Source organism: Amycolatopsis sp. WAC 01416 (genome assembly GCF_003947485.1).
Taxonomy (GTDB): Bacteria; Actinomycetota; Actinomycetes; order Mycobacteriales; family Pseudonocardiaceae; genus Amycolatopsis.
Genome location: NZ_QHHX01000001.1, coordinates 335,983 through 448,711 on the forward strand (window position 1 = coordinate 335,983; position 112,729 = coordinate 448,711).

Consider the following 112,729-nt stretch of genomic DNA (forward strand, 5'->3'; position numbering starts at 1 on the left):
CCACATCCAGGACCTCGACGAGGCGCGGAAAATCGTCCGCGCCTACGTCGACGCGCTGGCCCCAGGCTCGTTCGTCGCACTGCTGCACCAGCACAATCCCGCCGACGGCACCGAAGCCGCCGACATCGCGACGTCACTCGAAAAACGCTTCAACGGCACAGGGCTGGACACCCTGTACCGGACGCGCGAGGAGATCGAGTCGTTCTTCGAGGGAGTCGACCTCATGGAGCCCGGGCTGACGTACCCGCACCTGTGGTGGCCCGACGGCCCGCGCTTCACCCCGCCTTCGCCCGTGAATTTCACGTCGCTCGGCGGGGTGGCGCGTAAGCCTTAGCGGCGAAGCTGCTTCGGGGTGCCCTTGCCCTTGATGGCGCCGTACGCGGCCGTGCCGAGGAAGACCGCGCCGCCGATGATGGCGATCCAAAAGACGGCCTTCACGAGGAAACCGAGCACGGAACCGAGCACCATGAAGGCCACCCAAGCCAGAATCAGGCCGCCGACGATCTTCCAGAACATGGCATCCTCCGATTGCCTCACCGTGCCCGAGCAGGCCCGGTGAGTCCAGGTTGTCAGGCGGGAGTCGTGAGCGCCTTCTTTCCGGCTAACGTTCAGGGAGAACTCCGGGTTCCCCCTGAACTGTGAGCCAGTCGCCCAGCCTGCGGACGCCCTTGTCGATGTCCTCGCGCGAGCCCGCGAAGGAGAACCGGACGAACCGGCCACCGTCGCGCACGTCGAAGTCGATACCCGGGGCGATCGCGACACCGGTCTCGGCGAGGAGCCGCTGGCACCAACTAAGACTGTCGTTCGTGTACGCGGAGACGTCGGCGTAGGCGTAGAAGGCGCCTTCGGCCGGCGCGAGCCTGTCGATGCCGATGCCCTTGAGACCGCTGAAGAGCACGTCGCGGTTGGCCCGGTAACGCTCGACATGGCCATCGGCCTCCGCGTACCCCTCCGGAGTGAACGCGGCGATCGCGGCGTGCTGCGAGACCGCGGGCGGGCAGATGGTGAAGTTGCCGGTCAGGACGTCGATCGCGCGATGCAGCCGCTGGGGCGCGAGCATCCAGCCGAGCCGCCAGCCCGTCATGGCGAAATACTTCGAGAACGAACCCAGGACGAGCGCTTCGTCGCCGTACTGCCAGGCGCAATCGAGCCCGGCGCCGTAGGAGATCCCGTGGTAGATCTCGTCGCTGATCAACTGCACGCCGCGCGACGCGCACCAGCCGCTGATCGCGGCCAGTTCACCCGGCGGCAGGACGGTGCCGGTGGGGTTGCTCGGACTGGCCACGATCAGTCCCTTGATCGGCCCCAGTTCGTCGAGCAACGCGACGGTGGGCTGGAAGTTCGTCCCCGCCCCGGTGGCGAACTCGACCACCTCGCAACCGAGCACCTTCAGCAGGTTGCGGTAGGCCGGGTAGCCGGGGCGCGCCATCGCGACCCGGTCACCGGCCTCGAAGGCGCTGAGGAACGAGAGCAGGAAGCCGCCGGAGGAACCGGTCGTGATGATGACGTCCTGCGGGCTCACGTCGACCGGATACGTGCGGTTGTAGTGCGCCGCGACGGCCTCACGCAGTTCCGGGACGCCGAGTTGCTCGGTGTAGCCGAGGGTGTGGTCCTTCAGTGCCCGCTGCGCGGCCTCGAGCACGGGGCGCGGCGCGGGCGCGGACGGTTGCCCCGCGAGCAGCGGGACGAGGTCGCCGTGGCTGCGCTGCCGGGCCTGCGCTGCCGAAAGGACGTCCATGACGTGGAACGGCGGGACGTCGGAACGTGTTGCGGGACCAGGGAAAGACATGGGGGTGAGGCTAGCTCGTGGTCGGTACAGGTGGTCGTGAGTGGCGATTCGGGTTAGAACCCGAATCGCCACTCACGACCACCGCGACCACCGCGACCGCTAGTAGCCCTGGTAACCGCCGCCACCGGCCATGGACTTCAGCCCCGGGTGCCCCTCGAAGCCGCCGTACCGCGAGAACGTGTACCGGACGCCCGCGATGATGTTGTCCACCGGGTTGTAGATGTCGTCGTGCCCGGGAAGCTTGTGCGCGTTGAAGGTCGGGTCGATGCACTGCATCAAACCCTTCGACGGCGTGCCCTTCGCCGCGTTGGAGTCCCAGTCGTTGATGGCGTTGGGGTTACCGCCGGACTCCTTCTCGATGATCGTCCAGATCTTCTGGATGTCCGCCTCGGTCACGGGGATCCCGGCGGCCTGCAGGATCTTGATGGCCTCCTGGATCCACTGCTGGACGTTGCCCGGCGGCGTCGTCGACGGCGGACCGCCGCTGGGGCCGAGGCCGCCGCCCTCACCGCCGCCGCCTCCTCCGCCTCCACCGCCGCCACCGCCACCGCCGGTATGGAGACCGCCGGTGCGCTTGGGGACGCTGCCGTCCTTGCCGGGCATCGGGACCGTCGCGTAGCCACCGCCCTCGATGTCCTTCTTCATCAGCTGCTGCGACTTGCTGATCAACCCGTCCGCCTGAGTCAACAGCCCGGTGATGCTTTCGGCGGCCGAACTGGCGGTCTTCTGGTTGGCGGCATTCGCCGCGGTGATGATCTGTTCCGCGGTCGGATTCGGCGGCTGGATCTTTTTGTCCGGATCCGCCGCGTCGGCCGCTTGCTTACGAGCCGCCGCGACCTTCGGCGTCTCCGTGTCGATGCACGTCTGGATGGTCTTCTGCGCCGTCTTGGCGGCGTCGTCGATCTTGCCTTTGATGTCGCTCAGCTGGACTTGGAGTTCGCCGAGGTCCTTGCTGATCTCCTCCAGGTGCCCCTTGACCCGGTCGCCCGCGGAGGTGATCTGTTTGACGTAATCGAAGAAGGCGTCGGCGGCGGGACCTTTCCAGACACCGCCGTTCAACGCGTCGGTCGACGACTTCAGCGAGGCACTGTGGTCGCCTGCCTGCGACGCGGCGGCGTGGAACTGATCCGCGGCCTTCTGAATGGCTTCCGGCTTGATGCCCTCGACTTGTTTGGCCTTGTCCGTGACCTGTGACCAGTTCGGCGGGAAGTCAATATCGCCCACAACGCCCCCTAGAAATCAGGCCCGCCGGGGCCGGCTTTCGTGTGCTCACTGCTTGCCGTGCTCGTGCAGCTTCAGATTGTCCACGTGCACGGCTTCGGTCTCCTGGATCAAGCCGGCGGCCTTCCGCAGCACGAAGGCGGTGGCCTCCATCAGCTTTCCGGCGGAATCGAACTCGTTGTGCACGCCGTCCTTGAAGGAGCCCACGGCGCCGTGGACGTCACCCGAACCGCCCATCGCCCCGAACGGGCTTTCCTTTTCGTCGTCGACGCCGGTGACCTGCTTCTTGGACTTTTCGAACTCGTCCTTGAGCCTTTCCACCTGACCGGCGGCGATCCCCATCGACTCCGGGTCGTACACAGGCACGGTTCGTCATCCCCTTCACGGAAAACTCGTATCGCCTCCGATCAGACGCGCTGCCGATCAGGACGGTTCCCGCGCATACTTTAAGACCTCGGCAGTGGGCCGTGTGCGTATCCACGCCAACTTCCACCCCGCCGATTTCGACTTCGTGAACAGTCGAATCGGGCGAATCAGAAATCGGCGACTTCCCGGATCCGCGTCGCCAGCAGCTGGTTGTCCGCCGGGGTGATGGTCGCCCAATCCCGTCCGTCCCGGTTCCGCGCGACCTGGAACAGGTACCGTCCCGCGTCCGTGTCGTAGAAGGCGACCACACTTTCCGCGCGGCGGGGGCGGCCGTCGCGGCCCGCGCGTTCGACACCGAACTGGCCACGCGCCTCCTGGCCGAGCAGCATGCCCGCCACCTCTTGGGCCTGCCAAAGTGGCACGTCCAGGTCTTCCAGGGCGGTGACCATTGCTTTCGCGTCGCCGCGGGCGGCGGCGTCGGCATCGCGGAGGATGTCGTGCGGGATGCTGACCGACTGGCCGACGCCGGGACCGAGATCGCCCGCGACCGAGACGGCGGCCTCGGCGAGGGAGCTCTCCCTGGCGGGGATCAGCCACACCTGGCCGGAGTCGATCACGCCGAGCAACGCCTGGTTGCCGACGCTGACCGCCTGGCCCTTGATCTCGCGGTCGGTCCACACCCAGACGTCGATCGCGACCCTGGGGTGCGCGAACAGGTTCAGCATGTCGACCAGTTCGCCCGACGCCTGGTGTCCCCGCGCGAGCCCTCGCGCGCGCAGGGATTCCCAGGCCTCTTCGATCAGTGCCGCCCGCTCCGTGTGGGTCGTTCCGGGACTCGGCACGTCGAGTGCGACATGGCGGCGGGGCAGCCGTTCGGCTTCCCAGAGCATTTCGAACTCGAGTGCGGACAGCACCAGGCTGCCGTTGTCGTTCGGCACAGGTTCAGCGCGCTTCGGGGTTGCCGTGGTCACCGATCACGTCGGGCGACACCATGCGCTCGTCCGTGAACAGGTCCTTGTCGTCGACGCCGTAACGCCTGATGTGCTCCGCATCGTCTTCGACGTCCTGAGTGGCCGCACGCTCCATGAACTTCGACTCCGGCTTCGGCTGTTTCGCGCCGATCTTCTCCGAACGCTTCATGGCCTCTTCTTCGGGAAGCTCGCCGATCGGCAGCTGACGGGTCGGCTTCCCGCCGCCTTCCTGACGAGGACGGCGGTCGCGTTCCTTGTCACCGCTCAGTGCCCCACCCGCGACTCCGGCGCCGAGCGCGGCGGCGCCCGCACCGAGGTCGCCGGCCGCCGGGCCGGTGATCTTCGGGACGGCGGGGAAGCCGCGGCCGGATTCATTGCCGGGAGCCAACGGCGTCTGCGGTCCGGCGCCGACCGAACGGCCCTTGCCGAGCGCCTGGTCACCGCCGACGTTGCCGAAGACACCGGGGCCGGAACTGGAGCCGGGGCCCTTGCCGAGAGCGCTGTCGGCACCGGGCCCGGTGCCGAACGACTTGACGGCGGGCTGCGCCGACGTGGTGCTGTTCGGCGGCACGCTGCCGGTGGACGGGCCCGGCGGGACGCCCGGGGTGTTCGGCGCACCCGGCGGGATGAACGGCGGCGTGGCGGGCGAGCCGGTGACCGGGTACGACGGCCTGCCCTGTTCCGGCTGCGGGGCGGGCCGGTTCGGCGTCACCCAGCCACTGCCCGGTGCGGGTACCGGCCTCGAAGTGCCGGACGGCGTGGTCGGAGCCGCGGCCGCCGGAGCGGTGACACTGGAGTGGGGCGCCGACGCGCCGGTCTTGCGAGCCACACCGCCGCCCATCGCGACGCCGTAGGCCGGGGTCGGGGCGTCGTAGGACGGCGCCTTCGGATTGCTGACGGGCTGCACGACCGGCGGCACGTACTTCGACTCGACGGCGGCCGACGCGGGTCGCACACTGCCGTCCGGAGTGAGCTCGGTGGCCGTGCCCGCGAGGTCGAGCGCGCCGGAACCGCCGCCCACTCCGGCGGCGGTGGTGGTCTGGGACAGGTTCATCGCCTGCGGGTCGGCCAAGGTGTCGGTCGACAGCAGGTTCTCACCGCTCGTCTTGGCGTAGTCGTTCAACGCCTCCTGCGCCTGCGCCCGCGCGTTGTTCGCGGCGCCGACGCTCTTGGCGTGGTCGGTCTCGAACCCGATGAGGCTCAGCACGACGTCGCCGACGGTCAACCCGCCGGCGCCCTTCCGGACCACTTCCGGATCCGGGAGCTTGTGCAACGTCCGGTTGAAGGCCTCACCCTGGGCGAAGATCATCTCCGCGGAGTGCGAGACCTTCGAGTTCGCGTCCTGGGAAAAGCCCGCCTGCTCGGTGAACACCTGGCCGGCGGCGCCACCCGCCTCGCTCTGCCATTCCACGCCGAGCTTGCCCAGCTCGTCGCGCAGTGTCTTGTCGGTGTCGGCGAGCGCGCCCGCCACGGCCTTCAGCGCGTCGACGGCGATGCCGATGCTGCCGGTGCCGTCACCGCTGCGGAAGCGTTCGATCTCGGTCGCGATCCCGGTGTCGGTGTAGCCGTCGAACCGAAGATCGCGGAGCCTGCCCGCGAGGTCGGAAACGTTCACGCCGCCCTCCCTAGTTGCGTGCTTTCAAGGTCTGCAAAGCCGAATCGGCCGCCCGTGCGGACATTTCGCACAGCTGCGGCATGGTGAACCCACCGGCCGTGACGGCGACTGCCCGCACCGCCAGCGTCTGTCCTCGAGCGACACCGACGAGCGTTTCGCAGTCACCCGGCGTCCCGCCGTCACGGTGGTTCTTGATGGCGGGGAACCCGCCGACCGCCGTCGGTTCCGTGGTCATGCTGTTCTTGCGGCGCTTGCCGGTGAACCACTCTTCGACGTCCGCGGTGATCGTGCGGACGTAGTAGCTGTGGAAGGGCTGCGCGGCGTCCGCGTCGAGGACACAGGTCGGACCGTCGATCGGTTCCGCGGCCGCGCGCGGTTTGCTGTTGATCTTGAGCTGATCGAGCTGGGGATCGGTGAGCAGGGCACACGGATCGACGCCCTGCAGGCTCAACTCGGCGGGCCTGGCAGGCAGCGCGGACGCCTTGGCGCCCTGCGTGACCGAAGCCAGCGCGGGCTCGTCGGGAAACGCCTGGCCGCCCGTCCCCGTGGTGCATCCGGCCAGCGCGAGGGTGAGCACTCCGCCGGACACCAGCACACGGGGCCTACGCCCGGTGAACACCACGGTCCCCGAACGCGGCGGCCTTGTCCGCATCACTGGTCTTGTACTCCTTGGCAGCCGTGCGGAGCTGGTTGACCAGGCTCCGCAGACCGGCCACGTACGCCCGGACCTGCGCGGCGTACGACTGGTCGCCGTCGGCCACGAGTTCGTTCCAGACACCGGTCGCCTGCGTGCTCACGGTGTCGTTGGCCGGGGTGTCGATGCGCAGCTGGTCGAGCCGCGTCATGAGCTTGTCCTGCAACGCGTCGATCTGCTCTTCGACGATCTTCGCCACTTCGAGCAGCTTCGACGGGTCGACTCTGATGTCGGCCACCGACGGTGGCGTCGGGACCGCCGACGTGAGGTCCTGGACCTTGTCCGATACTGCCATTCCCCACCCCTTGGACACTGCGCACGGTGACCGTTCGTCCCGCCTGAGGCTACCAACGCGGATGTATCGGCTGCCTAAGCTTTGCGGGAAATACCGGGTTGGACGCACCCGGAACCGCGACGGTTCCGCCGGGAATTCACGAGACCGGGGTGGCGATCTCTCCCTTGGCCGCGAGCAGGGCGATGTCGGTGCGGTGATGCGAGCCGGCCAGGTGGACCTTCTCGACCGTCGCGTAGGCGTCCTTGCGGGCGGCCTTCAGGTTCTTGCCGGTGCCGACGACCGACAGCACACGGCCGCCGGAGGAGACCACGGCGCCGTCGTCGCGGCGCCGGGTGCCGGCGTGGAGCACGCCTTCGAGCTCACCACCGGTGATGACGTCGCCGGTCCTCGGCTTGCCGGGGTAACCGTCCGCGGCCAGCACGACGGTGACCGCCGCGCCCGAATCCCAGTCCAGCGGCGGCAGGTCGGCGAGCTTGCCGGTCGCCGTCGCGTGCAGGACCTTGCCGAGCGGGCTGCGCAGCAGCGCCAGGACGACCTGGGTCTCCGGGTCGCCGAACCGGCAGTTGAATTCGATGACCTGCGGGCCCTCGGAAGTCAGCGCGAGACCGGCGTAGAGCAGACCGGAGAAAGTGGCGCCGCGGTTGTCGAGCTCGTCGACCACGGGCTGGACGATCCGCTCGACGACGTCGTCGACCAGGTCCTTCGGCGCCCACGGCAACGGCGCGTACGCCCCCATACCGCCGGTGTTGGGACCCGCGTCGCCGTCGCCGACACGCTTGAAGTCCTGCGCGGGCAGCATCGGGACGACCGTGCGGCCGTCGACGAAGCAGAAGAGAGAGGCCTCCGGGCCGTCGAGGAAGGACTCGAGGAGCACGGGGTGTCCGCCGTCGAGCAGCATCAGGGCGTGCTTGCGCGCGACATCGACGTCCGTGGTGACCACGACGCCCTTGCCCGCGGCGAGGCCGTCGTCCTTGACCACCCAAGTGGGACCGAAACGGCCGAGCGCGGCGTCGAGGCGGGCCGGGTTGTCGACGACCTCACAGTGCGCCGTCGGCACCTTCGCGGCCGCCATGACGTCCTTCGCGAACGCCTTGGAGCCCTCGATCCTGGCCGCGGACGCGGACGGGCCGAAGCAGGCGATGCCCGCTTTCCGGACCGCGTCGGCGACACCCGCCACCAGCGGGACCTCGGGGCCGACCACCACCAGGTCCGCCTGCCATTGCTTGGCGAGGGCGGCGACCGATTCGGGATCGGCCGCGTCCACGCCGAGCTGCTCGGCCACCGAAGAGGTGCCGGCATTGCCCGGGGCACAAGCCAGCGCGGTGACGGAAGGGTCTTCCGCGACCGCGAGGACGAGTGCATGCTCACGGGCGCCGGACCCGATTACCAGTACGCGCACGACGCACAGGGTAACCGTGCCGGAGACGACCTGTTGGCGGAGCCACGTGAAACCCGCCCCGACCGGAGGCCCCGCCATCGTGGCGGCGGGGCACCATGACGTCTGACCTGCGAAAACACGAACCTGCCCCGGCGACGCGATCGCGGTCGCGGGTTCACCGATCGACACAGTCCGAACACGTCGCGTCCTCGAGCGGGTGGTTCCATCCGGCGTTCACCCGGCGGTCAGCGCTCCGCCGGTCCGTCTTCGCCGATCGGACGCCTCCTGCGTCAAGGGTTGCGCGGTACCCCGAGTTCAAGCGAAAGAGGTCAACCACCATGCGAAAGCGCCTGGGCGTGCTCGCCCTGTCCGGACTCGCCGTACTCAGCGTCACAGGGCTGGCAGGCGCCGCCGAGCCGAGCGCCCAAGATGTGTCGGCGCTGGCGAAGGGCCACGATGGGCCGGTGATCGTCGGACATCGCGGCGCCCCCGGCTACCGCCCGGAGCACACGCTCGCCTCGTATGAGCTCGCCTACCGCCAGGGCGTCGACTGGGTCGACGTCGACCTCGTGCCCACCAAGGACGGCCAGCTGGTCGCCCGGCACGAGAACGAGATCGGCGGGACCACCGATGTCGCGAAGCACCCCGAGTTCGCGAACCGGAAGACGACGAAGGTCATCGACGGCGCGTCGTTCACCGGCTGGTTCACCGAGGACTTCACCCTCGCCGAGCTGAAGACCCTGCGCGCCACCGAGCGGATCCCGCAGCTGCGGCCGAACAACAGGATCTACGACGGCCGCTACCAGATCGCCACCTACCAGGAGGTGCTCGACCTGACGCGCCGGCTGGGCCGCGAACTGCGCCGTGAGCTGGGGACGTACCCGGAGATCAAGCACTCGACGTACTTCTCGTCGATCAAGAACCCGACCGAGCCGAAGCTCGTCGAGCTGATCAAGCGCAACGGGCTCAACCACCCGAAGGCGCCGGTGATCATCCAGTCGTTCGAGGTGTCGAACCTGATCGCGCTTTCGCGTCAGGTGCGGGTGCCGCTGCTGCAGCTGACCTCCGCGACCGGCGCTCCGGCCGACTTCGTCGCGAAGGGCGACCCGCGGACGTACGCCGACCTCGTCACGCCTGCGGGCCTGAAGGAGATCTCGAAGTACGCGGACTACCTGGGCCCAGAGAAGGCGCAGGTCATCCCGGTGGTGAACGGCGCGCTGGGACAGCCGACCAAGCTGGTCGCCGACGCGCACCAGGCCGGGCTGAAGGTCGGGCCGTACACGTTCCGCAACGAGAACAACTTCCTCCCGCAGAACCTGCGCTCGTCGGCGAACCCCGCCGAGTACGGCAACGCGTTCGCCGAGCAGGAGGCGTTCCTCAAGGCGGGCGTCGACGGCTACTTCGCCGACCACCCGGACACGGCGCTGGAGGCTGTGAAGGCTTTCCGGGGGCGCTGAGTTCTCGGGGTCGTGAGTGGCGATTCGGGTTCTAACCCGCTTTACCGCTCACGAGGGCTTGACCGGCTCGGCACCAGTGACCTTGCCCTCCCGAGGTACGTGAAGGACCCCTTCCTTGCGCCTGGCGCAAGGAAGGGGTCCTTCATGTACTCGGCAAGGTGTGAAGGATGCCTTCACGCGCCACTGTTGTGACTGCTGGTGCCTGTGGGGCCAACGTGGTGATGCCCGAGTCCGTGAAGGACTCCTTGAGGGACCCAGAGTCCCTCAAGGAGTCCTTCACGGACCGGGCCTGGCACCAACCCACAGCCGGAACCACGTAGGCACCTAAGACACCCTTGGCTCTAACCCGAATCACCACTCACGACCAACCTGACCCGGGCTCTCTGCTCGCGTCACCGTCCTCGCCCTGCGGCGGCGAGTGCCATGAAAGGTCCTTTCCTTGCAAAATTTGCAAGGAAAGGACCTTTCATGGCGTCCGGAGGGGGTGCGGTCTTGACGGGACCTTGACATCCGCAGGTCGGCGGGCCTAATTTCGGCGGATCTCAATGGTCTGTCCGCATACCTTTTAAGTGGGTGCCCGATGGATGTCTCAGACAAGCAGGCCGAACCCGCCGACGAAGACAGTGCCCGGCTCCACCAGCTCGGCTACGCGCAGGAACTCCGGCGCACGATGTCGACCTTCTCGAACTTCGCTGTCTCCTTCACGATCATCTCGATCCTCTCCGGCTGCCTGACCCTCTACGGGTTCGGCATGAAGACCGGCGGGCCCGCCGCGATGATCTGGGGCTGGCCGCTGGTCGGCCTGTTCGTCATCCTCGTCGGACTGGGCATGGCGGAGGTCTGTTCCAGCTATCCGACCGCGGGCGGCCTCTACTACTGGGCCGCGAAGCTCGCGCCGAGCAACGGCGCGGCGTGGTCGTGGTTCACCGGCTGGTTCAACCTCATCGGGCAGATCGCCGTCACCGCCGGGATCGACTTCGGCGCCGCGCTGTTCCTCAACGCCTTCCTCGACCTGCAGTTCGGCTTCGCGGCGACGCCGGGCCACACGATCCTGCTGCTGGGGATCATCCTCGTGATCCACGGGCTGCTGAACACCTTCGGCGTCAAGATCGTGGCACTGCTGAACAGCATCAGCGTGTGGTGGCATCTGGTGGGCGTGCTGGTGATCGTCGGGGTGCTGATCGTCGTTCCCGAGAAGCACCAGGACGCGTCCTTCGTCTTCGGCGAGTTCGTGAACAAGACCGGCTGGGCTTCACCGGTTTACGTCTTCTTACTGGGGCTCCTCGTCGCGCAGTACACGTTGACCGGCTACGACGCCTCGGCACATATGACCGAGGAGACCAAGAACGCGGCGAAGGCCGGGCCGCGCGGCATCATCAACTCGATCCTCGTCTCACTGGTCGCCGGCTGGGTCCTGCTGATCGGCCTCACGTTCGCCATCCAGGACTACGACGGCGCCGTCGGCTCCGCGACCGGGGTGCCGCCCGCGCAGATCTTCATCGACGCGACCGGCGCGACGACCGGCAAGTTCCTCCTGCTGATCTGTATCGGCGCGCAGCTGTTCTGCGGGATGGCGTCGGTGACCGCGAACTCGCGGATGATCTACGCCTTCGCCCGTGACGGCGCGATCCCGGGTTCGAAGTTCTGGCACCGCATCAACAAGCGCACCCAGACACCGACCAACGCGGTGTGGCTGGCCGCGGGCGGCGCGTTCCTGCTCGCCCTGCCGTATCTGTGGAGCCAAACCGCCTACGCGGCGGTGACCTCGATCGCCGTCGTCGGCCTCTACGTGGCCTATGTGATCCCGGTGTTCCTGCGGGTGCGCAAGGGCGACGACTTCGAACCCGGACCGTGGAACCTCGGCCGTTGGGGCAAGCTCATCGGGACCATCGCGACCGTCTGGGTGTGCTTCATCTTCGTACTGTTCATGCTCCCGCAGGGATCACCGATCACCATCGACAGTTTCAACTACACGCCTATCGCCTTCCTCGTCGTACTCGGTGGTGCGGCGGTGTGGTGGTTCGTCTCGGCCCGCAAGTGGTTCACGGGCCCGAAGGTGCAGGGTTCCGAAGCGGAACTCGCCGCCGTGGAAAGGGAACTCAAGGAGCTGGGGTAGCGGCCTCCCGGGAGCGGCCGGCGCGGACTCCGGTCACCGCGGCCGCTCCCAACGCCCCCACTGCGGCGAAGGCGTAGAAACCCCACGGGTACGCGATTCCGGCGGTCAGCAGCGCGCCGCCGAGGATCGGGCCGCTGATCGCGCCGACGCGGCCGACGCCCGCCGCCCAGCCGATTCCGGTGGCGCGTTGCCAATCCGGGTACGTCTTGCCGATGTAGGCGTAGACGAGCACCTGCGCACTGAACACGAACCCGCCGGTGAGAAACACGGCCACGTACAAACCGACCGCGGGCAGCTTCACGCTCAGCAGGGCCAGGAACAGCGCCGCGCCGAGGAACCAGAAGATCACCGCCGGCCGCACGCCGACCTTGTCCGCCACCCGGCCCGCGACGAGCAGGCCGACGACGCCGCCCAGGTTCAGCGTGAGCAGCAGCCCGAGCGCCGCGCCCAGCGGATAGCCTGCCTGGCGCATGATCTCCGGCAGCCAGGTGTTGAGCCCGTAGACCAGCAGCAGTCCCATGAACGACGTCACCCAGAACGCGATGGTGGCGCGCAGGAGCCCGCCTCGGAACAACCCGCCGACAACTTGTGTCGCCGACTTCTCTTGCGTGTCCCGCACCCGCTCGAAGGATTCGGATTCGGGCAGGTACTTGATCATCAGCGGTACCAGCACGAGCGCCGGCAGCGCGCCCGCGACGAACATCGCACGCCAGCCGAGCGGCTGGATCAGCCAGATGCCGAGCAGGGCGGTGAGCACCGCGCCGACGTGATAGCCGGTCATCACCGTGGTGGTCGCGCTGCTGCCCTTCCCCTTGCGGGCGTACTCGGTGACCAGCGCGATCGCCGTCGGGAGACAACCGCCGAGACCGAGCCCGGCGAGGAAGCGGAACAGCCCGAAGAAGAACGCGGAAGGCGCGATCGCGCAAAGCGCGGTGCACACCGAGAAGGCGGTGACCGCGATGATCAGCGCCTTGCGGCGGCCGATGACGTCGGTGATCGTGCCGATCGCCATCGCGCCGATCATCATGCCGATCAGGCCGAACGTCGAGATCACCGACGCCGTGCCCGGCGTCAGCCCCCAGACGTGGTCACGGAGCAACGCGGGCAGCACCGTGCCCAGGACGACCAGGTCGAATCCGTCGAGCAGTACCGCCGTCCAGGCGAGTGGAACCACCCACGAACGGGCCGCGGCAGTGGGCATGGGGACCTCCAGCTGTGTTCGCAATGCGCACGAGTATGCACAATCCGAACGCTGTGAGCAAGGCCACGGGTACCCTGGATGTCAGGAAAGGGGCGTTCAGGACGAAAATGTCCTGAACGCCCCTTTCCTGACACGGGGTCAACGCTTGACGAGGTCTCCGAGGACGCTCCAGGTACGAAGCCGCTCTTCGCTGTTCCGGATGCCGCTCTGCGTCGCGACCACCTCGGTCGCCCCGGCGTCGAAGTACCGCCGGATCTCGGCCGCGACGGTCTCCTCGTCCCCGGCGATCACCAGCTCACCGGCGGAATCCACGCCCTGGGCGTCGAAGACCGCCCGGTAGGACGGGATGTCGCGGAAGAACGCGTACTGCCGGTCGACCTGGGCGCGGACGGCGTCGGGATCGTCGGTCACGACGACCGGGGCCATCGCGATGATCCGCGGCGCCGGACGGCCGGCGGCTGCCTTGGTGATCTCCGGGACGATGACCTCGGAAAGGGCTTTGGGCCCGGCGAGGAACGGGATCGTGCCGTCGGCGAGTTCGCCGGTGACGCGCAGCGCCTGCCGTCCCATCGCGGCGATGATCACCGGGATGTCCGAAGACCCGGCGACAGAAAGCGAAGCCGCGAAGCCCTTGGCGTGCGCCCGAACAGTCTCGCCTTGGAAGTCGACTTCGCCGCCGTCGAGTACCTGACGGAGGATCGTCAGGTACTCGCGAAGGTGCTTGATCGGCGACGGGTACTCGATGCCGTACGCCGGTTCGAGCCAGTTCTTCGCGCCGGTTCCGAGGCCGAGGACGAACCGGCCCCCGGTGGCGGCCTGCGCCGTCTGCGCGAGACCGGTGATCAGCAACGGATGTCGCGGGTAGATCGGGACGACGCCGGTCCCGACGGTGATTCCCGGGACCGCACGGCCGGCGAGGGCGGCGACGGTGATCGCGTCGTGCTCCATCTGCTGGGAGAACCAGACGGACGTCAGGCCCGCGTCGGCGGCCTGCCGGGTCTGCGTGACGAGTTCATCGACGATGTTGACGGCGTCCGCGGTGTCCCCGGACGGGAGTGCCACTCCGATGGTCATGTTCAACGCCAACCGCGCCGTCGAAAGGATATTTCGCCGTTCACCAGATGAGATCACGCGCGCGGCCGCGCGGGTTGCCGCACCCTGGGCGGCGTCCGACACCTCGATCCTGGAGAGACCCGATGTCGCTGACCGATGTCATCGAAGGAACCAAGACCGCCGTCGACGCCGACCCGCGCAACGCCGCCGTCTCGTTCAGCGTCGCCAACGCGCTGAACCCCGGAACCGCGACGCGGGTGGACGTGCGGGTGCGGGACCACTCGTTCGCCGTCGACGAACCCGCCGCGCTCGGCGGCACCGACACCGCGGCGAACCCGGTCGAATACGCGCTCGCCGCGCTGGGCTCGTGCCAGGTGATCACGTACCAGTTCTGGGCGGCGAAGCTCGGTGTGCCACTCGAAGGTGTGCAGGTGACCGTGGACGGTGACATCGACCTTCACGGATTCTTCGGGTTCTCGGAGACTCGCCCCGGCTTCGGCGATGTGCGGGTCTCGGTGGAGCTGAGCGGGCCCGCGGGGGCGGAGGTCTACGAGGACCTGAAGCGGCAGGTCGACGAGCACTGCCCGGTGCTGGACCTGTTCCGGAACCCGACGCCGGTGAAGACCTCGCTCGCCTGAGACGCCATGAAAGGCCCCTTCATTGCAAAATTTGCAATGAAGGGGCCTTTCATGGCGCGTGTAAGGGGGTCAGACGAACTCGTGACGCACGATCGTCTGCTCCCGGCCCGGTCCGACGCCGATCGCCGAGATCCGCGCGCCCGAGAGCTCTTCGAGCCGCTCGACGTAGGCGCGCGCATTCGCCGGCAGCTCTTCGAAGGTGCGGCAGCCCGAGATGTCCTCGAACCAGCCCGGCAGCTCTTCGTAGATCGGCAGCGCGTGGTGCACGTCGGTCTGCGTCATCGGCATGTCGTAGGTACGGAAGCCGTCGACCTCGTAGCCGACGCACACCGGCACCTTCTCCAGCCCGGACAGCACGTCCAGTTTGGTGAGGAAGTAGTCGGTGATGCCGTTGACCCGCACCGCGTAGCGCGCGATGACGGCGTCGAACCAGCCGGTGCGCCGCGAGCGGCCGGTGGTGACGCCGAACTCGCCGCCCTGTTTGCGCAGGTACTCGCCGGACTCGTCGTCCAGCTCGGTCGGGAACGGGCCGGAGCCGACGCGCGTGGTGTAGGCCTTGAGGATGCCCAGCACGGTGCCGATCTTGCCGGGGCCGATGCCCGAACCCGCGCTCGCGCCGCCGGAGGTCGGGTTCGACGACGTCACGAACGGGTACGTGCCGTGATCGACGTCGAGCAGGGTGCCCTGCGAGCCTTCGAGCAGCACGGTCTCGCCGCGTTCGAGGGCCTGGTTCAGCTGAAGGCGCGTGTCGGCGATGCGGTGCGCGAACTTCTCGCCCGCGGCCAGCACCTCGTCGGCGACCTGGTCGGCGTCGAGCGCCTTGCGGTTGTAGACCTTGACCAGCACCTGGTTCTTGAACTCCAGTGCCGACTCGACCTTCTGCCGGAAGATCTTCTCGTCGAGCAGGTCCTGCACGCGGACGCCGACGCGGGCGATCTTGTCCTGGTAGCAGGGGCCGATGCCGCGGCCGGTGGTGCCGATCTTGCGGCTGCCGAGGTAACGCTCGGTGACCTTATCGATCGCCACGTGGTACGGCATGATCAAGTGCGCGTCGGCGGAGATCAGCAGTTTGCTGGTGTCGACGTCGCGTTCCTCCAGCCCGGCGAGTTCGTCGAGCAGCACGCCCGGGTCGATGACGACGCCGTTGCCGATGACGTTGGTGACGCCCGGCGTGAGGATCCCGGACGGGATCAGGTGGAGGGCGAAGTTCTGCCCGTCGGGAAGGACTACGGTGTGGCCCGCGTTGTTACCGCCTTGGTAACGCACGATCCACTGGACGCGGTCGCCGAGCAGGTCGGTGGCCTTGCCCTTGCCCTCGTCCCCCCATTGGGCCCCGATCAGCACGATGGCCGGCATGTGACACTCCAGGTGTTCGGCGACTTGTGGTTTGGCGCTGGTAAATGCCGGTGCATGAGCGTAACGGAGGGCCTTCGGGTGCGCGGAATAGTGGTGGTCTGTCCCGAGGGCGAGCCCACACTCCCGGAGATCGACGACGTCGAAATGGTGCGCGTTCAGAGCCGCCCTGGCAAGGCGGATATCGACCCCTTGCTGGGGGAACACGATCACCTGGTGGTCGCGGGCACCGACGCGGACCTCGCGGCCGTCGCGCTGCGGCTGTTACGAAAAGAACAGCTCTCGGGCGTGTCGCTCGGATTTGTGCCGTCGTCGCCAGACTCCGACGTCGCCCGTATCTGGAGCCTGCCGACGCAGCCGCTGCGTGCCCTCTCGCTCGCCCTCCGTGGTGAGGTCGATCCGGTGCCGCTGATCCGCGACGACAACGGCGGGGTGCTGGTCGGGCGAGGGGTGCTCGGGATGATCCGCGGGGTGGCCTACTGCGACGAGCACACCGTCCTGCGCGGGCCCGCGCGCTCGATCGAGGTCGAGCCGGACGCGAGCGGGCCGGGGCTGATGGTCCGGGTGACCAAGGGGACGCTGTTCAAACGGCCTTCGACGCAGTACGCGCGGGCGTTCCAGCTCGGCTGCATTCCGACCCAGCCGAGCAGCGACGGCGTCGTCCATCCACGCGCGATGAGCCGCTGGACCTGGTATCGGCACACCGAGGACCTCCGGCTGGTCCGCGGCCTGGACTAGGCCGTGTCCGGTAAGTCATGTTCGCGGTCTTCGCGCCCAGGCGGTCCCTGACGGCACGGGCGGGCGCGGCCGAGTACGACCCGGTACGAGGCCGATCCGCCCGCACCGTCAGGAACCACCTGGATCACGAAGCCCATCGAACAGACTCACCGGACACGGCCTAGGCCGTTCGGCTCAGAACCATCAGCTGGACTTTCCGAAAATTTTTCGGCGGCGTACACCGGGTCCTACCTGCTCGTGACACCCTCCGTTCACGAATAGCCAGCAGAGTGTCATCCGATGGTGTTGCGTGGGTCATATCCGTCCCGCATGGTGACCAGGTCCCCAAACCTGACACGGAGGCGGCAATATGCCAACCGCGCTTGCTGTTCGTCGCTCCTTCACTGTTCTCGCCGTCTCGGCGATCGTCTCGGCAGGCGTCGTCGGCGTCGCCGAAGCGACGCCCCCGGGCATCCCCTCGGCCGACACCGCCAAGACCCAGCTCGCCGCGCTGACCGTCAAGCCGGACGGTTCGTCGACCGGGTACAGCCGCGACAAGTTCCCGCACTGGTCCGATCAGGGCAACAGCTGCAACACCCGTGAGGTCGTGCTGAAGCGGGACGGCACGAACGTCCAGCAGGACAGCAGCTGCGCCGCCGTCTCCGGCAGCTGGTTCAGCCCGTACGACGGCGCCACCTGGACCGCGGCGTCCGATGTGGACATCGACCACGTCGTGCCGCTGTCCGCCGCGTGGCGCACCGGGGCGTCGTCGTGGACCACCTCGCAGCGGCAGGCGTTCGCGAACGACCTCAGCGCGCCGCAGCTGATCGCCGTCACCGACAACGTCAACCAGGAGAAGGGCGACAAGTCGCCGGACGCCTGGAAGCCGCCGACCGTCGGCTACTGGTGCACCTACGCGAAGATGTGGACCACGGTGAAGTACAAGTACAAGCTCTCCATCAAGTCGGCGGAGAAGACCGCGCTGACGGACATGCTCAACCGCTGCTAGACCCCGTAAGTACATGAAGGCCCCCTTCCTTGCGCCTAGGTACATGAAGGGGGCCTTCACGTACTTTCAGTGCTGTCAAGCGGAAAGGTGGGACGTTTCGCGGGCTGGGAGCCGGACTCAGTATGTGGGCGGTCCTCAAGGTCGTGATTAGCGTGAATCGGGTAGGCGCAAGCAAAAGCGCCCCCCGTTCCCCGCTGGAGGCCACCCGGTGTCCCGTACCGCCGCCACTTCTTTACTCGCGCTCACCGCACTTTTCGTCACAGCCTGCTCTTCCGCGGGCGGTTCGACGGGTGCCGACGCCGGGCCGCCCAAACCCGGCGGCACGTTGCGCCTCGGGATCTCGTCGAGTCCGGACTGTGTCGATCCGCAGCAGGTCGGCACCAACGCTTCGCTCAACGTCGGCCGTCAGCTGGTCGATTCGCTGACCGACCAGGACCCGGCCACCGGTGAGATCAAGCCGTGGCTGGCCGAAAGGTGGGAGAGCAACGCGGATTCGACCGCGTTCACCTTCCACCTGCGCGACGGCGCGACCTTCTCCGACGGCAGCCCTGTCGACGCCGCCGCGGTCAAGACAAGCTTCGACGCGGTCAAGACACTCGGCCCGAAATCGCAGCTCGGCTCCGGCTATCTGGCCGTCTACAAGGGAACGACGGTAGTCGACCCGAAGACGGTCAAGATCGGGTTCTCCGTTCCCAGCGCCCAGTTCCTCCAGGCCAGCTCGACTATGTCGCTCGGCGTACTCGCGCCCGCCGCGTACCGGAAGACCGCCGATCAGCGCTGCCAGGGCGACGGACTGATCGGCTCGGGCCCGTTCGTCTTCGAAAGCCTCAAGCAGAACCAGGAAATCGTCCTGGCCAAACGCAAGGGCTACCACTGGGGTTCGTCGCTGTTCAAGCACCAGGGCGAGGCGTACCTCGACAAGATCGCCTACAAGATCGTGCCGGAACCCGGCGTGCGCACCGGAAGTCTCGCTTCCGCGCAGCTCGACGCCATCACCGACGTCCAGCCCGTCGACGAACCGCAGTTCACCGGCGACGGGTTCACCGAGCCCACCCGCCCGAATCCCGGTGTGGTGTTCAACCTGCACGCCAACGTCACGAAGGGCGTGCTCATCGACGAGAAGGTCCGCCAGGCGGTGGTCAAGGGCATCAACCGGCCCGAGGTCACGAACACCGTGCTGACACCGAACTACAAACCCGCCACCAGCATTCTCGGCTCGGCGACGCCGTTCTACACCGACCTGTCGTCGCTGCTCGCCTACGATCCCGCCGGGGCGACGTCGTTGCTGGAGAGCGCGGGCTGGCTGCCCGGCCCCGACGGGATCCGGACGAAGAACCGGCAGCGGCTGACCGCCAAGGTCGTCTTCTCCCTGGTGTTCAACCAGAACAAGAGCGTTCTCGAACTCGTCCAGCAGCAACTGCGGAAGATCGGCTTCGACCTTCAGATCGAGCAACGCACGACGGCCGAAAGCGTGCAGATCACGCAAAGCGGGAACTACGAGTACCTCTGGTACAACACCACCCGCGCGGATCCGGACATCCTGCGCAACCTGTTCTCCACCAAGGCGAACAACCGCAGCAAGCTGCCCGCGGAGAACCCGGTCGACGCGCCGCTCGACGCCCAGTCGTCCACTGTGGACCCCGCCAAGCGGAAGCCCGCGGCCGAGGCGGCCCAGCGTGCGATCATCGAGCGCGGCTACTCGGCTCCGGTGTTCGAGCTGACCCAGGTGCTGGCGCACGGGCCGAACGCGCACGGCGTCGGTTTCGAGGCGTCGTCCCGGTTGCAGCTGTTCGACGCCTGGGTGTCGGGCTCGTGAGGCGGTACCTGCTCCGGCGGATCCTGCAGGCGGTCTTCGTCCTGTGGGCCGCGTTCACCGTGTCGTTCGTGATCCTCTACCTCCTGCCGGGTGACGCGGTCAGCGCGAAGCTCGGCGGGGGCGAGGCCGGGCTTTCCGTGACACCGGAACAACTGGCCGCGGCGAAGACGGAGTACGGATTCGACGACCCGCTACCACTCCAGTACGGAAAACGACTGCTCGCCGCGCTGCAAGGCGACTTCGGCCGCTCGATCGCCACCGGGGACGACGCCACGAACATGGTCGTCTCCGCCCTGCCACCGACGCTCGCGGTGACCGGATTCGCGCTGGTGCTGGCGATCCTGTTCGGGGGCGGGATCGCGATCGCGGGCACCGTCACCCGGCATCGCCGGCTGGGCAACCTCCTGCTCGCGTTGCCACCGCTGGGGATCTCACTGCCGTCGTTCTGGGTCGGCTTGGTGCTCATCCAGTTCTTTTCCTTCCGGCTCAAGCTGCTACCCGCGCTGGGCTCGAACGGCTTCGAGTCGCTGATCCTGCCCGCGATCACCCTCGCCATCCCGACCGGCGCGATCATCGGGCAGGTGCTGGCGAAGAGCCTCCGCACGCAACTCGCCGAGCCCTACGCCGAGATCGCGCTGGCCAAAGGGGCGAGCCGGTCGAGAGTCCACTTCGGACATCTCCTGCGCAACGCGGCGGTGCCCACGCTGACCATCGCCGGAGTGGTCGCGGGCAACCTGATCGCGGGTTCGGTGATCACCGAGACAGTGTTCTCCCGTGACGGCCTCGGGCGCGTGACGTCGTCGGCGGTCACCGCGCAGGACATCCCGGTGGTGCAAGCGGTGATCGTGCTCGCCGCGCTGGTGTTCGTCGGCATCAACCTGCTCGTCGACCTCGTTTATCCGCTGCTGGACCCGCGGATCCGACACCGGGGGACGGCCGATGCCTGACGTTCTCGTGCACACCAGGCGACCGGGCCTGCTCCTCGCGATCGCCGTCCTGGCCTTCGCTCTGCTGGCGGCGCTCGTCCCGGGCCTCTTCACCGGGCAGGACCCGCTCGCCGGTGTCCCCGCCGAGAAGATGCAGGGCCCTTCGCTCGGCCACCTCTTCGGCACCGACGAAACCGGGCGGGACATCTTCGCGCGAGTGGTGCATGGCGCCGCGCTTTCGTTGCAGGCGACGGTGATCGCCGTCGTCGTCGCGCTCGTCGCCGGTTCCGCGCTCGGCCTGCTCGCCGGATTCCGGGGCGGCGCCCTCGATTCGGCGATCATGCGCTGCGTCGACGTCCTGCTGGCGATTCCCTCGATCCTGCTGTCGCTGGCGCTGGTCACGGCGCTCGGCTTCGGTACGACCAACGTCGCGATCGCCGTCGGTGTCGCGAATCTCGCGCAGTTCGCCCGGCTGATGCGCGCCGAAGTGCTGCGTGTCCGCAGTGGCGTGTTCGTCGAGGCCGCCCGCGCGGGAGGCGTCCGCTGGACCGGGGTGCTCGGACGGCATGTGCTGCCCAACGCGCTCGGCCCGGTGCTCGCGCTCGCGACGCTCACCTTCGGCACCGCCGTACTGGAGGTGTCCGCGCTGAGCTTCCTCGGCTACGGCGCCACCCCGCCGACCCCGGAATGGGGCTCGCTCGTGGCGGGCGGGCGCGGCTTCCTCGCCACCGCCTGGTGGATGACGACCTTCCCCGGACTCACCGTCGCGGCCGTGGTGCTGTCCGCGAACCGGCTGTCCCGAGCCATCGAAGGAGACGTGCGATGAGCGACCTGCTGACCATCCGCGACCTGGCGGTTTCCTACAAGTCCGTCCCCGCCGTGGATGGCGTCTCGCTATCTGTCCACAAGGGACAGATCGTCGCGGTGGTCGGCGAGTCCGGCTCCGGCAAGAGCACGACGGCGCACGCGGCCATCGGCCTGCTGCCGCGCGGCGGGCGGATCGAGCGCGGCGAGATCACCTTCGACGGCCGGGATCTCACGAAACTCTCCGACCGCGCTTGGCGTTCCGTGCGCGGCCGCGAGATCGCGCTGGTCCCCCAGGATCCGACGGTTTCGCTCAATCCCGTGCACCGGATCGGCGATCAGGTCGCGGAAGTGCTGCTGATCCACGGCCTTGCGGACAAACGAACCGCCGGCGCGGAGGCGGTGAAGCTACTGCGCAAGGCCGGGATCGCGGATCCGGAGGCGCGGGCGCGGCAGTATCCGCACGAGCTGTCCGGCGGGCTGCGCCAGCGTGCGCTGATCGCCGCCGCGCTGGCCGGACGGCCGAAACTCGTCATCGCCGACGAGCCGACCAGCGCGCTCGACGTCACCGTGCAGCGGCAGATCCTCGACCACCTCGAAGAACTCGCCTCCGAGGCGGGCACCGCCGTCCTGCTGATCACGCACGACCTCGGCGTCGCGTCCGATCGGGCGTCGCGGATCGTGGTGCTGTCCCAGGGGGCCGTGGTCGAGGAAGGAACGACCGGCGAGATCCTCGCCGCACCAACCCAGAAGTACACGCGGGATCTGCTCGCCGCCGCGCCGAGCCTGTCCGACACCCCGTCGCGCGAGCCGAAACCGCCGTCGTCCGACGTCCTGGTCTCGGTCCGCGGCCTCGGCAAGACCTTCGGGACCGTCCGCGCCGTGGACGGCGTTTCGTTCGACATCGCCCGTGGCCGGACGCTCGCGCTGGTCGGCGAGTCCGGTTCGGGCAAGTCGACCACCGCGCGGATGATCCTGCGGCTGGAGACGCCGACCGACGGCGTCGTCGAGTTCGACGGCGAGGACATCACGGCGCTGCGCGGCGAAGAACTGCGACGGCTGCGGCGCCGGTTCCAGCTGGTGTACCAGAACCCGTACGCGTCGCTGAACCCCAAGTTCAGCATCGAAGACGTCATCTCCGAGCCGCTGCGGGCGTTCGGTGTCGGCACGAAAGCGGAACGCCGGGCACGGGCGGCGGAACTCGTCGACCAGGTCGCGCTGCCGTCTTCGGTGCTGAAGCGCAAACCCGCCGAACTGTCCGGCGGGCAACGGCAACGGGCGGCCATCGCGCGGGCGCTCGCGCTGCGTCCCGAGCTGATCGTCGCGGACGAACCCGTCTCCGCGCTGGACGTCTCGGTGCAGGCGCAGATCCTGCGGCTGCTCGCCGGCCTTCAGGACGAACTCGGGCTGACGTATTTGTTCATCTCGCATGATCTCGCCGTGGTCCGGCAGATCGCGGACACCGTCGGCGTGCTCCGCGGCGGCGAACTCGTCGAACTCGGCCCCGCTCAGGACGTCCTCGAACGGCCGGGTGCGGACTACACCCGCGAGCTGCTCGCCGCCATTCCGGGCCGGAAACCGTTGGAGGCACGATGAAATTCGGGCTCTTCTCCCTCGTCGCGAATCATCCCGACCCGGCGACCGGCGAGACACCGACCCAGCACGAACGACTGCGCCGAGTCGTCGACGAAGCTGTCTTCGCCGAAGAACTAGGCTTCGACGCGTACGGCGTCGGCGAACGGCACGGCGAGCCGTTCCTCTCCTCGGCGCCGCCGGTGATCCTGGCCGCCGTGGCCGAACGCACCCGTCGCGTCCGGCTGCTGACCACCTTGACCGTGATCAGCGTGCTCGACCCGGTCCGCGTCGCCGAGGACTACGCGACGCTCGACCAGCTTTCCGGCGGCCGGCTGGACCTCATGATCGGGAAGGGCAACGATCCCCGGCACTTCCCGCTGTTCGGCCTCGAAGAGGAACGGCAATGGGAGTACCAGGCGGAGAAGTTCGCCCTGCTGCGCAGGCTGTTCCTGGAGGAAGGCGTGACTTGGGAGGGCGAATTCCGCGCGCCGCTGACCGCCGTTACGACGCAACCGCGGCCGTTCCACGCGCGGCCGCGGATCTGGCACGGGAGCGCGTCGAGCACCGAGTCGACCGAGCTGGCGGCGAAGTTCGGCGACCCGCTGTTCACCGCGAACGGCTTCCATCCCAAGAAGAAGTACGCGGACCTGATCGGCCACTACCGGCGGCGGTGGGCGGATCACGGCCACGATCCGGCGGACGCGCTCGTCGGTTCCGGCGCGGGCGGGCTGTACGTCGCGAAGACCTCGCAGGAGGCGCTGGACGGCTACCGGCCGCACTTCGAGGCGCTGATGAAGACACCCGCGTATCAGCACAACAAGTCGGAGTTCACCACGTTGGAGGACAAGATCGCCAACGGTTCCGCGCTGGTCGGAAGTCCGGAGCAGGTCATCGACAAGATCGGCGACTACCACGCTTCCTTCGGGCACGAGGTGCAGGCGGTCTCAGTGGACGGCCTGAAATCCGAGGAGGCACGGAAAGTCCTGGAGCTCTTCGCCTCCGACGTCATCCCGATCGTGCGGAAAGAGCTGCCCTCGCGGGTGTGGGAGGACGGTTTTGAGGGGTAAGTCGAAGGTGTCGGGTCTCGGGGATTCGGTCGCGGCCGTGAGGCGACTGTGTTGCGAAAGCCACTTTCGCAACCTCAGGCGTCGCGAAGGTGGCTTTCGCGACGCATCTCGACCACGGGTGTCAACGACGGTGCCGGTGTTGCGAAAGCCACTTTCGCAACGTTGAAGGTTGCGAAAGTGGCTTTCGCAACCTGCCACCATGCCCGCGCCTTCGGAGGCCGCCCGAGGGCCGGAGGAGGTCGCGGGTCTTGCGTGATCGAAGCCGGACTTCGCGTGATTGGAGGCGACACTCGCGTGATTGGAGGCGACACTCGCGTGATTGGAGGCGACACTCGCGTGACACGCCTCCGTCCCCATCATTCACGAGACGGCCAGCCGCAGGATCTCCCGCGCCACGATGTCGTTCTGCCGGAAGGGAATCGCGTTGGTCCGCGGCCGCGTGAACGCCCCGGCGGACCGCGCGGACGTATGCGGCCCGAGCGCGAACCGGCGCGGATGCGGGCAGCCCTCGCCGTCGAGCATCCGGCCGTCGGAGACGCGGGTGTGGATGCGGCCGGCGAGCAGCCGGTCGCCGGTGACCGGGTCGACCACGGCTTCCTCGCCGAGCGCGCCACTGTCGCGCAACTGTCGCAAAAGGACATCGGACGCCCGGGTGATGCTCGGCTCGGGCAACCGCGCCTCGACGAGTGTCCGCGCCTCGGTCTCGCCGGGGAAGCTCGCGCCGGTAGCGACGAACGACCGGCGTTCCTCGTCGGCCGAAATCCGCATTTCGGCGCCCAGGAAGGAGACGAGGCCAGCTTCCTGGAGTGCGAGCAGTTCTTCGAGGCGCCGCGGAGGCGGCCCGCTGGCGAAGTACGAGAAGAAACCGAGGAACCATCCGTCCAAATCGGACAGTTGCGAGGCCGCGTCGAGCCGCCCGGTCTGAATCAGCGCGGGAAGCTGGCCCATCACCGACAGCAGCGCCATGAACGCACCCAGATCCGCGCTGTACTCCGAGTCCGACCGGCGGCTCAGGTCCGCTTCGACGTACTCGCGCAGTTCCTTGCCGTACTCCTCGGCGGTGCCGAATTCGGCGCCCGCCATCGGCCGGTCGAGCCGGTCCAGGTCGAGCCGGTCGTCCTGCGCCGGGACCGCACGCGCCACCAGCGCGGCGAGTTCGTCCGGCGCCGCGTCCGCGAAAGCGTCGGCGAAGACGGCGAAGTCCATGCGCACCCGTTCGGGATGGGCGGTGAACAGTTCGCTGTAGTACGCCCAGGCGATCTCCTTCGAGATCAGCGGCCAGACGTCGTGGCGGAAGTCGATCCGGCCGGGTACGGCGCAAAGCCTTTCGATGGCGTAGGCGTCGAAGAACCTCGGCAGTCGCAACGGTTTCCCGCGCGGGCGGTAGCCGATTTTCGCGTGGTACGGCACTCCGCGACGCGAACCGATGTGCAGCACGGGCTCTGCGCCGCTGGGGTGGTACTTCAGCCCACCGCACGCCTGCTCCTCGAAACGGCCGCCGCGGCCCTCGGTCAGCAGCAGCATCAGATCCACGAACGCGAGGCCGAATCCGCGTACCAGCACGGTTTCCCCCGGTCCGATCGCCGAATAGCCGACGTCCGCGGTGTAGCCGGCCGGGTAGTACGCGAGGTCGTGGCGGGCGGCGAAGTCCGCGAGTGCGGTCTCGCGTTCGTCCGGTTCCGCGTCGAGATGCCCGACGGTGAACAGGACCGCGTCCACTTCGAGGGGTTCCGCGCGATCCTCCAGCCAGAGCGACTGCGGCTCGCCGTCTTCGAGCCGCACCGCGCGGGTCCGGTGCTCGACGACCTCGATCCCGCCCGGGAGTTCGGCCAGGACCTTGCGGTGGAACCAGGTGAGGTACGCGCTCTGCAACCGTCGCGTCGGGAAGTGATCGCTTTGCAGCGCCTCGAGTTCGGCGCGCAGGCTGTCGTCGACCTCAGCGTCGAGGGCGCCCGCCCGAACCAGCCGCGCCCACTCGATCAGCGAGGGCCCCGGCCGGATCGGGCCGTCGACCTTCACGGTGTCGTCGGTGAAGACCGTGACGTCCTCGGGCATGGAGTTCATCCGCAGCAGCGGCGACTGCTCGAACCGCCAGACCCGTCCCGCCCCGGCGGGGAAGGGGTCGATGAGATGCACCACCAGACGACGTCCTCCGAGCAGTTCGGCGGCGTTCGCGCCGAGCCGTTCGAGCACGCCCACTCCGCGCGGACCGGCACCGACCACCGCGAGCACGTAGGGACGCTCTGCGGTACTCACGAGGCCGAAGCTACGCCCGGATTCCGGGGCACGTTCGGCTTCTCAAAGAGCGGAACCGTCGCGCGGAGGGCCCGAAAGGGAAGACTGAGCCGTTCACTCCTCCGGACGCGGGCCGCTCAACCATTCGGCCCAGCGTTTCGGCTGCGCTCCGTGGCGATCGAACACCTGCCGCGCGGGCTCGTCCGGCCCGTCTCGACCACACGGGGATTCCGGCCCCTGACGAGGCGGCCACATCCGGATTTCACCGGCCGAAGGCACGAAAAGGGCGAAAGCCGCAGGTCTAGACCTCGGTACCGGCCATCGGGACATCTTCGCGAACGATCGCTCGTCCACGAAAAAGATCTCCAACTCCAGAAACCCGGCGAAAGAACCTAGCCAATCACCAACAGTCAGGAGACACTTACGTGAACGAATGACGCTTCGTGACGAGCTCGTGACCGCGTTACTCTCGGTCACGAGTTTGTCGCGTAATAAGGACCCTATTGGGGGCAACATGGCTTCGGCCGGACGGGTCACTTACCGAGAAGTGTTCGGGGTAGCCGAGTTCCGTTCGCTCTGGTTCGCCGAGCTGTTCTCGATCTTCGGCGATCAACTCGCCAGGGTCGCCCTCTCCGTCCTCGTCTTCACCGAAACCCGCTCCGCGACCCTGACCGGTCTCACCTACGCGCTGACGTACGCCCCTTCGCTGCTCGGCGGAATCTTCCTCACCGGGTTCGCGGACCGGTTCCCCCGGCGAACCGTGATGGTGGTCGTGGACCTGTTACGGGCGGCGCTGATCGCGCTGGTCGCGGTCCCGGTGCTGCCGTTCTGGGTCCTGTGCGTCCTCGTCGGCGCCGTCTCGCTGCTGAACCCGCCGTTCAAAGCGGCGCAGCTGGCCTTGCTGCCCCAGATCCTCGAAGGCGATCGCTTCGTCGTCGGCATGGCGATCCGCAGCATGACCGTCCAATCGGCACAGCTGGCCGGATTCGCGGGCGGCGGCCTTCTGCTGACCGCACTCGAACCCCACATCGCCCTCGCGCTGGACGCGGTCACCTTTTTGATCTCGGCGCTGTTCGTCCGGTTCGGGCTGAAGTCACGTCCGGCCGCGGCCACCGGCGAGAAGCGCAAGTCGTTCTTCGCGTCGATCGGCTCGGGCGGGAAGATCGTCTTCGCCAGCTCCGGGCTGCGCTCGCTGCTGTTGTTCACCTGGCTGATGGGCCTGCTGCCGGTGTACGAGGGCATCGCGGCGCCGTACGTCGCCTCGTCGGGCGGCGGCCCCGAGATCATCGGCCTGTTGCTGGCCGCCGATCCGATCGGCAGCGTGATCGGGGCGTTCATCTACTCGCGCTGGGTGCCGGCACACCTCCGGCCGAAGCTGATCGGGCCGCTTTCGGCGCTGACGGCGGTCCCGCTGCTGCTGTGCTTCCTGCAGCCGGGTCCGCTGTCGTCGATCGTGTTGTTCGTGTTCTGCGGCGCCTTCGGCACCGTGGCGCTGATGCAGGCGACCGCCTCACTGACACTGGCCGTGCCGGACGAGAGCCGGGCACAGGTCATGGGCCTCTCGAACACCGGCCTGACCACGACGATGGGCGTGAGTCCCCTGCTCGGCGGCATCCTGGCCGATCAGGTGGGCCCGCAGTCGACTGTCGGCGTCTTCGGGCTTGCGGGATTGATACTGACCGTCCCGCTGGCCCTGAGCTGGTGGCGGACCCTCAGCCGCGACCCCGAACGATGGCAGGAGAAAGACGCCGCACGCGCAGAACATTGAGGTGTTCCGCGCGCCGGCCCGATCGCGCGGACGTCTGGCGCGCGCCCCAGTTCACTGATCCCTACCGGCCATCGCTGGCACCTTTCCCTCGACCTCTCAGAGAAAAGTACACACCTAGGGAGCTTGTCGACAGCCCGCAAGTCGGTAGAAGCTGTCCGTAAGTAGGGGGTTTCGGAGAATGACGCAAGAGTCAGGGGGAAAGATGATCACATCGGAGGAACACGCTGGACATCGTTCGGCTCTCACGGTAGCGACGTGGGAGCTGTGGAAGAGGCCTCGACACTGGATCGCCTACACCGGGCTGTCCGTCGCGACGATGCTGGCACTGACGGGGGTCTTCGCCGCATCCATCGCCATCACGTCTTCGCAGGTCCTGCTGTGTTTCCTGCTCGCCGGACTCGCCATCGCGCACACCGAGGCGACCCGCCGGATCGAGCGGCAGCGACGCAGCATGAGCGTCACCCCGCACATCAACATGACCTCGGTCTGGGTGCTACCCGGTGCGATTCTGCTTCCGCCGCAGTTGACGGCGCTTCTCGTAACCGTCATCTATCTCCACCTCGGATACCGCAGTTGGGCGGGCCTCCGCACGGTCAACCCCCATCGAACTGTGGCGAACGCCACATCGATGACGCTGACCGCGTTCGCCGCCTGGGCGGCCGTACAGGTCGTCGGCGCCGACGCGGCGTCGGTGACGTCGATCTGTGCCGCGAGCCTCGCCTTCTTCCTGATGAACGCCGTCTTCACCGGTACCGGCCTGTACTTCGCGGCGCCTGACAAGGCGACGATCCAGGCGCTCCTCGGCTCTTGGGACGACAACATCCTCGAAGCCTCGACGGTCTGCATCGGCGCGCTGGTGCTCGCCGTCATGCCGCATCAGCCGGTGCTGGTGCTGCTCGTCTTCCTGCCGCTGTACCTGCTGCAGCGTTCGGTGCTGATCAAGCAGCTGGAAGAACTCGCCACCACCGATCAGAAGACCCAGCTGCTCAACGCCACGACCTGGCAGCAGGGCGCCATCCGCGAGGTCGCCCGCGCCGAACGCGAAAACGGCCAGTTCGGCACGCTGATGATCGACCTCGACCACTTCAAGAGCATCAACGACACCTACGGCCACCTGGCGGGCGACGACGTGCTCAAGGGGGTCGCGGCGCTGGTCAAGGCCGAAACGCGCACGCAGGACCTCGCCGGCCGCTTCGGCGGTGAGGAGTTCGTCGTGCTCCTGACATCGTCGTCGAAGCAGGAGTCCGTCGCGGTCGCCGAGCGGATCCGGCAGCGGATCAGCGAAATGGTCATCAAGACCCAGGACAACGAGGGCAATCCCGTGGTCATCGAGCAGCGGACGGCGTCGGTCGGCGTCGCGAACTTCCCGCTCGACGGCCGGACGATGGACGAGGTCATGGCCTCGGCCGACGCTTCCGTCTACGCGGCGAAACGCAACGGCCGGAACCGGGTCGTCTCCTCACCGGACCTGGCGGCGGTCGCCGAAGTGGCTGGAAAGTCTCTGGAGGCCGTCGCGGCCTAGCGCAACCGCTCCATCACGTCCGCGGCCGCGGTCCGAAGGCGGACCACGCCCCCGACGGTGAATTCGGTGAGCAGGTCGATGAGCGCGTCCGCGTCGGGCGGCTCACCGTCCCAGCTCGCCTGGACGAGTGCCTCGGTCATCGCGAAGAACAGCGTGACCAGGGCCTTGTCCGCGCGGCCGGAATCGACCCCGTGGCTGGCCCAGCGCTGCCTGCTCGCCTCGGTGTAGACCCGCGCGAGCCGCTCACGGAGCCGGGTGAGGGCGGGGTCGCCCATGCGCTCGGCCTCGCGCAGCACGGGGAACGCCTCGGGATTCGCCGCGACGAAGGCGAACATGTTGGCGTAGTTGCCGCGCGCCCAGGAGCGGAGCTCCGGCTGTGAGAGATCGATGGCCGGCGCGCCGATCGCCTCGAAGGCCCGCTCCTCGATATCCGCCACGACCTGGGAGAACAGTGTCGTGCGGTCGCCGAACTGCTCGTAGACGGCCTGCCGGGAAACGCCCGCGCGCCGGGCGATCTGCTCGATCGTCGCGGCCTGCGCGCCGTGCACCGCGAAGACCCCGGCAGCCGCACTCAGCACCCGTGCGCGTTGCTCGCCGAGCGGGAGTTTGCGGGGTCGCCCTCTCGGCGCCGGACTTGACATTGTGCGCCACCTCACTGACTCTCTTTTTCGACACGTCTGTCGAAAATGTTTGTGCTCAACGAGGAGCAAGCATGCGTCCAGGATCCCGGCGCGGTGTGTCCGCCGCCGTCTCAGCGGCCACCATCGCGGCCCTGCTGACCTTCGGGGCACAGCAGGCCAACGCCGCACCGTCCTTCTACGACCCCCCGTCGCCACTGCCCGCGGGTGCTCCCGGCGACATCATCCGGCACGAACCGGCCACCTTCTACGTCGATCCCGTGAAACTCATCAAGGCCGACGCCGATGTCCAGCGGATCATGTACCGCAGCACCGACACGCACGGCAAAGCCAACGCCGTGACCGGCACCGTCCTGACCCCGAAGAAGGCGTGGACCGGCGCGGGCGAGCGGCCGGTCATCGGCTACGCGGCCGGGACGCAGGGTGTCGGCGACCAGTGCGCGCCGTCGAAAGCCCTCGCCGCGGGCATGGAGTACGAAGGCCCCTTCATCGCCGGACTGCTGCTTCGTGGCTACGGCGTCGTCGTCACCGACTACGAAGGCCTCGGCACCCCCGGCGTCCACACGTACGTCAACCGTGCCGCCGAAGGCAACGCCGTCCTCGACTCGATCCGCGCGGCGCAGCGCCTGCCCGAAGCGAACCTGCCGGACAACGGCCCCGTCGCGACCGCGGGCTACTCGCAGGGCGGCGGCGCGTCGGCGTCGGCCGCCGAATTGCAGCCGTCGTACGCACCCGAACTCAAACTGAAGGGCTCGTACGCGGGCGCCGTCCCGGCCGACCTGGCCGAGGTCGGCGAGAACATCGACGGGCACTACGCCTTCGGATTCCTCGGATTCACGCTGGTCAGCATGGACGCGGCCTATCCGGAGCTGAACATCCCCGCCCTGCTGAACGCGAAGGGCGTCGAAGCGTTCGAGAAGGTCAAGCAGGAGTGCACCGCGGACGCGATCTTCGCGCACGCGTTCACGCAGTCGAAGGATCTGACCAAGGACGGCAGGCCACTGACCGCGTACCTCGGCGAAGAGCCGTTCAAGACGCGCGTCGGCGAACAGCTCATCGGGGCGCGGAAGCCGGGTGTGCCGACGCTGGTCGTCCACAGCGCTCTCGACGACATCGTCCCCTACGCGCAGGGGCGGACCATGGCGCGCTCGTGGTGTGCGAAGGGCGCGAAGGTGCAGTTCTCGACTTCGCTGGTTCCTACGCACGTCGGCGGAGCCATCAGGGCTTTCCCGGAGGCTTTCGCTTGGCTTGAGGGACGCTTCGCGGGGCTGCCTGCCGTGGGGAACTGCGGGCTGTTCTAGGGGTCACCAAGTGCTATGAAGGACGCTTTCATTGCAAATTTTGCAATGAAAGCGTCCTTCATAGCGCGCTACTTGAGGCCGGTGGCTTCCGCGGCGGCGGGGTCCGAGTCACCGAGGAACGTCCGGCACCGGTCGTACTCCTCGGTCTCGCCGATCTTGCCGGCGGCCTTGCCGAGGACGGCGAGGGAACGCAGGAAGCCCTGGTTCGGGCGGTGCGACCACGGCACCGGACCGTGTCCCTTCCAGCCGGCGCGGCGGAGCTGGTCGAGGCCGCGGTGGTAGCCGGTTCGGGCGTACGCGTACGCGGCGACGGTCTCGCCGGCTTCCAGGGCCCTCTCGGCGAGGGCGGCCCACGCTTCGCTGTAGTCGGGGTGCTCGGCGGCGACGGCGGTCGGGTCGGTCCCGGCGTCCAGCGCCGCCTGCGCGGCGGTGTGCTCGGGGAGATGCGTCGGCTGGGGGCCGAGGAGGTTCGTCATACGGGCCATTGTGCCGACCCCGTGCGACTAGAAGAACAGGCTCCCGAGAATGCCCCCACCGGCCAGCACCAGAGCGGCGACGAGGACCGCCGCGACGAGTCGTTTCGGCATCATGGCGGCACACCTTGCCCTGTTCCGCACGCCGACCGCAAATCCGCCACCCCTACGGGTGAACCCCGATTTTGGACCCCGAATGCCCGTCTCGTGACCTGGAGCAGGGAAGATATCCGCATGACAAAGGCGACAGAAGTGACCGGGGACCTTTCGCCGGGTGTCATCCCCCGCAGCCCCATCGCCAAGACGAGGCTGTTCTTCCAGCTCCACTGGCACCGCGGCGCACCGGGGCAGGCGACGCCGGACTGGGTGCTGAACTTCTGCTACTCGATGTGGCTGGCGGCGTTCGCCTTCAAGATGGTGGGCTCGTCGTGGGACATGTCGTGGCATTTCATGTGGTTGCGGGACGACCTCGCCCCGCCGCACCTGATCAACACCGTCGGCACGGTGATCATCATGGTGCTGGTGGCGATCCACAGCTACACCGGGATGGGCGCCGATCGGCGTTCGCTCCGGTTGATGCAGATCGGGCTCGTGGTCTTCCTCATCGCGGCGCCGCTGGACGTCATCAACCACCGCGTCAACGGTCTCGACCTGACCGCGTGGAGCCCGTCGCACATGATGCTCTACATCGGCACGGGCATCATGCAGGCCGGCGTGATCATGGGCTGGCTGAAGTACGCCAAGCCCGGCCGGACGCGCACCGGTGTCCTGATCGGACTGTGGGTCTTCTTCCTGGAGAACACGTTCTTCCCGAACGGCCAGCAGGAGTACGGCATCCTCGGCCTGCGCGCCTGGGAACGCGGCACTCCCGAGGCCGAGCCGGAACTGCTGAACTTCGCCGCCGGCCAGATCGGGCATCCGGTCGACCAGGTGGCCGTCGAGTACTTCACGATGCCGATCGACGACTGGGTGTACCCGCTCTGGGGTATCGGCGTGATGGCCCTGATCTTCGCACTGGCGCGGTACACGACCGGCTTCCGCTGGGCGGGGACGACCGTCGCCGCGGCGTACCTCGGCTACCGGCTGGTGATGTGGCCGCTGCTGCTCGGGATGGGCTTCCCGATCTCGACCGTGCCGTTCTACCTGCTGGCCGTCGGCCTCGCCGTCGACCTGGCGTTCCGCATCGGCCGCGGTCATCCGCTGCTGACGGCGGGCACCGGCGCGCTGCTGGCGACGGCGTTCGGCTACGGGATGCTGTGGGTGCAGTCGCAGTTCCGGCCGTGGATCCTCGGCGACGCGCATACGGAGTCGGCACCGCCGGTGGCCTACTGGACGGCCGTTGTCTGCCTGGCCGGGGTCGGTGCGCTGTGGGCCGCCGCCGGACCGGGGACGCGAGCGGTGAACTCGCTGCTGGAGAAGCGCCGGGAGAAGACGACGCTCCCTGCCGCCTGAGGCTCTGAGTGAGGGTTAACGCAAAGGTGCGGTCGTGGGCATGTCCTGAAGGTCCCCTTTGAGACGGTGAAGGTCTTCAAGGGGACCTTTGGGACACCGAACGAGCCGACCTTCCCGGCTTGAGGCTCGCGCAATGCGCAGCGAAGGGGGCCTTCACGTACTCAGGCGACAGGGCCGCACCGACATTTCACAGAGCCTTGGACCGACAGAACGCTGATCTTGGTCTCGCTGGGCACTACCGTCCGCCTGAGCCTCTGAGGGGACGAAGGGAGCTCTCCCCGCATGCCATGCGGGAAAAGCTCCCTTCGCCGCGTGAGATGCGGGGAAAGTCCCCTTCAGCCCATGCAGAAACAGGTCAGAGCTTCTTGCCGGCCGAACCCAGCGACTGAGCGGCCTCGACGATGCGCGCGGCCATACCGGCCTCGGCGGCCTTCAGGTAGCTACGCGGGTCGTAGACCTTCTTGTTGCCGACCTCGCCGTCGATCTTCAGGACGCCGTCGTAGTTCTTGAAGAAGTGCTCCGCGATGGGCCGGGTGAAGGCGTACTGCGTGTCGGTGTCGACGTTCATCTTCACGACGCCGTAGGACACCGCCTCGCGGATCTCCTCCGGCAGCGAGCCGGAACCGCCGTGGAAGACCAGCTCGAACGGCTTCGAACCGGCCGGGAGGCCGAGCTTCTTCGAGGCCGCCTCCTGGCCGCCCTTGAGCACGTCCGGGCGCAGCTTCACGTTGCCGGGCTTGTAGACGCCGTGCACGTTGCCGAAGGTCGCGGCCAGCAGGTAGCGGCCGTTCTCGCCGGAGCCGAGCGCGTCGATCGTCTTCAGGAAGTCGCCCTCGGCGGTGTACAGCTTCTCGTTGATCTCGGCTTCGACGCCGTCTTCCTCGCCGCCGACGACGCCGATCTCGACCTCGAGGATGATGTTCGCGGCCGCGGCCTTGGCGAGCAGTTCCTGCGCGATCTCGAGGTTCTCGTCGAGGTCGATCGCGGAGCCGTCCCACATGTGGCTCTGGAACAGCGGGTGCTGACCGTTCTTGACGCGCTCCGCCGAGATCTCGATCAGCGGGCGGACGAAGCCGTCGAGCTTGTCCTTCGGGCAGTGGTCGGTGTGCAGCGCGACGTTCACGTCGTACTTGGCGGCGACGACCTGGGCGAACTCGGCGAGCGCGACCGAACCGGTCACCATGTCCTTGACCTTCTGGCCGGACGCGAACTCCGCGCCGCCGGTGGAGAACTGGATGATCCCGTCGCTCTCCGCCTCGGCGAACCCGCGGATGGCGGCGTTCAGGGTCTCCGACGAGGTCACGTTGATGGCCGGGTAGGCGAATTCGTTCGCCTTCGCCCGGTCGAGCATCTCCGCGTAGACCTCGGGGGTGGCGATGGGCATCGTTTACTCCTCCTCGAAGCAGGCTGGTGCACCTCTCGGCCGCATCGTACGAGGTCGGCCGGGAGGTGCCTACAGCCGTCGCGTCAGAGGAGGACGCCGGCGAGCGCCCGGTAGACCGGCAGGGGGTCTTGGTTCAGTACCTGGATGTTGACGTGGTCCGCCCCGGCTTCGAGATGCGCGGTGACGCCGCGGGCGACCGTCTCGGCGTCGCCGTGGACGGCCAGCGCGTCGACCAGCTTGTCGCTGCCCTCGCCCGCCAGGTCCTCATCGGTGAAACCGAGTTTCCGCAGGGAGTTCGTGTAGTTGACGAGGCCGAGGTAGAACTTGACGGTGCCCCGCCCGATCTCGCGGGCCTTCGCCGGATCGGTCTCGAGGACGACCTTCTGCTCGGGTGCGAGCAGCGGTCCTTCGCCGAGGATCTCGCGCGCCTGGCGGGTGTGCTCGGGGGTCATCAGGTACGGGTGGGCTCCCGCTGTGCGGTCTCCTGCGAGTTTGATCACCTTCGGGCCGAGAGCGGCCAGCGCGAGGCCCTCGACGGGCACTCCGGCGGCGTCGAGCGCGTCGAGGTACTCGACCAGCGCGGCGTACGGCTTCTTGAACTCCGCGGTGTGCTCCCGGTGCCCCGCGCCGATACCGAGCAAGAACCGGTCCGGGTGCTTCGCGGCGACGCGCTTGTACGACTCGGCGACCGTGGCCGCGTCGTCCTTCCAGATGTTGACGATGCCGGTGGCCACCTTGATCGTCTCCGTCGCGTCGAGGATTTCCTCCGCCTTCGCGAGGTCGCCCGACGGCGAGCCGCCGAGCCAGATCGCGCCATAGCCGAGTTTCTCCAGCTCACGGGCCAGCGCCGGGGTGAAAACGGATTCGTGCTGCCAGATGCCGATCCGGCCGAGTTCGATTCCCATGTACCGGGCCAACGCCGCGGACGGCCGATGTCTTCCCTTAAGTTCGGGGTATGGCGAAACTCGGCAACACCGACCTCGACGTCCGGGGGATCAACCTGGGCGGGAACGTTTTCGGCTGGACCGCGGACCAGGAGCAGTCCTTCGCCGTCCTCGACGCCTACACGGCGGCGGGCGGCAACTTCATCGACACCGCCGACCTGTACTCCAAGGGTGGCTCCGAGACGATCATCGGCGACTGGCTGGCCCGCCGCGGCCGCCGTGACGACATCGTCATCGCGACCAAGACCGGCATGTGGGACGAGCGGAAGGGGCTGTCCGCGGCGAATATCGCGGCGGCCGCCGAAGACTCGCTGCGCCGGCTCCGTACCGACCACATCGACCTCTACTACGCGCACATCGACGATCCGGAGACCCCGATCGAGGAGACTTTGCGTGCCTTCGACGCGCTCGTGCGCGCGGGCAAGGTCCGCTACGTCGCGGCGTCGAACTACTCGGCCGAACGGCTGAGCGAGGCACTGTCCATTTCGGACCGTGAGGGGCTGGCGAAGTACGTCGCGCTGCAACCGCACTACAACCTCGTCGAGCGGGACTACGAGCTGGACCTGGCGCCGACGGTCGAACGCGAGAACCTGGCCGTCCTGCCGTATTTCTCGCTGGCCAAGGGTTTTCTCGCCGGGAAGTACCGGTCGAAGGACGATCTCGGCGACAGTCCGCGCGCTGCCCGCGCATCGTCCTATTTGGACGAACGTGGTGAGCGGGTGCTCTCGGCGCTCGACGAGATCGCGGCCGCCCGCGGCGTCTCGGTCGCGGCCGTCTCGCTCGCGTGGCTGTTCGCCCGGCCGACCGTCACCGCGCCCATCGCGAGCGCCCGCTCGATCGAGCAGCTGAACGACCTCCTGCCCGCGGCCGACCTGGACCTCACCCCTGCCGAAGTCGACGCCCTCACCACTGCGTCGCGCTGACAACCCCCGCAATTCGTCACCTACTTGCGCGCACCCCCTATCGCAAGCAGGTGACGAATTGCGTACTTACTTGTGGGTAGCTTACTCCGGGTAGGTTGAGGTACCGTCCGAAAGCCTTAGGGCTCGGACGAGGAGGCAACGTGGCCAAGAACAGCGTGAACGGCAAGGTCGTCCTGATCACCGGCGCCGCGAGGGGCATCGGCGCGGGACTCGCCGAACGCCTGGCCGCGCAGGGCGCGAAGGTCGCATTGGTCGGCATCGAAGCCAAGGAACAGCAGGCGGTCGCCGACAAGATCGGCCCGAGCGCGCACGCGTGGGAAGCCGACGTCACCAGCTGGGACGACCTCGAGCGGGCCACCGCCGGCGTCGTCGAGCACTTCGGCGGGATCGACATCGTCATCGCGAACGCCGGCATCGCGACCTCCGGTTTCGTCCGGTCGGTGGATCCGGCGGCCTTCGAGAAGGTCATCGAAGTCGACCTCCTCGGCGTCTGGCGCACCTTCCGCGTCACCCTTCCGCATGTCCTCGACCGCAAGGGCTACCTGCTCGCGATCTCCTCGCTGGCCGCGATCACCCACGCGCCCGGCATGGCCAACTACGCCGCCGCGAAGGCGGGCGTCGAGGCGTTCTGCAACAGCTTCCGCGCCGAAGTCGCCCACCTCGGCGTGAAGGTCGGCGTCGCGCACCCGACCTGGATCCGCACCGACCTCGTCGAGAGCGCCGACCAGCACCCCGTCTTCGGCAAGCTCCGCACCGGCATGCCCGGCCTGCTCGGCAAGACCTATCCGCTGTCCGTCGCGCTCGACCACCTCCAGGCCGGGGTCAACAAACGCGCCCGCACCGTGCACGTGCCGCGCTGGGTCGGCGGGCTCAAGCTGATCCGCGCGTTCCTGCCGCCGATCATCGAGATCGGCGCGAAGAGCCGGATCAAGAAGGCCGACGCCGCCGCACTCGTGGACATCGAGGAGCGCGGCGCGTACGAATCTTCAATAACCGGTCAGGCAGGCCGGGCCGCCACACGGAAGGGCTGACGTATGTCCCGTCGCGACCAGATCCGCATGACCCCCGACGAACTCACCGCGTTCTTCGACGAGCAGAAGGTCATCAACGTCGCGACGATCGGCCCGAACGGCCGCCCGCATCTGGCGCCGCTCTGGTACTACCCGCACGAGTCCGGCGTCGCGACCTGGACGTATGGCACCTCCCAGAAGGCGAAGAACCTGGAGCGCGACCCGCGCGCCACTGTGCTCATCGAGGACGGCGAAAGCTACGACAAGCTCCGCGGGATCTCCCTCGAAGCCGATGTCGAGGTCATCACCGATACGGCCGTGGTCACCCAGATGGGTATCAAGCTCATGCAGCGGTACGCGGGTGCGAAGCCGGGCGATCCCGTTCCGGACGAGCTCACGGGCTTCATCGGCAAGCAGGCCCCGAAGCGGATCGGGCTGATTTTCCGGCCGACGAAGATCGTGAGCTGGGATCACACGAAGCTCGGCGGCACATACTGACGGGTAGGTAGTACTAGCAAGTAACTGTTACTTGAGGTAACGTCATCTGGGCACGAACGCCTCGAAGTGGAGGATTGCCAGATGACCGAGCGATTCAAGGTCGTGATCGTGGGCACCGGTTTCTCCGGGCTCGGCCAGGCCATCCAGCTCGAAAAGGCCGGGATCTCCGACTACGTGATCCTGGAGAAGGCGGACGAAGTCGGCGGTACGTGGCGCGACAACTCGTACCCCGGCTGCGCCTGCGACGTGCAGTCCCACATGTACTCGTTCTCGTACGAGCAGAACCCGGACTGGTCGCGGTCGTTCTCGCCCGCCCCGGAGATCTTCCAGTACCTCAAGGACGTCACCGACAAGTACCGGCTGCGGCGCAAGATCCGGTTCGGCGTCGAGCTCACCGGCGCCACCTGGGACGACACCGCGCGCCGCTGGCACGTCCACACCAAATCCGGCGAGGACATCGAGGCTCAGTTCGTCGTCTCGGGCGTCGGCGGCCTGCACATCCCGCAGGTGCCCAAGCTGCCGGGGATCGAGAAGTTCAAGGGCCAGACCTGGCATTCCGCGCAGTGGAACCACGAATACGACCTGCGCGGCAAGAAGGTCGCCGTCGTCGGCACCGGTGCGAGCGCGATCCAGTTCGTCCCGAAGATCGCCCCCGAGGTCGACGAGCTGACGTTGTTCCAGCGCACGCCGCCGTGGATCATGCCGAAGCCCGACCACGCCATGCCCGGCTGGGCCAAGACCGCGTTCCGCCGCATCCCCGGCGTGCAACGGCTTTACCGCAACGCGCTCTACTGGTTCCTCGAAGTGCGTGCCGTCGGCTTCAACGGCCACCCCGCGATCATGAAGGCGGGCGAGGCGATCGCGAAGCGCCACATCGGCAAGGCCATCAAGGATCCGAAGCTGCGCAAGAAGGTCACCCCGGACTACACCATGGGCTGCAAGCGGGTGCTGATCTCCAACGACTACTACCCGGCGATCAATCGGTCCAATGTGGACGTCAACACCGAAGGCGTGCGCGAGGTCAAGGCGCACAGCGTCGTCGATGGCGACGGCGTCGAGCACGAGGTCGACGCGATCATCTACGGCACCGGCTTCAAGGTCACGGATGCCTTGGAATACCTGGACGTCACCGGGGTCGACGGCCGCGACCTCGCCAAGGAATGGGCCACCGAGGGGATGCACACGCACAAGGGCATCACCGTTTCCGGCTTCCCCAACCTGTTCTTCCTCCTCGGCCCGAACACCGCGCTGGGCCACAACTCCGTGGTCTTCATGATCGAGTCGCAGGCGCGGTACGTCGTCGACGCGATCGAACTCGCCGATTCGCGTGGTGCGGCCGCGCTCGACGTCCGCGCCGGCGTGCAGGAGAAGTTCCAGCGCGAGATCCAGGACAAACTCGTCAAGGGCGTGTGGACCCAGGGCGGCTGCAAGAGCTGGTATCTCGACGCGAAGGGCGTCAACCGGACGATCTGGCCCGGGTTCACCTGGCGCTACTGGCTCGAAACCCGCAAGGTCGACCCGAGCGACTACGAGCTCAGCGGGAGGTCGTCGTGACCGACCACGAACAGGTCGTCCTGCACGCGCGCGACGTCGAGTTCGACTGGGCGTCGCTGCCGATGCACTGGATCCCGGGCGAACCGCAGGCGACGCATACGATCAACGTGCTGCATCTGGCGCTGCCGGAGGGCGAGCGCTGGTTCGTCGAGGTGTTCAAGCAGGCCGTGCCGCTGATCCGCGACGAGCGGCTCAAGGAGGACGTCCTCGGCTTCATCGGCCAGGAGGCCATGCACGCCGAGGCGCACGACGGCGCCGCGGAACACCTCGAAGCGGCGGGCGTCCATGTGCGGCCGTACATCGCGCAGATGGAGTGGATGTTCCGCCGCCTGCTCGGCGATCGCGAGCTTTCCGCCAAGCGGCGGGAGGAATGGCTGATCGAGCGGCTCGCCATCATCGCCGCGATCGAGCACTACACCGCTTTCCTCGGCCAGTGGATCCTCGACGCCGAAGCGCTCGACAAGGCGGGCGCCGACCCGACGATGCTGGATCTCCTGCGCTGGCACGGTGCCGAAGAGGTCGAACACCGCTCTGTCGCCTTCGATCTGTTCATGCACCTCGACGGCCGCTACACCCGCCGCGTGCGCAGCATGCTCGTGGTGACGCCGGTGCTCGCGTGGGTCTTCTTGCGGGGCACCAGGTTCCTCATGAAGAACGACCCGACGCGGCCGGGCAAGACGAGTTTCCGGACCTACCTGCGCGTCGCGAAGCTCGGTCTGCTGCCCTCGGGCAGGCAGCTGCGGCGCGAGATCCGGCCTTACTTCCGGAAGTCCTATCACCCCACCGAAACCGGCAACACCGATCAGGCCGTCGCGTACCTCGCGAGTTCCCCTGCCGCGCGGGCCGCCGACGAACCACAGTGACGCCGCCGACGCGGCCGCTGCGGCTCGACGGCAGCGGGCGGACCGACCGCGCGATGGCGTCGCTGACCGGTGTCGTCGCGCTGTACCGCAGGCTCAGCGGGGTGAGCGGACGCCGTCGTCCGCCGGTGGCCACGGTCGACCGTGATCTTCCGCTGGTCGTCGACGAGGTCCGTGCCGAAGCCGACGGCGTGGCCGGGCTGCGGTTGGTGCATGAACGCGGCGAACCGCTGCCGCGATGGCGGCCCGGCGCGCATATCGACCTCGCGCCGCGGCCGGGGCTGGTCCGGCAGTACTCCTTGTGCGGCGACCCGGAAGACCGCTCTGCCTACCGCGTCGGCGTCCGGTCGCTCGGCGAGGGATCGACAGCGGTGCACGCGCTGAAGAAGGGCGCTCGGATCACCGCGCGGGGCCCGCGCAACGCGTTCCCGTTCGTCGCGAGCCCGGCGTACCTGTTCATCGCGGGCGGTATCGGGATCACGCCGATCCTGCCGATGGTGCGGCAAGCCGCCGCGGCGGGCGCGGACTGGCGACTGGTCTACACCGGTCGCGACGAGGCCTCGATGCCGTTCCTGGACGAATTGTCCCGCTTCGGCGACCGTGTCCGGATTCGTCCGGACACGGACTACGGAATCCCCGCTTCCGGCGCGGAACTCCTCGAAGGGGCACCGGAAGGCGCGCCGATCTACTGCTGCGGCCCGGTTCCGATGATCATCGGTGTCCGGACGGACGCGGCGCTGCGTGCTTCGGGGCCGGTGTTCTTCGAACGGTTTTCGCCGCCGCCGATCGTCGGCGGCGAGCCGTTCCGCGTAGAACTGGCCCGCAGCGGCCGGATTTTGGACGTGCCCGCCGACCGGACGACGCTCGACGTCCTGCGCGAAACCGTGCCCGGCATCGCTTATTCGTGCCGTCAGGGGTTTTGCGGGACGTGCGAACTGCCGACGGTGACCGGCGACCGCGTCCGGGTCTGCGTCGAACGCGAGCCGGTCATCCTCGATCTCTGAGCTGTCAGGCTTCCTTGGGGATCCAGGAGCCGATCACCGGCTTGAACTCGCGGACGGTCCGCTCCGCGACGACACCTTCGAGGTGGTACGGGTCCTTGTCGATGATCTCGAGCAACGCCGCTTCGTCGGCCGCCTGGTACATCGAGATACCGCCGGAGCCGTCGCCCAGCGGGCCGCCGAGCGCGACGACGCCCTGGTCGGCGAGGGCGGACAGGAATTCCCGGTGCCGGGGGCGCACATCCGCCAGCTTCTCCTGCACGTACGTGATCTCCACCAGGAACCAGGCCATCGACATCTCCAAGGTCGCTCCAACAGACGCCCCAGCTTCTCAGGAACCGATCAGGCAGGACGCCCGCCCCACCCGATACGCTGACCTGGCGCCACGCACAGGTTGTGCATCAAAGGGGTAAATGAACAGGTAGGGGCACATGCTCGAGGGCAATGCGGAACGCAGTGTCGAGGCGACCCTCGGCCATCTGCGCACCATGGACGGACCGGTCACGCCACCGCCGCCTGCGGCACCGCTGACCCTTGAGGATCTCTATCGCCAGCACCGGATGCGGCTCGTCCGGCTGGCCATCCTGCTCGTGGACGAACCGGCGACCGCCGAAGACGTCGTCCAGGAGGCCTTCACCGGGCTGCACCGCAACTGGGGGCGCCTGCGCGACGCCGCCGCGGCCGTCGGATACCTGCGCACCGCCGTGGTCAACGGATCACGCAGTGTGCTGCGCCGCCGCAAGACCGCCCGCGAGTACGTCGCGCCGCACGCCGTCAACGCGCGTTCGGCCGAAAGCCTCGCCATGCTGTCGAGTGAACATCAGGCCGTGGTGAGCGCTTTGTCCAAACTGCCCCCTCGCCAGCGCGAGGTTTTGGTCCTCCGTTACTACGGTGGGCTGAGTGAGGCCGAAATCTCCGAGGCCGCCGGGATTTCGAAAGGTACCGTTAAGTCAACCGCCAGCCGGGCGCTGGAGGCACTGCAGAAAGCGATGCAGTCGCCGAACTGACACCCGGCCTTAATCTCGAGCGCTGGGTTGTGCCGCCATGCTTGGTCCAGACCAATATATGCTGGGGGGCGTGAGAGGCGCCGGAGATTTCGTGATCGTGGGCGGCCGGGTCGTCGCCCCGGACCGTGTACTCGACGACGGCTGGCTGGCTATCGCCGGCGGCAGGATCGTCCAAGTCGGTTCCGGGGCACCCCCGGACATCGATCGCGTCGATGTCGACGGGTGCCTGGTCGTGCCCGGCTTCGTCGACACCCACTGCCACGGCGGTGGGGGCGGGTCGTTCTCCAGTGCGAACCCCGAGGAGCTGTTCCGCGCCATCCGCGCGCACCGGCGCCACGGGACCACGACCATGCTCGGCAGTCTGGTCTCGGACCCCGTCCCGGTGCTCAGGGACCAGATCGCGGCCCTGCGTGAGCTGGTCCAAGAGGGTGAACTTGCCGGAATTCACCTTGAAGGACCCTTCATCTCGAAGGCTCGTTGCGGAGCGCACGACCCGGCGACGCTGATCGAGCCGGACACGGCCACGGTCGACGCGCTGCTCGGCGCCGGCCGCGGCGACATCCGGATGGTCACCCTCGCCCCCGAACTGCACGGCGGGATCAAGGCGGTCCGGCAACTGGCCGAATCGGGCGTCATCGCCGCCATCGGGCACACCGACGGCGTCGAGGACCAGATCGTCCCCGCGATCGACGCGGGCGCCTCCGTCGCGACCCACCTCTTCAACGCCATGCGGCCCCTCCACCATCGCGAGCCGGGCCCGATCGGCGCCCTCCTCGACGACGAGCGGATCACCGTCGAGCTGATCTGCGACCTCGTCCACGTGCACCCGACCGTGCTGCGGCTCGCCGCGCACCACGCGGGCAAGGGCCGGACGGTGCTCATCACCGACGCCATGTCGGCCACCGACGCCGCCGACGGCAGCTACATCCTCGGCCGCCTCGAGGTCGACGTCCGGGACGGCGTCGCCACCCTCGCCGGGAACGGTTCGCTGGCCGGCAGCACGCTGACCATGGACGCGGCCTTCCGCAATCTGGTCCGCGGCGCGGGCATCGACCTGCTCGGCGCCGTCCGCGCGACCTCCGGACGGCCCGCCGAACTGCTCGGCCTCGCCGACCGGACCGGGTCGCTGCGCGCCGGGCTCGCGGCCGACGTCGTCGTGCTCGATCGCGACCTCCGGCCGGTCAAGGTGCTGCGCCAGGGCGAATGGGTCAAGGACGACGCTGCGGCTACATTGAGCGCCACGGCCCCGCTGAGCGGCGCGGTCGAAGGCGGTGTGTCGGTCAGCGACGGGTAGCGGCGAAGGGAGTCCGGATGAGCGAGCCCAAGGACCCGGAGAAGCTCCTGGCCGACGCCTTGCGCGCACAGGCGGTCTTCGCTCCTTCGGCGGAACGCATCTCCGAATCGACTACGGACAAACCAGTCGAAACGGACACGAAGAGTAGCGTTCCGGACGTCCCTTCCGGCAAGAGCGAACTGCCCCCTCAGTACGGACTGCTCTCGGGTGCCGGAGCCGACTCGCTCGAACGGGAACGCGTCGCGCTCGAGGACGCCGAAACGGCCAGGCTGGCGGAGCGGCCGACGCCGCCTCCAGCGCCTTCGCCGAGCAGCCCGCCTCTGCCCGCGTACTGGGTGCTGCTGCTCGCCGTGCTGCTGGGGCTGGCCGCCGGTTCGGTGATCGGGCTGCTCACGCTGATCTGAGCCGCCTCTCCCGTCGGGTCAAAGCACTCAGCGTCACCCTGTACCGTTTTGGTGTGATCCTGGCGCAGAACAACGTGACGACGATGGGCCTCCTGCCGGAGTGGCTGGACCCGCAGCACCTGCTGAGCGGGCTGACCGTTCCGGTCATCACCGTGCTCTGCCTGATCATCTTCATCGAGAGCAGCATCTTCCCGGTGCTGCCCGGTGACTCACTCCTGTTCACCGCGGGCCTGTTCATCGCGAACGGTTCGATCGAGGCGCCGCTGTGGCTGGTGTGCGTCCTGGTCACCGTCGCCGCACTGGTCGGCAACGCGGTCGGCTACGGCCTCGGCTGGAAGGTCGGTCCCTGGCTGTTCCGCAAGCCGGATTCGAAGTTCTTCAACAAGAAGTACGTCGACCAGACCCACGCCTTCCTGGAGAAACACGGGCCGAAGGCGGTCGTGCTGGCGCGGTTCGTGCCGTTCGTGCGGACGTTCATCACCTGGATCGCCGGCATCGGCAAGATGGACCCGAAGAAGTACTTCACCTACACCGTCATCGGCGGCATCCTGTGGGCCGCCGGGATCACCGCGCTCGGCCACCTGCTCGGCGGCGTCGCGTTCATCCGCGACAACGTCGACGCGATCTTCATCCTGATCGTGCTGGTCTCGGTGGTGCCGATCGTGATCGAGTACCTCAAGGCCCGCCGCGAGAAGAAGCACGCGGACACCGCGACCGGCCTCGTCGCCGAGGCCGCCGAAGACATCACGCAGCAGATCCCGCGCATCCGCGACTGACCCCTCCGGACGCATCGCCCCGTGCAATGAAGGGGCCTTTCATCGCAAATTTTGCAATGAAAGGCCCCTTCATTGCGACTAGAGGGAGAACATCGAATCGGGGTTGAAGAGGTTCCCCGGGTCGAGGGCCCGCTTGATCTGGCGATGCACCCGAAGGCCGACTTCGCCGATCTCCTTGACGAGCCACTCGCGTTTGATCCGGCCGATGCCGTGCTCGCCGGTGACCGTGCCGCCCAGCGACAGGCTGACGTCGAGGATCGCGTCGAAGGCCGTCCGCGCGCGGGCGAACTCCTCCTCGGAATCCTGCGCGTAGACGATCGTCGGGTGCATGTTGCCGTCACCCGCGTGGCCGACGACGGCGATCCGCAAGCCCACTTCTTCGCTGATCCGCTCGCAGCCGGCGATCAGTTCGGCGATGCGCGTGCGCGGCACGCAGACGTCGTCGGTCAGCCAGACGCCGTACATCTCCAGCGCGGTGAGCACGACCCGCCGCGCCTGCAGCAGCATCTTGCCCTCTTCGATGTCCTCGGTGGCGTAGGCCAGATCCGCGCCGCAGTCGACGCAGATCTGTTCCAGCGCGGCGAGTTCCCGGCGCGCGACCTCGCCGCCGGAGTCGGATTGCGCGAGCAGCAAGGCTTTGCAGTCCGAGCTCGTGCCGAGGTCGGTTTTGAGGTAGGCCTCGGCGGCCTTGATCGACGTCGCGTCCATGATCTCCAGCAGCGACGGCACCAGCCCTTCGCGCACCACCCGCGCGACGGCCTCGCCCGCGGCCTCCGTGCTGTTGAAGGCGGCGACGAGGGTCGCGGGTAACTGCGGCAACGGTTTCAACGCGACGGTCGCCTGGGTGATCACGCCGAGCGTGCCCTCGCTGCCGACGAAGAGCCGCGCGAGGTCATAGCCCGCGACACCCTTCACCGTGCGGCGCCCGGTCTTCAGCAGTGAGCCGTCGGCGAGCACGACTTCCAGTCCCAGCACGGAATCCGTGGTGACGCCGTACTTCACGCAGCACAGCCCACCGGCGTTGGTGGACAGGTTCCCGCCGATGGTGCACCAGTCGTAGCTGGACGGATCCGGCGGGTAGAACAGGCCGTGCTTCTCCACCGCGTTGCGGAAATCGAGGTTCACCACGCCGGGCTGCACGACGGCGAGCCGGTTGCCTTCGTCGATCTCGACGATCTGGTCGAGTTTGGTCAGCACCAGCACGACACAGCCGTCGATCGCGTTCGCGGCGCCGGACAGACCACTGCCGGCGCCGCGGGGCACGATCGGCACCTCGAACTCCGCGCACGCCTTCACCACGGCCTGCACACCCTCCGTGTCGGACGGCAGCACCACCGCGAGGGGTTTGCCGCTGGCGGCCAGCGGCATCATGTCGCGCGAGTAGGCGTCCGTGACGTCGGTGTCGGTGAGCACCGCGGCGTCGCCGAGATGCTCGCGGAGCCGGGTGACCAGGGCATGGTTGTTCATGCCCTCATCGTAGGCGCCATTACGTCCGCACTGCGGAAATTTTTTTCCGATCGAGCAGGATGAACGCCTGAATACCTGTATAGACGAGCACGGCCACACCCGCCCATGCGGTCACGTGCACCCCCTGGGTGAAGGCCTCGCGAGCCGATTCCAGGAGCGCCTGTCCCGCGACAGGGTCGAGCTGCTGCGCGGTGGCGACGGCGCCGCCGAGGGTGTCCCGGGCGGCGTCGGCCGTCCCTTCCGGCAGACCGGACCGGTAGACCGCGGTCGCGACACTGCCGAGGATGGCCGTGCCGAGCGCGCCGCCCAGCTCGAACCCGGTCTCGGAGATCGCCGACGCGGCCCCGGCCCGTTCGGCCGGAGCGGCCGAGATGACCAGGTCGTTCGTCAGCGTTTCGGACAGGGCGACACCACCGCCGAGCAGCGTGAACGACACCACGACGTACGCGAGCCCGCCGCCGGAAGACACCTGGGTCAACGCCAGGAACCCGATCGCGGCGACCAAAAGACCGGCACTGACCAGCACGGATACCCGGATCCGCTTCGCGAGCCAGGCCGCGAGAAGCGCGCCGGCGACACCGGCGACCGTCGCCGGGAGCATCCACAGCGCGGCGACGACCGGGGTCAGCCCGAGCACCAGCTGCAGGTACTGCGGCACCAGGAACAGCAGGCCGACCATGGCGAACACGCCGAGCATGTTCGTCACCACGGAACCACTGAAGGCCCGGTTCGAGAACAGCTTCAGGTCGAGCATCGGCTCGTCGAGACTGTTCTGCCTGCGGACGAACACGACACCGAGCGCGAACCCGATCAGCATGCTGACCGCGGCCTTCCAGGTGAAGCCGTGTTCGGCGACCAGCTTGATGCCGTAGACCACCGGCAGCATCGCGGCCAGCGACAACAGCGCCGACAACGGATCGAAGCGGCCCGGCTTCGGGTCACGCGCCTCCGGCAGCAGGAACGGGCCGACGACCAGCAGGATCACCATCACCGGGACGTTGATGAGGAAGACCGAACCCCACCAGAAGTGCTCCAGCAACCAGCCGCCGAGCACCGGCCCGAGCGCCATCCCGCCGGAGAACCCGGCGCTCCAGACGGCGATCGCGGTCCGGCGCTGTTTGGCGTCGACGAAGATGCTGCGGATCAGCGACAGCGTCGACGGCATCAGCGTCGCGCCACCCACACCGAGCAGCGCCCGCGCGATGATCAGCATGAACGCGCTGGTCGAGAAGGCCGCGAGCACTGACGCGGCACCGAACGCGGCGGCCCCCATGAGCAGCAGCTTGCGACGGCCGATGCGGTCGCCGAGCGTGCCCATCAGGACCAGCAGGCCGGCCAGCATGAACGAATAGATGTCGACGATCCACAGCTGCTCCGCACCGGTGGGCGCCAGATCCTCGGACAGGAACGGCAGCGCGAACCCGAGCACCGTCATGTCCACGCTGATCAGCAGCACCGGAAGCACCAGTACCGCCAACGCCCACCACTGCTTGCGCCCCGCCATGGCGCACTCTCCTCAATTAGGTAAACCGTCCGGACGGTACAGTTGCCGCCCTGGTCGAAGGTAAACCGTCCAGACGGTATAGTCAACTGATATGGCGAAGACCTCGGCGAAGGAACACATCCTCGACTCGTACGAGGAGATACTCATCGAACAGGGCCCCGGCGGGGTCACCCTGGAAGCCGTCGCCGCCCGCGCCGGAGTGTCGAAGGGCGGCCTGCTCTACCACTTCGGCTCGAAGGACGCCCTGGTCGAAGGCCTGATGGAACGTCTCGCAACCCTGTCGGACGAAGACCTCGAACAGGCACGGACGGCGCCTGAAGGCGTTGTTTCCTGGTACCTGCGCACGGCTATCACCGACGTGACCCAGCGCAAGCCACTGCACCGCACGACCATGGCGACGATCCGGATCATGCTCAACGAGCCGCGGGTCGCCGAGGTCGTCCAGGTCTACAACCAGAAGATCCACGACCTGATCAGCGAGCACGTCGCCGACCCGCTGTCCGCCGAACTGATCATCCTGGTGGGCGACGGCCTCTACCTGCGCGCGGCACTCGGCCGGGACGACGCGAGCTCCCTGCTCGACCGGATCGACGAGATCAAGGCCCGCATCCAGCGCAATTAGTCACCTACTTGCGCCGGATGCGAGCACGCGCATCCCGCCCTCTTCCGCAAGTAGGTGACTAATTGCGGGAGAGGCCGTAGACGCGCTCGATCGGGATGGTGAGCAGAACGCGCTGGTCGGCGACCATGGCGTCGCGGAACTCGGCCCAGTCCGGATGCTCGCCCCGGGCCCGCCGGTAGTGGTCCACCAGCGCGTCCACGGTCGCGTCGTCGCGCGAAGCGGCGGTCGGCGTCAGCACCGCGGGCCCCTCGACGACGACGTAGCCGTCACCGCTCTCGGTCGAGACGTGGAACGTCGCCCGCGGGTCGCGCCGCAGGTTCTTCGTCTTGGCGCGCGGTGCGGTGATCGAGATCAGGATCGCGCCGGCGTCCGCGTCGTAGAGGTAATTGACGGTCGACAGCTGAGGCCTGCCGTCGCGCTTGACGGTGGCGAGGGTGCCGAAGTTTCGGTCGGCGAGGATCACGTAGAGCGCGGAGTCGGTCATGCCTCCATCAAAGCAAAAGCGCAGCTCAGCGACCCAAGCCGGGCGAACCGGACAAACATGCACGAATAAATGTGCTTGCATACGGCAACTAAAGTGTTGTCCGACACACAACGTCACTTTCTTCTTGCGAAGCTCTCTTGAGAGGAACATCCTTGCTCTAGGCAACTAGTTGCAGTGACCAAGCAACCGGCGAGAGAGACGGCGATGACACCCACGACACCCGGCACCAGGTCGAAGGCCGACCTCGACCTGGCCGACACCCTCGGGCACGAGCTCGTGCGGCTCGTCCGCCTGGTCAACCGGGCCAAGTCCCAGGTGTCCAAACAGGGACCGGACGGCATCGAGCGGGCCGCGTACGCGATCCTCTTCTGCCTCATCCACGTCGGCCCCCAGCGGACCAGCAAACTCGCCGAATTCCTGCACTCCGAGATCTCGACCATCAGCAGGCAGTCGAGCTCTCTCGTCCAGCACGGGCTGGTCGAGCGCCTGGCCGACCCCGAAGACGGCCGCGCCTGCCTGCTCGCACCGACCGCCGAAGGGCATCGGGTGTTCGAGGAGAACCGCAAGCAGCGGAACCAGTGGCTCGCCGAGGTGCTCGGCGACTGGTCCGACGACGACCGGAAAACCCTCAACTCGCTGTTCCACCGGCTGAACGACGACCTCGAAAAAACATCTCCACAGTTCGCCGACCCCGCGTCGGCGTCGAAGGCCAAGGGGGCCTGAAGCAATGAGTTCCACCGTAGAAAGTCCGCCTGCCGTCGAAGAAGACGGACCCCGGCTCAGTCACCGTCAGATCGTCACGATCCTGATCGGCCTGATGTCGGGTATGTTCCTGGCGGCGCTCGACCAGACGATCGTTGGCACCTCGATCGTCCGCATCGCGAATGACCTCAACGGGTTCGACCTGCAGGCCTGGATCACCACGGCCTACCTGATCACCTCGACGATCGTCACGCCGATCTACGGCAAGCTGTCCGACATCTACGGGCGCAAGCCGTTCTACATCGCGGCGATCTCGATCTTCCTCATCGGCTCGATCGCCTCGGCGTTCGCGACGTCGATGTACGAACTGGCCGCGTTCCGCGCGATCCAGGGCCTCGGCGCCGGCGGTCTGATGTCGCTGGCGATGACGATCATGGGCGACATCGTGCCGCCGCGGGAACGTGCCCGCTACCAGGGTTACTTCCTCGCCGTGTTCGGTATCTCCACGGTGCTCGGCCCGGTGCTCGGCGGGTTCTTCGCCGACTTCGACAAGCTCGGCAGCGTCTTCGGCTACGACATCGCCGGCTGGCGCTGGGTGTTCCTGATCAACGTGCCGATCGCGATCGTCGCGCTGTTCGTCGTCGCCCGCGTGCTCAACGTGCCGCATCAGCGCCACGACCACAAGATCGACTGGTGGGGCGGGCTCGCGCTCGTCGTCGCCGTGGTGCCGTTCCTGATCGTCGCCGAGCAGGGCAACAAGTGGGGCTGGGGCTCGCAGAACGCCATCATCTGCTACGTCATCGGCGCCATCGGCGTGGTCGCCTTCATCTTCATCGAGAAGCTGATGAAGGACGCGGCGCTGATCCCGTTGCGGCTGTTCAAGAACTCGACCTTCACGGTCGCGATCGTCGGCGGCGTCATCGTCGGTGTCGCGATGTTCGGCGCGATCATGATGATCCCGCAGTACATGCAGGTGGTTCTGGAGTTCTCGCCGACCGAGTCGGGGCTGCTGATGATCCCGCTGATGGCGGGCATCATGAGCGGTTCGATCATCTCGGGCCAGATCACCAGCAAAACCGGTCGCTACAAGGTGTTCCCGGTGGTCGGCACGCTGCTGATCGCGGCGGGCTCGTTCTTCTTCGCGCAGGTCGAGTACAACAGCCCGCTGTGGCACCCGCTGGTCGCGGCCGCGATCATCGGTCTCGGCCTCGGTGCCTGCATGCAGACGCTGATCATCGCGGTGCAGAACGCGGGCCCGCGCAGCGACATGGGCGTCTCCACCGCTTCGGCGACGTTCTTCCGCCAGATCGGTGGTACCGCGGGTGTCGCGGTGTTCCTGACGATCCTGTTCAACGTCCTGCCGGGCAACATCACCAAGGCGTTCGGCGGCAACGCGCCGACCGGTGAAGGCGCCGCGGCGCTGGGTGACATCACCACGAACACGAGCGGTATCGCGAACCTGCCCGAGGCCATCAAGACCCCGGTGCTGATCGGCTTCACCGAGTCGATCACCACGGTGTTCTACGTGGCGGGCGCGGTCGCGCTGCTGGCGACGCTGGTCCTGATGTTCATGAAGGAGATCCCGCTGCTCGGCGGCTCGGCTCCTTCGGCGGCTTCGGCTCTCGAAGGCGGCGAAGCACTCCTCGAGGAGGACGACGCGCCTGTCGAAACGGCCTCCGAGAAGACGATCGTGACCGCGCCCGTCGAACCGGGCAAGCACGCGATGACCAACGGGAACGGGGCATACCGGGCCGGATCCGCGCAGATCAGCGGGCATGTCCGCCGGGACGACGCCACGAACGTCGCGGGTGCGGCGCTGACCCTGATCGACCACAACGGCAATCAGGTGGCCAGGACGCACACGAACGAGAACGGCGTCTATTCGTTCGCCGGCATCGTGGGCGGGCGGTACACGCTCGTCGCCAGCGGCCGCTGGTTCCGGCCGATCGCGGCGACGCTGACCGCCACCGGGGCCGGGGTGCTGCGCCACGACTTCGAACTGGTCAGCACGATCCTGCTGAGCGGCGTCGCCCGCACCGACGGCGACCGGGTGGTACCGGACGCGCGGATCACCGTGCTCGACTCCTCGGGCGGCGTCGCCGCCGTGGCGAGGACCGACGCCGAGGGCAACTACACGGTCAGCGACCTGCCCGCCGGGACCTACACGGTGATCGCGAGCGGCTATCCGCCCGCGACCAGCCGGGTGGAACTGCTGGGCGGTGACCAGGCCGAACACGACGTCCGGCTGAGCTACGACCAGGCGCTCGACGAGCTCGTCGAGCACTAGTCAGGCTGAGATGAAGGGGCCTTTCATTGCAAATTTTGCAATGAAAGGCCCCTTCATTGCGCTTGCGGGGCTGGCGGGCGCCGGTGTGGATCCGAACCTCGCCGACCGCGAAGAACGGACCGTCCTGGCGTATCCGGAGCAGGTGACCGGGCCGCTGACACCCCGATTCCATGGTTCGGCCGCGTGCGGTTCTCGAAGTACACGTAGGCTCGCGTCGTGACTGAGGTGTACACCGAGGCCGCGGGCATCGGCGTGAGCTGGCTCGACACCGCCGGGCCGGTGCTCGTCTGGGTGATCGTGCTGAGCTTCATCTTCGTGGAGTGCGCGCTGATCATCGGGCTGTTCCTGCCCGGAGACTCCCTGCTGTTCGCGGCCGGGGTCGTCCTCGCACAGCACGGCTCGGACCTGAACGCGTGGCTGTTGTCGGCCGCCGCGCTGCTCGTCGCGATCCTCGGCAACCAGGTGGGGTACTACATCGGCCGGTCGACGGGCACGAAACTGATCGCGCGCCGCGGCGGCAAGGTGCTGAACCGGCACAATCTCGACCGCGCCAGGACATTCCTGGATCGCAGGGGTTTCTTCGCCATCGTGGCCGCGCGCTGGATCCCGTGGATCCGCACGCTGGCGCCGCTCATCGCGGGGACCGCGCGGATGGATCCGCGCCGGTTCGCTCTCGCGACGGCGCTGGGCGGGCTGCTCTGGGTGCCGACGCTGGTGCTGCTCGGCTACTACGGCGCCGGTCTGCTCGACCAGCTGCCGTGGGTCAAGACGGCGGCGCTGTGGATCAGCATCGCGTTCTTCGTGGTGGGCACGGCCTACGGCGTGATCCGCTACCGCCAGGAGATGCGGCGGCCCGCCGAAGAGACCGAAGAGAGCGCCGCCTAGTCCATCCATGCCCCCGCCGCCCTCAACGGAGCAGCTGCGCTCCCACGCCTACAGCTCCGGGTCGGCCCAGATCTCCAGCTGGATCCCGTCCGGGTCACGGAACACGATGACCGACGAGCCTTCCAGGGTCCGCGATCCCTTCGAAGGTGTGTAGAAGACGCCGTATTCGGAGAGCCGCGCTTCCCATTCGGCCAGTTCCGATCGCGAAGAAACCTTGAACGCCACGTGGTCCAGACCTGTCCGGCGTTCGTCGAACCGCGGCCGCTCGGTGTCCTGGTGCTCGACGAGCACGACCGCGAAACCCTCGCTCGGCGACCTGAGCACGACCTTCCGAAGACCCGTTTCGGGGTCTTCGCGACGTGTGAACTCTTCGAGTTCGAGCACACGGGCGTACCAGGGCACGCTCCGGTCCACATCGGTCACGGTGAGTGCCAGGTGGTGCACAGACATGAGCTTGGACATCGGGGATGACCGTCCTGATCAAGAGCTTGGGGGCGCCACCAGGGTGACACAGGCGCCTGTGACGACGAGGTGATCCGCCGACTTCCCACATGAATCGTGATATCCGCCGGGAAAAAGTGTTAAAAAGTGGCTGAACCGCACGCGGACCCGATATCACCTCGTGACCGCTCCGTGGTCCGGGTGTCAACGTCCTCCGCCGACGGTCAGCACCGTCCCGGTGGTGTACGACGCGGCCGGGGAAAGCAGCCACAGCACGGCTTCCGCGACTTCGCCGGGTTCGCCAGCCCGTCCCATCGGAATGGTCGGCGCGATCCGCTCCATGCGATCGGGCATTCCCGCCGCGGCGTGCAGTCCGGTGTGGATCATGCCTGGCGCGACCGCGTTGACCCGAATGGATTCTTTCGCGACTTCTTGCGCGACGCCGTAAGTCATCGTTTCGACCGCGGCCTTGGTGCCCGCGTAGTGGACCCATTCGCCGGGCGAACCGGTCCGCGCGGCGGTGGAGGACAGCGTCACGATCGCGCCGCCCTCGCCGCCGTACCGGGTGGACATCCGGCGGATGCCCTCGCGGACGCACAGGAAGACACCCGTGATGTTGACATCGACCACGCGACGGACGACATCGACGTCGTATTCGTCGAAGCGGCCGGGGGTGTTGCCGGTGATGGCCGCGTTCGCGACCACTCCGGCGAGGGGGCCGAGCTCGACGGCGGCGTCGAACAGGGCCACCACGTCGTCCTCGGACGCCACGTCGCCGCGCTGGGTGATCGCCCGGACGCCGTGCTGCCGGACGCGCGAAGCGACGTCTTCGGCCGCTTCGGCGTCACCCGCGTAGTTGACGACGACGTCGTAACCGCGCGCGGCGGCCAGTTCACAGACCGCCGCGCCGATGCCTTTGCTGCCGCCGGTGACGATGAGAACGCCTGTCATATCGCGAAGTTGACCAGCGGCAGGTTCTCGAGGACCAGGTCGGCCCGGCTGCTGGTGGAGGCGATCAGATCGGCGTTGCGCTGGTCGGAACCGAGCGCGCGGCGACGCGCGTCGACCAGCGAACGGCCGTAGCGGCGGTGCCGTGAGACGAGCCGCTCGATGCGCTCGGGTTCGTCGGGCGCGAGGAACCACGACTCGGCGAGGATCGGCTTCACACCGCTCCACGGGTCGTCCTGCATGAGCAGGTAGTTCCCCTCGGTGATGACCAGCGGGACGTCCGGCGTGACCGCGACGGCACCGGCGATCGGCTCCTCGATCTCCCGGCGGAATTCGGGCGCGTAGACCGTCTCGCGACCTTCGGCGAGCCTGCGCAGCAGGTGCACGTACCCGGCGGCGTCGAAGGTGTCCGGCGCGCCCTTGCGCTCCGCCCGCCCGAGCCGCTGCAGCTCCACCTGAGCCAGGTGGAAGCCGTCCATCCCGACCACCGCGGCCCTCGTGCCCAGCGCCTTCGCCAGCCCCCAGGCCAGCGTCGTCTTGCCGGACGCGGGGGCGCCGACGATGCCGAGCACGCTGCGCTGTCCCGGCTTCGCCAGCGTCTGCGCCCTGCTCAACAGGTCCTCGAACACCGGAGGCATGGCTGTCATGGCAGTACTTCTCCCATCTTCGCGACCGCGGCCGTCCACGACCTCGGTCCTTCATGCCGCACCCGTTCGGCGGCCACCTCGTTGGCGAACTCGATCCAGCGCGGCAAGTCCCCGACGTTCTCGGTTCCTTGACACTGCGCGACCGCGTACGCGAAAGCCCCGTGCCACACGTCGCCCGCACCCAGCGTGTCACGCGCCCGGGTGACCGGGACGGGGACCGCACCGGATCCGTCCGCCGTCGACCAGCGCACCGGATCGGGGCCCGCGGTCGTGATGACCACCGGCACGCCGTGCTCGCGGGGGTCGTCCCCGCGGTACAGCGAGGAGCAGGCGGCGATGTCGACGAGCGGCAGGAGTTCGAGGAAGACCGGCTTCCAGCTCCCGGCGTCGAGCACCACCGGTATCGCGCGCTCCCGTGCCCAGCGCGCGACCTCCAGCGCCACCTCCGGATGATGCCCGTCCAGCAGCACACACCCCGGCAATTCGTCACCTACTTGCGATAGCTGCGCGCGCAAGGATCGCAAGGAGGTGACGAATTGCGAGGAGGCGTGGGCGTTGCGCGAGACGACGGTGCGCTCGCCGTCGGAGTCACGGACGACGATGGCGCTGATCGCGGGTGGATCGGGCCGCTCGGGATCGAGGTCGACCAGGTCGACGCCGTGCGTTTCGAGATCGGCGCGGGCGAGTGCCGCCAGCGGATGCGCACCGGCGACCGTCAGGAGCGTCGCCCCGGCGCCGAGCGCGGCCACGGTCACCGCCGCGTTCGTCGCCGGCCCCCCGGCGGCGACGTCCATCGACAGCGAACGCACCTTCTCGCCCGGCGCCGGGATTTCGGCGACGCGCTGAACCTGGTCGACGGTGCACAAGCCCGCCAGCAGCACCCGCACTAGCATCGAAGTACTTTTTCCCGCTGAGATGCCATCAGCTCAGCCCCGTGTGGACGGCTGAAGCGACCTCTTCGACTTCGCCGTTCTCACCGATCTTCAGCGCACCCGTGAGCAGGCCGACGACCTGGTTCATGGTGTGCGTCTTCGGCGAGACGACCGCGACCCGTTTGCCGAGGCGGTGCACGTGGATGCGATCGGCGATGTCGAACACATGCGGCATGTTGTGGCTGATCAGCACCACCGGCAGGCCGCGTTCGCGGATCCGGTTGATCAGGTCGAGCACCTTGCCGGATTCGGCGACGCCGAGCGCGGCGGTGGGCTCGTCCATGATCACCGCCTTGGTGCCGAACGCGGCCGCCCGCGCGACCGCGACACCCTGGCGCTGCCCGCCGGACAACGTCTCCACGGGCTGCGTGATCGACTTGATGTTGATGCCGAGTTCGTCGAGGATCCGCTGCGCGTCGGCCCGCATGGCGGCGCTATCCAGTTTGCGAAACACTCTCCCGAAGAGGTCCTTACGCCGCTTTTCCCGGCCGAGGAACATGTTCGACGCGATGTCGAGCGCGGGCGCGACCGCGAGATCCTGGTACACCGTCTCGATCCCGTAGTGGCGAGCGTCCAAAGGGGACTTGAAGTGGACGGTCTGACCGTCCACTTTGATCTCACCGGCGTCCGGGATCACCGCGCCCGAAAGGGCTTTGATGAGGCTCGACTTCCCGGCGCCGTTGTCGCCGACGACGGCGAGCACCTCGCCGGGGAGCAGCTCGAAGTCGGCGCCGTCGATGGCGGTGACCCGGCCGTAGCGTTTGACCAGTCCTTGAGCGGACAACGTGGGCGTCGTCATGACTGCTGCCTCCTCGCGAACCGGTCGACGCAGACCGCGCCGATGAGCAGGGCGCCGGTGGCGACGTCCTGGTAGAGCGCGTCCACCCCGAGCTGGGTCAGCCCGGACCGCAGGACCGCGACGACCAGCGCGCCCATCATCGTGCCGAGTACGGAACCCCTGCCGCCGAACAGGCTCGCGCCGCCGAGCACCACCGCGGTGATGGAGTCGAGGTTGCCGAGCTGGAAGGCGTTCGGGTCGGCGTTCGGCACGCGGCCGAGCGCCTGCCAGGCGGCGATCCCGACGATCACCCCGGCGACGATGTACACCGAAAGGATCGTGCGGTTGACCTTGATCCCGGACAGCCGCGCGGATTCCGGCGCGTTGCCGACCGCGTAGACGTGCTTGCCCCACGGCGTCCGCGTGAGCGCGTACCAAAGGCACAGGTACATCAGCAAAGCGAGCGTCATGCCGTAGGTGATCGGGATGCCGCCGAACAGGTACCGGCGGGTGCCGAGCCATTTGAGCAGTTCGTCCGCGACCGGGACGGCCTGGCCGTCGGCGAACAGTTTCGCGGCCGCGGTGAGCACCGTCAGCAGGCCGAGCGTGACGATGAACGGCGGCAGTTTGATCCGGGTGACCAGCGAACCGGTGACCATCCCGATCACCACCGTCGCCACGATTCCCAGCAGCAGCGCCCAGATCCCGGAGACGCCGCCGACCACGAGCTTCGCCATGATCAGCGTCGCTAGCACCATCGCGGCCGCGTTGGCCAGGTCGATGCCCGCGGTCAGGATGATCAGCGTCTGCCCGAGCGCGAGCGTGCCGACCACCAGGGACTGTTGCACCACAAGGGAAAGGTTGTCGAGGTCGAGGAACGTGTCCGTCGAGAGGGAGAACACCACGATCGCGACGAGCAGGGCCAGCGCGGGCCCGACGGCCGGTGCGCGCAGGAAGAACTCACCGATCGACGGGCGTTCGTTGCCTTTCAGGGTTGCAGTCGTCACTTCGTCCCCCAGCAGTTCTCGAGGCCCCACTTGGTGTCCTGGCTTTCCACGCCGGGGATCGGCTTGTCGGTGATCACCGCGGACCCGGTATCGACGAACCCGCTCGGCTTCTTGCCGGTCTTGGCGTATTCGACGGCGGCGAGGACGCCCTGCTCGGCCATCTTCTTGGGGAACTGCATGACCGTGGCGGCGTACTGGCCGTCGCGCACGTTCTTGACGCCTTCGCAGCCGCCGTCGATCGAGCCCATCACGATCTGGTTCACCAGGCCGCGGGCCTGGAGCGCGGCGTAGGTGCCGCGGCCCATCGGCTCGTTCATCGTGTAGACGGCGTTGATTTCGGTGGTGCGCTGAAGCAGGTTCTCGACACCCTGCTGCGCGAGGCTTTGGTCGCCGTTCGCGGGCGTCTTGCCCTTGATCTCCGGCGAAGCGTCGGTCAGCCCGATGCCCTTGAGGAACCCGGTGTGCCGCTGAGTGTCCACTGTGGACCCGGCGGTGCCGTCCACCATGAACAGTCTCGGCGGCTTGCCTGCCAGCGCGGCCTTGACGTACGCGCCTTGACGGCGTCCGGCCTCGAAGTTGTCCGTGGCGAAGGTGGCGTCGACGGCGGTATCCGGCTCGGTCGCCGTGTCGAGCGCGATGACCAGCACCCCGGCCTTGCGGGCGCGGTCGATGGCGTCGAGGACACCGGTCGACGAACTCGGCGTGATCAGGATGGTGTTCGCACCCTGCTGCATGAGGTTCTCGATGGCCCGGACCTGGCCGTCGTTGTCACCGTCGAACTGGCCGGCGAGCGCGCTGAACTCCGCGCCGTTCGCCTCGGCGGCGGCCTTGGCGGACGCTCTCAGTTCCACGAAGTAGGGATTGGTGTCGGTCTTCGTGACCAGGCCGACCTTGGCCTTGCCACCGCCGCCCGCGTTCGAGCCGCCACCCCAGTGGCGTTCGACGGTGCACCCGGCCGAGGTCACCGCGAGTGCGGCGGCCATGGCGAGCGCGGCGAGACTGCGCTGTCTCATGGGGATGCCCTCCGATTCAAGGCTGTCCGTGATGGACCGGAAGGTAGACAGGGTTATGCTCACTCGCAAGCGTTTGCGCAAACGCTTGCCCCAGACTCTCTCGACAGAGCACTCACCGAGGATTGGTAATGCCGCCGTCTCGCTCGTCCCGTCCCACCCAACGCGACATCGCCGAGCTGGCGGGAGTCTCGATCACCACTGTTTCCCACGTGGTCAACGGGACAAGGGCGGTGGCCGAAGAGACCAAGCTGGCCGTCCTCCGCGCGATCGAGCAGACCGGCTACACCGGTGACGCCATCGCCCGCTCGCTGGTGACCGGCGGGACGAGGTCGATCGGCGTCGCGATCTCCCTGGTCGCGAACCCGTACTTCGCCGTCCTGATCCAGGCGATCGAACGCGAAGCCGCACTGGCCGGGTACACGGTCTTGCTCGCCGACACACACGACACCGTCGACACCGAACGTGAGACCGTGCGGACCCTGCGTTCGCGCCGCGTCGACGGGCTGCTGATCACGCCGTCGCCTGGAGACGGTTCGGTGATCGGCGAACTCGTCTCGCTCGACGTCCCGACCGTGCTCATCGACCGGCTCTCCACCCGCACCGACGTCGACCAGGTCGGCGCCGAGAACATCCAATCGACGTCCGCGCTGACGGCGCATCTGGCGTCGCTCGGGCATCAGCGGATCGGCATGATCAGCGGCACGGCCGGGCTGAGCACCAGCGAAGAGCGGATCCTCGGCTATCGCTTGGGGCTCGGCCGTTCGGGTTTGACCTGGTCGGAGGACCTGGTCGCGTGCGGGCAGTCCTCGCAGGCGGGCGGGGCCCTCGCGCTGAGCACACTGCTCGCGCTGCCCGAGCCGCCGACGGCGCTCGTGGTCGCCAATGACACCATGATGGTCGGCGTGCTGCACGAGTTGCGGCGGCGCGGGCTGCGAGCGGGCGTCGACCTGCCGGTCGTGGTCTACGACGACGTCGAATGGGCCGATCTGGTCGATCCGCCGCTGACCACGATGGCGCAGCCGATCGAGGAGATCGGCACACAGGCGGTGCGCCTCCTGCTGGCGAGGATCAACGATCCGGGACGCAAGGCCCAGACGATGCGTATTCCGCCTACGCTCCGCCATCGCGCGTCCTGCGGATGCGCTCTCGTTCACTCGTATTGATGATTGTTGGGAGACTTTCCGGTCTTGCCGCCGAGCGACGCTCCGTCAGCCGTTACCGTCGTTCAGGCTCGGATGAAGGCGTGGAGCGATGACCGCATTGTCCCCGGCGTTACCCCTGTGGGAGGACACCCCTGTCACCCACCGGTTCGGGGTGGCCATGGCGATGCACGCGAACCCGTATTCGGGTGAACTCGTCCGCGCCATCCGCCGCGCCGCACGCCGTCACGGCTGCGAAATCACCCTCGCCGACACCGGGGACAGCGTCGCCGAAGAAGCCGCGGTCATCCGCGCGCTGCGGGCGGACCGTGTCGACGGTGTGCTGCTCGTCCCGGCGGCCGGCGACGAAGCGGTGGTCAACGGACTGGTCCGGATGGGCGTGCCGACCGTGCTCGTCGACCGGATGGCCGGCCGCAACGACGTCGACCAGGTCGGCTCCGAGAACATCCAGGCCGTGTGCGCGCTCGTGCGGCACCTCGCCGGGCTGCGGCACCGCAAGATCGGCTTCATCTCGGGCGAAGAGGACATGACCACCTACGAGGAGCGGGCACTGGGCTACCGGCTCGGCCTCGGCCGCTCCGGCCTCCGGTGGACGTCGCAGCTGGTCGCGTGCGGGCAGTCGACCCCTGGCGGGGCCGCCGCCGCGACCGCGAAACTGCTGGACAGCTGGCCGTCGCCGACCGCGCTCGTGGTGGCGAGCGAGGCGATGATGATCGGCGTCCAGTACGAGGCGCACCGGCTCGGCATCCGGATCGGGCGCGACCTCGCGATCGTCGGCTACGGCGACATGGAGTGGGCGGGGCAGGTGACCCCGGCGGTCACCACGATGGCGCAGCCGATCGAGGAGATCGGGCGCAAGGCCGTCGAACTCCTGCTTGCCCGGATCACCGACCCTGAGCGACGGCCCGAATCCGTACGGCTCGCACCGCGGTTCATACACCGTCAGTCGTGCGGCTGCTGAATCACTACAGCGCCGATTGGATCCTCAGCGGTAGAGAGTGCTTCGGATCTCGCTGGTGAGAAGCCCGCCGCCGGGTGATGATGGCGGAATGACCGACCTGTGGACCGTGCACACCGCCGACCTCGGAGCAGACGTGCTGACCGCGGCACGCGCTCTGCTGGACGACGCTTTCGACGGCGATTTCAGCGACCACGACTGGGAGAACGCCCTCGGCGGCATGCACACGCTGGTGTGGGAGAGCGGCGAACTCGTCGGGCACGCGTCACTGGTCCAGCGGCGGCTGATGCACGACGGGCGGATCCTCCGGACGGGTTACGTCGAGGCGGTCGCCGTCCGGTCGGATCACCGGCGTCGCGGGCACGGCGCCGCGATGATGGACGCGCTGGAGCGGGTCCTGCGGAAGGCGTACGACCTCGGGGCGCTCTCGGCGTCCCACGAGGCTCTGGAGTTCTACGCGTCGCGCGGCTGGCTGCTGTGGCGCGGGACTTCGTCGGCCATGACGCCTTCGGGCGTGGAGCCGACGAAGGAGGAAGACGGGTCGATCCACGTGCTGCCGGTGGGCGTCACCCTCGATCTGGACGGGGAGATCACCTGCGACTGGCGTGCGGGCGACGTCTGGTGACGCAATTAGTCACCTACTTGCGTCGTCCCCTCGCGTTGTACGCCTGGCGCGCGTCGCAAGTAGGTGACTAATTGCGGGGGTCGAGGGTCGCTGCGGCTTCGAGGAGCATCCACGCGCTCACCTGAACGGACAGGTCACGTTCCGGGGCATCACCCGCGAGGGGCAGCGAAGGCGCCGGAGTCGCCCAGTCGGCACTGAAGAGCGGCCCGTGCGGCGTCTCGGCGGCACCGGACCAGCAGGCCTCAGCCGACCGGATGACCAGGTCGCGCGCGATCCCGCTCGGCAGCGTCGGCGCCGCGAGCGCCAGGTACCGGGCCAGGATCCCGCCGAACAGGCCGCCGTCGCCGCCTTCCTGCCCTCGGATCACCCCGTTCGGCGCGACGTGTTCCGCGACCGCGCGGACCGTGCGCTCCACACTGTCCAGTTCGGACAGTTCGAGGCAGGCGCCGAGATAAACCCCTTGGCAGTACGTGAAAATATGTTTGACCAGTTCGCCGCTGCCGACCCGCAGGCCGTCCCACACCAATCCGGAATCCGGGTCGACGAGCCGCTCGGTCATCCAGTCGGTCAAACCACGAGCGTGCTGCGTCGCACCTTCGCGGGCATGGAAGATCGCGGCCGGGCCGTTCGCGGGGGCATTCTTGAAATCGTCGCCGACGCGCCACCAGATCCCGCCGCCGGCGTCGTCGGTCCAGCCTTCGCGCAGCCGTGAGCTGATCGCCTCCAGCCCGCCGCGGACGTCCGGCCCGAGCTGCCCGACGCGTTGCAGCGCGAGGCCGAGCCAGGCGATGTCGTCGTAGTAGTCATTGATCCACTTGCCGAAGTTGCGCAACCGCACGGACAGCACGAACCGGTCGATCAGCTTCAGCCGATCCGGTGAAGGGTCCCGCAGCTGCGCGTCGACGAGGGTGTCCAGCAGATGTGCCTGCCACCAGTAGTTCCAGTGCCAGTGGACGCGCTGGCCCATCGAGGGCGGCCAGCCGCTGCGGCCGAGCACGGTGCCGGGCAGTCCCCAGACACCGCGCAGATGCCGGTCGCGGATCGCGCGCTCGGCGGCCGCGGCCCGGTCGGCGAGAGCAGTCATCGCGCCATCATCCCTTGCCCGCCGACATACCGCTCAGTATGTTGGGAGTACTCCCGAACCCGCGAGGTGCTTCATGACCACGGCGCACGTGACCTGCCCGCTCTGCGAAGCCACCTGCGGGCTGGAGGTGACGATCGACGAGAAGAGCCTGGTCACCCGCGTGCAGGGTGACCAGGAGGACGTCTTCTCGAAGGGCTACATCTGCCCGAAGGGCGCTTCGCTCGGCGCGCTGCACCACGACCCGGACAGGCTCACAGCGCCGCTGGTGAAACGCGACGGCGAGTTCGTCGAAGTCACCTGGGACGAGGCCTTCGCCGAGATCGACCGGCGGCTCCGGCCGATCATCGACGAGTACGGCAAGAACGCCGTCGCGGTGTACTCCGGCAACCCGACGGTGCACAACGCGGCACTGGTGCTCTACGGCCGCGTGTTCTTCAAAGCCTTGGGCACCAAGAACTTCTATACCGCGACCACGGTCGACCAGATGCCGAAGCACTTCTCCTCCGGCTACCTCTTCGGCGACCCGCAGACCATTCCCGTCGCCGACCTCGACCGCACCGGGCACCTGCTCATCCTGGGCGCGAACCCGTTGGTGTCCAACGGAAGCCTGATGACCGCGGCCGACACCAGGGGCAGGCTGCGCGGGATCCGGAAGCGCGGCGGCAAGATCGTCGTCCTCGATCCTCGCCGCACCCGGACCGCCCAGCTCGCCGACGAACACCACGCGATCCGGCCCGGCACCGACGCGTTGTTCCTGTTCGCGCTGGTCAACGTCCTGTTCGCGGAGAACCGGGTCGATCCGGGAGAGCACGTCAACGGCGTGGACGAGGTTCGTGCGCTCGCGGAGCCCTTCACCCCGGAGGCGGTCGCGCCCGCGACCGGGATCGACGCCGCCGAGATCCGCCGCATCGCGCTCGAACTCGCGGACGCCGAGCGCGCCGCGGTGTACGGCCGGATGGGGACCACGACGCAGTCGTTCGGCACCATCGCGAGCTGGCTGGTCGACGTCGTCAACACGCTCACCGGCAACCTCGATCGCGAAGGCGGCGTGATGTTCCCGCTGCCCGCGCTCTGGCGGCCGCGCCGGTCCTCGCCGTTCACCAGCGGCCGCTGGACGAGCCGGGTGCGCGGGTATCCCGAGGTGCTCGGCGAACTGCCGGTGGCCACGCTCGCGGACGAGATCGAGACACCCGGCGAGGGCCGGGTGCGGGCGCTGGTGACCATCAGCGGCAACCCGGCGCTGAGCACACCCAACTCCGCGCGGCTCACGGAAGCGTTGCGGCAGCTGGACTTCATGGTCTCGCTCGACGTGTACCTCAACGAGACCACGCGGCACGCCGACGTCATCCTGCCCGGCCCTTCACCTCTGGAGCGGCCGCATTACGACGTCGCGCTGTACGCGCTCGCCGTGCGCAACGTCGCGAACTGGACTCCGCCGCCGCTCGAAACGGACCTGCCGCAGGAGTGGGTGACCCTGCTGCGGATGGCCGGGATCGCCGCCGGCCAGGGCCCGGACGTCGACGTCGCCGCCTTCGACACGATGGTCGCGGGCGAAACGGCGCGGCGCACCGGTGTCGACCTGTCGCTCGCCGAAGGCCGCACGGGACCGGCGCGGATGATCGACCTGATGCTGCGCGGCGGACCGTACGGGCTGAAACTGGCGGACCTCGAAGCCGCCCCGCACGGCATCGATCTCGGCGCGCTGAAGCCGCGGCTGCCGGAGGTGCTCACCACCGCCAGTGGCAAGGTCGAGCTGGCCCCGGACGCGATCACGAAGGACGTTCCGCGGCTGCGAGCGGAGCTGGACAAGGCACCGGACGGCGGTTTGCTGCTGATCGGACGGCGGCACCTGAGCTCGAACAACTCGTGGATGCACAACCTGACGCCGCTGGTCCGCGGCGGGAACCGGTGCACCGTCCAGGTTCACCCGGACGACGCCTCCCGGCTCGGGTTGACCGACGGCGGGCTCGCGTCGGTGACGTCGCGGGCGGGGAAGCTGGAAGCCCCGGTGGAGGTCACGGCCGACGTCCGGCCCGGCGTGGTGAGCATGCCGCACGGCTGGGGTCACGACGTCGACGGCACGCGCACGCGGGTCGCGGCCGCGCACGCCGGGGTCAACTCGAACCTGGTCGCCGACGAGACCCTGCTCGACGTCCCGTCCGGAACCGCCGTGCTCAACGGCATCCCGGTCGAGGTCGCCCCCGTCTAGCCCCCGCAATTAGTCACCTACTTGCGGTCGTTCCGTGGGTGATCAGGCGCGAGTCGCCGACCGCAAGCAGGTGACTAATTGCGGGCGTTCGGGTCACCAGGCTTGGGTGAGGTCGGCGTGCTGCCGGATCCAGGCGTGCATGACGATCCCGGCGGCGACGCCGGCATTGATCGAACGGGTCGTGCCGAACTGCGCGATCGAGACGACCAGTGCGGCCGTCTTCTGCGCCTCGGCCGACAAGCCGGGCCCTTCCTGGCCGAACAGCAGGACGCAGTCACGCGGCAGCTCGGCGGTCTCGACGGGCTGCGAGCCGGGGGTGTTGTCGACGGCGACCACGGCGAGCCCCTCCGTCGCGGCGAAGGTCAGCAGCCCGTTGACGTCCTCGTGGTGGAGAAGGTGCTGGTAGCGGTCGGTCACCATGGCGCCGCGCCGGTTCCAGCGCCGCCGCCCGACGATGTGCACCGCGGCCGCGGCGAACGCGTTCGCCGTCCGGACCACGGTGCCGATGTTGTGGTCGTGCTGGAAGTTCTCGATCGCCACGTGGAACGGGTGCCGACGGCTGTCCACATCGGACACGATGGCCTCGCGCCGCCAGTAGCGGTACGGGTCGACGACGTTGCGGCGGTCGCCGTTCGCGAGGAGTTCCGGATCGTAGCGTTCGTCCGAAGGCCACTCGCCCTCCCACGGACCGACGCCGACCTCTTCCTTCGCCACCCATTCGGTGGGACCGGCCTCTTCCGACAAGTTCACCCGAGGATTGTCACTCAGCCCATGCTGACGCGGTGCGCCGGTGCGTCCCCGTCGTGGTGGCGGTGACGCCAGCGCTGGTACGCGCCGATGTAGGAGATGATCACCGTCGCCATCGCGATCACGACGACGATCGGCAGCGACGAGCGTGGGAACACGGTGTCGTACAGGTAGTAGGCGTTGAAGCCGCCGGGCAGGTCGCCGAGACCCTGCTGGTGCCGGAAGTAGTTCTCGGCGGCCGTCAGCGGGCAAGGCCACGGGAAGACGTTGACGAGGACCCCCCATGCGGCGAAGAACACATGCACGAAGATCACCTTCGGCCACCGCCACGCGAGAAAGCCACCGAATCCGATGAACAACAGCGCGAAAATGTGCACCGCGACTGTCACGTTCGCCAGGAAACCCGCCACCTCAAGCCCCCTTCACACCCCTACCTGCGACGTTACCCCTCTCTTATTGAGAAACGCTCACGAAAAAACGGGGCATCCTCCGTTCGCACAGAGGATGCCCCGTTCGGGAGGCTTTACTCAGGACAGACCGAGATCGTCCTTGTTCAGGATGTAGCGGTATTCGAGGCCTTCCTTCTCGATGGCCTCGCGCGCTCCGGTGTCCCTGTCGACGACGGTCGCGACGCCGACCACCTTCGCTCCGGCCTCGCGCAGCGCCTCGACGGCGGTGAGCACGCTGCCGCCGGTGGTCGAGGTGTCCTCGACGGCCAGCACGCGCTGCCCGAGCACCTCGACGCCTTCGATCCGGCGCTGCATGCCGTGCGCCTTGGCGCCCTTGCGGACGACGAACGCGTCGAGCACGACGCCGTCGGTGGCCGCGGAGTGCAGCATGGCCAGCGCCACCGGGTCCGCGCCGAGGGTCAGGCCGCCGGCGGCGACGTAGTCCCAGTCGTGCGTGAGCTGGCGAAGCAGCTTCCCGATGAGCGGGGCGGCCGCGTGATGCAGCGTCGCCCGCCGGAGATCGATGTAGTAGTCGGCTTCCTTGCCAGAGGACAAGGTCACCTTGCCGTGCACGACGGAGAGTTCGCCGACCAGTCTCGCCAGTTCGAGTTTCGCCGCTTGATCAACACCGGGGTACGCCACGGCCGAGAGTCTTACACACGGCTCGCGGCGCACCACCGGGGTGTTTCCCGCAGTGCGCTCAGTCACTGCCGGACGTCGCGGCGTCCACGGCCTGCCCGCGGGTCGCCAGCCAGGCCGGGACCAGGGTCGCCACCAGCGCGAGCGCCGCGGCGAGCCCGATGATGGACAGGTAGATCAGCGGGGAGCCCATCGGCAGCAGGGAATCGGTCGCCACCAGGCAGAACGGGACGATCGAGCCCGCCGCCACGACGGTGCCGAGCACGATCCCGAGCAGCGCGACGAGCCCGCCTTCGTAGCCTGCCATCCGCAGCACCTGCGCCCTGGTCGAGCCGGTGAGCCGCTGGAGACCGAACTCGCGGCGCCGCCGCACCGTCGCCATCACCAGCGTGTTGGCCACCGAAATCACCGTGTAGGCGATGATCATCCCGACCAGCAGGTAGTTCACCCACGCGCCGACGGCCTGGTCCTTGGCGTGCGCCGCGACGAGCGCGTCCCGGTCGCCGACGGACACCGGCTGCCCGGCCGTCGCCTCGCGAAGCCGTTCGGTGAGCGCTGCCGGATCGACGTCCGGGGCCGCGCGGACCAGCATCTGCGGGGCGAGTCCGGCGGTGGTGTGCGGGGCCAGCAGCCCGGCAGGGAGCAGCAGGCTCTCGAAACCGGGGCGCTGGCTGGTCACCGCGACGACCTTGACGTCGACCGGGGTGCCGTCGCCGAGCCGCAGGCTCAGGTTGTCGCCGACACCGCGGCCGAAGTCCTTCGCGAAGACCTCGGGGAGCGCGACGGTCATCCCGGTCAACGCCTTCAGGTCGCCCTGGGTCACCTTGGTGTCGGTGGTCGCGGCCGCGCCGGAGGCGGTGAGACCGATCGCCGGACGGCCCTCGTCTGAGGAGTCGTACGGCTCCTCGAGGAACACGCTGCTGGTGACGTACTCGGACGCTCCGGCGACCCCGGGTACGGCCTGGATCCGCTGGACGAGGTCCGGGGACAGCCCGCCCGCCGCGGAAGCGATCACGGCGTCGGCGCGGACGTCTTCGGTGAACGCCTGGTTGGCCAGCTCCTGCTGGGTGGTCTGCAGGTAGATGTTCGCGGTCGCGATCCCGACGGCGAGCATGATCGGGGTGACCGCGCCGGCCGCCCGGACGATGCCGGCCCGGGTGTTGAGCACGGCGAGGTGCCCGGCGATCCCGCCGAACAGGCGCATCGGCCACCGCAGGATCGCCGTCATCACCTTGGCGACGCCGGGGGTGATCATCGCGACGCCGAGCGCCCAGAGGATCACCGCGGGTCCGGCGGTGCTGGCCGCGATCGGGCCGGTCATCACCGCGACGGTCACGATGGCCAGCGCGGTGCCGCCGCCGAAGCAGAGGACGGCGAACACGACCCGCGTCGGGGTCAGCCAGCGGCGGGTCACCGCGGCCTCGGCGAGCGCCTCGGTCGGCCGGATCTTCCCGGCGCGGCGGCCCGCGAAGAAGGCGGCGATGAAGACCGCGAGCATCGCGGCTCCCGCACCGACGACGGCGGGCAGCCAGCCTTGATAGAACCGCAGAACCCCGGGCACCACGCCGTTTTCGACGAGCTGCCCGAACAGCCACTCGCCGAGGAACGGGCCGAGGGCGGCGGCGAGCGCGGTGGCGAGCAGGCCGACGGCCAGCGCTTCGCCGAGCACCATGCGCCGGAGCTGGCGCGGGGTCGTGCCGATCGCCCGCATCAGCGCCAGTTCACGCGAACGCTGCTGGGTGGACAGACTGAGCGTGCTGGCCACGACGAACATCGCGACCATCACCGAAAGCCCACCGGACACCGCGGCGATGACGATCAGGTTCGCCCCGCTCGAATCGGCCTCGGGAAACTCCGCGACACCGCGGTCGATCCCGCTCAGGACGTTCGCCCCGGTCGCGACCTCGGCGACCTTCGCCTGCACCGCTTCGAGGTCGGCGCCCGGGTCGGTGAAGACGCCGATGACGTCGGCCTTGCCGGGGTACCCGGAGAGCCGGGCGGCGTCGGCGGCGGAGAAGAACATGGCGGCCTGCGTGATCGAACGCGGCGCACCGGCCACGCCCGACACCCGGAAGCCTTCGATTTCGCCGTGGGCGGCGACGTCGATCCGGTCGCCGGGTTTGAAGCCGGACGTCGACTCGACGAACTCCTCGACCGCGGCGGGCGCGGCCCCCTCGGCCAGCGTGTACGGGGTCAGCGCGGCGGAGTCCCAAGCGTGGCCGAGTGCGGGCTTGCCACCCGCCGCGACCGGGAAGCTCACTTCACCGACGACGTCCGAGACACCCGGGACGGACCGCAGCCGGGAAACCAGCCCGTCGTCGAGCCGGACACGCTCGGGGAGCCGCGCGTCCTCGAATTTGCGCTTGTCATCGGCGTCGAGGGAGGCGGGGTCCGCCTTGGGCAGCTCGAAGGTCTGGCCGCCGGTGACGACGATCGGCGCGGCGGCGAGGCGCTGGGGTTCCGCGTTGCCGCGGATCCCGGTCTCCATCAGGCCTCCGCAGGAGGCGACGATCAACGCGCCGAAGAAGACGGCGATGAAGGTGCCGATGAATCCGCCCTTGCGCAGGCGCAGGGTCCGGAAGGCGAGTCGCAGCATCACGCACCCGCCTTGACCTGGCTGCCCCAGGCACCCAGGTGGATCATGCGTTCGGCGACGACGTCCGCCGTCGGCGCGTGCAGTTCGTCCGCGATCCGGCCGTCGGCGAGGAAGATGACGCGGTCGGCGTAGGAGGCGGCCATCGGATCGTGGGTCACCATGATCACCGTCTGGCCGGTCGTCCGGACCGAATCGCGCAGCAGCGCGAGGACCTCGGCGGCGGTGCGGGTGTCGAGCGCGCCGGTCGGCTCGTCGGCGAAGACCACCGCGGGCCGGGTGACCAGCGCCCGCGCGATCGCGACGCGCTGCGCCTGCCCGCCGGACAGTTCGCCGGGAAAGTGCTTACGGCGGCCGGAAAGCCCGACCCGGGTCAGCATCTCCTCGACGACCCGGCGGTCCGGCTTGGCGCCGGCGAGCTGCTGCGGGAGCGTGACGTTCTGCTCGACCGTCAGCGCCGGAAGCAGGTTGAAGGCCTGGAAGATGAACCCGACCCGGTCGCGGCGCAGCTTCGTCAGCTTCGCCTCGTTCATCCCGGCCAGTTCCTGCCCGTCGAGTACGACGGACCCCGACGTCGGCCGGTCCAGCCCGGCCGCGCAGTGCAGGAAGGTGCTCTTGCCCGAGCCCGAGGGGCCCATCACCGCGGTGAAACCGCCGCGCGGGAACGCCAGCGTCACCCCGTCCAGGGCGACGACGCCCTTGCCGTATTCCTTGCGGACGCCGTCGAGCCGGACCGCGTCACCGTTCCACCCAGTGTTCATGGGGAAAACCCTAGGAATTCCCGGCCGGACACACCCTGGTGCGAACGTGCGTCTCCTTGGTAGGGCGGGCCCTACCGAACCCGGACGGCAAAGGCCGCACAGGCATACTCGGGTGAAATCACGAAAGGATCTTTCTGCATGCGGAAGCTCGTGTACTACGTCGCCACCACCCTCGACGGTTTCATCGCGGGCCCCGACGGCGCCGACCCCACCGGACCCGACGGGTTCTGGCCGATTCCGGCGGACTACCTGGAGTACCTGATCGCGGAGTACCCGGAGACGCTGCCCGGCCCCGCCCGCGCGGCGATGAACGTCACGGCGGAGGGCACGCACTTCGACACCGTGCTCGAAGGACGGCGCAGCTACGAAATCGGGCTGAAGGCGGGCGTCCCCGACGCCTTCCCCCACCTTCGTCACCTGGTCTTCTCCCGGACGCTCGCCGAGAGCCCGGCCCCCGCCGTGGAACTGGTCGCCGACGACCCCATCGGCAAGGTGCGGGAGCTCAAGCAGGAAGACGGCAAGGACATCTGGCTCATCGGCGGCGCCGAACTGGCGGGCGCGCTCTACCCGGAGATCGACCAGCTCGTGCTGAAGATGGCAACGCTGACGATCGGCACGGGGATCCCGCTCTTCTCCCGCAACGCCGCCTTCGACCCACGCGTCTGGAAGCTCACCGGGCACAAGCTGCTCGACAGCGGCGCGGCCTTCGTCACTTACACGCGTTGATCCGGCGGCAAGGGCCGCGCCTCAGGTGCGGCCCTTGCCCCCGAAACCGCCGCCGAGCTTCCGCAGCACCGCGCGCGGCAGCAGTCCGCCGACCGCGACGATCGCCTTGTACTGCAGGCTCGGCACCGAGATCACCTTGCCGCGGCGCAGATCCGCGAGTGCCTCGTCCACGACCTGCTCGACACGGAGCCAGAACGCTTTGGGCCCTGGCTTGTCCAGGCCCGCTCGCTGGTGGAACTCGGTGACGGTGAACCCGGGGCAGAGCGCCATCATGCGGATGTTCTTCGGCAGCGAGGCCGCGATGCCCTCGGTGAACGAGGTGACCCAGTTCTTGCTGGCCGTGTACGTGGAACCGCGGCCGCTGAAGAAGCCCGCGACCGAGCTGACGTTGATGATCGCGCCTTCGCCGCGGTCGATCATCCCCGGCAGCGCCGCGCGGGTGAGCCGCAGGACGGCGGTGACGTTGACGTCGAGCTGACGTTGCAGCGCGTCCGGCGGGATGGTCCAGAAATCGCCGTTGAGCCCGAAGCCCGCGTTGTTCACCAGTAGGTCCACCGGCGCTTCGGCCAGCCGTGTCTCGACCAGCGCACGTCCGTCCACTTCGGACAGATCGGCGGGCAGGACGACGACGTCGACGCCGTGCGCATCGACCAGTTCCGCGGCGAAGCTCTCCAGCCGGTCGACGTCGCGGGCGACGAGCACGAGGTCGTACGCCTCGGCGGCGAGCCTGCGCGCGAACTGCGCGCCGATGCCGGCGGTGGCGCCGGTGATCAGTGCGGTCGGTGTCATGTCGCCGAACCTACTCCTCGGTCGGGTTCGGCGGAGAGTGTCTGAAGGGGCGAGTGTGGGGGTCACCCACCGTGGGGATTTGACGTGCAACCGCTCAAGTCGGGAAGTATCGTCCGGCCCCATGGGGAAGCACAGCAGGCGCAAGCCGGGCTACCTGCCCAAAGTCGCGGCCGGCGCGGCGCCGCTGGCCTTGTTGTTCGCCGGTCCGGCCGGCGCACTCGCCGCCCAGACCGATCCGTCGATCCCGCTTCCACTCGATCACCAGCGCGAAGGCACCCTCGATCGCGGTGTCGGCTTCACCAGCGAAGGCGACACATCCGTCTTCCGCGGCTTCCTGACCAACACCGAACGGAACGTCTTCAGCAAGGACGTCGGCGACGTCAAAACCATCGCGGACGTCCGCCGATCGGTGAGCGAGACCGTCGAGACCCGCGACGGTGTCACGGCCAGTCCGGACAAGGTCGGCGTGCTCGCCGCAGCGAAGACCGCCGAAGCCGCCAAGCAAGGCCAGCGGGAAGCGGTGAAGCTCGACCGCTACGGCAGTGTCGTCGCCGGGAACGAGACAGAACTCGAGCGGACCGGCACCCGGCTGACCGAGGCCACGCTCGACCCGCGCACCGGCGTCCCCACCCTTGTTTCCGAGGACAGCCGCGGTCTCCGCGCGGCCGAGGGGACCTATCACGCCGTCCGCCCGCTGCCCGGAGTCGGCGTGATCAACGAGACGGAACAGCACGTCGGCGGCGGCCTCGACCGGGCCATGCGGCTCGACGGCGGCTTCTCCGGTGACCTCGGCGGCGTGCTGGAGGCGGGCCGGTCTTCCGGGCACGCCGTCGACGTCGGCGAACTCGCCGCCGTCGGGACGACGTCGGCGCAGCACGGCAACGGCCGGTTCAAGGGTCTCCTGCCGCTGGACGTCGGCTCCGGCACCGGCTTCGGCCAGGAACACGCTCTCGGCGGCACCATCGGCCCGTCGTCCGGGCTGGTGACCACCGGAGAGGACCTGGAACTGGCACAGCATGGCGCCGGCATCACCGGGGCCGGTTCGCACCGGATCAGCGGAGACCTCGGAATCGGCGACGTGGCGTCCGCCCGCGGCACCACGACGACGACCTTGCGCGGAGTTCTGCCGACCACGGATCCCGCACAGGCGGGACGGGTGACGCAGTCCGGGACGCTCGATCTGACCGTGCTCGGTCAGTCGTGGCACACCGGCGCGACCGCCGGAGCGCTCCCGTTGGAACTCGAGCGGGCCTAGCGCCTAGCCCTGCGGCTCGATGTCGTCGGCGGCCTCGGCCTGCCAGTGGCGCCCCGGGGTCGAGGCGTTGTCGTACTCCTCGTCGAACGGGTCGACGATGTCGGCGATCTCGCCGAGGTCGCGCAGCAGCCGCTCGAGCCTCGACGGCCCGGCGTTGGGGGCGACGCTCGCGAGCACCCACTCGTTCTCCAGCCACGCCACGCCGACGTCGCCACCGAGTGAATCGGCCGCGTCGACGAGGTCCTGCGTGATCACCTTGCGGGCGCCCTCGGAGTCGTCGGCGAAGGCGTAGCGCTGGCCGATCGGGCCGAGCATCTCGGGCATGTCCTGGCGCTGGAACGGCACACTGGACAGCCACATCTCCAGCGGCACCTCGTGCACACGGTTGCACCGGACGGCGACCACGACCGCCGGGATCTGGCCCTCGGTCTCGATGTCGAAGATGAAGACCGGGCGCCGCCCGTCGGAGGTGAAGGTGGACCCGGCCACGACGTTGACCGCCAGCTGCGCGCCGAAGTACCCGATCGCGCCGTTGGACCACTGCCGCGGCAGCCGCTCGTCCTCTTCGACGAACTGCCAGCCGCGCAGCTCGGCCCAGCGCATTCGCTCGCGATTGCGCGAGCCCTCCTTCGCCCGGTCGGCCGCGAGCAGCGCCAGCCCCGCCACCAAGGCGACGGCGGCGATGACGAACCAGATCCACGCCGGAATACCCACGCCGGTCAGGGTATCCCCCTGCCCTCACCGGATGTGATCGCCGGGCGCCGTGTCGCGCCACCCCTTTCGGTGCCGCGCCCCGAAGACAGGGTGAAACGTCGACAAATCGCCGTGTCGCCAATGCAATGAAGGGGCCTTTCATCGCAAATTTTGCAATGAAAGGCCCCTTCATCTCAGCCGGCGGGTGACCGACCGGCCCGCGTCAGTCCACCCGGGTGACCGTGAGCGCGTCCGACGCCTCCTGGGCCGGGATGTCGACCCGGACCGTGTCGCCGTCCCGGATCTCACCGGCCAGCAACTGTTTCGCCAGCTTGTCGCCGATCGCCGACTGCACCAGCCGCCGCAGCGGCCGCGCGCCGTAGATCGGGTCGAAGCCGTTCAGCGCGAGCCACTCGCGTGCTCCGGCGGTGACGTCGAGCGTCAGGCGACGCCGCGAAAGCCGGGTGGCGAGCCGGTCGATCTGGATGTCCACAATGGACGTCAGCTCGTCGGTGCCGAGCGCGTGGAAGACCACGATGTCGTCCAGCCGGTTCAGGAACTCCGGTTTGAACTGCCGCTGCACCACCGACATCACCGCGTCGTTGCGCTGACGCTCGTCGAGCGCCGGGTCGGCGATGGCCTGCGAACCGAGGTTCGAGGTCAGCACCAGGATCGTGTTGCGGAAGTCCACCGTGCGGCCCTGGCCGTCGGTGAGCCGTCCGTCGTCGAGCACCTGCAGGAGCACGTCGAACACGTCCGGGTGCGCCTTCTCGACCTCGTCCAGCAGCACCACCGAATACGGGCGCCTGCGCACCGACTCGGTCAGCTGCCCGCCCTGGTCGTAGCCGACGTAGCCCGGAGGCGCCCCGACCAAGCGCGCCACCGAATGCTTCTCGGCGTACTCGCTCATGTCGATCCGCAGCATCGCGCGCTCGTCGTCGAACAGGAACTCGGCCAGCGCCTTCGCCAGCTCGGTCTTGCCGACGCCGGTCGGGCCGAGGAACAGGAACGAACCGGTCGGCCGGTCGGGGTCGGCGACGCCCGCCCGGGTGCGGCGCACCGCGTCCGAAACGACCTGCACGGCCTCCTTCTGCCCGACGACGCGTTTGCCGAGCTCCTCCTCCATCCGGAGCAGCTTGCCCGTCTCGCCCTCCAGCAGCCGTCCGGCCGGGATACCGGTCCACGCGCTGACCACGTCCGCGACGTCGTCCGCGCCGACCTCTTCCTTGAGCATGACGTTCTGCTGGCTGACCTCGCTGGCGGCGATCGCGGCCTCGAACTCCTTCTCCAGCGCGGGAATCCGGCCGTAGCGGAGTTCGGCGGCCTTGCCGAGGTCGCCGTCGCGTTCGGCGCGTTCGGACTCGCCGCGCAGCTGCTCCAGCTGCCCCTTGAGGTCGCGGACGCGTTCGATCGAGCCCTTTTCGTTCTGCCAGCGCGCCGTCAGCGCGGTCAGCGTCTCGCGCTTTTCGGCCAGCTCCGAGCGCAGCACGGCGAGCCGGTCCTTGGAGGCAGCGTCGTCCTCTTTGGACAGTGCCATCTCCTCGATCTCCATCCGCCGCACGGCGCGCTCGACCTCGTCGATCTCGACCGGCCGCGAGTCGATCTCCATACGGAGCTTCGACGCGGCCTCGTCGACCAGGTCGATCGCCTTGTCCGGCAGGAACCTGGCGGTGATGTAGCGGTCGGACAGGGTCGCGGCGGCGACCAGCGCGGCGTCGGTGATGCGCACCCCGTGGTGCACCTCGTACCGCTCCTTGAGCCCGCGCAGGATGCCGATGGTGTCCTCTGTGGACGGTTCGCCGACCAGCACCTGCTGGAAGCGCCGCTCCAGCGCGGCGTCCTTCTCGATGTGCTGCCGATACTCGTCGAGCGTGGTCGCGCCGACCATCCGCAGCTCACCGCGGGCGAGCATCGGCTTGATCATGTTGCCCGCGTCCATCGCTCCCTCGCCGGTCGCGCCGGCGCCGACGATGGTGTGCAGCTCGTCGATGAAGGTGACGACCTCGCCCGCGGAGTCGGTGATCTCCTTGAGCACGGCCTTCAGCCGCTCTTCGAACTCGCCGCGGAACTTGGCCCCGGCGACCATCGAGCCGAGGTCCAGCGCCACCACTCGCTTGCCGCGCAGCGATTCCGGCACGTCACCGGCGACGATGCGCTGGGCGAGCCCTTCGACGATGGCCGTCTTGCCGACACCGGGTTCGCCGATGAGCACCGGGTTGTTCTTGGTGCGGCGCGAGAGCACCTGCACCACGCGGCGGATCTCGGTGTCGCGGCCGATCACCGGGTCCAGCTCGCCGGCGCGGGCGCGTTCGGTCAGGTCGACGCCGTACTTCTCCAGCGCTTTGAAGGTGCTCTCCGGATCCGGGCTGGTGATCCGCGCGGAGCCGCGCACCTTGGCGAACGCGTCACGCAACGCGTCCGGGGTGGCGCCGTGCCGTTTGAGCAGGTCGGCCACCGGACCGCCCTCGGTGGCGAGGCCGACGAGGAGATGCTCCGTCGAGACGTACTCGTCGCCGAGTTCGGTCGCGAGCTTCTGCGCGTGCGTCAGCGCCTTGACCGCGTGCGCGTCGAACTGCGGGCTCGACACGGTCGCGCCGGTCGCCGACGGCAGCGCCGCGATCAGCGGCTCCAGCTCCTTGTGCACCTGCTCCGGATCGGCCCCGACCGCGGTCAGCAGCGGTGCGGTGAGCCCCTCACCCTGCGCCAGCAGGGCGCCGAGCAGATGCGCGGCCGCCACGTGCGGGTTGCCCGCCATCGTGGCCGCCTGCGCCGCCGACGAGATCGCCTGCTGGGTCTTCGTGGTCGGGTTGAAAGCGTCCATCCCTCACCTCGTACTAGGTCCTGCGAAAGTCCGTCGACCGGTACAACGTCAACAAAGTTGAGTCTGTTCCGCTCAACTTGAGAAAAGTTCAGCCTCCGGTCGGCGAGACGGCCTCCGCGGGCAGACGCGGGCCCACCCGGCCGAGGCCGACGACGGCCGTGCAGGCGCACGCGGCCACGAGCACCCACGGGATCCAGAGTGCCACGGAGAACAGCGCGACGACGGCCGGAGCGATCACCGCGGCGAGCGTGAACGCGTACTGGAACGCCGCCAGATACCGGCCCCGCGCCTCCGGCGGCGCCGCGGCTTCGGCCAGCGCCCCGGATCGCGCACCGAACGCGAGATCGCCGGCGGCCAGCACGAGGGTCGCGCCGAGCAGGTAAACCGGCTGGAAGACCTTCGGTACGAACACCACCAGGAGGCACGCCAGGCACCACACCGCGAACAACGCCGAGCCCGCGCGCATCGCGGCGATCCGGGTCAGCCTCCGGGTGAGCCGCAAACCGACGACTCCACCCAGACTGGTGACGACGGTGAGCAGCGCGATGATCGCGCCGGGAAGCCATCGCGGGCCCTGCAGGGCGTTGAAGATGTACACCGGCATCCCGATGAGGAAGAAGTCCATCGTGAGCGCGAAGAGTCCGCTGAACACGATGAGCGCCAGGTACGGGCGGTTCCGCCAGACCCGCGCGGGCCCGGAGAGCCGGGGCAGGTGCCGCGGGACCGGCGCGACCAGCGTCGAGAGGATGGCCGCTGCGACGACGAAGGTCGCGACGTCGACCATCACGGCGACGTACAAGCCGTCGCGCCCGATCCAGACCAGCAGTCCGGCCGCCGCGAGCCCGCCCAGCCCGAAGCCCGCGGAGCGGACCATCGCGGCTTCGGCGAACGGCCGGTCCTTCGGCCCTTCGCCCGCGACGTCGGCGATGAGCGAGAACTGGGAGCTGTAGAACAGCTGCTGCCCGGCCGCGAGCATGACGGACGCGCCGACGACCCCGGCGAAACCGTCGGCCACCAGGAAAGCGCTCGCTCCGGCGGCCTGGAGAACATGGGAGCAGATCATCACCGTCCGCGGGCCGATCAGATCGACGAGGCGCCCGGCGAGCGCGGGCACGAGCAGACCGGCGAGCGCACCGAGAGTGACCGCGGCCCCCGCCTGGGCGAGGGGCAAACCCACCACACGGATGACGAAGACCAACCCGAGCGGAAGGAAAAGTCCCGAGCCGAAGTTGTCGATTCCCAAGGCGACCAGCAACGCGACCCTGCTCCGCACAACATCGACGCTACCGGCGTGACAGCCAGGCGAAAGGTCCGTTCAGTCAAGACCGGCGGGTAGTAACGGCACCCGTCAGACGTCGCACGTCCGCACCGACAAGGCCGTGCGAAGGTCGGCGTTCATCTCGGCGAGGCGAGTGGTCAGGCCGAGGACCTTTTCGTCGTCCCAATCACCCAGCGCACGCTCCATGAACTCCAGATAACCGGCCCGCCTGCGGCCCAGTTCCTCGTGTCCGCGTTCGGAGATGCTGATGATCGACGCGCGGCCGTCCTCGGGCGCGGGGCGGCGGTCGACCATCCCCGCCGCGGACAGCTGGGAGATTTGACGGCTTACGACCGAAAGGTCCACAAAGCGTCGTTTGGCCAATTCCGAAGGGCGCGCCTCGCCGTGCTTCGCCAGGTCCGACAACAGCATCGCGGCCGCCGGATGCAGACCGGGGTCGTCCTGCCAGGCCTGCATGATCCAGGCGTGCTGCAGCTGGGAGGCGGCTTTCAACTCACGCATCAATTCGACCCTGGCGTCGTCTGCGGAGCTCATCTGTGCCTCCCGGCTACTTGTACAGTACAACTTTATTCGGCGACGCTTGCGTAAGACAACTGTTTACCTCGTGAGATCCCCCACTGCCGACCGGTTTCGAGTACACCCGTCCGGAGCAACGATGCAGGCAAAAAGGCTCTAGGCGGCTAGTCTCGCGAGCGAGCCGGAACCAGCCGACCGGCCCGAAAGCCACTGACCGGAGAGGTGAATGACCCGTGAATTCTTCTCCAGTGGACCCTCGTTCGTGAACCTGGGGAACTGTCTTCCGGTATGCGCTTCCCGATCAGCGACTCCCAGCCCGTGACGGCCGACGCGGTCAGCCCGGTGCCGCGTTCCTCGGCACCGAGGGAAGCCCCGCCCGCGGTCACCGCGATGGTGCGGCTCATCCGGGACACCTGGGCGAAGTCGGAGCCCTTCATCCCGGAGATCTCCCAGTTCTTCTACGGGATGCTGTTCACCCTCGCGCCCGCCACCCGCGACTTCTTCCCGATCAACATGGAGGTCCAGCGCGGCAGGCTGGTGCGCGCGCTGGTCCACATCGTGCAGATGGTCGACCGGCCGGACGACCTGGTGCCGTTCCTGACCCAGCTCGGCCGTGACCACCGCAAGTTCGGCGTCATCCCCCGGCATTACGAGGCCGTCGGCACCGCGCTGCTCGCCTCGCTCAAGAACCACCTGGGTCCGGACTGGACACCGGAGGTCGAGCGAGCCTGGGCGGAGGCCTTCACCATCGTCGCCCGCGCGATGCAGGAGGCCGCCGCGGCCGACGTGAACCCGGCGTCCTGGTCGGCGACCGTACTCGAGCACCGGCGGCTCACCTGGGATCTCGCCCTGGTCCGCGTCCAGCCCGAATTCCCGGTGCCGTACCAGCCCGGTCAGTACATGAGCGTCGAAGTCCCGCAGCGGCCGAGGCTCTGGCGCTATCTGTCGCCGGCGAACGCGCCGCGCGAAGACGGCGGCATCGAGTTCCACGTGCGCGCGGTCGACGGCGGCTGGGTGTCCCGCGCGATCGTGAGCCACACGCAGCCGGGCGACGTCTGGCGGCTGGGGCCGCCGCTCGGCAGGCTTTCGATCGACCGCACCGACGGCCGCGGCGTCCTGATGATCGCGGGCGGCACCGGCGTCGCGCCGCTGCGCGCCATTCTCGACGACCTCGCGCAATGGGGCGAGAACCCGAAGGTCCAGTTGTTCTACGGCGGACCGTCGCGTGAGGACCTTTACGACCTCGACGAGTTGCGCGCCCTCGCGGCCACCAACCCCTGGCTCACCGTGACCCCGGTGGTCGAGCGCGGCGAGGAAGCCCCGGGTTGTGTCCAGGGCACGCTCGCGGAAGCCGTTACACAGCAAGGGTCCTGGCCAGGGCACCGTATCCTCGTCGCCGGTTCGCCCGCGATGATCCGGGCGACGGTGTCCCGGATGCTGGTCGCGGGCAGCGCGCTCGACCAGATCGCGTACGACCCCTTCACCATCGACTAGGCGCTGTCGAAACCGTTTCCACAATGGTGGATCAGTCGCCGGACTCGTGTCGTTACGTGACGCGGTAATCACGGAGAAAAGCCACCCGATCGGCGGATCACGCGTGGCCGTCGAACTGGCGAAAACCACTGGTGAGCAAGGGAAACCCCGCCTGCTTGATCACCTTTACTTAGTGCCAGACGGTGTTGACCGCGCGTATATCGTTTGCTCCGTTCGAGCGGGAAACAACCATTCGCGGATCCTTTTTCGACTTCCGGGCATACAGTCGGGAACCCTCGGGGGAACACGAGCAAGATGACATCGGGTCTGGAGAATATGCCCGATCCAACTGGAGAAAATCGTTCACCCATGACTGCCGAAACAGTGAAATACGAGCATCCACCGAGTTCGTCGAGATCCTCGCCGATTCCCGTTCCGCCACTGGTCGAAACACCCGCGGCGGACAAGACCGTCCGGATGGCCGAGCTCATCCGGGAAAGTTTCGCCACCGTCGAAACGAAGGCAGAGGAGCTGTCCCAGTACTTTTACGGGGCGCTCTTCACTGTCGCACCGGACGCGCGGGCGTTGTTCCCGATCAACATGGCCACCCAGCGAAATCGTTTGCTGCGCGCGCTCGTCTACGTCGTACAGATGGTGGACCGGCCCGACGAGCTGGCCACTTTCCTCGGCCAGCTCGGCCGGGACCATCGGAAGTTCGACGTCCTGGGCCGCCATTACGACGCCGTCGGTGTCGCGCTGATCGCCGCGCTGAAAAGATTCTTGAAGGACGACTGGACGCCCGAGGTGGAAGACGCCTGGGTCACCGCGTACGGCGTCATATCGAAGAGCATGCGCGAGGCCGCGGGCAAGGAGGTCGGGCCCGCGTGGTGGAAGGCGACCGTCGTCGAGCACCGGCTCGCCTCCCGCGACGTCGCCGTCATCAAGGTGCGCACGGACCAGCCGCTCCCGTACCGGGCCGGCGGCTACGTCAGCGTCGAAGTCCCGCAGCGCCCGCGGATGTGGCGCTACTTCTCGCCCGCCACCGCACCGCACGACGACGGGACGATGGAGTTCCACGTGCACGCCGTGCGCGGCGGCTGGGTCTCGCGCGCGATCGTCCACCACACCCGGCCCGGCGACGTCTGGCGTATCGGCCCGTCGCTCGGCGCGCTTTCGGTGCACCACACGGAAAGCCGTCCGCTGCTGATGGTCGGCGGCGGCACCGGTGTCGCGCCGCTGCTCGCCCTGCTCGACGACATGTCGCGCTGGAGGAACAATCCGCCGGTGCACCTGTTTTTCGGCGGCCGGAAGCCGGAAGACCTCTACGCCCTCGACGAGCTCCGCGGGCTGGCCGTCACCTGCCCTTGGCTGACGGTGACCCCGGTGACCGAGGAAGGCACCATCACCGGCGGTGACCGCGGCACGCTGGCCACGGCGGTCACGCAGCGCGACGGCTGGAAGGACCGCGACGTCTACGTCGCCGGGTCGCCTTCGATGATCCGCGCGACGATCGCGAAACTGCTCGCCGCCGGCACGGATCTGGCGCGGATCAAATACGACCCCTTCACCCTGGACTGAGCGGGCACTCCGTTCGTATTAGGCCGATCGGCCGTACCACTTGGGCTCGACGCAGCAGTAGGTCAGTGAATCATTGACCGCGGTCACCGGCGGATTTATGGTCTAGACCACATTGCTCCCCATCACGGGAACACCGTCGTTCCATCCCCAGGAGCCGGCATGACCGTCAAAAGCAAGCTCGTGGCAGCCGCCGCCGGTGCGATCCTCGCCCCGATCGCCATCGTCGCCATCCCCCAGGCGGCCAGCGCCCACGGCTACGTGCTGTCCCCGCCCAGCCGCCAGGCGAACTGTGCCCAGGGCAAGGTTTCCGGCTGCGGTGCCATCGTCTACGAACCCCAGAGCGTCGAAGGCCCCAAGGGGCTCCGCAGCTGCAACGGCGGCCTTCCCGGATTCGCCGAGCTCAACGACGAATCGAAGCCGTGGCCCGCCGCCTCGGTCGGCAACAGCGTGACCTTCAACTGGAAGTTCACCGCCTACCACCGGACCACGAACTACGAGTACTACATCGGCGGCACCAAGATCGCCGACATCAGCGGGAACAACTCCGCGCCGAAGGACCCGACGTCGCACACCGTGAGCCTGAACGGCTTCAGCGGCCGCCAGAAGGTGCTCGCCATCTGGAACATCGCGGACACGCCGATGGCCTTTTACAGCTGCATCGACCTGCAGATCGGCGGCGGCAACCCGCCCACCACGAGCAACCCGCCGACCACCAGCAACCCGCCCACGACGGCGAACCCGCCGACCAGCACCAGCAACCCGCCCGCCGGCGGCACCTGGGCGGCCGGGACGGCCTACGCGGTCGGCAGCACGGTGACCTACGGCGGCGCGACCTATCGCTGCCAGCTGGCGCACACCGCGCTCCAGGGCTGGGAACCGCCGAACACCCCCGCGCTGTGGACCCGGCAGTGAAGCTGGCCCTCGTTCTCGTCGCCGGTCTCGTGGCCCTCGCGGGCTGCGGGACCGGCGATGGCTCACCGACCACCGCCGGCGGCCCGATCTCCCCGGTCCCCCAATCGGCCGCCGCGGCGTCCGCCGAGTACAACGACGCCGACGTGATGTTCCTGCAGATGATGATCGCCCACAACAACCAGGGCGTGGAGATCGTCAAGCTGGTGAAGGCCAAGCAGGCGCAGAAGCAGGAGCTCAAGGATCTCGCGGCCGCCATCGAGGCGACGCAGCTGACCGAGAGCACCGAAATGCGGAACTGGCTGAAGGGCTGGGGCAAACCCGAGACGGGTTCGGCCGATCCGCACGCGCACCACCATCACGGTGGCGACGGGCTCACGGACAAGGGACTGCTCGAAGCACTGTCCAAAAAGGATGGTTCGGAGTTCACCCTCGACTTCGCCGACATCTTCGTCGCGCACCAGCACAACGGGGTCGCGCTCGCGAGGACCGAACTGAAGGACGGCAAGAACCCGCAGGCGAAGGCGCTGGCCCAGCGGATCATGGACTCGCGCACCGGCGAGGTCCAGCAGATCCGGACCCTCGTCCCCGGCCAATAACGCAATTAGTCACCTACTTGCGAGCTTTCCGCCACCGGTTTCGCGTGATCGAAGCCGTAACTCGCGTGCTTGAAGCCGTCATTCGCGTGACTGGAGCCGTAACTCGTGAGTTACGGCTCCAATCACGTGAGTTACGGCTTCAGTCACGTGAGTTACGGCTTCAGTCACGTGAGTTACGGCTTCAGTCACGTGAGTTACGGCTCCAGTCACGTCGTCGACTCACGCCGCATTCAGGTGACTAATTGCGGCGTTTGGGCTTCCAGACGACCAGGGCCGTCTGCTGCCGCAGCGGGACGAGGTCCTTGCGGTAGGAGGCGTGCACGGCCGCGGCCGTCTGTTCGGCGGTGAGGTACGCCGCAGTGAGCTCTTCGGTCAGTTCGGCGATGCGCGCCCGGAGGGCGTCGACCTGGTTTTCCAGCTCGATGATCCGCTTGATGCCCGCGAGGTTGACACCGTCCTCTTGGGACAGTCGCTGCACTTCGCGCAGCAACGCGATGTCCCGCATCGAGTAACGCCGTCCACCGCCGGAGGTCCGGCCCGGCGACACGAGACCCTGGCGGTCGTAGGACCGCAGGGTCTGCGCGTGCAGGCCGGACAGCTGCGCCGCCACCGAAATGACGAACACCGGCGTCTCCTCGTCCGCACCGTGCGGCAACCCGCCGAACATCGCGCTCACCTGCCTTCGAGAAGTTCGGTGATCTCCGGTCGTGGATCGTGGTCGGCCATGGCCTCGGCGTAGGCCTCCAGCGCTTCACGCGCCTTGTCGTCCAATTTCGCCGGGATGGCCGCCTGCAGGGTGACCAGCAGGTCGCCCTGCGAGCCGTCACGCTTCGCGATTCCCTTGCCGCGCACGCGAAGCACCCGGCCGCTCGCCGTACCTTGCGGCACCTTCAGCGACACCTTGCCCTCCAGCGTCGGCACGGTGATCGTGCCGCCGAGGGCCAGTTCCGCGAAGGACACCGGCACGGCGATCGTCAGGTCGAGGCCCTGGCGCCCGAACAACGCGTGCGGTGCGACGTGCACGCGGACGTACAGATCGCCCGGCTGCGCGCCGCCTCGGCCCGGTTCGCCCTGGCCCGCCAGGCGGATCCGCTGGTCGTCGGCGACGCCCGGCGGGATCCGCACGGTCAGCGTGCGGGTGCGGGTGCTGATGCCCTCGCCCGCGCATTCCGGGCAGGGGTCGTCGATGATCGTGCCGCGGCCGCGGCAGTCGCGGCACGGCTCGGAGAACGCGAACGCGCCCTGGCTCCGGCTGACCAGCCCGCTGCCCTGACAGGTCGAACACGTCCTCGGGGAGGTCCCCGGCTTCGCGCCGTTCCCGCCGCAGGTGGAGCAGGTCGCCGGGCTCGACAGCCGCAGCGGCAGGGTCGCGCCCTTGACCGCCTCGGTGAAGTCGATCCGGACGTCGGTCTCCACGTCCGAGCCGCGCTGCGGCCGGTTCGCGGTGGCACCGGCCGCCCCGCCGCGGCGGCCGAAGAGACCGCCGAGGATGTCGCCGAGGCCGCCGAAACCGCCCTGCTGCTGGCCTGCCTGGCCGAAGATGTCGCCGACGTCGAAACCGCCGCTGCCACCGCCGCCGCCCGGGAAGCCGAAGCCGCCGGGACCGCCGGAGCCGAAGAGGCGGCGAGCCTCGTCGTACTCCTTGCGCTTGGCCGTGTCGGACAGTACGCCGTACGCCTCGGAGACCGCCTTGAACTTCTTCTCGGCCTCCGCGTTGCCCGCGTTGGCGTCGGGGTGGTTCTCCTTGGCCAGCTTGCGATAGGCCTTCTTGATCTCGTCCGCGGTGGCGTCGGAGGAGACGCCCAGCTCACGGTAGAAGTCCTTACCGATCCATTCCCGTGCACTCACCGAACGTCTCCTCCTTTCACGCCGTATCGCCGATCAGCGGTTGTTCTCATCGAAAAGTTCGCCCTCGAGCGGCAGCTCGCCGCCGACGGGCGGGTCCACCGGGGCGTCCTGCGCCGCCGCGGCGGGTGCTGGAGCGGCACCCGGCTCGTGGTCGGTGACCCCGACCAGCGCCGCGCGCAGCACGCGTTCGCCGAAGCGGTAACCGCGGCGCATGACCGTGGTGACCGTCGGCCCGGCGACATCCGGCGACGTGCTGTGCTGGACGGCCTCGTGCACGCTCGGGTCGAAGGGCTCGCCCTCCGCGCCGAACGGCTCGAGCCCCGACCGCTGCAGGCTCCCGACCAGCTTCTCGCCGACCGCCTTGAAGGCGCCCGTCAGATCGCCGTGCTGCTCCGCGCGCTCGAGGTCGTCGAGCAGCGGGAGCAGGTCACCGACGACCGACGCCTTCGCGCCGGCGACGACCTGCTCGCGGTCACGGTCGACGCGCTTGCGGTAGTTGGCGTACTCCGCCTGGAGGCGCTGGAGGTCGGCGGTGCGTTCCGCCAGCTCCTTCTCCAGCCCGGTCGCCACCGACACCGAGTCGTCCACAATGGACTCCCCGAGGCCGGGGCCCGCGTGTGCCGCGGGCTCCGGCTCCGTCGGGACAGCCTGCTCTTCGGCGGGAGCGGCGTGCTTCGGACCGTCCTTGGGTTCGGCCTCCGGGGCGGCCGAGCGGACCTCACCGGTCAGCGGATCGATCCGCCTGCGGTCCCGCACGACCACCGGTTCGTCCGGGCCCCGGCCCTCGGTTTCGTCGTAGCGTCCCGTCACTTCTTGTCCTTCTCGTCCTCTTCGACGATCTCGGCGTCGACGACGTCGTCGGCCTTGGCCTGCGAACCGGTGCCCGCACCCGCGGTCCCGGTCGCGCCTTCACCGGCGGCGGCCTCATCGGCGGCGTTGCCGGCCGCGTTGGCGTAGAGCGCGGTGCCCAGCTCCTGCGAAGCGGTGTTCAGCTTCTCGATGGACTCGCGGATCTTCGCCGAGTCGGTGCCCTTGAGCGCCTCGTTGGCCTCGTCGATCGCGGACTTCACCTTGCCCTTGAGCTCGTCGGGCAGCTTGTCCTCATTGTCCTTGACGAACTTCTCGGTCTGGTAGACCAGCGTCTCCGCCTGGTTGCGGGTCTCCGCCTCCTCGCGGCGCTGCTTGTCCTCCTCGGCGTGCGCCTCGGCGTCCTTGACCATGCGCTCGATGTCGTCCTTCGGCAGCGCGGAGCCACCGGTGATCGTCATCGACTGCTCCTTGTTCGTGCCGAGATCCTTCGCGAGGACGTGCACGATGCCGTTGGCGTCGATGTCGAAGGTGACCTCGATCTGCGGCACGCCACGCGGGGCGGGCGGGAGACCGGTCAGCTCGAACATGCCGAGCTTCTTGTTGTGCGCCGCGATCTCGCGCTCACCCTGGAACACCTGGATCTGCACCGACGGCTGGTTGTCGTCCGCGGTGGAGAAGATCTCCGAACGCTTGGTCGGGATCGTGGTGTTGCGCTCGATGAGCTTGGTGAACACGCCACCCTTGGTCTCGATGCCCAGCGAAAGCGGGGTCACGTCGAGCAGCAGGACGTCCTTGACCTCACCCTTGAGCACACCGGCCTGGAGCGCGGCGCCGACGGCGACGACCTCGTCCGGGTTGACGCCCTTGTTCGGCTCGCGGCCGCCGGTCAGCTCCTTGACCAGGTCCGACACGGCGGGCATGCGGGTGGAACCACCCACGAGCACGACGTGGTCGATGTCGCCGACGGCGACGCCGGCGTCACGGATGACGTTGTTGAACGGCTTGCGGGTGCGCTCGAGCAGGTCCGAGGTGATCTTCTGGAACTCGGCGCGGGAGAGCTGCTCGTCGAGGAACAGCGGGTTCTTGTCCGCGTCCACGGTGATGTACGGCAGGTTGATACCCGCCGAGTTGGAGCTGGAGAGCTCGATCTTCGCCTTCTCGGCGGCCTCACGGATGCGCTGGAGCGCCATCTTGTCCTTGGTGAGGTCGATGCCGTTGGACGACTTGAACTTGTCGACCAGCCAGGTGACGATCCGCTCGTCCCAGTCGTCACCGCCGAGGTGGTTGTCACCGGAGGTCGCGCGGACCTCGACGACACCCTCGCCGATCTCCAGCAGCGAGACGTCGAACGTACCGCCACCGAGGTCGAAGACCAGGATGGTCTGTTCCTTCTCGCCCTTGTCCAGGCCGTACGCCAGCGCCGCCGCGGTGGGCTCGTTGACGATGCGGAGCACGTTCAGGCCGGCGATCTGCCCGGCCTCCTTGGTGGCCTGCCGCTGCGCGTCCTCGAAGTAGGCGGGGACGGTGATGACCGCGTCGGTGATGGTCTCGCCGAGGTACGCCTCGGCGTCGCGCTTGAGCTTCATCAGCACGCGGGCGCTGATCTCCTGCGAGGTGTACGCCTTGCCGTCGATCTCGGTCTTCCAGTCGGTACCGACGTGCCGCTTGACCGACCGGATGGTGCGGTCGACGTTCGTCACGGCCTGGTTCTTCGCCGGCTGGCCGGTCAGCACTTCGCCGTTCTTGGCGAAGGCGACGATGGACGGGGTGGTGCGTGAACCTTCCGAGTTGGCGATGACCGTCGGCTCGCCGCCCTCAAGGACAGCGACGACCGAGTTGGTCGTGCCGAGGTCGATGCCGACCGCTCGCGCCATGGTGTGATCCTCCTGCTAGTTTCGTGACCTGCACGTTCTCGCCCACCTTGAGCGGGCTCAACGCAAGTTGTATCGGGCCGGTGCGGCTTCCGTCAAGCCGGACTTGAGCCGACCGCACTCAACCTTGTATCCGGCTCAACGAGCGGCACGGGCGTCTTGTTCCCGGGCTACCGGCAGACCGTGCCCGGAGCGGGTGTGACGCCGCTCACCAGGTATTTCACCTCTTGGGTGCGCACGCAGGCGGAGTTCAGCAGCCCCGTGTGCCCGTACCCGGCGTCGACGAGCAACGTCGAGTTCTCGATGTTCCGCGCGAGCCCCTTCGCCCACACGAGCGGCGTCGCCGGGTCGTGTTCTCCACCGACCACGAGGATCGGCGCCGCACCCGAGATCTTCTGCGGCCGCGGCAGGTACTCCGAGGGCACCGGCCAGCCCGCGCACCCGCTCGCGAAGTCCCAGAACTCCGAATACCGCCAACTGTGCGGCGCGAGGGTCTTCACCAGGCCCTGCATCGCCCTCATGTCAGGGTAGGAGGTGAACGGCGAGCCGAAGTCGTGGCAGCCGATCGAGCGGTACGCGCCGTAGGACGGGTCCAGCTGGGCGTACGGCAACAGCCCGTCCGCGTTCCCCGCTATCGCGGCCTCGATGCCCTTCGCCACGTCCGGCCAGAACGCCGGCAGGATCAACCCGCCGTAGACACCGGCCGCGATCTCCTCGGCGGTCACGTTCCGCCCCAGTTGCTTCGACGGCACGCCGCCGGGCGTCCGCATGAGTTTGTCGTAGGTGGCGAGAACGTCCTTGGCGCGAAGCACGCAGTCGGAAGACGTCTTGCACCAGTTCGCGAAGTCGTTGAGCGCGCCCTCGGTCGCGATGGCCTCGTCGAGGATCGCCTGCCGCGTCGGCCGGGAGTGGTCGATGGCGCCGTCGAGCACCATCGTCCTGACGCGCTTCGGGTACTTCTCCGCATACACGGCGCCGAGTTCGGAACCGTAGGAGACACCGAGCCAGTTCATCTTCGGCTCGCCGAGGGCGACCCGGATCGCTTCGATGTCGTCGGCGGCGCGCCAAGTGTCCACAGAGGACAAAGCGGGCCCTGTCCTCTTGAGACACTCGTTGCCGGAGGCGCGGTTGTGCGCGATGAGCTTGTCGTAGTCCGCGCGGTTCCGCGGGAGACGGCTGATCGCCGGATCGTGCAGGTTCGGCGCGCAGCTGATCGCGGGCCTGCTTTCCCCGACGCCACGCGGGTCGAACCCGATGACGTCGAACCGCTGCCGCACTTCGGCCATCTCCGGTTGATCCAGCGCGAACCCCCGGCCGCCGTACTTGAGCACGGTGACGCCGGCACCGCCCGGCCCGCCCGGGTTCGTCAGCAGCGAACCGACGCGGCGGGCGGGATCGGTCGCCGGCAGTTTCGCCAATGCGATGGAAAAGCCGCCGCCCACCGGAAGGTTCGCGCATTCCAGCGTCGGCGCGTACTCGGTCGCGCACGGCTTCCAGTCGATCCCGGGCGCGGCGGACGCGGGCACCGCGGAAAGCGGAAGCAGGGTCAGCGCGGTGATCGCGGCAAGGGTCTTCATGCGTGCTTCACCGTGATCGAGCCGGTGCCGGACTGGAGGTCGAGGACGTTCGCCGAAGCCTGGTCCTGCCGGACGCCGCCGGTCTCGACCTTGCCGACCTCCGCCTTCGCGCGCACCTGGTACGCGCCGTCGGGCACGGTGACGACGACCTTGCCGACCTCGGCGTTCGCGGTGACCGCGCCCGGTTTCGCGAGGCCGACCTCGATGTCACCGATGCCGGTGTGCAGGTTGACCGGCCCGGACGTGCTCAGCACCTTCAGGTCGCCGACGTCACCCTTCAGATCGACCGAAGTGGCGCGGGCGAGCGTGATCTTGCCGGTGCCGATGGACCCGGAGATCGCCAGCTCGCGCGGCACCACGACGTCGTAGTCCACGCCACACTGCTTGCAGCCGCCGAGGACAAGCGTGCCGTTCTCGACGCTGTACGTCTTGCCCGGGTTCTTGCCCGTGTACGTCACTTCGCGGCGCAGCGAGACCGGTGCGCCGTCCTCGACCCGGAGCGTGACCGCGCCGACCGGGACGTCCACCCGGATCGCGGTGACCTGCTCGGTGACGGGCGCGCCGTCGCTCAGCTTCTCGTGGCTTTCGGTGGAGCAGCCGACGATCCCGAAGGCGGTCAGCGCGCCGAGAGCGAGCGCGCCGAGGACGCGCTTCTCTGTGGTTCCCATGAAAAAGTGTTCCCCCGATGAATTCCGTCAGGCCGCTTTGACCTTGACGCTTCCGCTGTCGGTGTTGAGATCGAGCTTGTGCTGGGCCGAACCGGACTGGTTCACGTCGATGTCGCGGCGGCCGCTGTCGCTGGCGCCGGTGACGTTGTAGTCGCCGGCCGGGACGGTGACCTCGACCGAACCGCTGTCGGTCTGCGCGGTGACGTCGGCGCCCTTGATCAGTTCGAGCTCGATGCGGCCGCTGTCGGCGCGGACTTCGACGTTGCCGCCGAGCCGCTCCCCCTTGATGGCGCCGGACGACGCCCGCACGGTGACGGCCTGTCCGATGTTCGCCAGTTCCACGCGCCCGGAATCCGACCGCACCTTCACGGTGCCCGGCACGTCGCGCACCTCGACCCGGCCGGAGTCGACCGTGACGTCCACAGTGGACACTCCGGCGATGTCGAGCGCCCCCGAGTCCAGGCTGCCCGTGACCGGGATCCCCGCCGGGACCACCACGTCGTAACGGACCTCGCAGTTGCTGCCGCAGCCGGCGAGGACCAGGGTGTCGCCGTCCACGCGGAACGAGTCGCCCGGTTTGTTCCAGCGGTACTCGAACTCCTGGTGGACCCGGACCGGCCCCTCGCCGGTGCGGATCTTGACGCCACCCTCGTCGTTCTCGATCCGCACGCTCCGGATCGGCTGGGTCACCTCCGCGGTGGCCTCCGCGTCGGACGGCCACCACCAGCCGAGGCCGGTGAGGACACCGACGCCGATCAACGCGATGCCTCCGATCGCGAGGAGTGGGCGCGCCATGGTCTTGAGTCCCTCCAGAGCAGGTTTCGTGTAGCTCGACGCTAAGGGCAGCACGGCGGGATGGACATAGGGGTAACCCCCGGAATCGTCCCTGATCCCGCACCGGGGTCCTCGGGGTCCTAGGTGCTGTCCTGCGAGTCATGTTCGCGGTCTTCGCGCCCAGGTGGCCCCTGACGGCACGGGCGGACGCGGCCGAGTACGACCCGGTACGAGGCCGATCCACCCGCACCGCCAGGAACCACCTGGATCACGAAGCCCATCGAACAGACTCACAGGACAGCACCTAGCCTGGCTTCGTCATCGGTTCCACGATCAGGAGGACGCATGCCGCAGGCACCCGATCCGTACGACTTCCTGCCCGATCTGCCTGCCTTCACCTTGAGCAGCACCGACATCGAAGAAGGCGGCTTCCTGCCGACAGTCCAGCTTTCCGGGATCTTCGGCGCGGGCGGCGAAGACCGTTCCCCGCAACTGTCCTGGGAGGGCTTCCCTGAGGGGACCAAGAGTTTCGCCGTGACCTGCTACGACCCCGACGCCCCGACGGCGAGCGGTTTCTGGCACTGGGCGGTGTTCGACATCCCCGCGTCGGTGACGGCGCTGGCCGCGAACGCGGGCGACGAGACGGGCTCCGGTCTGCCGGCGGGCGCTGTCACCCTGAAGGGGGACGGGGGTGTGAAGCAGTTCCTCGGCGCCGCCCCGCCGCCCGGACACGGGCCGCACCGGTACATCTTCGCGGTGCACGCTGTCGACGTCGAAAAGCTTGAGGTCGGCGAAGACGCTACGCCGGCTTTCCTCGGCTTCAACCTCTTCGGCCACGCCATCGGCCGGGCGACGCTTACGGCCCTGCACGAGAACAAGGCCTGAGGCGGCTTACTCAGGTTCCCGATGTGGCATTGGGGACGCCCAATGTCCCCAATGCCACATCGGGGGCGCCGGAGACGCTCCCTAAACCTGCCCGTTGGCCCGGCTCCGCTCCATGTACTGCCCCTCGGGCGGGTCACCGAAGCCGAACGGCCGGTACAGCCCGTGCGCGTCGGCGGTGTGCAGCATCCACCGGAACTCCGCGCCCGGCCCGTTGTCGATCATCTCCCGGACCAGTTCCTTGCCGAGCCCCGCGCCGCGCGCCTCGTCGACGACGAAGACGTCCGCGAGGTACGCGCTGCCGATGGTGTCCGAGAACGCCCGCGCGAAGCCGACCTGACGGCCTGTCGAGCTCTCGTACGCGCCGACGACTCGCCACGCGTTCCTGAAGACCTTCTCGATCAGCTCGCGGTCTCGCCACTTGCCCCAGTAAACGCTGGTGGACAAGTACTTCCACACCATGTCGAGGTCCACCCGAGCCGGGTCGTCGTCCAGTTCGTATGCGCCGACAGTCCTCATGATCCGAAAGTTACCCGTCAGGTCAACGGGGTTTCAGCAGGTAGTCGACCACCGGCCGCAGCTCCTCCGCGGACGGCGGCTCGTCGTCGATGAGGCCCTGGATCAGGAGGCCGTCGATACCGGCGAGGAACACCCGGAACGCGACCTCGTCGTCGTGCCGGACCATCGAGGTCAGCACGTCCAGCCAGCGCCGGGCGGCGGGCCGCAGCTCGGGTTTGCGCGCGGCCAGCAGGTACAGCTCGTACTCCGCCATCGTCCGCCCGCGCTGCGGGCCCAATGCCTCCGCGAGCAGTCCGGCGACCTCTTCCGCGCCGCGGCTGCCGCGCGAACGGGCGCGGTCGATCATCCAGTAGACCTCGGTCGCCATATCCCGCGCGCACGAGATGAGGGTGGCGATCAGCAGGTCGTCGAGGCTGGAGAAGTGATACGTCGTCGAAGCCGTCGGCACGCCTGCCTCGGCGGCGACCGTCCGGTGGGTGACGCCGGCGACGCCGTCGCGTTCGATCACCCGCAACGCGGCCGCGATGATCTCGTCGCGCCGCTTCTCGCCCCGGGCCTTCCGGCCGTCGATCTGGATCTTCACTTAGTGCGCGCCCCCTGCTTCGATCAGCACGACGCCGCCGATCACCAGCACCAATCCGGCGATCACGGAGAAGTTGACGGGTTCTTTGAAGAACACGATGCCGACGGCGGCCACCAGCGCGACACCGGCCGCGGCCCAGATCGCGTAGGCGACGCTCACTGGCACGCCCGCCTTCAGCACGTACGCCAGTGCGACGAACGCGACGGCGTATCCGAGGACCACGACGATCGACGGGCCCACCTTGCTGAAGCCCTCGGAAAGTTTCAACGACACCGTCGCGGATACCTCAGCGGCGATGGCCAAAGCGAGGAGAAGGTACGCACCCATGTCACAAAAACTACCTGGACGATCGTCTTAAAACCAAGAGAGGCGTACACCACATCGGTGGGACTTGGGCGCGGCCAGTGGGTTACCCATCAGTAAGAAGCATTAGTCTGCCCGAACCACCACAGCTTCACTCGGACGAAAGGCACCCGACGATGGGCGCTGTACAGCTGACGCTCGGCGGGATCGCGGTCCTGCTCGGCGTCGTCGCCTGGGGAATGTTCTTCGCGACCATCGCCCGCTTCGTGCGGGTGATCCGCCTCGGTCAGCCGGACTCGACCCGCAACGGCCCGTTCATCCCGCGCATGAAGACCCTGATCAAGGAATTCGCCGCGCACACCCGGATGAACAAGGTCAAGAGCGTCGGACCGGCGCACTGGCTGGTCATGTGGGGCTTCCTGATCGGGTCGCTCGCGCTGTTCGAGGCGTACGGCGAGGTCTTCGTCCCGACCTGGGGCTGGCCCATCCTCGACGACTGGTCGCTGTTCCAGCTGCTCATGGAACTGCTGGGGGTCGGCACCATCGTCGGCATCCTGGTGCTGATCTGGGTCCGCCAGAAGAACCACCCGCGCCGCGCCGACCGGCAGTCCCGCTTCCAGGGCTCCAACTTCAAGTGGGCGTACTTCATCGAGGCCGTCGTGCTCATCGAGGGCATCGGCATCATCGGCGTGCGCGCCGCGAAGTCCGCGCTGAACGTCCACGAGACTCCGGTCTGGGCCGCGTTCGTTTCGCATCCGATCGGTGAGCTGCTGCCCGCGAGCCCGAACCTGGTCTCGGTGTTCGCGTTCGTCAAGCTGATGAGCGCCACGATCTGGCTGATCGTCATCGCGCGCACCATGACCATGGGCATCGCCTGGCACCGGTTCAGCGCCTTCTTCAACATCTACTTCAAGCGCGAGGCCGACGGCGGCGTCGCGCTGGGCGCGCTCAAGCCGATGATGAGCAACGGCAAGGTGCTCGACCTCGAAGAGGCCGACCCGGACGAGGACACCTTCGGCGTCGGCAAGATCGAGGACTTCAGCTGGAAGGGCTGGCTGGACTTCTCCACCTGCACCGAATGCGGCCGCTGCCAGTCGCAGTGCCCCGCGTGGAACACCGGCAAGCCGCTGTCGCCGAAGCTGCTCATCACGCAGCTTCGCGACCACGCCTACGCGAAGGCGCCGTACCTGCTCGCAGGCGGCAAGCGCGACATGGCCGGCGACGAGGTCGGTTTGTCCGGCGACGACATGTACGCGGGCATCGACGTCCTCGCGATCGCGGAGTCGCAGAAGGCCCTCATCGGCGACGACGGCGGCGTGATCGACCCCGAGGTGCTGTGGTCCTGCACCTCCTGCGGCGCGTGCGTCGAGCAGTGCCCGGTGGACATCGAGCACGTCGACCACATCGTCGACATGCGCCGCTACCAGGTGATGATCGAGTCCTCGTTCCCCAGCGAGCTCAACGGGATGTTCAAGAACCTGGAGAACAAGGGCAACCCGTGGGGCCAGAACGCCAAGGACCGGCTGGCCTGGACCGAGGACCTGGAGTTCGAGGTACCGGTCTTCGACGGCGACCTCGGCGACACCGAGTACCTCTTCTGGGTCGGCTGCGCCGGCGCGTTCGAGGACCGCGCGAAGAAGACCACGCGCGCTGTCGCGGAACTGCTGCACATCGCGGGCGTGAAGTACACCGTGCTCGGCTCCGAGGAGTCCTGCACCGGCGACCCGGCCCGCCGCGCGGGCAACGAGTTCCTGTTCCAGATGCTGGCGCAGCAGAACGTCGAGATCCTGAACTCGGTGTTCGAGGGCCGCGAACGCAAGGCGCGCAAGGTGGTCGTCACCTGTGCCCACTGCTTCAACACGCTCGCGAACGAGTATCCGGAGCTGGGCGGCCAGTTCGACGTCGTGCACCACACGCAGCTGCTCAACCGCCTGGTGCGGGAGAAGCACCTGACCCCGGTCGCCCCCGTCGCCGAGGACGTCACCTACCACGACCCGTGCTACCTGGGCCGCCACAACAAGGTCTACGACGCTCCGCGTGAGCTCGTCAGTGCTTCGGGCGCGCAGCTGCGCGAGATGCCGCGGCACGGCGACCGCTCGATGTGCTGTGGTGCCGGTGGCGCGCGGATGTGGATGGAAGAGAAGATCGGCAAGCGCATCAACGTCGAGCGAGTCGACGAAGCGCTCGGCACCGCGCCGTCGAAGATCGCGACCGGCTGCCCGTTCTGCAAGGTGATGCTCAACGACGGCCTCACCGCGCGTCAGAGCGACGGTCAGGCGAGCGAGAAGGTCGAGATAGTCGACGTCGCCCAGCTGCTGCTGACCGCGGTCAAGCGGAAGCCGGAGCCGCAACTGGTCCCGGCGGGAGCGCCGTCCCTGGACGGCGTCTCGGATGCCGAACTCGACGGAAAGGCCGACGTGCCCACCGACGAAACAGCCACCGGGACACCGCTTCCCGAGGAAGACAAGTAGAAACCCGAGGCCGGAGGGAACATTCTCTCGCACATAATGCGAGAGAATGTTCCCTCTTGTTTTATCCGGTCCAGACCATTCCGTCCCGTTACCCGTTCGGCGGTACACGGCAGCGATAGGCTGACGTTTCCTCGTTGCCGTTGTCGTCCACGAGGTTTCCTTTCGGCGATGCCGGCATCGGGTCCGGGCAGTGCGCTCGAAAAACAGGGGGGCGAGAAACGATGGGCAACCGGCACGAACTCCGCACGGTCAAAGAACACCGGCTCGCGATGCCGGGGTCACCGACCGTCCGCCCGCCCGCTCGCGTCCCCTCGACCGCGGCGCTCGCCAGAATGGCCCAGGAAGCGACCATCCCCAGCATCCCTGCCGCCAGGCGACCGCCGCGACAGGAACGCCGCCGCACGCGCGTCCGCCCGTACGTCCGCACGGGCGGACGCACACAGTCCAAACGGAACTTCGCCATCGAAGCGATGATTTCCGTCCGGAGCGACGCGCCGTGGAACGCGCCAGGGTTCAGCGTCGAATTCCATTCCGTGAGAACACTGTGCCGTCGTCCGACTTCCGTCGCCGAAGTAGCGGCGTCACTAAGCGTTCCACTCGGCGTTGCAAAGGTCCTTTTGGGTGATATGGCCGAACTCGGTTTGGTCACCGTTCATGAAACGCAGGCTGAATTCGACGGTCATCCGGCACTCGCCTTGATGGAACGTGTACTGCAGGGTTTGCGTCGCCTGTGAGATCGACTCACTCGCACTACGCTACGCGAGGTGAGTGAAGAATCCGGTGACGAAAGCACCCTGACCGTGGTGCTGGCGGGTGGGGTCAACCTCGCCATCGCCGTGCTGAAACTGATCGCCGGGATCATCACCGGCTCCGGCGCGATGCTGTCGGAGGCCGCGCACTCGGTGGCCGACACGATCACCGAAGTCCTCCTGCTGACCGCGCTGAAACGGTCGGACCGCCCCGCCGACCGCGTCCACCCCTTCGGCTACGGCAAGGAACGCTACTTCTGGTCGCTGCTCGCGGCAGTGTCGATCTTCGCCTCCGGCGCGATGTTCGCGCTCTACGAAGGCTTCTCGACGGTGTTCGGCGAAGCGACCGAGCAGACCGATCCGATCGTCGGCTACGTCGTCCTCGCGATCGCGTTCGTCCTCGAGTCCGTCTCGTGGTTCCAGGCCGTGCGGCAGGTGCGGCGCGACGCCGCGGAATCGGACCAGAAGGTCTCGGTCTACCTGCGGATGATCGACGACCCGGCCCCGAAGACCGTCCTGTTCGAGGACTCGGCCGCGCTGATCGGCCTGCTGCTCGCGTTCGCCGGTATCGGTCTGCACCAGCTCACCGGATCGCACGTCTGGGACGGCGCGGCGTCGATCGCGATCGGGGTGCTGCTGGCGCTCGTCGCGTACGTGCTCGGGCGCACCAACCGCGGCCTGCTGATCGGCAGGCAGGCCGATCCGAGGCTGGTGCGCGCGGTACGCGACCACTTGATGGACGCGCCCGAGATCGAGGCCGTCGTCGACCTGCAGACCATGCTCATGGGCACCGATCAGGTGCTCGTCTGCGCCCGCGTCGACTTCGACGACGCACTCGGCGCCGCGGACGTCGAACGCGCCTGCGTCCGGATGGCCGCCGAACTGGCGGAGACGTTCGGCGACGTCACCGAGGTGTTCATCGAACCGGTCCCGCGCACGGACGCCGAACTTCGCGCGGCCGTGCTGGCCCGCTACGGCGACTGGGACAAGGGTCAGTAGCCGAAGTTCTGCGTCCAGTACATGCCCTTGGTGTTGACGCCGACGCCGATCTTCTTCAGCTTGCAGTTGAGGATGTTCGCGCGGTGGCCCTCGGAGTTCATCCAGGCGTCCATCACCTTCGCGGCGTTCGACTGGCCCTTGGCGATGTTCTCGGCGCCGGGCTTGTCGTAGCCGGCGGCACGGATGCGCTGGTCGAACGTGACGCCTTCCGGCGTGGTGTGCGAGAAGTAGTTCCGGGCGGACATGTCGTCGCTGTGGCCCTGCGCGGCGGCGGCGAGACGCGACTCGTTGCTCACCGGTGAGCAGCCCGCGTCGGCACGCTCGGCGTTGACGAGGTCGACGACCTGAGCGGCGAGCGAGCTGTCCTGCGAACGAGGCGGCTCCGGAGCCTTGCTGCTCGTCGGCTTCGAGGCTTCCGAGGTAGGGGCGGGCGACTCGGCCGGGGCGGACGACGAGCTGGGCGGCGCGGAGGAAGACGTGGGGGCGGCCGAAGACGACGTCGGGGCCGCGGAGTCGGACGCGGGGCCACCAGGAGCCGGAGCGGACGTCTGGCCGAAGTAAGAGGGAGGCTTCGCGAGGGCCTCGCCGGGTCTGCCCTTGGTGTCGGGAACACTCAGTGACAGATTACTCAGCGCAGTACCCTGGAACCGATCGGTCACCATCAGGTAGCTCGCACTGGCGATCACCCCGCCCAACAGGACGCTGAGCGTGACCAGCAGTAACCGGCTTCGTGTTCTATTGGGGGACACGGGGCCGAAAACTATCACGAACCGGTTACGGCAATACCCCCGAAAGTAGTAATACCGGTCAGCGGTCGCCCTTAGTGATCAATTGAGTGGAGTCGTGCGTGATCGCCGCGGCGTCCGCGAGGAACCGGACCACCGCCTCGAGCTCACCGTCCGTGTAGTTCTCGCAGGCTTCGCGGACCGACTTCACCAGGTGGTCCCACAACGGCGCGGCCGAGGCCATCGCCGCCCCGTCGATCTCGATGAGCACCTTGCGCCGGTCCTCGGGATGAGGCTTCCGCGCGACGATCCCCTTGCCCTCGAGCCTGTCGATGAGCGCGGTGATCGACGCCGGCGCGAGCCCCGAGAGCCGCGAAAGCGCCTTCGGCGTCTGCGGCCCGAGGCGGGCGAGGTAGTCGGTCACCTTGCTTTCGACGGCCGAAAGGCCTCGCTGCTCGGCGATCGCCGTATGGAACATGACCGTCTCCGTCGACAGCGCCCGCGACCCGCCGAGGACCCGTTCGACCAGTTCCGCCCGCTCACTTGACACGTCGACCAGCCTAGCGGAGTCTTTAGTTCGATGGAACGAATTAGTTTCTAAGATATTCGATGGGGTGAACAACATGGTGAAGGTACTGATCGCCGGTGGGGGTATCGCTGGCACGGTCACGGCGATCGCACTGCACGAGATCGGCCACGAACCGGTGATCCACGAGGCGTACGACCGGACCGCGGAAGGCGTCGGCGCGTTCTTGACACTTGCGGTGAACGGACTCGACGCGCTGGCACCGCTGGGCCTGAAAGACCTGGTCAAAGACCTGGGATTCGACACGCCGCGGATCAAGATGCGACTGGGGAACGGGCGCGAACTGGCGGACCTCGCGCTCGGCGGCAGGCTGGAGGACGGCACCACGAGCCAGACCGTGCTGCGCTCCGACCTCTACATCGGCCTTCGCGACGAAGCCGTCAGACGCGGCATCGAGGTCCGCTACGGCAGGCGCCTGGCCGACGCTCGCGAGACCGCTTCCGGCGTACACGCGACGTTCGAGGACGGCTCGTCGGCCGAGGGCGACCTGCTGATCGGCGCGGACGGGCTCCGCTCGCGGGTGCGGACGATCATCGACCCGCGGGCGCCGTCACCGCGCTACGTGCCCCTGCTGAACACCGGCGGGCTGGCCGAGGGCCTGCGGCTGGACGACGAACCCGGCGTCATGCACATGACCTTCGGCAAGCGGCTGTTCTTCGCCCACGTCGTCCACCCGGACGGCGGCGTCTGGTGGTTCGCGAACGTGCCCCGGAAGCATGAGCCGTCCCCGGCCGACCTCCCCGAGACGAGCACCTGGCGCGAGGACCTGATCCGGGAACTCGCGGTGGACCGCACTCCGGCCGTCGAGATCGTGCGTGCGACCCAGGAGATCTACCGGCCGTGGGCGACGTACGACTTCCCGAGCGTGCCGACCTGGCGGACGGACCGGATGGTCATCATCGGCGACGCCGCCCACGCGACCTCACCGGCCGCGGGACAGGGCGCGGCGATGGCCGTCGAGGACGCCGTCACGCTGGCGCGATGCCTGCGCGACGTGCCCTCGATCCCGAAAGCGCTCGCCGCCTACGAAGGCCTGCGACGCGAACGCGTCGAGGCCGTCGTCGAGCGCGGCAAGCGCAACGGCGACGCGAAGGCGGCCGGCCCCGTCGGGCGGGTGATCCGCGATTTCTTCCTCACGCGGGCGTTCAAGAACCCGCCGAAGGAGGATCCGAACGCCTTCATGTGGCGGCACCGGATCGAGTGGGAAACGCCAGCGAGCTAGCGCCAGGTGTCGACGCGGTGGAAGTTCTTGTACGCGCGGCTGGGGGTCGGTCCCCGCTGCCCCTGGTAGCGCGAGCCGGCCTCGTTCGAGCCGTACGGGAACTCCGCCGCGCTGGACAGGCGGAAGATGCAGAGCTGGCCGATCTTCATACCCGGCCACAGCGTGATCGGCAGGTTCGCGACGTTCGACAGCTCCAGCGTGATGTGACCCGAGAAGCCCGGGTCGATGAAGCCCGCGGTGGAGTGCGTGAGCAGGCCGAGACGGCCGAGGGAGGACTTGCCCTCCAGACGGCCGGCGAGGTCGTCGGCGAGCGTGACGGTCTCGTACGTGGAGCCCAGGACGAACTCGCCGGGGTGGAGGACGAAGGGGTCTTCGCCCTCCTTCTCGACCAGCGAGGTCAGCTCGTCCTGCTGGAGCTGCGGGTCGATGTGCGTGTACTTGCTGTTGTCGAACACGCGGAAATAGCGGTCGAGTCGCACGTCGATGCTCGACGGCTGGACCATCGTCGGGTCGAACGGGTCGACACCGAGACGGCCGGCGTCGAGCTCTTTACGGAGGTCACGGTCGCTGAGGAGCACGCGGTCAGCGTAGTCAAGCGGCCTTCATGTGCCTGCCGTAGGTGGGGTCGAGCCCGAACACCTTGGTGACCTGCCGGAGGTAGTGGCGACGGCCGGCGGCCCCGATCAGCTCTTGGAGCGCCGTCGCGCCGGGCACCACCCGCCGGACCGTCTCGGCGGCGAAGTTGACGCCCGCCACCGCGACCACGGCGGCCTGCGCGATCGGATCGTCCGGCAACTCCAGGAAGTCGGCGTTGGTCTTGCCGAGAAGGAGTCTGCTGATCGACCCGTGCGCCGCGACCGACACATGCGAGAGGACCTTGCCCACCGCGCCCCGGCCCTCGCCGATCGCGGCGTGGGATTTCATGAGCGCCGCGGCGAGCCGTTTGGAATCGTCGTCGGGGATGAACTCGGTGGTGGCGAGCAGCCACAGCAGCCGCCAAGCGTCGTCCTCGCCGGCGGGCAGGAGCTCCTCGTCGACGCCCATCAGCCAACCGACGTAACGCCAAAGGTGCAGGATGTCGGCGCGCTCGCGGGCGCTGTAGCGGAGCCCGAGCAGTTGCGTGCCGAACACGTAGACGAGGGAGAAGAGAAGGAGCGTGCCCGCGGTCTGGACCTGATTGACCGGCCTGTCCCAAGCGGCGTAATCCCAATCCTTGCGGCGGTTCATCGCGGCGCGGACATGCGCGTGCACGATCCGCACCCGCAACGCGGCCTCGTACCCGCGCCCGCCGGGCACCAGCGCACCCGGCGTCGTCACGTGGATCCACCAAGTCGCCGTCTCGACGAGGCGCCGCGCCGCCTTGTACTCGATCTCACCCGTGCCGACGAGCGACTTCGTGGCGCGCGACGCGAGATAGCCGCCCATCAACGAAACGTCGCCGAGCGGAAAGAGTCCCAGCAACCCGGCACGCGTGATCGCCCGCGCTCCGCGCTCCAACCGGTCCTGATCGACCCAGTACGGCGTCGCCTCGACGTCACGAAAGAAGGCTTCGAGCTCCTCCGGCGGGCTCTCGACACTCTCGATGCCTTGCCGCAGCGCCAGTTCGAACTGTCCTTGGGCACCTTTTCGCAGCAGCGGCACCAGCACGTCGGCCGCCGGATCCTCCCGCTGCGCGAACCCCCGCAACCGGGCCACCTGGCGCTCGTCACCCCTGATGTCGCCCTCGATGAACAACCTCGACGCGACCCGGAACCCGCCTTGGCGGAACAGCTCGGGGTCGGGCAGCCTCTCGTCCATCCGGCTCACCTCCGATGTAGACAACAAGTGTTGTCACATTCGAGGGCGACGTCAAGGTGGGGTAGGGCTTGGCAAGGGGAGATCCGGACCATGTATGCTGGCCGAGCACTGCGGATGTAGTTCAATGGTAGAACATCAGCTTCCCAAGCTGAATACGCGGGTTCGATTCCCGTCATCCGCTCTCATGCGAAAGCCCCAGGTCAGTGGATGTCCACTTAGGACCTGGGGCTTTCGCTTTGCCTGGCCGATCTTCCGGCTGTGCCATCAGCCGGCCGGTATCGGCCGGCTGACCTGACCTTCGCCATCGCCCGGAGTCCCGCCCTTGTGGTCGCGGTTGACGAGCTTGGACTGCCGGTCCGCGATCTGCGCGGCCACCTCCTCCGCCTTCCGCTCCTCATAGCCCACCCAGTAACGAAGTTCGTGGTGGTGCCCTCGGTCCACATCGGACACCGCGCGGTACATGCGCGCGTTTGCCTGATGGAACTTCAGCCACGTCTCCAGGTTCGACCCCGGCTTCGGCCTGCGGGCCGAGGCGACAGCGTGCGCGTCCTTCAGCGTCTGTGGCTCATTCTCGCCGGGCGCCGTCATCACGCGCTGCCTTGTGCTTGTCGAGGAACACGGCCAATTGGTCCGCGCTGTCGCGGATTTGGCGTAGGAGCCGGACGAACTCCGGCCACTCGGCCGGGCCGGACGGCGACAGGATCGCCAGGCTGTCCGGATCCAGGTAGATCACCAGTGCCGGATTCGCCGAACCATTGCCCTGCATCCCCGCGACCGCCTGCCGTCCCGGCTTCCACATCGCGTTGAACGCCACGGCCTTGCCCCTCCTCGCCGTGAGCACGAATCTCCCACGACAGCGCGTTCTCCTCGAACCCCTCGGCCGCCGCCGTCACCGCCGCCAGCACCCACCAGGGCAACTGGCCCTGCGTTGCCAGATCCCGCCACGCCGACGCCACCGCGAAGGAAGCGACCGCCATGTCATGCGCCGCCAGAGCATCCCCACCTTGCGCGGTCCGCTGCGTCATCGCGCCATAGTGGCGATACGCCGTCTCCCAGCTCTGGACCAGGTGCGGTGGAACCACGGCCACGCCCTGACTGCCAGGCACCCAGCCCGTCATCACGCCGCCTTGAACGTGGACTCGGCAGCACTGGAGGTCCTGCCAGACTTCGACCCGCCACCCGATGCAGCGGCCTTGAAGCCAGTCGCACGAAATACGTAGGACTGGTACTTGAACTCGCCCTGACCAGCCACCTTCGGCTCAGCAGTCAAGCCCTCCAGCTCGATCGGCCGCCTACCCCGCAGAACCTCCGACGTCGTCGGCGCCGGCTGCACATTTGCCAGGAACGTGACGTCGCGCTTGGAGTTGGCCTCGCCCGGGTCGGTGACCGTGGCCTTCCACTGACGCTTGCCCGTCACTTCGTCGACCCGCTGACGAACAGGTCGGCCAGCGGACCGGTCTTCACGCGACTGGTACTCGTTGTCCGGCGCGACCTCTCCGACCATCACCAGCCCCAGCGGGAACGCGGCATCAAAGTCGATCTCGAAACGGTGCCCCTTGGCGATCGCCATGTCGTCTGTCTCCTGTCGTCTCTGGAGCCCTACCGGGCTCGCACTTCTTAGAGGTAGTCCTATTAAGCGCTTCACCACGCAAGTTGTCAATAGAACTATCTCTATTGCGCTCCGTAGACCATGATGGGTGATACCGCTAGCGTTATTGACCGACGAAGGAGGACCAGGTGGGCACTGGGTACCGCGAGCTGGCCGCGATCCTGCGAGACGCGATCCAGCGGGGCGACTACGCCCCGGACACCACGCTGCCCAAGCAAGACGAGCTTGCCGACGAGTACGACGTCAACGTCAACACCGTCCGCAAGGCCGTTGGAGTCCTTGAAGCCGAAGGGCTGGTGACGCCGATCAGGCGACGCGGGACCGTCGTCCGGGCTCGACCGCCCATGAAGCGCTTGGGCAAGGACCGGTACGCGAAGAGCAAGTGGAAGTACGGCGACACCGTCGCCTTCGTCGCAGACCGCGAAGCTTCCGGCCGCGACTGGAAACCGACTGACCAGACGCAGACCGTCGCCAAGGTCGAAGCTGACCGAGAAGTCGCGGACGCCCTCGGCGTCATGGTCGGGTCACCGGTCTACGAGCGGGCACGACTGGTCACGGACGCCGGCCAGCCCACCCACATGCTGACCAGTTACTACCGGCCCGCCGACGTCGAAGGCACCCCCATCGTCGACCCGAGCCCCGGTCCAGCGGGACGAGGTGGCGGGTTCCTGGTCCTCACCCTGCAAGGCCTTGAGCCGGACACCATGACCGAGACCTTCTACGCGCGGATGCCGACGCCCGACGAGGCCGAACAGCTCGAACTCCCCGCAGGTGAACCCGTCATGGTCCTACAACGCCGCACGTACACCGAAGGCGGCCGCGTGGTCGAATTCGCACGAGGCGTACACGCCGCAAGCCGGTTCTCCTGGACCTACACTTTCAAGATCCCCGACTGACCCCGGAGACCCTATGCCCGAGCGCTCGACCGCCCTGCCGGACAACCTCCGCGCCGACGTCCAGACGCTCTGGGACTACCACGACATGCACCACGAACTCCGGCCCGCCGATGTCGGGGTCGGACTCGGTAGTCACGATCTCGGGGTCGCGACCTTCACCGCGGAACTGTTCCACGCTGGGATGTTCCCGCTCATCGCCTTCACCGGGGCCAACGCGCCGACGACTGTCGAACGGTTTCCTCGCGGCGAGGCAGTGCACTACCGCGAACATGCGCTTGAGCTGGGCGTACCGGATGACGCCATCTGGGTCGAGCCCGAGGCGCGCAACACTGGGGACAACATCACGCTCACGCGGAAGCTCCTGGAGTCACGCGGCATCGAGGTCGGATCGGTCGTCCTCATCTCTCGGCCATATCAGCAGCGGCGCGCGTACGCGACCTGCAAGAAGCTGTGGCCGGAGGTCGACGTCATCTGCGCTTCGCGGCCGCTGCCGTTGGACGAGTACATCGAGAGCATCGGTGACGTGGACCGCGTCATCAACATGCTGGTCGGCGACACCCAGCGCATCACGGTCTATGCCGAGAAAGGCTTCGCTATCGAACAGCGAATCCCGGCCAACGTAGTTAGCTCCCTTAAGGAGCTAACTAAATCGGGATACACGAAACGCCTAGTCTGATTGCTCGAATCAAAACCGCAGACTGCGATACCACCATAAGTCTCCTGACTGGAATAATTTACTCGCCGGGCTCATCAAGACGTTTCACCTGTACAACTATGGCAGATTTAAGTGATCGAACCACCTGCTTGTCTTTGATAAAGACGAAGAATTGTCCTTCAATCCTATACGAGTCTGCCTCTACAATATCATCGAGACCGGAACGACCGGTGCTGTAGAGCACTGCAAATTTAGCCATCTCGCCTCCCGCTAGCTTCTGATCTTCGACGCCGAGGGCTTGTTGTAATTTCTGGCATCAACAAATATTGGCTCGATCTCTACATCCTTTGCCTCAGAAAGCGCTTTGCATGTGTCACGGACCCGTTTGAGCCTCTCTTCTTCAAAGTCTTGATCCATGAATCCAACACACAGATAGAACCCGCCTTCAATTTTCTCCGATTTGAGATATTGAGGAAGCTGTTTCGATGCGCCAGAGAAGAACTGCGTACTCTTAATCAGCTTTATCTCCGCGAGCGCACGCTTCGTCCACCCCGCAGAGAATTTGAAATCTACTGGGCCACGTCCAATATTTACTTCGCGAGAAATGTCTACATCGACAGCCCGACACTGCGAGACCCACATACAGGATGCAACAGCCTGAACGATCTTTTCGGGACGATGCTTAGTTAGATCATCGCTCCACAAAACCTTCCACAAGTCAGTTTGCTCAACGGCATCCTTGAACTCGACCATCAAGCCTCTGACCCAAGTCAAAAAGCCATCCTCTCCGGCTGGTTGTTCCAGGTTTCGCCCAGTCGCCTCAGCCGCATTTCGACCCGCCTCCGCCCAACCCACAAGGAGTTTTGGGTCATTGTCGACGTCGTAAGGCTCGTGATCCTCTTCCGCCTTCTCGTCGAGATAGCGAAACGCCATTTCGGGTTCCCTGCGCGCCACATGGCGTCCTTCAGCAATCTTTTCGCTCTTACTCAAACTCTCCGCAAGATCGTAGTTCAAGTCATCCCGAAGAACCCTTCCCTCGTTTACTTCAGCCCAGGACCAAAACCCGTCTGGCGTAACGATCGGAATATCCTTCAAAAAACGTGTTGGACATAGAATGACACCTCTATTAGTGGCAGGGTTCTTTGGAAGCATCACATTGGCGTCAACCCATCTCCCCGTCGCCCTGCTCCAATCAGCGTGCTTTACTCGAACCGAAGTGACATCTATCGCATGCCTGTCTACAATCTTCAACGTGTACTTGATGAAACGCTGCTTGACAACGTTACAGAACAAATCACTAATTCGATCAACGCCCATTCCGTCACAGAATAGCGCGAACGCCTCTACGTACTTCACGGTATCAATCGAATGACGGCGAAGAATATCGAGAGCGTCTGCCATGCGAAATGCGAAGTCGCGTCCAGTTCCCGACCCTAGGGGGTGCCCCATCGATAACCCAAAGACGAATTCACTCGGTTCAGGAAACATGAGCATACGCTCCGCTTTGCCCCAGTGAGCAGAGTTATGATTTCCATTTGCCTTGCGAACATAATCGAGCGCGATGCCGAAGAACTTCACAACTTCGTCGTGCGTATCCGACCAAAATTCGTCATCATCCTCGAACACGAGAAATGGATCTACGTAGAGCGGGGTATCCTCGGTGACCTCGACGTCAAACCAATCGTCGTCAGCATCTGGCGTGATGCCAAATTCTTCCGTGAATCTCATGCTTGACTCCGTGGTCCCGTTGCGGCGGCCCCGAACCAGCGTCGACGCCTACACAAGGTCAGCACATGCAGTCCGATTTGTCGCCAACGACACGCGGCACATTTCGCGAATTGTCGTGCAGCGAACCAAGGAGAGTGCGGAGCATGACGATCACGGCACACTAGTCCATCCGGATGGAGACGTAAGTCAAGTTCAACAACGAGTCGTTGGAGCTGACTGCTGGACCTGATAATGGACGCACTCGACAGGCTGGAGGTACTTCAGGTGAGCGACGACCCAATGCTCGGACCAGGCCGCCACGAGACACAGGCGCTGGCGGCCCTTGGAAGCAACAAGCTAGCCGACGCACATGTTCACGCCCTGCTGGCGATAGCCTCTGCCCTCAACCGTCTCGCCGCAGCTCAAGAATTCGCCGCCAACGAGGCGGCAAACAGCTGTCGAGCACACTGACGCGCCCGGCTCCAACCCGCGTCTGCTGCCGAACTTGGCTCTATGGGATCAAGGCGCCGCCAGCGGCGGCGCGCACGTCACCGCTCGTACGGCGGGCTTCGCCCCATGGGCGGACGCCGGCCTCCCGCTCTGCTCCGGCAGGCGCCGCCGGGCGAGCCCGCCGACGAGGCAGCACCGCACAGCGCGCCGCCGCCACTGGAGACCCATGGAGCACGACGCCAGATCACCCGACCCACCTGACCGCGTGGCAGTGGTCAGGTGGGTGTCCCTCGCGGAGCGAACAGGCACAAAGACACAGGTGGGGACGGGGCGCGTTGGGCCATTAATGGGCCATTCAGAGGGGTCAACCACGGTCAATCGCGGCAACCCCGAGCAAGCGCCGTCCGCAGCTCAGGGGCACTTTCCAGCATGATCACCCTGCTTCCCAAGCTGAATACGCGGGTTCGATTCCCGTCATCCGCTCTCACGAGAAGCCCCAGGTCAGTGGGTGTCCACTTTAGACTTGAGGCTTTCGCTTTGTCTGCTCATCGGCTCTCGCGTGCCATTAATGGGCCGTTAGCCGATCCGTTCGGGACTCCTCCCCCAACCCCGCTGTTACCTTCTCGCGCATGGGGAGAAAAGCGCACGACAGCACGGCGGCCGTCGTGTTGACCGGTCTGTTGGCGGCACTGATCCTCCCGCTGGTGCTGGTCGGCGTGGTCTTCCTCCTCATCGGCTTGAACGCGGGCAGCGGGCCGGGGCCGTACACCGTCGTTTTCGCCAAGGCGGGCGAGGAATGCGGGGCGACCGGGCAGTATCTCGACGCGTCCACTGGCGAGCCGTTGAGGTGCATGGGTCCTGGGCTGCTCCGGACGTCCGCAGTGGAGTTTCCCGGTTTCTCCGCTGAGCAGAACGACGAGGTTCGCCGTTGGCTGACCACGTTGGCGGAGGATGGCGATCTGAGCGTCTTCGACCACCGGTCGGTCCAGGCCAGAATCGACGGGATCGCGGCCGGATTGCCGCCGGGAACGCGGGTCGAGCGGGAATCCCGCTCGACGGAGGTTGGGATCGGCGCGGCCTTGACCGGGGCCGGACTGGTCTTGGGTTCCGGCTTCGCCTGGCGATGGCACCGGAACCGCCGGGCCGGTTTTTGACTACGGTGCCGGACATGGAGATCCGGGAGTTCACCGAAGACGACTGGGTACAGGTCTGGCCGATCGTGCGCGAAGTCGTGCGGGCGGCGGACACGTACACCTACGACCCGGACCTCACCGAAGAAGCCGCGCGCGGGACCTGGGTGCAGACACCGCCAGGCCGGACGGTGGTGGCGGTCGAGAACGGCCGCGTGCTCGGCACGGCCAAGACGGGTCCGAACCACGGCGGACCTGGGTCGCATATCGCGACGGCCAGTTTCATGGTGGACAAGGACTTGCGCGGCAAGGGTGTCGGCAGTGCGCTGTGCACGCATGTCCTGGAATGGGCCAAGGAACAGGGTTTCGCGGGTATGCAGTTCAACGCGGTCGCCGAATCGAACGTCGCCGGGATCCGGGTCTACGAGCGGCTCGGGTTCAAGATCGTCGGGACGGTGCCGGGTGCGTTCGAGCATCCGACGCTGGGGCGCATCGGGCTGCACGTCATGTACTGCGACTTCGGCTGAAGACCATGGGGAGAGCCGTGAACGAGAAGGTCAAGAGACGCGCGACCACAGCGATAGTCGCCGGAGTAGCGGTCGCCGTCACGGCGACCTGGCTGCTGAACCGCGACGTCCGGCCAACCACCGTCGAAGGCTGGGCGTGGCCGAACTCGGCCGGAAACACGGTTTGGCTCACCGAGACACCCGACGGCAACTCGAAGGGCGACGGCTTCATCCTGGCGGGCGCCCGGTGGACCAGCGCCGACAACCTCTGGCGTGATGGTTCATCAGGGCCTACCTGCGTCGGCACGAACACCATGGCCGCCACCCATGTCCGCCTCGGAGTTGTCGATGTCCAAGCCGACGGGATGTCGTGGCGCCACGCCGTCTGGCTTCGCTGCCTCTAGCCTTCGACGAGTTCCCAGGGGGCGTCGGCGCTCGGCCGGTCGTACACCTGGCCGGGCGCGGCGCTCAGCACCAGCGCGACATCCGGGTACAGGGTGACGGCGTGCTCCATTTCGAGGGCTTCGACCTCGAAGTCCTCGTTCTCCGGCACCGCGAAGCCGACGAGCAGCCAGCTGCCGTCGGCCTCGCGCACGACCTGGCGCACGGCGCGGGCCGGGGCGGCGGGGTCGGCGGAGATCTCGGCGAGTTCGGTGCTCACCTGGACTTCTTCCAGCGGCGAGCCCGGATGCGTCCACGCGGCGAGGCGGGCGGCGCGCACCAGGAGGTCTTCCTCGTCGTCATCCGAATCGGCGACGGAGCTCAGCAGCCACGTGCGCCGTTCCTGGTCCCAGTCGGCGGCCATGCCGGTGGGGAGGCCGGCGAGCGCGACGAGTTCGGGGATGAGCTCCACCGCTTCCCGCAGCGGCAGCGCGCCGAACGCGTCGCGGTTGAGGTCCATGTCCTCGGAGAACTCGTTGCCGTCGCTGATGAACCAGTCACCGTCGTCGTCCAGTACGACGAACGCGAGGTTCGACGGATCGTCCACCAGCGACCGGGAGATGATCACCGGCGATTCGGGATCCTGACGCAGCGGCCAGTTCTCGCTCGACATGCTGGGCTCCCAACGGGGTTGTCCGGCTGTGGGGCCCCATCCCACCATGACCGCCGGAAGGTCATTCGCTGAGGTCGTACTCGTCGACGTCGAGCGCGGCGGCGGCTTCGGTGAGGAACGCGAGCACGGCGGGCGAGAGGTGCCAGCCGAATTCCTCGCCGCCGTCGCGGTGGTGGAAGTAGCGCACCACTTGCAGCACCGCGCTCGCTCCTTCGTCCACCAGTTTCCGGATCCCCGGGCGGACCGGGGCGAGCCTGCCGATCACGCTCTCGATCTGGTCGTCGACCGGTTCCGAACCGCGATGCGTCACCTTCCAGGCGTGCATCCGCGGCAAGCGGTGTTCGGCGGACCGCGAACCCAGCACCAGTACCTCGTCGGGCGCCATGCCGAGCCGCGCGGTGATCTCCCCGGCGGACACGGTTTCGCTCTTCAAGGCGAAGTAGCAGTACTGGTGGACCTTCATACGCCCGGCACCCTAGCTTTCGGGCAGGCTGACCAGGTGAAACGTGATCAATCGCTTATCGAACGTCTCGCGCGGGAGCGCAACACGTGGTTGTGCACGCTCCGCGCGGACGGTTCGCCGCACGTCACGCCGGTGTGGTTCGTATATCTCGACGACGTCTTCTGGATCGGCAGCGGCGAGCGGAACGTGAAGGTGCGCAACATCGGCACCGATCCGCGCGTCAGCCTCGCGCTGGAAGACGGCGACGCCCCCGCTGTCGCCGAAGGCGTGGCACGCGTCCATCGCGGGGCTCTCCGCGAAGACGTTCTCGCGGCGTTGGCGGCGAAGTACGACGGCTGGGCGGCAGGCGAGGAGATCGAGCCGTTCGGTGCCAGGGTGCTGCTGGAAGTCCCCGTTAAGCGGTGGCTGCTCGCGGGTGTCGCCCAATAGTCTGGAAAGTCCGGATACCGATCTTGGGATGGACGATGCTGACCGGTGAACTGATCCGCTTGCGGCCGCTGGAACCCGAGGACGCGGACACGCTGTGGCGCTGGCACAACGACCCGGAGGTCACCCGCTGGCTGTCCGCGGACCATCCGGAATCCCTCGCCCAGATCCGCGAGCGCTTCGCCCGCCGGAAGCCCAACAGCTTCAGCCAAGTGGACTTCGCGATCGAGAGCCTCGCCGTCGGCACGTTGATCGGCACCTGCACGCTGCGCGACGCCACGCCGGAAGGGGGCCGCGCCGAGCTCGACATCTATCTCGGCGAGAAGGACCACTGGGGCGGCGGCTACGGCACCGACGCCATGCGCACGCTCTGCCGCTACGGCTTCGACATGATGCGGCTGCACCTGATCGCGCTGTGGGTGGTGGTCGACAACGAGGCCGCGATCCACGTCTACAAGAAGCTCGGGTTCCAGGTGGACGGCAGGCATCGGCAGTCGTTCCGCGGCCAGAACGGCCAGTGGCACGACGAGTACCTGATGAGCCTGCTCGAAGGGGAACTCCGCTAGTCGTTCAGTCCTTTCGTGAGCCTGGCGGGTGCCTTCATCCGCCAGGCTTCTTCGATGAGCTCACGCAGCTGCGTCTTCTCGACCTTCTCCAGATCGACGAGGATCGCGCCGTAGCCGTCGTAATGCGGCGTGGTGAAGTACGCGGGGTCGCCGGAGGCCAGCAGTGCCTCCTTCTCCGCGTGCTCGCACAGCAGCATCAGCCCGCCCTCGGCCTCGGTGCGCAGGCGGGCGAAGCTCTTGCCCGCGACCTTGAGCGACGGCGTGCGGTACGAAGTGGACTCCTCGACCTCCGGCAGCCTGCCCGCCAGTGCCACGACTTCTTCCCAGGTCGTCATGGCGGCCATTGTGCCCTGGGTCACTGACAAAACCACCCCTGTAGACGCAAGGAACGGTCCGTTCCTTGCGAAATTTGCAAGGAACGGACCGTTCATGGCACTCGCGGGAGCTACGGCAGCACGGTGATCCGGTCCGCGGCGGGCGGCGCGATGCCCGGGTGCGCCCCGAAGTACGCGATCAGCGCGTCCAGGTCCACCGGACCACCTGAAAGATTGGTCCCCTTGGTGAACTCGGTGAAGCCGTCCCCGCCGGCGGCGAGGAAGTTGTTCACCGAGACGCGGTACGACGCCGCCGGGTCGATCGGCGTGCCGTTGAGCGTCAGGTTCGAGATACGCGCGCCCTGGGCGGCCGACGCCGAGTACGAGTACTTCAGCGACTTCGAGATCTGCAGGATCCGCACGACACCGTTGGCCTGCCACTGCTGTTCGAGCACGTTCTTCAGATCCGCCCCGGTGAGCGTGATCGTCTGCATGATGTTCGCGAACGGTTGCACGGCGAACGCCTCGCCATAGGTCACCACGCCGTCGCCTTCGCCGGCGGGCGAGGACAGGTGGGTGAAGTCCGTGCGGATGCCGCCCGGGTTCGTCATGGCGATCTGCGCGCCGTTCGACTGCGTGGCCTCGAGCTGGGCGTCGGCGATGACGTCGCCCAGCGGGGACTCACCGGAGGCCGCGCCCTTGGCGATCAGGTCGGCGGTGATCGTGCCGACGGCCTTGTTCGCGATCGGTGCGGCCTTGGTCTTCGCCTCGTCGATCAGGTCCTGCACGGCGCGGTCGGGCGTGACGTCGCGGGTGACGATCTGGTTGTGCGCCTTGGTCTCGTCACGCACGACGTCGCGGGTCCGGCGGTCGATCTTCAGGTCGACGACCGAAAGCAGGCGGCCGAACGACGCGCCCTGGATCACCGGGCGGGGTTTGCCGTCGGGGTCGGCGAGCGCGCAGTTGTACTGCTGGTGGCTGTGCCCGGTGAAGATGGCGTCCACTTTGGACGTCACCTGCCGCGCGATCGCGGTCGCCGCGCCCGGCTTGACCTTGCATTCGTCCGGACCGGCGGTCTCGGAGTTGTCGCCCTGGTGCAGCAGCACGACCTGTGCCTTGACGCCGAAGAGGTCGAGCAGCTTCGCGGTGCGGTCGATCGCCTCGACCTCTTCGCCGAACTTCAGGCCCTTGATCGCCTCCGGGGTGACGACCTGCGGCAGATCCTTCAGCGTCGCGCCGATGACGCCGATCGGGACACCGCCGGAGAACTCGATGCTGAACGGCAGCAAAGCCGGGATGCCGTTCTCGTAGTACACATTGGACCCGAGGAAGGGGAAGTTCGCGCCCTTGAAGGACTTCCGGAACTGGCAGCCGTCGGTTTCGTGGCAGCCGCCGTGCTGCATCCGGCGGAGCTCCTTCAGCCCCTCGTCGAATTCGTGGTTGCCGACCACGGAAGCCCGCACGCCGAGCTGGTTCAGCAGTTCGACGGTCGGCTCGTCGTGGAACAACGCCGAGATCACCGGCGACGCGCCGATGCTGTCACCGGCCGAGAGGACGACCGAGTTGGCCGCTTCGCCGCGGAGCTTCTTCAGGTGCGTCGCGAGGTAGGCGGCACCGCCCGCGTTGACGGTCCCGCCGCCGGGCAGCGTGACCCTGCCGCTCGAACCGGACGGCGGTTCGAGGTTGCCGTGCAGGTCGTTGAACGTGATGATCCGGACGTCGGTGGTCGCCGACGCGGCGGACGCGGGCGCGGCGACGGCGGCCAGCGCGGTCAGCGCGGCACCGGTGACGACGGCCAGCCGGGTAGAGAGCTTCATTCTTCCTCCGATTCGCGCCCGAACGTCCCCATCGGGCGCACGGCGGAGGAGTCTGCCTGGCGAGTTT

112 protein-coding genes and 1 tRNA gene (1 of these 113 cut by a window edge) are annotated in these 112,729 nt (G+C 67.8%); 52 read left to right on the forward strand and 61 right to left on the reverse strand.

The window, feature by feature from the left end; translation table 11 throughout:
- Window positions 1-334 carry the 3' end of an SAM-dependent methyltransferase gene (locus DL990_RS01690; protein ID WP_125797695.1) on the forward strand. 494 nt of this gene lie to the left of the window's left edge, so 334 of the gene's 828 nt are visible here — the last part of the coding sequence; its start codon lies off the left edge, out of view; it ends in the stop codon at window positions 332-334.
- On the opposite strand, the gene DL990_RS01695 is transcribed toward DL990_RS01690, so the two are convergent.
- The 9 genes from DL990_RS01695 to purD all read right to left on the reverse strand — a co-directional run bounded on the left by DL990_RS01695 (window position 331) and on the right by purD (window position 8,350).
- Window positions 331-516 carry a hypothetical protein gene (locus DL990_RS01695; RefSeq protein ID WP_125784844.1) on the reverse strand — a complete coding sequence of 62 codons (186 nt, stop codon included), beginning with the start codon at window positions 514-516 and terminating at the stop codon, window positions 331-333. The two genes, DL990_RS01690 and DL990_RS01695, sit on opposite strands and share 4 nt — an antisense overlap.
- Window positions 517-601: 85 nt before the next feature.
- Window positions 602-1,789, reverse strand: coding sequence for a pyridoxal phosphate-dependent aminotransferase (locus DL990_RS01700; protein WP_125797696.1), 1,188 nt, complete (start codon window positions 1,787-1,789; stop codon window positions 602-604).
- 99 nt (window positions 1,790-1,888) lie between these two features.
- Entirely contained in the window at window positions 1,889-3,013 is a 1,125-nt protein-coding gene (locus DL990_RS01705) for a transglycosylase SLT domain-containing protein (RefSeq protein WP_125797697.1), read from the reverse strand.
- Window positions 3,014-3,058: 45 nt separating this feature from the next.
- Window positions 3,059-3,376 (reverse strand): hypothetical protein, encoded by a 318-nt coding sequence (locus tag DL990_RS01710; protein ID WP_199746184.1) that lies wholly within the window; start codon window positions 3,374-3,376, stop codon window positions 3,059-3,061.
- A gap of 167 nt (window positions 3,377-3,543) precedes the next feature.
- A complete protein-coding gene (locus DL990_RS01715; RefSeq protein ID WP_125784841.1) occupies window positions 3,544-4,314 on the reverse strand; it encodes an ESX secretion-associated protein EspG in 771 nt (256 codons plus the stop codon).
- A 4-nt stretch (window positions 4,315-4,318) separates the two neighbouring features.
- Window positions 4,319-5,962, reverse strand: a complete 1,644-nt coding sequence (locus DL990_RS01720; protein ID WP_125797698.1) for a PPE domain-containing protein — start codon at window positions 5,960-5,962, stop codon at window positions 4,319-4,321.
- Between the two features lie 10 nt (window positions 5,963-5,972).
- On the reverse strand, window positions 5,973-6,614 hold the full coding sequence (locus DL990_RS01725) for a DUF3558 domain-containing protein (RefSeq protein WP_233598853.1): 642 nt from the start codon (window positions 6,612-6,614) through the stop codon (window positions 5,973-5,975).
- A complete protein-coding gene (locus DL990_RS01730) occupies window positions 6,565-6,951 on the reverse strand; it encodes a PE domain-containing protein (protein ID WP_125784839.1) in 387 nt (128 codons plus the stop codon). Before DL990_RS01730 ends, DL990_RS01725 begins: the two co-directional genes overlap by 50 nt.
- A gap of 136 nt (window positions 6,952-7,087) precedes the next feature.
- A complete protein-coding gene (purD, locus tag DL990_RS01735) occupies window positions 7,088-8,350 on the reverse strand; it encodes a phosphoribosylamine--glycine ligase (RefSeq protein WP_125784838.1) in 1,263 nt (420 codons plus the stop codon).
- 317 nt (window positions 8,351-8,667) lie between these two features.
- Here purD and DL990_RS01740 point away from each other — a divergent pair, with 317 nt between their 5' ends.
- Complete coding sequence (locus DL990_RS01740) at window positions 8,668-9,786, forward strand: glycerophosphodiester phosphodiesterase (protein WP_125784837.1); 1,119 nt, start codon at window positions 8,668-8,670, stop codon at window positions 9,784-9,786.
- A gap of 580 nt (window positions 9,787-10,366) precedes the next feature.
- Complete coding sequence (locus DL990_RS01745; protein WP_125784836.1) at window positions 10,367-11,902, forward strand: amino acid permease; 1,536 nt, start codon at window positions 10,367-10,369, stop codon at window positions 11,900-11,902.
- Here DL990_RS01745 and DL990_RS01750 read toward each other — a convergent pair.
- Together DL990_RS01750 and DL990_RS01755 are read right to left on the reverse strand one after the other, a co-directional pair.
- Window positions 11,886-13,103 carry an aromatic acid/H+ symport family MFS transporter gene (locus tag DL990_RS01750; RefSeq protein ID WP_125784835.1) on the reverse strand — a complete coding sequence of 406 codons (1,218 nt, stop codon included), beginning with the start codon at window positions 13,101-13,103 and terminating at the stop codon, window positions 11,886-11,888. The two genes, DL990_RS01745 and DL990_RS01750, sit on opposite strands and share 17 nt — an antisense overlap.
- A gap of 138 nt (window positions 13,104-13,241) precedes the next feature.
- Window positions 13,242-14,177, reverse strand: coding sequence for an LLM class F420-dependent oxidoreductase (locus DL990_RS01755; protein ID WP_125797699.1), 936 nt, complete (start codon window positions 14,175-14,177; stop codon window positions 13,242-13,244).
- A gap of 122 nt (window positions 14,178-14,299) precedes the next feature.
- On the opposite strand from DL990_RS01755, the gene DL990_RS01760 reads away from it, so the two are divergent.
- On the forward strand, window positions 14,300-14,794 hold the full coding sequence (locus DL990_RS01760; RefSeq protein ID WP_038521494.1) for an OsmC family protein: 495 nt from the start codon (window positions 14,300-14,302) through the stop codon (window positions 14,792-14,794).
- 69 nt (window positions 14,795-14,863) lie between these two features.
- Here the strand turns inward: DL990_RS01760 and DL990_RS01765 are convergent, their stop codons facing one another.
- On the reverse strand, window positions 14,864-16,150 hold the full coding sequence (locus tag DL990_RS01765; RefSeq protein ID WP_125784833.1) for an adenylosuccinate synthase: 1,287 nt from the start codon (window positions 16,148-16,150) through the stop codon (window positions 14,864-14,866).
- A gap of 54 nt (window positions 16,151-16,204) precedes the next feature.
- On the opposite strand from DL990_RS01765, the gene DL990_RS01770 reads away from it, so the two are divergent.
- The 7 genes from DL990_RS01770 to DL990_RS01800 all read left to right on the forward strand — a co-directional run bounded on the left by DL990_RS01770 (window position 16,205) and on the right by DL990_RS01800 (window position 24,061).
- Window positions 16,205-16,885 carry a hypothetical protein gene (locus DL990_RS01770; protein ID WP_233620358.1) on the forward strand — a complete coding sequence of 227 codons (681 nt, stop codon included), beginning with the start codon at window positions 16,205-16,207 and terminating at the stop codon, window positions 16,883-16,885.
- A gap of 349 nt (window positions 16,886-17,234) precedes the next feature.
- Window positions 17,235-17,873 (forward strand): DUF1524 domain-containing protein, encoded by a 639-nt coding sequence (locus DL990_RS01775; RefSeq protein WP_125797700.1) that lies wholly within the window; start codon window positions 17,235-17,237, stop codon window positions 17,871-17,873.
- A gap of 208 nt (window positions 17,874-18,081) precedes the next feature.
- Window positions 18,082-19,689, forward strand: coding sequence for an ABC transporter substrate-binding protein (locus DL990_RS01780; protein WP_125797701.1), 1,608 nt, complete (start codon window positions 18,082-18,084; stop codon window positions 19,687-19,689).
- Window positions 19,686-20,636 carry an ABC transporter permease gene (locus DL990_RS01785; RefSeq protein ID WP_125797702.1) on the forward strand — a complete coding sequence of 317 codons (951 nt, stop codon included), beginning with the start codon at window positions 19,686-19,688 and terminating at the stop codon, window positions 20,634-20,636. Before DL990_RS01780 ends, DL990_RS01785 begins: the two co-directional genes overlap by 4 nt.
- Window positions 20,629-21,441 (forward strand): ABC transporter permease, encoded by an 813-nt coding sequence (locus DL990_RS01790; protein WP_125797703.1) that lies wholly within the window; start codon window positions 20,629-20,631, stop codon window positions 21,439-21,441. Before DL990_RS01785 ends, DL990_RS01790 begins: the two co-directional genes overlap by 8 nt.
- Window positions 21,438-23,015: an ABC transporter ATP-binding protein gene (locus tag DL990_RS01795; protein ID WP_125797704.1), complete on the forward strand. Its 1,578-nt coding sequence runs from the start codon at window positions 21,438-21,440 to the stop codon at window positions 23,013-23,015. The genes DL990_RS01790 and DL990_RS01795 overlap by 4 nt, the downstream gene beginning before the upstream one ends.
- The gene (locus DL990_RS01800) at window positions 23,012-24,061 is read left to right on the forward strand and encodes an LLM class flavin-dependent oxidoreductase (RefSeq protein WP_125784827.1); all 1,050 of its coding nucleotides are present in this window, start codon (window positions 23,012-23,014) and stop codon (window positions 24,059-24,061) included. Before DL990_RS01795 ends, DL990_RS01800 begins: the two co-directional genes overlap by 4 nt.
- A gap of 360 nt (window positions 24,062-24,421) precedes the next feature.
- Here the strand turns inward: DL990_RS01800 and DL990_RS01805 are convergent, their stop codons facing one another.
- Window positions 24,422-26,317, reverse strand: coding sequence for an FAD/NAD(P)-binding domain-containing protein (locus DL990_RS01805; RefSeq protein WP_233620359.1), 1,896 nt, complete (start codon window positions 26,315-26,317; stop codon window positions 24,422-24,424).
- Between the two features lie 493 nt (window positions 26,318-26,810).
- On the opposite strand from DL990_RS01805, the gene DL990_RS01810 reads away from it, so the two are divergent.
- Window positions 26,811-28,064, forward strand: coding sequence for an MFS transporter (locus tag DL990_RS01810; RefSeq protein ID WP_125784826.1), 1,254 nt, complete (start codon window positions 26,811-26,813; stop codon window positions 28,062-28,064).
- A 202-nt stretch (window positions 28,065-28,266) separates the two neighbouring features.
- On the forward strand, window positions 28,267-29,586 hold the full coding sequence (locus tag DL990_RS01815; RefSeq protein ID WP_125784825.1) for a GGDEF domain-containing protein: 1,320 nt from the start codon (window positions 28,267-28,269) through the stop codon (window positions 29,584-29,586).
- On the opposite strand, the gene DL990_RS01820 is transcribed toward DL990_RS01815, so the two are convergent.
- Window positions 29,583-30,164, reverse strand: coding sequence for a TetR/AcrR family transcriptional regulator (locus tag DL990_RS01820; protein WP_199746205.1), 582 nt, complete (start codon window positions 30,162-30,164; stop codon window positions 29,583-29,585). The genes DL990_RS01815 and DL990_RS01820 overlap by 4 nt on opposite strands.
- 134 nt (window positions 30,165-30,298) lie before the next feature.
- Here DL990_RS01820 and DL990_RS01825 point away from each other — a divergent pair, with 134 nt between their 5' ends.
- Window positions 30,299-31,525 carry a lipase family protein gene (locus DL990_RS01825; protein WP_125784823.1) on the forward strand — a complete coding sequence of 409 codons (1,227 nt, stop codon included), beginning with the start codon at window positions 30,299-30,301 and terminating at the stop codon, window positions 31,523-31,525.
- 68 nt (window positions 31,526-31,593) lie between these two features.
- On the opposite strand, the gene DL990_RS01830 is transcribed toward DL990_RS01825, so the two are convergent.
- Window positions 31,594-32,001: a DUF3151 domain-containing protein gene (locus tag DL990_RS01830; protein ID WP_125784822.1), complete on the reverse strand. Its 408-nt coding sequence runs from the start codon at window positions 31,999-32,001 to the stop codon at window positions 31,594-31,596.
- A 231-nt stretch (window positions 32,002-32,232) separates the two neighbouring features.
- Here DL990_RS01830 and DL990_RS01835 point away from each other — a divergent pair, with 231 nt between their 5' ends.
- On the forward strand, window positions 32,233-33,450 hold the full coding sequence (locus DL990_RS01835) for a hypothetical protein (protein WP_125797705.1): 1,218 nt from the start codon (window positions 32,233-32,235) through the stop codon (window positions 33,448-33,450).
- 355 nt (window positions 33,451-33,805) lie between these two features.
- Here DL990_RS01835 and fbaA read toward each other — a convergent pair whose 3' ends face one another.
- Window positions 33,806-34,834 carry a class II fructose-bisphosphate aldolase gene (gene fbaA, locus DL990_RS01840; protein WP_125784820.1) on the reverse strand — a complete coding sequence of 343 codons (1,029 nt, stop codon included), beginning with the start codon at window positions 34,832-34,834 and terminating at the stop codon, window positions 33,806-33,808.
- Window positions 34,835-34,917: 83 nt separating this feature from the next.
- Window positions 34,918-35,739 carry an LLM class F420-dependent oxidoreductase gene (locus tag DL990_RS01845; protein WP_125797706.1) on the reverse strand — a complete coding sequence of 274 codons (822 nt, stop codon included), beginning with the start codon at window positions 35,737-35,739 and terminating at the stop codon, window positions 34,918-34,920.
- A gap of 50 nt (window positions 35,740-35,789) precedes the next feature.
- Here DL990_RS01845 and DL990_RS01850 point away from each other — a divergent pair, with 50 nt between their 5' ends.
- From DL990_RS01850 to DL990_RS01875, 6 genes are all read left to right on the forward strand, one after another.
- Complete coding sequence (locus DL990_RS01850; RefSeq protein WP_125797707.1) at window positions 35,790-36,701, forward strand: aldo/keto reductase; 912 nt, start codon at window positions 35,790-35,792, stop codon at window positions 36,699-36,701.
- Window positions 36,702-36,841: 140 nt separating this feature from the next.
- Window positions 36,842-37,732 carry an SDR family oxidoreductase gene (locus DL990_RS01855; protein WP_125784817.1) on the forward strand — a complete coding sequence of 297 codons (891 nt, stop codon included), beginning with the start codon at window positions 36,842-36,844 and terminating at the stop codon, window positions 37,730-37,732.
- A gap of 3 nt (window positions 37,733-37,735) precedes the next feature.
- Entirely contained in the window at window positions 37,736-38,209 is a 474-nt protein-coding gene (locus DL990_RS01860) for a pyridoxamine 5'-phosphate oxidase family protein (RefSeq protein ID WP_125784816.1), read from the forward strand.
- 81 nt (window positions 38,210-38,290) lie between these two features.
- Window positions 38,291-39,763 (forward strand): NAD(P)/FAD-dependent oxidoreductase, encoded by a 1,473-nt coding sequence (locus tag DL990_RS01865; RefSeq protein WP_125797708.1) that lies wholly within the window; start codon window positions 38,291-38,293, stop codon window positions 39,761-39,763.
- The gene (locus DL990_RS01870; RefSeq protein WP_125784814.1) at window positions 39,760-40,626 is read left to right on the forward strand and encodes a metal-dependent hydrolase; all 867 of its coding nucleotides are present in this window, start codon (window positions 39,760-39,762) and stop codon (window positions 40,624-40,626) included. Before DL990_RS01865 ends, DL990_RS01870 begins: the two co-directional genes overlap by 4 nt.
- Window positions 40,623-41,627, forward strand: a complete 1,005-nt coding sequence (locus DL990_RS01875; RefSeq protein ID WP_125797709.1) for a PDR/VanB family oxidoreductase — start codon at window positions 40,623-40,625, stop codon at window positions 41,625-41,627. The genes DL990_RS01870 and DL990_RS01875 overlap by 4 nt, the downstream gene beginning before the upstream one ends.
- 4 nt (window positions 41,628-41,631) lie before the next feature.
- Here DL990_RS01875 and DL990_RS01880 read toward each other — a convergent pair whose 3' ends face one another.
- Window positions 41,632-41,916 carry a YciI family protein gene (locus DL990_RS01880; protein WP_125784813.1) on the reverse strand — a complete coding sequence of 95 codons (285 nt, stop codon included), beginning with the start codon at window positions 41,914-41,916 and terminating at the stop codon, window positions 41,632-41,634.
- 139 nt (window positions 41,917-42,055) lie between these two features.
- Between DL990_RS01880 and DL990_RS01885 the strand changes: the two genes are divergently transcribed.
- The 4 genes from DL990_RS01885 (at window position 42,056) to DL990_RS01900 (ending at window position 45,105) form a co-directional block, all read left to right on the forward strand.
- Window positions 42,056-42,631, forward strand: coding sequence for a SigE family RNA polymerase sigma factor (locus DL990_RS01885; RefSeq protein WP_007032484.1), 576 nt, complete (start codon window positions 42,056-42,058; stop codon window positions 42,629-42,631).
- 91 nt (window positions 42,632-42,722) lie between these two features.
- Window positions 42,723-43,925, forward strand: a complete 1,203-nt coding sequence (nagA, locus tag DL990_RS01890) for an N-acetylglucosamine-6-phosphate deacetylase (RefSeq protein WP_125797942.1) — start codon at window positions 42,723-42,725, stop codon at window positions 43,923-43,925.
- A gap of 17 nt (window positions 43,926-43,942) precedes the next feature.
- Window positions 43,943-44,329, forward strand: coding sequence for a hypothetical protein (locus DL990_RS01895; RefSeq protein WP_125784812.1), 387 nt, complete (start codon window positions 43,943-43,945; stop codon window positions 44,327-44,329).
- 53 nt (window positions 44,330-44,382) lie between these two features.
- Complete coding sequence (locus tag DL990_RS01900; RefSeq protein ID WP_125784811.1) at window positions 44,383-45,105, forward strand: DedA family protein; 723 nt, start codon at window positions 44,383-44,385, stop codon at window positions 45,103-45,105.
- 78 nt (window positions 45,106-45,183) lie between these two features.
- Here DL990_RS01900 and DL990_RS01905 read toward each other — a convergent pair whose 3' ends face one another.
- Together DL990_RS01905 and DL990_RS01910 are read right to left on the reverse strand one after the other, a co-directional pair.
- Window positions 45,184-46,572: an FAD-binding oxidoreductase gene (locus DL990_RS01905; RefSeq protein WP_125797710.1), complete on the reverse strand. Its 1,389-nt coding sequence runs from the start codon at window positions 46,570-46,572 to the stop codon at window positions 45,184-45,186.
- A gap of 19 nt (window positions 46,573-46,591) precedes the next feature.
- Window positions 46,592-48,076 (reverse strand): MFS transporter, encoded by a 1,485-nt coding sequence (locus DL990_RS01910; protein ID WP_125797711.1) that lies wholly within the window; start codon window positions 48,074-48,076, stop codon window positions 46,592-46,594.
- Window positions 48,077-48,167: 91 nt separating this feature from the next.
- Between DL990_RS01910 and DL990_RS01915 the strand changes: the two genes are divergently transcribed.
- Window positions 48,168-48,698 carry a TetR/AcrR family transcriptional regulator gene (locus tag DL990_RS01915; RefSeq protein WP_125797712.1) on the forward strand — a complete coding sequence of 177 codons (531 nt, stop codon included), beginning with the start codon at window positions 48,168-48,170 and terminating at the stop codon, window positions 48,696-48,698.
- A gap of 58 nt (window positions 48,699-48,756) precedes the next feature.
- Here DL990_RS01915 and DL990_RS01920 read toward each other — a convergent pair whose 3' ends face one another.
- Window positions 48,757-49,182: a PPOX class F420-dependent oxidoreductase gene (locus tag DL990_RS01920; RefSeq protein WP_125797713.1), complete on the reverse strand. Its 426-nt coding sequence runs from the start codon at window positions 49,180-49,182 to the stop codon at window positions 48,757-48,759.
- A gap of 204 nt (window positions 49,183-49,386) precedes the next feature.
- Here DL990_RS01920 and DL990_RS01925 point away from each other — a divergent pair, with 204 nt between their 5' ends.
- From DL990_RS01925 to DL990_RS01935, 3 genes are all read left to right on the forward strand, one after another.
- Window positions 49,387-49,905: a MarR family winged helix-turn-helix transcriptional regulator gene (locus DL990_RS01925; protein ID WP_125784806.1), complete on the forward strand. Its 519-nt coding sequence runs from the start codon at window positions 49,387-49,389 to the stop codon at window positions 49,903-49,905.
- Between the two features lie 4 nt (window positions 49,906-49,909).
- On the forward strand, window positions 49,910-52,171 hold the full coding sequence (locus DL990_RS01930; protein ID WP_125784805.1) for an MFS transporter: 2,262 nt from the start codon (window positions 49,910-49,912) through the stop codon (window positions 52,169-52,171).
- Between the two features lie 216 nt (window positions 52,172-52,387).
- The gene (locus DL990_RS01935) at window positions 52,388-53,056 is read left to right on the forward strand and encodes a DedA family protein (protein WP_125784804.1); all 669 of its coding nucleotides are present in this window, start codon (window positions 52,388-52,390) and stop codon (window positions 53,054-53,056) included.
- A 48-nt stretch (window positions 53,057-53,104) separates the two neighbouring features.
- Here DL990_RS01935 and DL990_RS01940 read toward each other — a convergent pair whose 3' ends face one another.
- The 7 genes from DL990_RS01940 to DL990_RS01970 all read right to left on the reverse strand — a co-directional run bounded on the left by DL990_RS01940 (window position 53,105) and on the right by DL990_RS01970 (window position 58,822).
- Window positions 53,105-53,518, reverse strand: a complete 414-nt coding sequence (locus DL990_RS01940; RefSeq protein WP_125784803.1) for a VOC family protein — start codon at window positions 53,516-53,518, stop codon at window positions 53,105-53,107.
- 183 nt (window positions 53,519-53,701) lie between these two features.
- Window positions 53,702-54,448, reverse strand: coding sequence for an SDR family oxidoreductase (locus DL990_RS01945; protein ID WP_125784802.1), 747 nt, complete (start codon window positions 54,446-54,448; stop codon window positions 53,702-53,704).
- Entirely contained in the window at window positions 54,445-55,092 is a 648-nt protein-coding gene (locus DL990_RS01950; RefSeq protein ID WP_125784801.1) for a nucleoside/nucleotide kinase family protein, read from the reverse strand. Before DL990_RS01950 ends, DL990_RS01945 begins: the two co-directional genes overlap by 4 nt.
- Complete coding sequence (locus DL990_RS01955; RefSeq protein ID WP_233620360.1) at window positions 55,089-55,985, reverse strand: PfkB family carbohydrate kinase; 897 nt, start codon at window positions 55,983-55,985, stop codon at window positions 55,089-55,091. Before DL990_RS01955 ends, DL990_RS01950 begins: the two co-directional genes overlap by 4 nt.
- Before the next feature lie 28 nt (window positions 55,986-56,013).
- Window positions 56,014-56,823, reverse strand: coding sequence for an ATP-binding cassette domain-containing protein (locus DL990_RS01960; protein WP_125797714.1), 810 nt, complete (start codon window positions 56,821-56,823; stop codon window positions 56,014-56,016).
- Window positions 56,820-57,809, reverse strand: coding sequence for an ABC transporter permease (locus DL990_RS01965; protein ID WP_199746185.1), 990 nt, complete (start codon window positions 57,807-57,809; stop codon window positions 56,820-56,822). The genes DL990_RS01960 and DL990_RS01965 overlap by 4 nt, the downstream gene beginning before the upstream one ends.
- The gene (locus tag DL990_RS01970; protein ID WP_125797715.1) at window positions 57,806-58,822 is read right to left on the reverse strand and encodes a substrate-binding domain-containing protein; all 1,017 of its coding nucleotides are present in this window, start codon (window positions 58,820-58,822) and stop codon (window positions 57,806-57,808) included. Before DL990_RS01970 ends, DL990_RS01965 begins: the two co-directional genes overlap by 4 nt.
- Before the next feature lie 128 nt (window positions 58,823-58,950).
- Between DL990_RS01970 and DL990_RS01975 the strand changes: the two genes are divergently transcribed.
- The 3 genes from DL990_RS01975 to DL990_RS01985 all read left to right on the forward strand — a co-directional run bounded on the left by DL990_RS01975 (window position 58,951) and on the right by DL990_RS01985 (window position 61,565).
- Window positions 58,951-59,985 (forward strand): LacI family DNA-binding transcriptional regulator, encoded by a 1,035-nt coding sequence (locus tag DL990_RS01975; RefSeq protein WP_125784798.1) that lies wholly within the window; start codon window positions 58,951-58,953, stop codon window positions 59,983-59,985.
- 88 nt (window positions 59,986-60,073) lie between these two features.
- Complete coding sequence (locus DL990_RS01980) at window positions 60,074-60,943, forward strand: LacI family DNA-binding transcriptional regulator (RefSeq protein WP_199746186.1); 870 nt, start codon at window positions 60,074-60,076, stop codon at window positions 60,941-60,943.
- 88 nt (window positions 60,944-61,031) lie between these two features.
- Window positions 61,032-61,565 (forward strand): GNAT family N-acetyltransferase, encoded by a 534-nt coding sequence (locus tag DL990_RS01985; RefSeq protein WP_125797716.1) that lies wholly within the window; start codon window positions 61,032-61,034, stop codon window positions 61,563-61,565.
- Window positions 61,566-61,632: 67 nt separating this feature from the next.
- Here the strand turns inward: DL990_RS01985 and DL990_RS01990 are convergent, their stop codons facing one another.
- On the reverse strand, window positions 61,633-62,649 hold the full coding sequence (locus tag DL990_RS01990) for a glycoside hydrolase family 76 protein (RefSeq protein ID WP_125784796.1): 1,017 nt from the start codon (window positions 62,647-62,649) through the stop codon (window positions 61,633-61,635).
- Window positions 62,650-62,722: 73 nt separating this feature from the next.
- Between DL990_RS01990 and DL990_RS01995 the strand changes: the two genes are divergently transcribed.
- Window positions 62,723-64,858, forward strand: coding sequence for a molybdopterin-dependent oxidoreductase (locus tag DL990_RS01995; RefSeq protein ID WP_125797717.1), 2,136 nt, complete (start codon window positions 62,723-62,725; stop codon window positions 64,856-64,858).
- Window positions 64,859-64,951: 93 nt separating this feature from the next.
- Here DL990_RS01995 and DL990_RS02000 read toward each other — a convergent pair whose 3' ends face one another.
- The 5 genes from DL990_RS02000 to DL990_RS02020 form a co-directional block, all read right to left on the reverse strand.
- Window positions 64,952-65,602, reverse strand: coding sequence for a TrmH family RNA methyltransferase (locus DL990_RS02000; RefSeq protein ID WP_370306354.1), 651 nt, complete (start codon window positions 65,600-65,602; stop codon window positions 64,952-64,954).
- Window positions 65,603-65,622: 20 nt separating this feature from the next.
- Entirely contained in the window at window positions 65,623-66,015 is a 393-nt protein-coding gene (locus tag DL990_RS02005) for a DUF2784 domain-containing protein (protein ID WP_125784793.1), read from the reverse strand.
- Window positions 66,016-66,132: 117 nt separating this feature from the next.
- Window positions 66,133-66,696, reverse strand: coding sequence for an orotate phosphoribosyltransferase (gene pyrE / locus DL990_RS02010; RefSeq protein WP_125784792.1), 564 nt, complete (start codon window positions 66,694-66,696; stop codon window positions 66,133-66,135).
- 58 nt (window positions 66,697-66,754) lie between these two features.
- Window positions 66,755-69,289 (reverse strand): FtsX-like permease family protein, encoded by a 2,535-nt coding sequence (locus DL990_RS02015; protein ID WP_125797718.1) that lies wholly within the window; start codon window positions 69,287-69,289, stop codon window positions 66,755-66,757.
- Entirely contained in the window at window positions 69,289-70,047 is a 759-nt protein-coding gene (locus DL990_RS02020) for an ABC transporter ATP-binding protein (RefSeq protein ID WP_125784790.1), read from the reverse strand. The genes DL990_RS02015 and DL990_RS02020 overlap by 1 nt, the downstream gene beginning before the upstream one ends.
- Window positions 70,048-70,185: 138 nt before the next feature.
- Here DL990_RS02020 and DL990_RS02025 point away from each other — a divergent pair, with 138 nt between their 5' ends.
- Window positions 70,186-70,773 carry a dihydrofolate reductase family protein gene (locus DL990_RS02025; protein WP_125784789.1) on the forward strand — a complete coding sequence of 196 codons (588 nt, stop codon included), beginning with the start codon at window positions 70,186-70,188 and terminating at the stop codon, window positions 70,771-70,773.
- Window positions 70,774-70,794: 21 nt separating this feature from the next.
- On the opposite strand, the gene DL990_RS02030 is transcribed toward DL990_RS02025, so the two are convergent.
- Window positions 70,795-71,562: an SDR family oxidoreductase gene (locus DL990_RS02030; RefSeq protein ID WP_125797719.1), complete on the reverse strand. Its 768-nt coding sequence runs from the start codon at window positions 71,560-71,562 to the stop codon at window positions 70,795-70,797.
- Between the two features lie 121 nt (window positions 71,563-71,683).
- On the opposite strand from DL990_RS02030, the gene DL990_RS02035 reads away from it, so the two are divergent.
- Window positions 71,684-72,817 (forward strand): hypothetical protein, encoded by a 1,134-nt coding sequence (locus DL990_RS02035; protein WP_125797720.1) that lies wholly within the window; start codon window positions 71,684-71,686, stop codon window positions 72,815-72,817.
- 3 nt (window positions 72,818-72,820) lie between these two features.
- Here the strand turns inward: DL990_RS02035 and DL990_RS02040 are convergent, their stop codons facing one another.
- From DL990_RS02040 to DL990_RS02055, 4 genes are all read right to left on the reverse strand, one after another.
- Window positions 72,821-73,531 (reverse strand): hypothetical protein, encoded by a 711-nt coding sequence (locus DL990_RS02040; protein ID WP_125797721.1) that lies wholly within the window; start codon window positions 73,529-73,531, stop codon window positions 72,821-72,823.
- Window positions 73,532-73,733: 202 nt separating this feature from the next.
- Entirely contained in the window at window positions 73,734-76,331 is a 2,598-nt protein-coding gene (clpB, locus tag DL990_RS02045) for an ATP-dependent chaperone ClpB (protein WP_125797722.1), read from the reverse strand.
- 88 nt (window positions 76,332-76,419) lie between these two features.
- The gene (locus tag DL990_RS02050; RefSeq protein ID WP_125797723.1) at window positions 76,420-77,604 is read right to left on the reverse strand and encodes an MFS transporter; all 1,185 of its coding nucleotides are present in this window, start codon (window positions 77,602-77,604) and stop codon (window positions 76,420-76,422) included.
- 75 nt (window positions 77,605-77,679) lie between these two features.
- The gene (locus DL990_RS02055) at window positions 77,680-78,144 is read right to left on the reverse strand and encodes a MarR family winged helix-turn-helix transcriptional regulator (protein ID WP_125784783.1); all 465 of its coding nucleotides are present in this window, start codon (window positions 78,142-78,144) and stop codon (window positions 77,680-77,682) included.
- Between the two features lie 270 nt (window positions 78,145-78,414).
- On the opposite strand from DL990_RS02055, the gene DL990_RS02060 reads away from it, so the two are divergent.
- The 4 genes from DL990_RS02060 to DL990_RS02075 all read left to right on the forward strand — a co-directional run bounded on the left by DL990_RS02060 (window position 78,415) and on the right by DL990_RS02075 (window position 82,685).
- Window positions 78,415-79,620: a globin domain-containing protein gene (locus tag DL990_RS02060; RefSeq protein ID WP_199746187.1), complete on the forward strand. Its 1,206-nt coding sequence runs from the start codon at window positions 78,415-78,417 to the stop codon at window positions 79,618-79,620.
- Window positions 79,621-80,076: 456 nt separating this feature from the next.
- The gene (locus tag DL990_RS02065; RefSeq protein WP_125797944.1) at window positions 80,077-81,177 is read left to right on the forward strand and encodes a globin domain-containing protein; all 1,101 of its coding nucleotides are present in this window, start codon (window positions 80,077-80,079) and stop codon (window positions 81,175-81,177) included.
- 159 nt (window positions 81,178-81,336) lie between these two features.
- Window positions 81,337-82,089 (forward strand): lytic polysaccharide monooxygenase, encoded by a 753-nt coding sequence (locus DL990_RS02070; protein ID WP_125797724.1) that lies wholly within the window; start codon window positions 81,337-81,339, stop codon window positions 82,087-82,089.
- A complete protein-coding gene (locus DL990_RS02075; RefSeq protein WP_125797725.1) occupies window positions 82,086-82,685 on the forward strand; it encodes a DUF305 domain-containing protein in 600 nt (199 codons plus the stop codon). Before DL990_RS02070 ends, DL990_RS02075 begins: the two co-directional genes overlap by 4 nt.
- A 238-nt stretch (window positions 82,686-82,923) precedes the next feature.
- Here the strand turns inward: DL990_RS02075 and DL990_RS02080 are convergent, their stop codons facing one another.
- The 7 genes from DL990_RS02080 to DL990_RS02110 form a co-directional block, all read right to left on the reverse strand.
- Window positions 82,924-83,352, reverse strand: a complete 429-nt coding sequence (locus DL990_RS02080) for a heat shock protein transcriptional repressor HspR (protein ID WP_125784780.1) — start codon at window positions 83,350-83,352, stop codon at window positions 82,924-82,926.
- A 5-nt stretch (window positions 83,353-83,357) separates the two neighbouring features.
- Window positions 83,358-84,533, reverse strand: coding sequence for a molecular chaperone DnaJ (gene dnaJ, locus DL990_RS02085; protein ID WP_125784779.1), 1,176 nt, complete (start codon window positions 84,531-84,533; stop codon window positions 83,358-83,360).
- 33 nt (window positions 84,534-84,566) lie between these two features.
- Window positions 84,567-85,343 (reverse strand): nucleotide exchange factor GrpE, encoded by a 777-nt coding sequence (gene grpE / locus DL990_RS02090; protein ID WP_125797726.1) that lies wholly within the window; start codon window positions 85,341-85,343, stop codon window positions 84,567-84,569.
- Window positions 85,340-87,217 (reverse strand): molecular chaperone DnaK, encoded by a 1,878-nt coding sequence (gene dnaK, locus DL990_RS02095; RefSeq protein ID WP_125784777.1) that lies wholly within the window; start codon window positions 87,215-87,217, stop codon window positions 85,340-85,342. The genes grpE and dnaK overlap by 4 nt, the downstream gene beginning before the upstream one ends.
- A 167-nt stretch (window positions 87,218-87,384) precedes the next feature.
- On the reverse strand, window positions 87,385-88,791 hold the full coding sequence (locus DL990_RS02100; RefSeq protein ID WP_125797727.1) for an alpha/beta hydrolase: 1,407 nt from the start codon (window positions 88,789-88,791) through the stop codon (window positions 87,385-87,387).
- Complete coding sequence (locus DL990_RS02105; RefSeq protein WP_125797728.1) at window positions 88,788-89,459, reverse strand: DUF4097 family beta strand repeat-containing protein; 672 nt, start codon at window positions 89,457-89,459, stop codon at window positions 88,788-88,790. Before DL990_RS02105 ends, DL990_RS02100 begins: the two co-directional genes overlap by 4 nt.
- 27 nt (window positions 89,460-89,486) lie before the next feature.
- Entirely contained in the window at window positions 89,487-90,254 is a 768-nt protein-coding gene (locus DL990_RS02110; protein ID WP_125797729.1) for a DUF4097 family beta strand repeat-containing protein, read from the reverse strand.
- A 324-nt stretch (window positions 90,255-90,578) separates the two neighbouring features.
- Between DL990_RS02110 and DL990_RS02115 the strand changes: the two genes are divergently transcribed.
- Window positions 90,579-91,118, forward strand: a complete 540-nt coding sequence (locus DL990_RS02115) for a YbhB/YbcL family Raf kinase inhibitor-like protein (protein ID WP_125797730.1) — start codon at window positions 90,579-90,581, stop codon at window positions 91,116-91,118.
- Window positions 91,119-91,199: 81 nt separating this feature from the next.
- Here the strand turns inward: DL990_RS02115 and DL990_RS02120 are convergent, their stop codons facing one another.
- The 3 genes from DL990_RS02120 to DL990_RS02130 are packed head-to-tail and all read right to left on the reverse strand — an operon-like array spanning window position 91,200 to window position 92,544.
- Window positions 91,200-91,634 (reverse strand): GNAT family N-acetyltransferase, encoded by a 435-nt coding sequence (locus DL990_RS02120; RefSeq protein WP_125779781.1) that lies wholly within the window; start codon window positions 91,632-91,634, stop codon window positions 91,200-91,202.
- Window positions 91,635-91,656: 22 nt separating this feature from the next.
- Entirely contained in the window at window positions 91,657-92,217 is a 561-nt protein-coding gene (locus DL990_RS02125; protein WP_125779783.1) for a TetR/AcrR family transcriptional regulator, read from the reverse strand.
- Window positions 92,218-92,544, reverse strand: a complete 327-nt coding sequence (locus DL990_RS02130; RefSeq protein WP_125779785.1) for a multidrug efflux SMR transporter — start codon at window positions 92,542-92,544, stop codon at window positions 92,218-92,220.
- A gap of 152 nt (window positions 92,545-92,696) precedes the next feature.
- Here DL990_RS02130 and DL990_RS02135 point away from each other — a divergent pair, with 152 nt between their 5' ends.
- The 3 genes from DL990_RS02135 (at window position 92,697) to DL990_RS02145 (ending at window position 96,739) form a co-directional block, all read left to right on the forward strand.
- Window positions 92,697-94,991: a (Fe-S)-binding protein gene (locus DL990_RS02135; protein WP_125779787.1), complete on the forward strand. Its 2,295-nt coding sequence runs from the start codon at window positions 92,697-92,699 to the stop codon at window positions 94,989-94,991.
- Between the two features lie 332 nt (window positions 94,992-95,323).
- Window positions 95,324-95,725 carry a DUF742 domain-containing protein gene (locus tag DL990_RS02140; protein ID WP_233598623.1) on the forward strand — a complete coding sequence of 134 codons (402 nt, stop codon included), beginning with the start codon at window positions 95,324-95,326 and terminating at the stop codon, window positions 95,723-95,725.
- A 30-nt stretch (window positions 95,726-95,755) separates the two neighbouring features.
- The gene (locus tag DL990_RS02145) at window positions 95,756-96,739 is read left to right on the forward strand and encodes a cation diffusion facilitator family transporter (RefSeq protein ID WP_125797731.1); all 984 of its coding nucleotides are present in this window, start codon (window positions 95,756-95,758) and stop codon (window positions 96,737-96,739) included.
- On the opposite strand, the gene DL990_RS02150 is transcribed toward DL990_RS02145, so the two are convergent.
- A complete protein-coding gene (locus DL990_RS02150) occupies window positions 96,733-97,425 on the reverse strand; it encodes a CAP domain-containing protein (RefSeq protein WP_125780060.1) in 693 nt (230 codons plus the stop codon). The two genes, DL990_RS02145 and DL990_RS02150, sit on opposite strands and share 7 nt — an antisense overlap.
- Before the next feature lie 121 nt (window positions 97,426-97,546).
- On the reverse strand, window positions 97,547-98,014 hold the full coding sequence (locus DL990_RS02155) for a MarR family winged helix-turn-helix transcriptional regulator (protein WP_125797732.1): 468 nt from the start codon (window positions 98,012-98,014) through the stop codon (window positions 97,547-97,549).
- Window positions 98,015-98,087: 73 nt separating this feature from the next.
- On the opposite strand from DL990_RS02155, the gene DL990_RS02160 reads away from it, so the two are divergent.
- Window positions 98,088-99,272 (forward strand): NAD(P)/FAD-dependent oxidoreductase, encoded by a 1,185-nt coding sequence (locus DL990_RS02160; protein WP_125797733.1) that lies wholly within the window; start codon window positions 98,088-98,090, stop codon window positions 99,270-99,272.
- Here DL990_RS02160 and dcd read toward each other — a convergent pair.
- Complete coding sequence (gene dcd, locus DL990_RS02165; RefSeq protein ID WP_125679521.1) at window positions 99,269-99,850, reverse strand: dCTP deaminase; 582 nt, start codon at window positions 99,848-99,850, stop codon at window positions 99,269-99,271. The two genes, DL990_RS02160 and dcd, sit on opposite strands and share 4 nt — an antisense overlap.
- Before the next feature lie 13 nt (window positions 99,851-99,863).
- On the reverse strand, window positions 99,864-101,069 hold the full coding sequence (locus DL990_RS02170) for an oxygenase MpaB family protein (protein ID WP_125779797.1): 1,206 nt from the start codon (window positions 101,067-101,069) through the stop codon (window positions 99,864-99,866).
- 110 nt (window positions 101,070-101,179) lie between these two features.
- Between DL990_RS02170 and DL990_RS02175 the strand changes: the two genes are divergently transcribed.
- Window positions 101,180-101,250, forward strand: a tRNA-Gly gene (locus DL990_RS02175).
- Between the two features lie 83 nt (window positions 101,251-101,333).
- On the opposite strand, the gene DL990_RS02180 is transcribed toward DL990_RS02175, so the two are convergent.
- The 3 genes from DL990_RS02180 to DL990_RS02190 form a co-directional block, all read right to left on the reverse strand.
- On the reverse strand, window positions 101,334-101,657 hold the full coding sequence (locus tag DL990_RS02180) for an AMED_5909 family protein (protein ID WP_233620361.1): 324 nt from the start codon (window positions 101,655-101,657) through the stop codon (window positions 101,334-101,336).
- Window positions 101,635-101,883, reverse strand: coding sequence for a hypothetical protein (locus DL990_RS02185; protein WP_125797945.1), 249 nt, complete (start codon window positions 101,881-101,883; stop codon window positions 101,635-101,637). The genes DL990_RS02180 and DL990_RS02185 overlap by 23 nt, the downstream gene beginning before the upstream one ends.
- A gap of 303 nt (window positions 101,884-102,186) precedes the next feature.
- Window positions 102,187-102,639 (reverse strand): hypothetical protein, encoded by a 453-nt coding sequence (locus DL990_RS02190; protein ID WP_125797734.1) that lies wholly within the window; start codon window positions 102,637-102,639, stop codon window positions 102,187-102,189.
- A gap of 167 nt (window positions 102,640-102,806) precedes the next feature.
- On the opposite strand from DL990_RS02190, the gene DL990_RS02195 reads away from it, so the two are divergent.
- Window positions 102,807-103,574 carry a GntR family transcriptional regulator gene (locus DL990_RS02195; protein WP_125797735.1) on the forward strand — a complete coding sequence of 256 codons (768 nt, stop codon included), beginning with the start codon at window positions 102,807-102,809 and terminating at the stop codon, window positions 103,572-103,574.
- A 13-nt stretch (window positions 103,575-103,587) separates the two neighbouring features.
- Window positions 103,588-104,250, forward strand: coding sequence for a YdcF family protein (locus DL990_RS02200; RefSeq protein ID WP_125797736.1), 663 nt, complete (start codon window positions 103,588-103,590; stop codon window positions 104,248-104,250).
- Between the two features lie 249 nt (window positions 104,251-104,499).
- Here the strand turns inward: DL990_RS02200 and DL990_RS02205 are convergent, their stop codons facing one another.
- Entirely contained in the window at window positions 104,500-105,957 is a 1,458-nt protein-coding gene (locus DL990_RS02205) for a hypothetical protein (RefSeq protein ID WP_125797737.1), read from the reverse strand.
- 1,058 nt (window positions 105,958-107,015) lie between these two features.
- On the opposite strand from DL990_RS02205, the gene DL990_RS02210 reads away from it, so the two are divergent.
- From DL990_RS02210 to DL990_RS02220, 3 genes are read left to right on the forward strand one after another with little or no spacing between them, the layout of a single operon-like run.
- Window positions 107,016-107,540, forward strand: coding sequence for a hypothetical protein (locus DL990_RS02210; protein ID WP_125797738.1), 525 nt, complete (start codon window positions 107,016-107,018; stop codon window positions 107,538-107,540).
- Window positions 107,541-107,554: 14 nt separating this feature from the next.
- Window positions 107,555-108,043, forward strand: coding sequence for a GNAT family N-acetyltransferase (locus DL990_RS02215; RefSeq protein ID WP_125797739.1), 489 nt, complete (start codon window positions 107,555-107,557; stop codon window positions 108,041-108,043).
- Window positions 108,044-108,048: 5 nt separating this feature from the next.
- Window positions 108,049-108,426 carry a hypothetical protein gene (locus DL990_RS02220; protein WP_125797740.1) on the forward strand — a complete coding sequence of 126 codons (378 nt, stop codon included), beginning with the start codon at window positions 108,049-108,051 and terminating at the stop codon, window positions 108,424-108,426.
- On the opposite strand, the gene DL990_RS02225 is transcribed toward DL990_RS02220, so the two are convergent.
- Together DL990_RS02225 and DL990_RS02230 are read right to left on the reverse strand one after the other, a co-directional pair.
- On the reverse strand, window positions 108,423-109,076 hold the full coding sequence (locus DL990_RS02225; protein WP_125797741.1) for a hypothetical protein: 654 nt from the start codon (window positions 109,074-109,076) through the stop codon (window positions 108,423-108,425). The two genes, DL990_RS02220 and DL990_RS02225, sit on opposite strands and share 4 nt — an antisense overlap.
- A 61-nt stretch (window positions 109,077-109,137) precedes the next feature.
- Window positions 109,138-109,539 carry a DUF4279 domain-containing protein gene (locus DL990_RS02230; protein WP_125779830.1) on the reverse strand — a complete coding sequence of 134 codons (402 nt, stop codon included), beginning with the start codon at window positions 109,537-109,539 and terminating at the stop codon, window positions 109,138-109,140.
- Window positions 109,540-109,575: 36 nt separating this feature from the next.
- Between DL990_RS02230 and DL990_RS02235 the strand changes: the two genes are divergently transcribed.
- Both DL990_RS02235 and DL990_RS02240 read left to right on the forward strand, forming a co-directional pair.
- Complete coding sequence (locus DL990_RS02235; RefSeq protein ID WP_125797742.1) at window positions 109,576-109,968, forward strand: pyridoxamine 5'-phosphate oxidase family protein; 393 nt, start codon at window positions 109,576-109,578, stop codon at window positions 109,966-109,968.
- A gap of 35 nt (window positions 109,969-110,003) precedes the next feature.
- A complete protein-coding gene (locus DL990_RS02240) occupies window positions 110,004-110,531 on the forward strand; it encodes a GNAT family N-acetyltransferase (protein ID WP_125797743.1) in 528 nt (175 codons plus the stop codon).
- On the opposite strand, the gene DL990_RS02245 is transcribed toward DL990_RS02240, so the two are convergent.
- On the reverse strand, window positions 110,528-110,866 hold the full coding sequence (locus tag DL990_RS02245) for an MmcQ/YjbR family DNA-binding protein (protein WP_125779836.1): 339 nt from the start codon (window positions 110,864-110,866) through the stop codon (window positions 110,528-110,530). The two genes, DL990_RS02240 and DL990_RS02245, sit on opposite strands and share 4 nt — an antisense overlap.
- A gap of 110 nt (window positions 110,867-110,976) precedes the next feature.
- The gene (locus tag DL990_RS02250; protein WP_125797744.1) at window positions 110,977-112,662 is read right to left on the reverse strand and encodes a bifunctional UDP-sugar hydrolase/5'-nucleotidase; all 1,686 of its coding nucleotides are present in this window, start codon (window positions 112,660-112,662) and stop codon (window positions 110,977-110,979) included.
- Window positions 112,663-112,729: the final 67 nt, after the last annotated feature.

Coding starts and splice junctions, on each gene's coding strand:
- DL990_RS01745 (WP_125784836.1), top strand. CDS start 10,367: ATGGATGTCTCAGACAAGCAGGCCGAACCCGCCGACGAAGACAGTGCC.
- DL990_RS02080 (WP_125784780.1), bottom strand. CDS start 83,352: ATGTTCGGCGGGTTGCCGCACGGTGCGGACGAGGAGACGCCGGTGTTC.
- DL990_RS01760 (WP_038521494.1), top strand. CDS start 14,300: ATGTCGCTGACCGATGTCATCGAAGGAACCAAGACCGCCGTCGACGCC.
- DL990_RS02250 (WP_125797744.1), bottom strand. CDS start 112,662: ATGAAGCTCTCTACCCGGCTGGCCGTCGTCACCGGTGCCGCGCTGACC.
- dnaK (WP_125784777.1), bottom strand. CDS start 87,217: ATGGCGCGAGCGGTCGGCATCGACCTCGGCACGACCAACTCGGTCGTC.
- DL990_RS02245 (WP_125779836.1), bottom strand. CDS start 110,866: ATGACGACCTGGGAAGAAGTCGTGGCACTGGCGGGCAGGCTGCCGGAG.
- DL990_RS01775 (WP_125797700.1), top strand. CDS start 17,235: ATGCCAACCGCGCTTGCTGTTCGTCGCTCCTTCACTGTTCTCGCCGTC.
- DL990_RS02035 (WP_125797720.1), top strand. CDS start 71,684: ATGGGGAAGCACAGCAGGCGCAAGCCGGGCTACCTGCCCAAAGTCGCG.
- DL990_RS02220 (WP_125797740.1), top strand. CDS start 108,049: ATGGGGAGAGCCGTGAACGAGAAGGTCAAGAGACGCGCGACCACAGCG.
- DL990_RS01830 (WP_125784822.1), bottom strand. CDS start 32,001: ATGACGAACCTCCTCGGCCCCCAGCCGACGCATCTCCCCGAGCACACC.
- DL990_RS02200 (WP_125797736.1), top strand. CDS start 103,588: ATGCCCGAGCGCTCGACCGCCCTGCCGGACAACCTCCGCGCCGACGTC.
- DL990_RS01850 (WP_125797707.1), top strand. CDS start 35,790: ATGGCGAAACTCGGCAACACCGACCTCGACGTCCGGGGGATCAACCTG.
- clpB (WP_125797722.1), bottom strand. CDS start 76,331: ATGGACGCTTTCAACCCGACCACGAAGACCCAGCAGGCGATCTCGTCG.
- DL990_RS02140 (WP_233598623.1), top strand. CDS start 95,324: ATGGCCCAGGAAGCGACCATCCCCAGCATCCCTGCCGCCAGGCGACCG.
- DL990_RS01920 (WP_125797713.1), bottom strand. CDS start 49,182: ATGACCGACTCCGCGCTCTACGTGATCCTCGCCGACCGAAACTTCGGC.
- DL990_RS01860 (WP_125784816.1), top strand. CDS start 37,736: ATGTCCCGTCGCGACCAGATCCGCATGACCCCCGACGAACTCACCGCG.
- DL990_RS02025 (WP_125784789.1), top strand. CDS start 70,186: ATGCGGAAGCTCGTGTACTACGTCGCCACCACCCTCGACGGTTTCATC.
- DL990_RS01915 (WP_125797712.1), top strand. CDS start 48,168: ATGGCGAAGACCTCGGCGAAGGAACACATCCTCGACTCGTACGAGGAG.
- DL990_RS02060 (WP_199746187.1), top strand. CDS start 78,415: ATGCGCTTCCCGATCAGCGACTCCCAGCCCGTGACGGCCGACGCGGTC.
- DL990_RS01980 (WP_199746186.1), top strand. CDS start 60,074: ATGACCGCATTGTCCCCGGCGTTACCCCTGTGGGAGGACACCCCTGTC.
- DL990_RS01835 (WP_125797705.1), top strand. CDS start 32,233: ATGACAAAGGCGACAGAAGTGACCGGGGACCTTTCGCCGGGTGTCATC.
- DL990_RS01750 (WP_125784835.1), bottom strand. CDS start 13,103: ATGCCCACTGCCGCGGCCCGTTCGTGGGTGGTTCCACTCGCCTGGACG.
- DL990_RS01895 (WP_125784812.1), top strand. CDS start 43,943: ATGAGCGAGCCCAAGGACCCGGAGAAGCTCCTGGCCGACGCCTTGCGC.
- DL990_RS01880 (WP_125784813.1), bottom strand. CDS start 41,916: ATGGCCTGGTTCCTGGTGGAGATCACGTACGTGCAGGAGAAGCTGGCG.
- DL990_RS02100 (WP_125797727.1), bottom strand. CDS start 88,791: ATGAAGACCCTTGCCGCGATCACCGCGCTGACCCTGCTTCCGCTTTCC.
- DL990_RS02225 (WP_125797741.1), bottom strand. CDS start 109,076: ATGTCGAGCGAGAACTGGCCGCTGCGTCAGGATCCCGAATCGCCGGTG.
- DL990_RS02210 (WP_125797738.1), top strand. CDS start 107,016: ATGGGGAGAAAAGCGCACGACAGCACGGCGGCCGTCGTGTTGACCGGT.
- DL990_RS01910 (WP_125797711.1), bottom strand. CDS start 48,076: ATGGCGGGGCGCAAGCAGTGGTGGGCGTTGGCGGTACTGGTGCTTCCG.
- DL990_RS01790 (WP_125797703.1), top strand. CDS start 20,629: ATGCCTGACGTTCTCGTGCACACCAGGCGACCGGGCCTGCTCCTCGCG.
- DL990_RS01730 (WP_125784839.1), bottom strand. CDS start 6,951: ATGGCAGTATCGGACAAGGTCCAGGACCTCACGTCGGCGGTCCCGACG.
- DL990_RS02015 (WP_125797718.1), bottom strand. CDS start 69,289: ATGCTGCGACTCGCCTTCCGGACCCTGCGCCTGCGCAAGGGCGGATTC.
- DL990_RS01815 (WP_125784825.1), top strand. CDS start 28,267: ATGATCACATCGGAGGAACACGCTGGACATCGTTCGGCTCTCACGGTA.
- DL990_RS02105 (WP_125797728.1), bottom strand. CDS start 89,459: ATGGGAACCACAGAGAAGCGCGTCCTCGGCGCGCTCGCTCTCGGCGCG.
- DL990_RS02160 (WP_125797733.1), top strand. CDS start 98,088: ATGGTGAAGGTACTGATCGCCGGTGGGGGTATCGCTGGCACGGTCACG.
- DL990_RS02170 (WP_125779797.1), bottom strand. CDS start 101,069: ATGGACGAGAGGCTGCCCGACCCCGAGCTGTTCCGCCAAGGCGGGTTC.
- DL990_RS01995 (WP_125797717.1), top strand. CDS start 62,723: ATGACCACGGCGCACGTGACCTGCCCGCTCTGCGAAGCCACCTGCGGG.
- DL990_RS02190 (WP_125797734.1), bottom strand. CDS start 102,639: ATGGCGATCGCCAAGGGGCACCGTTTCGAGATCGACTTTGATGCCGCG.
- DL990_RS01905 (WP_125797710.1), bottom strand. CDS start 46,572: ATGAACAACCATGCCCTGGTCACCCGGCTCCGCGAGCATCTCGGCGAC.
- DL990_RS02120 (WP_125779781.1), bottom strand. CDS start 91,634: ATGAGGACTGTCGGCGCATACGAACTGGACGACGACCCGGCTCGGGTG.
- DL990_RS01885 (WP_007032484.1), top strand. CDS start 42,056: ATGCTCGAGGGCAATGCGGAACGCAGTGTCGAGGCGACCCTCGGCCAT.
- DL990_RS02115 (WP_125797730.1), top strand. CDS start 90,579: ATGCCGCAGGCACCCGATCCGTACGACTTCCTGCCCGATCTGCCTGCC.
- DL990_RS01765 (WP_125784833.1), bottom strand. CDS start 16,150: ATGCCGGCCATCGTGCTGATCGGGGCCCAATGGGGGGACGAGGGCAAG.
- DL990_RS02135 (WP_125779787.1), top strand. CDS start 92,697: ATGGGCGCTGTACAGCTGACGCTCGGCGGGATCGCGGTCCTGCTCGGC.
- DL990_RS02110 (WP_125797729.1), bottom strand. CDS start 90,254: ATGGCGCGCCCACTCCTCGCGATCGGAGGCATCGCGTTGATCGGCGTC.
- DL990_RS01740 (WP_125784837.1), top strand. CDS start 8,668: ATGCGAAAGCGCCTGGGCGTGCTCGCCCTGTCCGGACTCGCCGTACTC.
- DL990_RS01695 (WP_125784844.1), bottom strand. CDS start 516: ATGTTCTGGAAGATCGTCGGCGGCCTGATTCTGGCTTGGGTGGCCTTC.
- DL990_RS01825 (WP_125784823.1), top strand. CDS start 30,299: ATGCGTCCAGGATCCCGGCGCGGTGTGTCCGCCGCCGTCTCAGCGGCC.
- DL990_RS01925 (WP_125784806.1), top strand. CDS start 49,387: ATGACACCCACGACACCCGGCACCAGGTCGAAGGCCGACCTCGACCTG.
- DL990_RS01975 (WP_125784798.1), top strand. CDS start 58,951: ATGCCGCCGTCTCGCTCGTCCCGTCCCACCCAACGCGACATCGCCGAG.
- DL990_RS02215 (WP_125797739.1), top strand. CDS start 107,555: ATGGAGATCCGGGAGTTCACCGAAGACGACTGGGTACAGGTCTGGCCG.
- DL990_RS02130 (WP_125779785.1), bottom strand. CDS start 92,544: ATGGGTGCGTACCTTCTCCTCGCTTTGGCCATCGCCGCTGAGGTATCC.
- DL990_RS01955 (WP_233620360.1), bottom strand. CDS start 55,985: ATGCTAGTGCGGGTGCTGCTGGCGGGCTTGTGCACCGTCGACCAGGTT.
- DL990_RS02030 (WP_125797719.1), bottom strand. CDS start 71,562: ATGACACCGACCGCACTGATCACCGGCGCCACCGCCGGCATCGGCGCG.
- DL990_RS01970 (WP_125797715.1), bottom strand. CDS start 58,822: ATGAGACAGCGCAGTCTCGCCGCGCTCGCCATGGCCGCCGCACTCGCG.
- DL990_RS01985 (WP_125797716.1), top strand. CDS start 61,032: ATGACCGACCTGTGGACCGTGCACACCGCCGACCTCGGAGCAGACGTG.
- DL990_RS02020 (WP_125784790.1), bottom strand. CDS start 70,047: ATGAACACTGGGTGGAACGGTGACGCGGTCCGGCTCGACGGCGTCCGC.
- DL990_RS02065 (WP_125797944.1), top strand. CDS start 80,077: ATGGCCGAGCTCATCCGGGAAAGTTTCGCCACCGTCGAAACGAAGGCA.
- DL990_RS02205 (WP_125797737.1), bottom strand. CDS start 105,957: ATGAGATTCACGGAAGAATTTGGCATCACGCCAGATGCTGACGACGAT.
- DL990_RS01810 (WP_125784826.1), top strand. CDS start 26,811: ATGGCTTCGGCCGGACGGGTCACTTACCGAGAAGTGTTCGGGGTAGCC.
- DL990_RS01800 (WP_125784827.1), top strand. CDS start 23,012: ATGAAATTCGGGCTCTTCTCCCTCGTCGCGAATCATCCCGACCCGGCG.
- DL990_RS01845 (WP_125797706.1), bottom strand. CDS start 35,739: ATGGGAATCGAACTCGGCCGGATCGGCATCTGGCAGCACGAATCCGTT.
- DL990_RS02230 (WP_125779830.1), bottom strand. CDS start 109,539: ATGAAGGTCCACCAGTACTGCTACTTCGCCTTGAAGAGCGAAACCGTG.
- DL990_RS01755 (WP_125797699.1), bottom strand. CDS start 14,177: ATGACCATCGGAGTGGCACTCCCGTCCGGGGACACCGCGGACGCCGTC.
- DL990_RS02055 (WP_125784783.1), bottom strand. CDS start 78,144: ATGAGCTCCGCAGACGACGCCAGGGTCGAATTGATGCGTGAGTTGAAA.
- DL990_RS01795 (WP_125797704.1), top strand. CDS start 21,438: ATGAGCGACCTGCTGACCATCCGCGACCTGGCGGTTTCCTACAAGTCC.
- DL990_RS02070 (WP_125797724.1), top strand. CDS start 81,337: ATGACCGTCAAAAGCAAGCTCGTGGCAGCCGCCGCCGGTGCGATCCTC.
- DL990_RS01960 (WP_125797714.1), bottom strand. CDS start 56,823: ATGACGACGCCCACGTTGTCCGCTCAAGGACTGGTCAAACGCTACGGC.
- DL990_RS02240 (WP_125797743.1), top strand. CDS start 110,004: ATGCTGACCGGTGAACTGATCCGCTTGCGGCCGCTGGAACCCGAGGAC.
- DL990_RS01940 (WP_125784803.1), bottom strand. CDS start 53,518: ATGTCCAAGCTCATGTCTGTGCACCACCTGGCACTCACCGTGACCGAT.
- DL990_RS01930 (WP_125784805.1), top strand. CDS start 49,910: ATGAGTTCCACCGTAGAAAGTCCGCCTGCCGTCGAAGAAGACGGACCC.
- DL990_RS01950 (WP_125784801.1), bottom strand. CDS start 55,092: ATGACAGCCATGCCTCCGGTGTTCGAGGACCTGTTGAGCAGGGCGCAG.
- DL990_RS02180 (WP_233620361.1), bottom strand. CDS start 101,657: ATGACGGCGCCCGGCGAGAATGAGCCACAGACGCTGAAGGACGCGCAC.
- DL990_RS01725 (WP_233598853.1), bottom strand. CDS start 6,614: ATGCGGACAAGGCCGCCGCGTTCGGGGACCGTGGTGTTCACCGGGCGT.
- DL990_RS01865 (WP_125797708.1), top strand. CDS start 38,291: ATGACCGAGCGATTCAAGGTCGTGATCGTGGGCACCGGTTTCTCCGGG.
- DL990_RS01770 (WP_233620358.1), top strand. CDS start 16,205: ATGAGCGTAACGGAGGGCCTTCGGGTGCGCGGAATAGTGGTGGTCTGT.
- DL990_RS01990 (WP_125784796.1), bottom strand. CDS start 62,649: ATGACTGCTCTCGCCGACCGGGCCGCGGCCGCCGAGCGCGCGATCCGC.
- DL990_RS01700 (WP_125797696.1), bottom strand. CDS start 1,789: ATGTCTTTCCCTGGTCCCGCAACACGTTCCGACGTCCCGCCGTTCCAC.
- fbaA (WP_125784820.1), bottom strand. CDS start 34,834: ATGCCCATCGCCACCCCCGAGGTCTACGCGGAGATGCTCGACCGGGCG.
- DL990_RS01945 (WP_125784802.1), bottom strand. CDS start 54,448: ATGACAGGCGTTCTCATCGTCACCGGCGGCAGCAAAGGCATCGGCGCG.